This is a genomic window from Allosphingosinicella sp., from assembly GCF_046295735.1.
GTDB lineage: Bacteria > Pseudomonadota > Alphaproteobacteria > Sphingomonadales > Sphingomonadaceae > Allosphingosinicella.
Window position 1 is genome coordinate 1 of record NZ_JBKBMQ010000006.1, and the last position, 110,464, is coordinate 110,464.

Here is a 110,464-nt window from a genome sequence, read left to right on the forward strand (position 1 = left end):
TGGTTGCTTGGTGTCGCTCATACGGGCAAGACGCTTCGGGTCGGCGCTGAGGGCTTCGCGGACCTTGGTCTGGCGCTACTTCGCGTGGCGGGCGGCGATCGCCGCGAGGCCGGCCTGGAGGCGGCTCGCCGGCAGCCAGCGGCCGGCCAGCATCACGCCCGCCGTGCGGCGCGCATTGGCGATGTCGGCCAGCGGATCGGCGTCGAGCAGCAGCAGGTCGGCGCGCTTGCCGACCGCCACGGTGCCGAACAGCTGCTCCTCCCCGATGAACCGGGCGACGTCGCGGGTGCCGCCGGCCAGCGCCTGGAACGGCGTCAGCCCCGCATCGACCAGATATTCGAGCTCGCGGTGGAGCGCGAAGCCGGGGACGTTGAACCATTGCGGCGCGTCCGATCCGAGCAGCAGGCCGGCGCCGCCGTCGCTGAGCGCCTTGATCAGCCGCGCGCGTATCTCGATGAAGCGCCGCGCCCGTTCCGGCGAATAAGCGGGTTGCGCCTGGAGGTTGGCGCGGGCCTGCACCCAGCTCGCCAGCATCTGGCGCGGCACGTAGCGCATCTCCGGCCGGTCGGCGAGGCGGTTGTCCGGATCGGGCAGGAGGACGTGGCGCAGCAGGCTTTCGGTCGGAACGTTCCAGGTGCCCGCGGCCCGCGTGCGGCGGACCGCCTCCGCGATGCGTGCCTCGTCCACCCGATCGGTGAGATTGAAGCCGAAGAAGCCGGGCGCTCCCGCCGCCGCGGCGTCGGCGACCAGCAGCGGGAAATAGCCGTCAAGATGATCGACCGTCGCCTGCCGCACCTCGAAGGCGCGTTCGATCCCGACCTCGTCCGGCACATGGCCGCCGAACGGGATGCGCAACCGGTTGGCGGTCTCGGCAATGGCGTCGAAGCGCGGCCGGTCGAGCCCGGGGTGGATCTTCAGGAAGTCATATCCCGCCTGCCGCTGCTCGGCGACCATGCGGCGGCCGTCCTCCGGCGTCGCGACGCTGTTGCCGTTGAGCGACGGACCGGAGGTGTAGATGCGCGGGCTGACGATCTCGCCCCGCTCGGCCCGGGCGCGCAGCTCCAGATGATGGGGCGCGCCCAGCATCGAGCGGGCGAAGGTGATGCCGTTCGCGGCATAGAGGAACAGCACGTCCTCGGTCCATTGCGCGTCACCGGGGTTCGGCGGGACATGGGCGTGCATTTCCGCGAGGCCCGGCATCAGATAGCGGCCGCGCCCGTCGATCCGCACGGCGTCGCCGGGCACCCGGACCCGGCTTGCCGGACCCATCGCCACGATTCGGCCGCCGCGCACCACCACGGTCTGCGCGGGGATCGTCCGCTCCCGGTCCATCGGCACGACGGTGACGCCGATGAAGGCATAGGCGCCGGGCTGCGCGGCCGCCGCAGGCCAGGCGAGCAGGGCCGCCAGCAAGGCAAGGATGAACGCGCGCATGGCCTCTCCTATGGCTCGTGTCGGGATCGTGCGGAGCCGCGATGCCATAAGGCCGGCCCCTTCGTGAACCCCTTAACCTCCCTTACTGCTCGTTGAGCTGGGCGAGCCGCTCGGCCTCGTCCTCGGCGATCAGGGCCGAGACGACCTCGTCGAGGCCCGGCCCTTCCAGGATTTCGGGCAGGCGGTGGAGGGTGAGGTTGATGCGGTGATCGGTCACGCGCCCCTGCGGGAAATTGTAGGTACGGATGCGCTCCGACCGGTCGCCCGATCCGACCATCGACTTGCGCGCGCCGGCCCGTTCGCTCGCCAGCCGCTCGCGCTCGGCTTCGTAGAGGCGGGTGCGCAGCACCTTCAGCGCCTTGGCCTTGTTCTTGTGCTGCGACTTCTCGTCCTGCTGGATGACGACGAGGCCGGTCGGGAGGTGGGTGATCCGCACCGCGCTGTCGGTCGTGTTGACCGACTGGCCCCCGGGACCCGACGAGCGGTAGACGTCGATGCGCAGGTCCTTGTCGTCGATCTGCACGTCGACCTCCTCGGCCTCCGGGAGCACGGCGACGGTCGCCGCCGAGGTGTGGATGCGCCCGCCGCTTTCCGTCACCGGCACGCGCTGGACGCGGTGGACTCCGCTCTCGAACTTCAGGCGCGCGAACACGCCCTGGCCGGTCACGGAGGCGACCACTTCCTTGAAGCCGCCCATTTCGGCCGTGCTCGCCGAGATGATCTCGAACCGCCAGCCTTTGTCCTCGGCATAGCGCTGGTACATGCGCAGGAGGTCGCCCGCGAACAAAGCGGCCTCGTCCCCGCCGGTCCCGGCGCGGATTTCGAGCATGGCGGGCCGGTCGTCGGCCGCGTCGCGGGGCAACAGCTTCAGCGCCAGCGCCCGCTCCGCCTCCGGCAGCTTGCGGCGGATTTCTTCCGCCTCCTCGGCGGCCATGTCGCGAAGCTCCGGATCCTCGGCCATGCCGGCCAGCACCTCGAGCTCGGCCCGGAGCCGCCGGACCTCGCGCGCGGCCTCGGCCACCGGCTCGATCTCGGCATAGTCCTTGGACAGGCGCACGAACTCGTCCGCCGAAAGGTTCGGCGCCGCCATCGCGTTCTGAAGCTCGTCCTTGCGCGCCTCGATCTGTGCGATGCGCCGACCGGTGATGCGGGTCATGACTATAGCCGCACCTCGATATCCGCCGAGGAAGGGTTCTTCTGCGGTAGCAGTTCCAACTCAAACGATCTGGATAGAAGCTCGACAACTTGCCGCTCGTGCTCGAGCGGATCCATACTGCCCGATCCCCAACCCCGCTTGATGTCTACCTGAATGCCGCCGGAGGTTTCAGAGCGCAAAACCAGTATGTGACGAGGTTCGGCCTTTTGGGCCTTCAGGTACCGCTTCTTCGGAGCGCCAGATATAACAGCTTCGGTCGAAAATCCCGCGTATCGAAGTTGAGCCGCAAATCGGATTACCGCAGAAGATGAGACCAGCGCGTCATCTTCGGAGACCAACACGATATCGGGTCGGTCAGCATCCGGCTTCCCGATCAGCATCGCCAGCCGTTCGATGCCCGCCGCCCAGCCGACCGCCGGCGTGTGGGGGCCGCCAAGGCTCTCGATCAGGCCGTCATAGCGGCCGCCGGCCAGCACCGTGCCTTGCGCGCCGAGGCGATCGGTGACGAATTCGAAGGCGGTGTGGCGGTAATAATCGAGGCCGCGCACCAGCCGGGCGTTGCGGTTCCAGGCGACGCCGGCCGCTGCGAGCCCCTCCGTCACCTGCGCGAAGAATTCCGCGGCCTCGCCGCTCAGGAAGTCGTCGATGCCCGGCGCCGCGTCGGCGATCGGGCGGTCCTGCGGCGCCTTGCTGTCGAGGATGCGGAGCGGGTTGCGATCCAGCCTGGCGAGGCTGTCCTCCGACAGCTGCGCGCGGTGCGCCTCGAAATGGTCGACCAGCGCCGCCCGCCACGCGTCGCGCGTCGCGGCGTCCCCGAGCGTGTTGAGCTGCAGCGTCACGCCGTCCGCGATGCCGAGCTCCTTCAGCAGCTGGTCGGCGAAGGCGAGCAGCTCCACGTCCGCCAGCGGCTCGGCCGCGCCGATCACTTCCGCGTCGAGTTGGTGGAACTGACGGTAACGCCCCTTCTGCGGGCGTTCGTAACGGAAGACCGGCCCATGGGTCGCGAGTTTCAGCGTGCCGTGCTGCTGCCAGCCCTCGGACAGATAGGCGCGGCAGATGCCGGCGGTGAATTCGGGCCGCAGGGTGACCGAATCGCCGCCCCGATCCTCGAACGTGTACATCTCCTTCGACACGACGTCGGTCGTCTCGCCGATCGAGCGGGCGAAGACTTCGGTGGCTTCGAACACCGGGACTTCCACTCGCTGGAAGCCGTAGAGCCTGCGCACCCGGTCGAAGGTCGTGACGACATGGTGGAACCGCTCGGCCGTCTCGCCCAGCATGTCCTGGGTTCCGCGGATCGCCTGCACTTTGTTGCTCATGGCGGCGGCCATTAGCATTTTTGGCTCGCCTGGGAAGCGTTCGCACCTTATGGGCCGCGCCCATCATGAACATCGACCTCATTCCGATCGGCGACGATCCCCCCGCCAGCGTCAACGTCATCATCGAAGTCCCCGTGGGCGGCGAGCCCGTGAAGTACGAGTTCGACAAGAAGTCGGGCGCGATCTTCGTCGATCGCATCCTGCACACGCCGATGCGCTATCCGGCCAATTACGGCTTCATCCCGCACACCCTGGGCGACGACGGCGATCCGCTCGATTGCCTGGTGGTCGCGCGGTCGCCCTTCATCCCGGGCTGTGTGGTGCGCGCCCGGCCGATCGCCGTCCTCTACCTCGAGGACGAAGCGGGCGGGGACGAGAAGATCCTGTCGGTGCCCGTCGATTCCACCTTCCCTTATTACAACAATGTCGAGAAGGCCGACGATCTGCCGCAGATCGTGGCGCAGCAGATCGAGCATTTCTTCACCCACTACAAGGACTTGGAGCCGCAGAAGTGGGTGCGGGTCGGCCGCTGGGGCGACCAGGCGGACGCCCACCGCATCATCAAGGAAGCGATCGAGCGGCAGAAGGCAGCCAAGGCCGCGGCCTGATCTCCGCGCCCGGGCTGGACCTCGGGCGGCGCATCGGTCAAAGCCGGGCGATGCGCCGCCTGGTCCTCCCGCTCCTTGCCGCCGCCTCGGCATTGGCCGGCTGCGCGGCCCTTCCCCCGGCCGCGCCGCCCGCGCCGCAGCGCTCGGTGGCGGTGCTGGACGCCGCGAGCGCCGAGTCGCGCACCCTGGTCGCGATCGAGCGGATCGAGGCACTGAACCCGCGCCTCAACGCCGTCATCGCCGTCGATCCGACCGCGGTCGCGCAGGCGCGGGCGCTCGACGCGGCGCCGCGGCCCGGTGCGCTGTTCGGCATGCCCGTGATCGTCAAGGACAATATCGACACGCTGGGGCCGCTTCCGACCACCGCCGGCAGCCTCGCGCTGCGCGACAACGTCACCGATCGCGACGCACCGCTCGTCGCCCGGCTGCGCGCGGCGGGGGCGGTGATCGTCGGCAAGGCGAACCTGTCGGAATGGGCCAACATCCGCTCGTCCGACTCCATCTCGGGATGGAGCGCGGTCGGCGGCCAGACCCGCAATCCGCATGCGCTCAACCGCAACGCCTGCGGCTCCAGCTCGGGCAGCGCGGTCGCGGTGGCGGCGGGCATGGTGCCGGCGGCGATCGGCACCGAGACGGACGGGTCGATCACCTGCCCGGCCGCGATCACCGGCATCGTCGGCTTCAAGCCCACGGTCGGCCTCGTCAGCCGCACCCACATCATCCCGATCAGCCACAGCCAGGACACGGCCGGCCCGATGACCCGCACGGTGCGCGAGGCGGCCGACATCCTGACCACGATCGCCGGCAGCGACCCGGCCGATCCGGCGACCGCCGAAGCGGACGCGCGGCGGACCGACTATGCGGCCGCGCTCGACGCCGGGGCGCTGCGCGGCAAGCGGATCGGCGTCATGCGCTTCGCCGCGGGCTTCGGCACCGACGCGCCGTTCGAACGGGCGCTGGCGGTGCTGCGGCACGCGGGCGCGGTGCTGGTCGATATCGACGAGTTCCCCGGCCGCCGCGAGATCGGGCAGCACGAATATTCGGTGCTGCTCCACGAGTTCAAGGCGGGGCTCAACGCCTATCTCGCCACCACGCCGCCGCAGGTGCGCACCCGCAGCCTCGCGGACCTCATCGCCTTCAACAAGGAACATGTCGATCGCGAGATGCCGCTGTTCGGCCAGGACATCTTCGAAGCGGCCGAGGAAACCGGCGGCCTCGACTCCGCCGACTACCGGGCAGCGCGCGAGACCTCGTTCCGGATGGCGGGGCCGGACGGGATCGATCGCGTGCTGCGCGAGGGGGGTCTCGTCGCTTTGGTCGGGCCGACCATGCCCGCGGCCTGGTTCATCGACGCCGTCCACGGCGACCGGATCGGCGGCGGCGGCGCGGGCAGCCTCGCCGCGGTAGCCGGCTATCCGCACCTCACCGTGCCGATGGGCCACGTGCGCGGCCTCCCCGTCGGCCTCAGCTTCATCGGCCCGAAATGGTCGGACGGCCTGATCCTCGCACTCGGCTACGCCTATGAACAGGCCGCACCCCAACGGATCGAGCCCCGCCTCCTCCCCTCGATCGAGGACGCCCCCGAAGTGGCGCGGCACTTGGAACCGGTGCGGTAGCGCCCCCTCTCCCTTCGGGAGAGGGCTGGGGTGAGGGTCTCCGCCGAAAGTGGCAAATCCACAGACGTCGGGGACCCCCACCCTACCCTCCCCCACAGGGGGAGGGGGTTTGCGCCCCTCAGGCGGCCGCGTCCGCCGCCAGCGGCGGGCGCCGCCGCGCGGCGTGGATGCAGGCGCCGACGATCATCGCCGCGCCGGCGATGGTGAGGAGACCGACCGGTTCCCCGAACACGACGAGGCCGAGGAGCGCGGCCCAGACGAAGCCGGTATATTCGACCGGCGCCAGATGCTGCGCCTCCGCCCGGGCATAGGCCCAGGCGAGCAGCATCATCGATACGTAAGCGAGCCCCGCCGCGCCGGCGATCGCGGGCCAGTGCGCGGCCTCTGGCCACACCGCGAGCAGGGGCGCGGCGAGGAGGAAACAGCCGAACATGATGATGTTCATGAAGAAGGAGATTTCGAGCGGCTTCGCCACCAGCGCCTGCTGCCGCATCAGCACGATATTGTAGGCGTAGAGCACCGCCGAGCAGAGGATCGCGATCGATCCGTGGAGCGCCTCCGTCCCGAGATCCGCGCGTGCCTGGCCGGACAGGATGACGAGCACGCCGGCCAGGCCGAGCAGGGAGGCGACGATCGCCCGCCGCTCGATCCGCTCCTTGAGGACGATGGCGGCAAGATAGAGGGCGATGAGCGGCGCGACGAAGGCGAGCGCGATCGCCTGCGCCATGGGGACGCGGGCGAGGCCCCAGAAGAACAGCATCGCCATCGCGGTCGTGACGACGCCGCGGACGAGATGGATGCGCAGCACGGGCCGCGTCGGCCAGGAGCCGCGCCTGGGAAGATAGGCGGCCGCGCCGATCGCCGTCCCCGCCGCCGTGCGCCACAGCAGCGCGTTATAGGCGCCGATCGCGAGCGACAGCCCCTTCATCACGGCGTCCATGCCGGAATAGAGCGCGATGGCGAGCGTCGCCACCGCGAACGGCACGGCGATGGAGGGCTTCACTCCGCGGCTTGGGCGGGGGCGTCGGTGGTCGCCGCCTCGATCTCGGCCGCCTTGGCCTCGACCAGCCGGACGATGTGATCGACCATGTCGGCGTCCTGGACATGATGGTCGGTGACGCCGGACAGATAGACCATGTGCTTGCCGTTGCCGCCGCCGGTGATGCCGATGTCGGTCTCGCGCGCCTCGCCCGGGCCGTTGACGACGCAGCCGAGCACCGACAGCGAGAGCGGGGTGCGGATGTGCGACAGCCGCTCCTCCAGCGTCTGGACGGTGCGGATGACGTCGAAGCCCTGGCGCGCGCAGGACGGACAGGAGACGACCCGCACGCCGCGATTGCGGATGCCGAGCGCCTTCAGGATTTCGAAGCCGACCCGCACCTCCTCCTCCGGCTCGGCCGACAGCGAGACGCGGATCGTGTCGCCGATCCCGAACCAGAGCAGCGACCCGATGCCGATCGCGCTCTTCACCGTGCCGCCGCGCAGGCCGCCCGCCTCGGTAATGCCGAGATGGAGCGGGCAATCGACCGCGTCGGCGAGTTGCTGGTAGGCCGCGACCGCCAGGAACACGTCGCTCGCCTTCACCGCCACCTTATACTCGCGGAAATCATGCTCCTCGAGCAGGCGGATATGGTCGAGCGCGCTTTCGACCAAAGCCTCGGGGCACGGTTCGCCATATTTTTCGAGCAGGTCGCGCTCCAGGCTGCCGGCATTGACGCCGATGCGGATCGCGCAGCCGTTCGCCTTGGCGGCGTTCACCACCTCGCGCACGCGGTCGGCCGAGCCGATATTGCCCGGATTGATGCGCAGGCAGGCGGCGCCGGCATCGGCGGCTTCGAGCGCGCGCTTGTAGTGGAAATGGATGTCGGCGACGATCGGCACGCGCGCCGCGCGCACGATCTGCTTCAGCGCCTGCGTGCTCTCCACGTCGGGGCAGGAGACGCGGATGATGTCCGCTCCCGCTTCCTCGCAGCGACGGATCTGGCCGATCGTCGCGCGCGCGTCGGCCGTGACGGTGTTGGTCATCGTCTGCACGGTGACGGGCGCGTCGCCGCCGACGGGCACGTTCCCGACCATGATCCGCCGCGAGGGGCGGCGGGCGATATCTCTCCACGGGCGTACCGACATGGCCGCGATATAGGCGCTGCGGCGGTGGACGGGAAGCCGTCCTTTCGTCCGGGTTGGCTCAGGCGCCGGCTTTGGCTAGTGCGGTAGGCGTCCAGGATTAGGAGAGACTGATGAAGAAACTCGCTCTGGCCCTCGCCCTCGCCGTCGCGGTGCCGACCGCCGCGATCGCCCATCACGGATGGTCGAGCTACGACGCCGAACAGGTGATCGAGCATCAGGGAACGCTGACCGAGCTCAGCTGGGGCAATCCCCACGGCATGGCGAAGGTCCAGTTCCGCGGCCAGATCTGGGACGTGGTGCTCGCCCCCACCCGCCGGATGGAGGCGCGCGGCCTGACCGAGGCCGAGATCCGGCCCGGCCAGCGCATCACCCTGGTCGGCTATCCGCGCCGGGACGGCACGCCCGAAATGCGGATCGAGCGGGTGATCGTCGGCAACAAGACGGTCGAGCTGCGCTGATCCGTTGGAAGCGCTCGCCGGCCTCGCGGAGGCGCTCGAGACATCGTCCTTCGGCATCTGGGCCGCGCGTTCGGCCTGGGCCTATCCGATCGCCAACGTCGTCCATGTGCTCGGCCTCGTGCTGTTGCTCGGCGGCATCGGCATCGTCGACCTGAGGCTGCTCGGCGCCTTCCGCACCCTTCCGCTCGCGGCGGTGTCCGCCGCGCTGACGCCGCTCGCCGTCGGCGGCCTCGTGCTGCTGCTCGCGAGCGGCCTCACCATGTTCGCCGCCGATGCGAGCGCGATGGCGGCGTCCGGCACCTTCCGGCAGAAGCTGGTCCTGATCGCCGTCGCGCTCGCCAATGCCGCGGCCTTCCGCTTCCTGTTCGGCGGACGGGTGGCGGGATGGACGACGGCCCCGCCGCCGGCGGCGCGGGCGATGGCGCTCGCCTCGCTCCTTCTCTGGACCGCGGTCGCGGTGTGGGGACGGATGATCGCCTACAGCTGAGCGGCCTTCCCCGGCATCCTCTTTCTGCTAAAGCCCCGCGGCATAAGGAGAGCGTGCCATGCGTTGGATACCGTTGCTGCTTGGAGCCCTGATGATGACCACCCCCGCGATCGCCGCCGATTCCCAGACCGCCGCCGACCAGCGGCCGGGCTGGAGGCTCGTCATCCATGGCGGCGCGGGCGTGATCGAGCGCCACCGCCTCACCCCCGACAAGGACCGGGAGATCCGCGACGGGCTGGAGCGGGCGCTGGCGGCCGGCGCCGACATCCTCGCCGCCGGCGGATCGGCGCTCGACGCGGTCGAGGCGACGGCGAAGGTGCTGGAGGACGATCCCAACTTCAACGCCGGCCGCGGCGCCGTCTACACCTATCAGGGCACGAACGAGCTCGACGCCGCGATCATGGACGGGCGCACCCGGGCCGCCGGCGCCGCGACGGGCATCACCGCGACCCGGAACCCGATCACGCTCGCCCGGGCGGTGATGGAGCGCAGCCCCCACGTCTTCCTGAGCCGCGAAGGCGCGGACCAGTTCTCGCGCGAACAGGATCTCGATCAGGCGCCGCCCGAATGGTTTGCCACGCCCGAGCGGCTGCGCCAGCTGGAGGAGCTGCGGGCCCGCCCCAGCGCCGAATATTTCGACGTGGACCTGAAATATGGCACGGTCGGCGCGGTCGCGCTCGACGTGAACGGGCATGTCGCGGCCGCGACCTCCACCGGCGGCCTCACCGGAAAGCGCTGGGGCCGGATCGGCGATTCTCCGATCATCGGCGCCGGCACCTATGCCGACGACCGCGCCTGCGCCGTCTCCGCGACCGGGGCCGGCGAATATTTCATCCGCGTCGGCGTCGCGCACGAAATCTGCGCGCGAATTCGAATCGGCGGCGAAAGCGCGCAGGCGGCCGCGGATGCGGTGATGGCGGAAGTGGGCGAACTGGGCGGCACCGGCGGCGTCATCGTCGTCACGCCGCGCGGCGAGGGCGTCTACAGCTTCAACACGCCCGGCATGTACCGCGGCGAGGCTTCGGCCGCCGGACGCAGCGTCGCGGTCTACGGGGACGAATGATCGGCCGCTCCGGCTGAACGGCGGACCCGGGCGGGGCGTGGGTCCCGCCGAAGGGAGGCACGGCGGGACCCGACCCGATCGCCCCTAGGCCCGAGTCCCCCGTATTTCTACCAGCTTGTGCCGCCGGAGTCTCGCGCCTGACATCATGGCGTCACATGGCGGGACGCAAGGCCCGACGCCGCGGGGGTTCAGCCGATCACGAGTTCGTGACCGAATCTGAGGCCGATGCGGCCATCGCGCACCCAGCGCACGAAGGCGTGCATGCGGCTGCACGCCTCGAACTCCACCACGACATTTTCGCCGAGGCGGGGGTTGAGCGGACTTTCGATCTGGGTCCCGCGCGAGGAGATGTCGAGCACCGCGACATCGAAGGGCTGGCCGCGGAAATGCAGGGTGGCGCGGGTCACCAGCCCCTCGTGACGCGGCTCGGCGCGCCGCTCCTCGAACCGCAATGCCGCTTCGCCCATCCCCATCCCTCCCCTGGAACTGGCGTCAGCATGGGCGCGAATGGTTGCCGAACGATTAGCAACCATGCAGCGGTCGCACGGGTTGGGGAGATATGTTTGCCTCTCCCGAATGGCTCGATACCGTTCTGCGCGGCCTCATCCTCAGCGCCGCGGCGGTCGTCTGGACGGTGATCCTCGTCCGCATCGTGGGCCTGCGCTCCTTCTCGAAGATGACCGCCTTCGACTTCGTGGCGACGGTGGCGGTCGGCTCGCTGATCGCGCAGGCGGGCACGCAGGAGGAATGGGGCGCCTTCCTGCAGGCGCTCGCCGCGCTGGCGGCGGTGTTCCTCGTCCAGTGGCTGCTCGCCAAGGCGCGGATGCGGTCCGACACCTTCAAGCACCTGATCCGCAACAGCCCCATCCTGTTGATGGAGCGGGGCCGCTATCTCGAAGAGGCGATGGACAAGACGCGGGTGTCGCGGTCCAACATCCTCGAGAAGCTGCGCACGCAGAGCATCGACGACATCGGCAGTGTGCGCGCCGTGGTGCTGGAGACCACCGGGGACATCTCGATCCTGAGGGAGGGCGCCGACGAGCGCCTGCTGGAAGGGGTGACCCGGCTGTGACCGGGCCGCCCCTCCCCGTTTGGGCTCAGCGCTCCCAGAAATAAGGCTGGCGCTGGCGGTTGCCGGTCACTTCCTCGTTCAGTGTCGCCGCGTCGTAGAGCCGGCCGTTCAGCATCACCCGGTTGATCTTGTCCGAATTGCGGATGTCCTGCGTCGGATCGGCATCGAGGATGACGAGATCGGCGAGCTTGCCGGACTGGAGCGTGCCGATGTCGCGGAAGCCATAGGCCTGGGCCGGCACCACGGTCGCGGCGCGCAACGCCTCGATCGGGGTCATCCCGCCGCGCACGAACGACCACATCTCCCAATGGGCGGCGAGACCCTGCTGCTGGCCATGGGCGCCGATCGCCACCGGCACGCCGCGCTCCGCCAGCCGCCGCGATTCGCGGGCGCTGTACTGATCGGCATATTGCTCGTCCGGAGCGGTCGTCACCCGGATCGATCCGGCGAGCGCGCGCGGCGGCGCATGGCGGGTGAGCAAGGGATGCTCCCACACACGCGTCGCCTGGCGCCAATAGGGATCGCCGCCGGGACCGCCATAAGTGACGGTGAGCGTCGGATTGTAGCCGACCCGCGTCTGGCTGAAGAAGCTCAGCACGTCCTCGTAGAGGCGCGCCTGCGGGAGATTGTGCTCCAGCATCGTGTTGCCGTCGGCGATGATCGAGATGTCCATGCCGTAGAGCGAACCGCCCTCGGCCACGACCGCGATATTTTCGGCGAGGCCGGCGGCGACGACCTGCTGGCGCTGGTCGCGGCGGGGCTGGTTGTAGTTCTTGATGCTGATCGCGCCCTGCGATTTCAAACGGCGGACATGGGCGAGCGCGTCCTCGTAATTTTCGATGACGGCGAAGATGTTGGGCGACCGGGCGCCGTAGACGATCTCGCCGCTCGAAAAGAGCCGCGGCGCCAGGATGCGCCCGGCCCGCTGCAGCTCCGCGGCGGAGAATATCTCGGTCGCGCGGTTGGACGGATCGTGGATCGTCGTGACGCCGAAGGCGAGATGGGCGTGGGCGGACCAGTTCTGCTGCGGCACGATGTCGTCGACGCCCTGCGGACCATGGGCATGGCCGTCGATGATGCCGGGGATGATCGTCTTGCCGGTGACGTCCACCACCTGCGCGCCGGCCGGGATCGCCACGTCGCCGCGCCGCCCGACCGCGCGGATGCGGTTGCCGTCGATCAGGATCGCGCCGTCGTCGATGATGCCGCCGGCTTCGTTGGCCATGGTGACGATGCGGGCGCCGACCAGGGCGACCTGGCCCTGCGGGCGATCGGCCGCCGCCTGCATGGCGAGCGAGATGCCGGTCCGGGGCGGCGTATAGGCGGCGGCACCGGTCGCCGGCGCGCTGCGGACGAGGGCGGCGGTGTCGGCGGTGAACAGGTTCGGCCCCATCGTCCAGGCGAGCGTCCGCCCGTTGGCGCCCCAGTGGAAATATTGTCCGCCGTCGCCGGTCGCGCGGGTGGCGGGGAACTGGGTGGCCTTGGCGCCCACCGTGATCGTCGCGGCGCCGGGCATGAACGGCATCACGAACACGTTGTAGTTTTCGCGGAAGGCGAGCGTCCGGCCGTCGGGCGAGACTTCGTAGCTCGACACCATCGCGCCCTCGGCATGGACGCGCCGCCCTTCGCCGTTCATATCGACGCTGATCAGCTTGCGCTTGCTGTCCTCGGTGACTTCCAAGAACAGCCGGTCGCTCGCGGCGCCGAAATGCGGGCCGTCGCCGGTGCGGGTGATCCGCACCGCCTCGCCGCCGGCCGCGGGGACGCGGTAGACGCCGGTGTCCTGCGACCAATCGGGCGAGGTGAGCGCGCCGCCGGCGCCTTTTTCGAACACGATGGTCGAGCCGTCCGGAGAGAAACGCGGGCGGCGATAATGGCCCGGCTGCTGCGTCGCCGCGCGCATCCCGCTGCCGTCGGGCGCGACGGTGCGGATTTCACCCAGCCGCGCGTCGTTCCAGCTGACGAAGACGATGCGGCTGCCGTCGCGCGACCAGCTGGGGAAGAGCTGGAAATCGCCGTCGTCGGCGGTGAGCGGCCGCGGCTGACCGGCGCCCATATCCTTGATGTAGAGCCGGCCCAGGCTTTCGAACACCACCTGGCGGCCGTCCGGCGACACGGCGGCGAAGCGGGGAATGCGGGTGGTGAAGCTGTCGGCGGCGACTTCGACCGGCGGCCGGGGCGGATCGATCACCTCGCGCGTGTCCGACACCTGGAACGGGATTTCGGCGGCGCCGGTGCCGTCCGGATTGACCCGGCGGATCTTGCCGCCGGCCCAGAAGACGATGGAGCGGCTGTCGGGCGTCCAGGCCATGTTCGGGTAGACGCCGTAGACCGCCCAGGTCTCCTGCACGTCCTGATCGAGATCGTCGTAGATCTTGCGCTCCTCGCCGGAGACGAGGTCCTTCACATAGAGCTTGGACTGGGCCATCTCGCGCCGGACGAAGGCGAGGTAGCGGCCGTCCGGCGACGGGTTCGGGCGCACCGCGCCGCCCGGCCCGGCGGCGACCGTCGTGCGCTCGCCGGTCGCCATGTCGTAGCGCTCGATCGCATAGAGCTGCTGGTTCGAATCCTGCGCATATTGGAAGATCGGGCCGGGCGTCGTGTCGCGGCTGAAATAGATGGCGTCGCCGCGCGGCGTGAAAGTCGGCTCGCCAAGCTCCTTCTGGTGCTGCGGGCTGGGCCGGGTGACGAGCGCCACGCCGTTGCCGCCGCTCACATGATAGAGCCAGATCTCGCCGGTGCCGAGCGAGCGCTGGGTCGTGAAATGCTTGCGCGCCGCGATATATTGCCCGTCGGCGCTCCAGGTCGGGTTGTTGAGGAGCTCGAACGTCTCCTTCGTCACCTGGCGCTTGCCCGAGCCGTCGGCGTTCATCACCCAGATATTGTCGCCGCCGCCGCGATCGGAGGTGAAGGCGATCTGCCGCCCGTCGGGCGAGAAACGGGGCTGCTGTTCGTAGGCGAGGCCTTCGGCGATGCGGGTCGCGCGGCCGCCTTCGATCGGGATCGTGTAGATGTCGCCGAGCAGGTCGAACGCGATCGTCCGCCCGTCCGGGCTGACGTCGAGGTTCATCCAGGTCCCCTCGTTGACGTTGATCCGCACCTGGCGGGTCTGCAGGCGCGGCGGAGCATTCACGTCCCAGCTGGGTCGCTGCGTCTCCCGCTGCCCTCCCGGCTGCGGCTGCCCGCGCTGCGCGAAGGCGTCGGCGCTGAGCGCCGTGGAGGAAATGAGGAGCAGCGAGAGGGCGGCGATGCCTTTGATCACGGGGGCGGTCTCCGAAAGCGGCGCGGGAATGCGGCCAGGGGTTCTTCTTGCGGGGCCGGACGCTGCAACATCGCACCGGCGAGCGCAAGCGCCGGCGACTACCGTAGAAACCGCTTGATCGGAGGGAGGTCGCGGGGGCGGCGCGGGAGGCCGCCGCCCCCCGCCTCTATTCCGCCGCCTCGACCGTGATCACCGGCGCCTCGACCGCCGCCGCTTGCCGGCGGGCGTCGATCCTGCGGAAGGTGGCGAGCGCCTGGCCCACCACCTGGTCCATATTGTAATAGCGGTAGGTGGCGAGCCGGCCGACGAAGGTGACGTTCGGCGTCGCATCCGCCAGCGCCTCGTAGCGCTTGAACAGCTCCTGATTCTCCGGCCGCGGGATCGGATAATAAGGATCGCCCTCCGCGCTCGGATATTCGTAGGTGATGCTGGTCTTGCCGTGCCGCTGGCCGGTGAGGTGCTTGTATTCGGTAATGCGCGTCCAGGGCACGGCGGGATCGGGATAGTTCACCACCGCCACCGGCTGGAAGCGCTCCTGGTCCACCACCTGATGCTCGAAGCGCAGGCTGCGATAGGGGAGCTTCCCGAACCGGAAATCGAAATATTCGTCGATCGGGCCTGTATAGACGGTGTGGCCGGCCGCGATCCCGTCGCGCACGTCGCGGTAATCGGTGCCGAGAAGGACGTCGATATTGGGATGGTCCAGCATATTGCGGAACATCGCCGTATAGCCGTCGGCCGGCATCACCTGGTGCTTGTCGCCGAAATAGCGGTCGTCGGTGTTGGTGCGGGTCGGAATCCGCGCCGTCACCGCTTTGTCGAGCGCGCTGGGATCGACGCCCCATTGCTTGCGCGTATAGCCCTGAAAGAACAGCTCGTAGAGTTCGCGCCCGACGGCCGAGACCACCACGTCCTCCGAGGTGCGGACCTCCGCCACCGGCTCCGCGCGCGACGCCAGGTATGCGGCGGCTTCCGCGTCGGTCTTGAGATCGAGGCCGAAGAGCTTGTTGAGCGTGGTCCGATTGATCGGGATCGGCACCAGCTGGTCCCGCACCTCGGCCAGCACGCGATGCTCGTAGGCGCGCCAGCCGGTGAACTGCGACAGATGCTCGACGATCTCGTCAGAATTGGTGTGGAAGATGTGCGGGCCGTACTGGTGGATGAGCACGCCCGCCTCGTCGGGCCGGTCATAGGCGTTGCCGGCGATATGCGGCCGCTTGTCGATCACCAGCACCCGCGCGTCGTGCTGGCTGGCCAGACGCTCGGCGATGACCGAGCCGGCGAAGCCGGCGCCGACCACCAGATAGTCGTAGCTGCGCCCTTCGGCGGAGGCGATGAAGTTCGGGCCGCGCGGCGCCACCCGGACCGCCTCGCCGACCAGAGCGGACATGCGCGCGAAGGTGATGTCCCAGCTGAGGTTGGCGAGCTTCACGTCCACCTCTTCGAGCCAGGCCTCGTCGCCGCGGGCCAGTTCCAGCGCCCGCTCGCAGCCCGCGACGAACGCTTCCGCCCCGTCGGCGATGATCACCGCCTCCAGGTCGCCATAGTGCCGCATCACGTCGGCGATCGGCGTCGAGACGACCGGCCGCCCGCCCGCTAGATATTCGGGCGTCTTGGTCGGCGAGATGAAGCGGGTGGAGTCGTTGATGGCGAACGGCATCAGCGCGACGTCCCAGCCGCCCAGATAATGGGGCAGCTCCTCATATTGGCGGCCGCCCATGTAGAAGATGTTGTGCCGCCGCGGCAGGTCCTTGGGGTCGATCTTCACGACCGGGCCGATGATGACCAGCGACCAGTCCGGCCGCGCGTCCGCGACCGCGGCGAGAAGGTCGAGGTCCATCCGCTCGTCGACCACGCCGTAGAAGCCGAAGCGGGGACCGGGGATGGCCACCTGGTCGATCGGCTGTTCCGCGACGGCGCGGGCGAGCGCGAAATGCGCCCGTTCGACGCTGGAGGGAAAGGGGTGGATGTTGGGGTGGCGGTCCTTCTTCGCCTCGTAGAGGCTGTAGCCGCCGGTGAAGACGACGTCCGCCGCCCCGAGCAGTTCGCCCTCGAGGCCGAGGAGCCGCGGCGGTGCGAAGCGGAAATTGGCGAGCTCGTCCATGCAGTCGTAGACCGTCGCCGCGGCGTCGACATGGCGCGAGAAAGGCAGCATCATCGGCGTGTAGTACCAGCGCACGAACGGCCCCCGCTCGCCCGCCAGAAAGCCGTCGAGCAGCGCCTTGAGCGCGGTCTCCCGCCCAGCCTCGTCCATGCCTTCGGGGAGCGAGGGCGTGCACACGACGACCCCCGTCTCGGCACAGGTCCGGACGCCGAGCGCGGGCTCACAGCCTTCGGCCGCCGCCTCGGGCTCCTCCCAGAAGACCACCCGCCGCTCGGCCGCGAACCGGCTCATCAGATGCTGCGGCCGCTGGAACACGAAATTCCAGCGCAGATGGGAAAAGCAGATGAGCGTGTTGTCGAAACGGCTGCGGGCCGCGAGCAGATCGCGCCCCAAGTCAGAGGCGGCGGCGAGCTTGATCAAGTGGAAACCCTTTGGTTTGAGGACCTTCCACCCCAACGTATGCAGATGAAGCTCGGTTCCGGCGGACCCGGCGCTTCGCGGCTGAAACGAAACAGACCGGCGCTCAGCCGTCCAGCGCGCGCTTCAGCTCGTCGAGCCAGGGCCGGGCCGTTCCGTCGCTCGGCGCCCGCCAGTCGCCGCGCGGGCTCAGCGCGCCGCCCATCGACACCTTGGGCGAATTGGGGATGGCGGAGCGCTTGAACTGGCTGATCTGGAAGAAGCGGAACAGGAAGACCTCGAGCCATTTGCGGATCGTGCCGAGATCATATTCGCGCTTCAGATGATCGGGATAGTCGAACGGCCAGCCGCCGGCCTCCCGGTCCTTCCAGGCCTGCCAGGCGAGGAAGGCGACCTTGGACGGCGCCTGCCCGCTGCGCAGGATGTGCCACAGGAAGAAATCGTGGAGCTCGTAGGGGCCGATCTTGTCCTCGGTCGACTGCATCCCCCCTTCGACGTCCGCCGGCACCAGCTCGGGCGAGATCTTGGTGTCGAGGATCGCCTGCAGCACGCGGTTGGTCTCCGCGTCGAATTGCCCGGTCTTGATCACCCAGCGGACCAGATACTGGATCAGCGTCTTCGGCACGCCGGCATTGACGCCGTAATGGCTCATCTGGTCGCCGACGCCGTATGTGGACCAGCCCAGCGCCACTTCCGAAAGATCGCCGGTGCCGACTACGAAGCCGCCCCGATGATTGGCGAGGCGGAAGAGGTAATCGGTCCGGAGCCCCGCCTGCACGTTTTCGAAGGTGACGTCGTAGACCGGCTCGCCATCGGCGAAGGGATGGCCCATGTCGCCGAGCATCTGCCGGGCGGCGGGCCGGATGTCGATCTCCGCCGCTTCGATGCCGAGCGCGCGCATCAGCGCCCAGGCATTGCCTTTCGTATCCTCGCCGGTCGCGAAGCCGGGCATGGTATAGCCGAGGATGGTCGAGCGCGGGATGCCGAGATAGTCGCAAGTCTTGGCGGCGACGATCAGCGCATGGGTGGAATCGAGCCCTCCCGACACGCCGATCACCAGATGCTTGCCCGACGTGGTGGTGAAGCGCTTGGCGAGCCCCTGCACCTGAATGTTGAACGCTTCGTAGCAGTCCTGATCGAGCTGCTCGATGCGGTTCGGCACATAAGGGAAGCGGCGATAGGTTCGCTCCAGCCCGATGTCGCGATTGGCCGGACGGTGGTCGAAGCGGATGCGGCGGACGCGTTTTTCGGGATGGCCCGCGGCCACCGCATTGTCGTTGAAGGTCGGCATCCGCATCCGCTCCAGGCGCAGGCGGCGCACGTCGATGTCGGCGACGGCGAGCTCCGGTTCGCGCGCGAAGCGGCTCGATTCGGTGAGCAGCTCGCCGAACTCGTAGATCGAGCCCTGCCCGTCCCAAGCGAGGTCGGTGGTGCTCTCGCCCGGACCCGAGGCGGCGTAGACGTAGGCAGCGCAGCAGCGGTTCGACTGTGAGGCGCACAGAAGCTTGCGCTCGTCCGCCTTGCCGACGGTGATGTTGGAGGCCGAGAGGTTGCACAGGACCAGCGCGCCGGCCAGCGCCCCGACGGTGGAAGGCGGCTGCGGTGCCCAATAATCCTCACAGATTTCGAGGTGGAAGACGAAGTCCGCCAGCCCCTCGCCCTCGAAGATCAGGTCCGGGCCGAACGGCACCGTCTGTCCGGCCAGCTCCATCTCCAGACCTTCCAGGCCGATGCCGGAGACGAACCAGCGCTTCTCGTAATATTCGCGATAATTGGGGAGGAAGCTCTTCGGCACCACGCCGAGGATGCGGCCGCGCGAGATGGCGATGCCGCAATTGTAGAGCCGCCCGTTGCGCCGCACCGGCGCGCCCACCGCCAGCACCGCGTCCACGTCCGCCGTCGCCGCGCACAGATCGCCGATCGCCCGCTCGACCTCCTCCAGAAACGCCTCCTGGAGGTGGAGGTCGTCGACGGCGTAGGAGGAGATGTTGAGCTCCGGAAAGACCAGGAGGTCGACGCCGCGCGACTGCGCCTCGCGGGCGAGCCCGATCGTCTGTTCCAGGTTGAAGCGGACATCGCCCGACGAGGCGAGCGGAGTCGCCGCCGACACCCGCACGAACCCGTGGCGGTGAATGGCCGCGAACGGCACGTCGGCGCTCATCACAGCATCTCCGTCATCATCTCGATCGCGACGCGCATGCACTGCACCCGCGTCGCGCCGCGGCCGATCGGCCCGAAATGTTCCTCCCGGTGCGCCGTCCTGCGCCCCGCCCGCGCGCAGGCGAAGTGGACGAGGCCGGGTTCGTCGCCGGAATCGGCGAAGCCGGTGACCGACAGAGCCAGATTGGCGCGGGAGCGCTCCAGCGCGCCGTCGGCCATGGCGATCGCCACTTCCCGCGACACCGCGCCCTTTGCCTCGATGAGGTCGAGCGGCACGCCGAGCAGCTCGTTCTTCGCCTCGTTGGTATAGGTGACGAAGCCGCGGTCGAAGGCATGAGCAACGCCCTTCACGTCTGTGAGCAACGACGCGAGCATGCCCCCGGTGCAGCTTTCGGCGGTGGCGAACATGATGTCGCGCTCGCACGCTTTCTCGAGCAGCCGCCCGGCGGCGGTCTCGATCTCGTCCGGCAGGACGGGGGACAGGGTTTCGGTGTCCTTCAACGCGCGATCCTTCAAGGCCTCAGCAATGTTGATCCCGAACTAGCGCAGTTCCTCCCGGGTTCCAAAGCACAGCGGAACCCGGCTGCTCCTTGGCGGTTCGTTACGGCGATACGCGAAGGAGAAATTCATGGCCGACGACAAGCCCCAGGATGCCCTTCAGCTGCTCGCCCAGGACCACCGCAGGGTGGAGGAATTGTTCGAGCGGTTCGAGAAGGCCAAGGGCGCCGAGGACAAGCGCACCATCGTCCTCCAGATCTGCACCGAGCTGAAGGTGCATGCGATGATCGAGGAGGAAATCTACTATCCGGCGATCCGCGGCAAGGTCGAGGACGACGATCTCGACGAAGCCTATGTCGAACATGACGGCGCCAAGCTGCTGATCAACGAACTCGAGGCCGCGGAGCCGAGCGAGGAGTTCTACGACGCGAAGGTGAAGGTGCTGCAGGAGCAGATCGAGCATCATGTGAAGGAAGAGGAGAAGCAGCGCGACAACCTCTTCCAGCAAACCCGCGCCGCCGAGATCGATCTCAAGGCGCTCGGCGCGCAGCTCGCCGCGCGCAAGGCGGAATTGATGGAGCTGGCGGAAAGCGGCGACCTGCCCCGCGCCGAGCCCGCCACGTTGAGCCACGAGGGAGCAGCCTGATGGAATGGGACCGCAACAAGACGCTGTTCAGCATCGCCGGCGCCGCCGTCGCGGGCGTCGCCGGCTATCTGGTCGCGCGCACATTCTTCTTCGGCACCGAGGAGCATGACGCGCCGGCCCTGGCCGAGTCTCGGCCGCCTGGCCCTGTTGGAAACAGCGGCAACGCTCGCTCCGCGGGTCCTGAAGCCATGCGCGACCCGCCCAGCGAATGGGACAGGGTCGATCAGGCGAGCGACGAGAGCTTCCCGGCGAGCGACCCGCCGAACCTCGCCCCGCACGTCGATTGAGCAGCCCCGGCGGGGCGCCGGAGCTTCGGCGCGGTGCCCCGTCTCAGGCGGCGACGCGGGCCAGCAGCCGGTCGATCGCCGCCCGCGCCTCGGGCTCGTCCAAAGTCGGCGCATGGCCGACGCCGGGCACCACCGCGCTCTCCATCTCCGGCACTTCCGCCATCATCCGTGCCACCGTCGCTTCGCTGAGGATGTCGCTGTGCGCGCCGCGCACCACCAGCGATGGTGTGCCTCTCAGCGCCCGGAAGGCGGCCCAGGCGTCGAAGCCCGCCGTGCCGCCCGGTACCCGCATCGGCTCCGCGATGCGCATGTCGTAGTCGAGCACGACCCGGCCGTTGTTGTTGAGCCGGCACAGGCGCTTGGCGAAGCCGAGCCAGTCGTCGAGCTTCCAGCCGGGATAGACGTCCCCCTGCGCCTCGGCGAAGTGGCGGGCCGCGTGCAGCCAGGTCGGCCAGCTTTGCGAGCGGCCCACATAGGACCGGATCCGCTCCAGCCCCCGCTCCTCGATCGCCGGCCCCACGTCGTTCAGCAGCGCGCCCGCGATCCGGTCCGCGCCCGCCGCCGCGAGCAGCATGGTGAGGAGACCGCCGAGCGAGGTGCCGAACAGCACGAACCGCTGCAGCCCGGCCTCGCGGATCAGCGCCTCCACATCCTGGAGATAGGTGAGCGGTACGTAGCTCATCGGATCCTTGGCATAGGCGCTGTCGCCGCGCCCGCGCAGATCGACGCAGATCAGCCGCCACGCCCCCGCCAGCCGATCGGCAACCGCTTCGAAGTCCCGGGCGTTGCGGGTGAGACCGGGAAGGCAGAGGATCGGCGGCCGCCCGTCGCCACCGCCGGCATAATCGCGATAATGGAGGCGCAGACCGTCGTTCGACCACCAATAGCCTTCGGTCCAGCCCGCCATCTTCTTCCTCGCAGCTTCAAGGCCCATATCGACGCATGACCGATCTTCCGCAAGCCAGCACCTATCGCGCCGATCCGGCCATCCTCGAGCTCGGCGACGCCTTCTACGATCCAGTCGAGGCGGCCGATTTCCCGCAGACCATCCTGCGCTTCCGCAACCAGCGCCACGCGGAGGCCGTGGGGCTCGGCGACCTGTCGGACGCGGACTGGCTGCGCCATTTCGGCCGCTTCGTGCCGCTGCCCGACAATCTGGAGCAGCCGCTGGCGCTGCGTTACCACGGGCACCAGTTCCGCGTGTACAATCCCGATATCGGCGACGGACGCGGCTTCCTGTTCGCGCAGATGCGGGACGGCGCGGGGCGGCTGCTCGACCTCGGCACCAAGGGTTCGGGGCAGACGCCCTACAGCCGGTTCGGCGACGGGCGATTGACCCTGAAGGGCGGCGTCCGCGAGATCCTGGCCACCGAGATGCTGGAGGCGCTCGGCGTCGAGACGTCCAAGACCTTTTCCCTGATCGAGACCGGTGAGGCGCTGGAGCGGAACGACGAGCCCTCCCCCACCCGCTCGGCCGTGCTGGTGCGCCTGCAGCACAGCCATATCCGCATCGGCACCTTCCAGCGGCTCGCTTATTTCGAGGAGACGGACAATCTCGCCCGCCTCACCGACTATTGCCTGCGCCATTATTACGGAGAGGAAGGCGGCGCGCCTGGCCGCCTGCTCGACCATGTCAGCGGCCGGGCGGCGAGGCTGGCGGCCTCCTACATCGCCGCCGGCTTCGTCCATGGCGTGCTCAATTCCGACAATATCGCCGTCACCGCGCAAAGCTTCGACTACGGCCCGTGGCGCTGGACCCCCTTCTGGGACGGCGGCTTCACGGCCGCTTATTTCGACCATGCCGGCCTCTACGCCTTCGGCCGTCAGCCGGAGGCGATCCATTGGGACATCGTCCAACTCGCCGCTTCGCTGCGCCTCATCGCCGAGGCCGAGGAGCTGACGCCGGCGCTCGAGGGCTTTCCCGCCCGGTTCCAGGAGGCGCTGCGGGATGCGATCTTCGCGCGGCTGGGCATCGCCCGCGGCGGCGATGACGAGGACGGCCGCCTGCTGATCGCGCTGGAAAGCGCGCTGGCGCGCAGGACCGTCGAGATCGACCGCTTCTTCTTCGACTGGCGCGGCGGCCGGCGGCGCGGCCCCTCGCCGGCGGACGCCGCCTACGAAGACGAGGCGTTCGCCGATTTCCGCGCCCGGATCGCCGCGTTCGACCCGCTGCCGGGCGCCACCGATCATGACTATTGGTCGGACGCCGCGCCGCAATCGATGCACATCGACGAGGTGGAGGCGATCTGGAGCCGCATCGACGAAGCCGACGACTGGTCCGCGCTCGACGCCAAGGTCGCGGCGGTGCGGCGGATGGGCGGGGCGATGCGTGCGGCTTGACCCGCTGCGTCAAACATGTTGGTGGCGGCGCGGGAGTATAGGATGGCCGACAGCCTGATTTCGTTCGAACCTGCAACCGGCGAACGGCTCTGGGAGGGCCGGGTCGGCGACGCCGGCGCCGAGGTGGCGGAGGCGCGCGCCGCCTGGGCCGACTGGGCGTCCCGGCCGCTGACGGTGCGCGTGGAAACGCTGCGCCGCTTCGCCAACGTGACCCGCGGCAAGCTCGAGCCCTTCGCCGATCTCATCGCCCGCGAAACCGGCAAGCCGCTGTGGGAAGCGCGCACCGAGGTCGAGGCGGTGGTGAACAAGGTCGACATCTCGGTCGCCGCTTATGGCGAACGGACCGCGCAGCGTCGGCTGGAAGGGGCGCTCGGCGCCCGGGTGGCGGTGCGGCACAAGCCGCACGGCGTGCTCGCCGTGTTCGGCCCCTACAACTTCCCCGCCCATCTTCCGAACGGCCACATCGTGCCCGCCTTGATCGCCGGCAACGCCGTTGTGTTCAAGCCGAGCGAGAAGACGCCGGCGGTCGGCGATTTCCTGGTGAGCCTCTACCACGAAGCGGGCGTCCCCGAAGGCGTGGTACGCTGCCTCCATGGCGGGGCGGAGACCGGCAAGGCGCTCGCCGCCCAGCCCGACATCGACGGCCTGCTCTTCACCGGATCGGCGCGCGCCGGCATGGCGCTCCACCGCCAGTTCGCCGACACCCCGCACAAGATCCTGGCGCTGGAGCTTGGCGGCAACAATCCGCTGGTCGTGTGGGACGCGCCCGACATCCATGCCGCGGCCGTCATCGCCGTCCAGTCCGCCTTCCTGAGCGCCGGGCAGCGCTGCACCGCCGCGCGGCGGCTGATCGTCCGCGACGGCGGCCACGAAGATCTGGTCGCGGCCATCCTGAAGCTCTCCGATCGGCTGATCGTCGACCATCCCCACGCCAATCCCGCGCCCTTCATGGGGCCGGTGATCGACAATGACGCGGCCGACCAGTTGCAGGAAGCGTTCCTGGACCTGATGGGCAAAGGCGGGCGCGCGCTGAAGCGGCTCGACCGGGTGTCCGACGATCGCCCGTTCCTGACCCCGGCGGTGATCGACGTGACCGACGTCGCGCAGCGCCCGGACGTCGAACTGTTCGGCCCGGTGCTGCAGATCATCCGCGTGCCCGATTTCGACGCCGCTCTGGCCGAGGCCAACGCCACCCGCTACGGCCTCGCCGCCTCGCTGGTCGGCGGCAGCCCGCAGCTCTACGACCGCTTCTGGGCCAACACCCGCGCCGGCGTCATCAACTGGAACAAGCCGACCAACGGCGCCCCGTCCAACGCGCCGTTCGGCGGCGTCGGCCTGTCCGGCAACCACCGCCCGAGCGCCTATTACGCCGCCGATTATTGCGCCTATCCGGTCACGAGCTCGGAAGCCGAAAGCGTCCGCGCCTCGATCGGCGTCGGCCTGCGCGACCCCCAAGCGGCGAACGAGCTCGAAGGCTAGCCGGGCGGACGGGACCAAATATCCTCCCCTTCGCGGGGAGGTGGCGGCCCGGAGGGCGGACGGAGGGGTGTCAGCGGCAAAGGATATTCTCGGGCGCTGATACCCCTCCACCAGCCTTCGGCTGGTCCCCCTCCCCTTTCAGGGGAGGATTACGCGCGGCCTATCCCCGGATTTCGGGGAGGTGCCCCTCTTCGGCCCAGTCGCTGAACCGGGTGATCTTGCTTTCGAACTTCATCTTCACCTTGCCGGTCGAGCCGTGCCTCTGCTTGGCGACGATCAGTTCGGACAGCTGGTAGACGCGCTCCATGTCGCGCTGCCATTGCTCATAGGCTTCGAACACCTTGGCGTCGTCGCCGTCCATCGGCCGCTTCGGCTCCCGCGAGGCGACATAATATTCCTCGCGATAGACGAACCAGACCATGTCGGCGTCCTGTTCGATCGAGCCCGACTCGCGAAGATCCGACAGCTGCGGACGCTTGTCCTCGCGCTGCTCGACGGCGCGACTGAGCTGGGACAGCGCCAGCACGGGCACGTTCAGCTCCTTGGCGAGCGTCTTGAGGCCCCGGCTGATCTCCGAGATTTCCTGCACGCGGTTCTGGTCGCCGCCGGCCTTTCCCGTGCCCTGCAGCAGCTGAAGATAGTCGACGATGATGAGGCCGATGCCGCGCTGCCGCTTCAGCCGGCGCGCCCGGGTACGGAGCGCCGCGATGGTGAGGCCGGGCGTGTCGTCGATATAGAGCGGCAGGCCCTCCAGATCGGCGGCGGCGCGGGCGAGGTTGCGGAAATCCTGGTGGCTGATCTTGCCCATGCGCAGGCTCTCGCCGCTGATCCCGCTGGCTTCGGCGAGGATACGGGTGGCGAGCTGGTCGGCCGACATTTCGAGGCTGAAGAAGGCGACCGCCGCGCCGGCCGACTTTTCCGCGGCGATGCCGTCCTCAAGATCGCGCACCAGCCGCTGGGCGGCGTTGAAGGCCATGTTGGTGGCGAGCGCGGTCTTGCCCATGCCGGGACGGCCGGCGAGGATCACGAGGTCCGAATGGTGGAGACCGCCGGTCTTGGCGTTGACGCCGGTGAGGCCGGTGGTGACGCCCGACAGCCCGCCGCCGGTATTGAGCGCCTTCTCGGCGAGCTGCACCGCCATGTGGGTCGCCTCGGCGAAGCTCTTGGTCGACGATTCGCCGCCGCCTTCCTCGGCGACGCGGTAGAGCGCGGCTTCGGCCTGCTCGATCTGGCCCTTGGGATCGACCTCCTCGCTGGTGTCGAGCGCGCTTTCGACCATTTCGCGGCCGACGCCGATCAGCGCGCGCAACAGGGCAAGGTCGTAGATCTGGCCGGCGAAGTCGCGGGCGCCGATGATGGCGGCACCGGACCCGGTGAGCTGCGCCAGATAGGCCGGGCCGCCCAGTTCCTTCATCTCCTCGTCCGCCTCGAACAGCGGCCGCAGCGTCACCGGCGAAGCGATCATGTTGCGATCGATCAGCTTCAGGATCTGCTCGTAGATGCGGCCGTGGAGCGGCTCGAAGAAATGGTCCGGCCGAAGCTTCATCTGGATGTCTTCGGCAAGGCGGTTGTCGATCATCAGCGCGCCCAGCAGCGCGGCTTCCGCCTCCACATTGTGGGGGAGCGAGGGCGCGCCGGTCTCGGCGGGTTCGGCAAGTCTCAGGATTTCGGCCATGGGCGGGAATGTACGCCGATCGGCCGCGCTTGAATATGGCCGGCGCGCAAAGTTTCGGTGGACGGGCATGTGGATAAGCGGCGCCGTTCGTGCGGCGGACCGTTGGACCCGAACCGGTCATGCGACGTTCTGCCTTGCGGATGCCGGTCTCCCCCCGCCGGCTTCCGGCAAGCACAGAGCGGCCCCCTATCCCCTCCCCGAAGGGCCGCTCGACACCCCTCTCCCGCGCCCGGCGCGGGAGAGGGACGTTGTCGCCCCTTCCCTTGCCGCCGTTCCTTGCCTAAGCCTCCGGCCAAAGCAGAAGCAGCGAGAGGGGCAACATCTCCATGGCAAGTGCAGCGGCGGACGCGGTGGCGGCCGAACCGGCGGTGGTCGGTCTCATCGATCATGTGACCAACGTTTCCGATTTCATCTGGGGCGGCACCTGGAACGGCGAGCAGGCGATCCCGCTGCCGCCGATGGTGCTGATCCTGCTCGGCATCGGCATGTACATGATGATCGGGCTGCGCTTCTATCCGCTGCGCCAGCTCTGGCCCGCCTTCGTCGGCATCTTCCGCAAGCAGGGCGACAAATCCTCCGGCGAAATCTCCCCCTTCGCGGCGCTGTCGACCGCGCTGTCGGGCCAGGTCGGCACCGGCAACCTCGCCGGCGTCGCCACCGCGATCGCGCTCGGCGGCCCGGGCGCCATCTTCTGGATGTGGATCACCGCGCTGATCGGCATGGCGCTCGCCTTCGCCGAGGGCGCGCTCGCCATCCGCTACCGCGAGGTGCTGCCCGACGGTACACGCCGCGGCGGGCCGATGAGCTACATCACCTTCGGCCTCGGGCCAAAATGGAAGTGGCTGGCGATCGTCTTCTCGCTCGGCACGGTGCTGTCGGCGATCGTCACCGGCAACATGATCCAGGCCAATTCGGCCGGCGAGTCGATCCAGCAGCTGACCGGGCTCAGCCCCGACATCGGCGGCCTGATCGTCGCCGCGCTCGTCTTCATCGTCATCATCGGCGGCATCAAGTCGATCGGCGCCGTCGCCGAGAAGGTCGTGCCGACGATGGCGGCCGCCTATCTGCTGATGGCGCTCATCGCCATCATCATCAACATCGAGGACATTCCCGAGACGTTCGGACTGATCTTCTACGGCGCGTTCAACGCCCAGTCGGCGACCGGCGGCTTCTTGGGCGCGGCGGTGATCATCGCGATCCGCGCCGGCGTCGCCCGCGGCCTGTTCTCCAACGAGGCGGGCCAGGGGTCCACCCCGATGGCCCACGCGGTCGCCCGCACCACCGATCCGGCGCTGCAGGGCCGTTTCGCGATGATGGGCACCTTCATCGACACGATCATCGTCTGCACGATGACCGCGCTTGTCATCCTGACGGTGCAGGGCAGCTTCACCGCCACCGACGCGGCGGGCGTGGTGACCGTCCAGGAACATGCCTGGAATTCCGATCTGCGCGGCTTCGCCATGACCGCCGGCGCCTTCGCCGCCGCCTTCCCCTACACGCTCGGCGGCCTTCCGATCGGCGTGCTGATCGCCTCGGTCGCGCTGCTGCTGTTCGTGTTCACGACGCTCCTCACCTGGTCCTATTATGGCGAGCGGGCGGTGACCTATATCTACGACCAAGTGGCGAGCACCCGCTCGGGCGAGCGCACGCTCCAGATCCTGTGGCGCCTGCTCTGGTGCGTGATGATCTGGGTCGGCAGCTTCCAGGAGCTCGATCTCGTCTGGCGGATGGGCGACATCGCCAATGCCGCGATGGCGCTGCCCAACCTCGTCGCGCTGGCGCTGCTCGCGCCCGTCGTCTTCGCCCTCGCCCGCGGCCAGCGCGCGGCCGGCAAGGACCATGGCCGCGAAACACCGCAGGAACTGTACGACGCCCCGGTCATCGACGCTGGCGGCCACGGCAGCGTCCTCGACAAATAGGAAAAGGCACCCGCCGCCACTTGGCGGATGGCGGCGGGACACCATCTGTGGGAGCCATGTCCCAGCTCGCCATCCTTTACGAACATCCCGCCTGGTTCGAACCTTTGTTCGCCGCGCTGGATCGGCGCGGCATTGGCTTCGACCGCATCTTGCTCGGCGGCCACAGCTTCGATCCGGCGGGCGATGCGCCGCCGGCGCCGGTGGTGCTCAGCCGCGTCGCGATGTCGAGCTTCCTGCGCGATCCCGAACATCCGATCTTCTATGCCGAGGCGCTGCTGGACCATTGGGAGGCGAGCGGCGCGCGCGTCCTGAACGGCGCCGCGGTGCTGGCGATCGATTCGTCCAAGGCGCGGCAGCTGTCGCTCCTTTCCCGGCTCGGGCTCTCCATCCCGCGGACGCGGGTGGTCCACCGCGCCCGCGATCTGGTGGAGGCGGCGCGCGGCTTCGGCTTCCCGCTGTTGGTCAAGGCCAATATCGGCGGATCGGGTGCGGGCATCGCCCGCTATTCGAGCCTTGAGGAGCTGCGCGCCGCAATCGCCGACCGCGCCGTGCCGACGAGCATCGACGGCGTGCTCCTTCTCCAGGACTATGCGCCGGCGCGGGGCGGCACGATCCTGCGCATGGAGACGCTCGGCGGCGAGTTCCTCTATGCGATCGAAGTGGAAAGCGGCGGCGACACGTTCGACCTCTGCCCCGCCGACGCGTGCGTGGCCACGCCGGGGCGGGCGGCGATCGGAATGAAAGCGGTCGATCCCGCGCCGGAACTCGTCCGGGCGGCGGAGGCGGTCGCCCGTGCGACCGGCATGGAACTTGGCGGCGTCGAGCTGCTGATCGACGACCGCGACGGCACGGCGCGTTTCTACGACATCAACGCGCTCTCCAACTTCGTCGCAGATCCGCTGAACGTGCTCGGCTGGGACCCGCACGAGCGACTGGTCGATCGGCTGCGGCACATCATCGAGGAAGAGGTGGGACGATGAGGTTCGGCTATTGGATGCCCGTGTTCGGCGGCTGGCTGCGCAACATCCCGGACGAGGGGATGGAGGCGAGCTGGGACTATGTCCGTCGCCTGACGCTGCGCAGCGAGCAGACGGGCTGGGACCTGACCCTGATCGCCGAACTCAACCTCAACGACATCAAGGGTGTCGAGGAGCCCGCGCTCGACGCCTGGTCGACGGCGGCCGCTCTCGCCGCGGTGACCGAGCGGATCGAGCTGATGGTGGCGGTGCGCCCCAATTTCCATCACCCCGCTCTGTTCGCCAAGCAGGCCGCCAATATCGACCGGATCAGCGGCGGCCGCCTGGCGCTCAACGTCGTTTCCTCCTGGTGGGCGGACGAAGCCACGCAATATGGTCTCCAGTTCGACCAGCATGACGACCGCTACGCCCGCACCCGCGAATGGCTGGACGTGGTGGACGGCCTGTGGCGCGAACCACGCTTCAGCTATGAGGGCGAACGCTACAGGCTGCAGGATGCGATCTGCGCGCCCAAGCCGCACTCTTCCCCCCGCCCCGTCATCTATGCCGGCGGCGAGAGCGACGCGGCCAAGACGATGATCGCCCGCCAATGCGACGCCTATGTGATGCACGGCGATCCGGTCGATGCGATCGCGCCCAAGATTGCGGACATGAAGGCGCGCCGCGCGCAGGCCGGCGGCGGGGACATGCGCTTCGGGATGGCCGCCTACGCTATCGTCCGCGATTCGGAGGCGGAGGCGCGGCGCGAGCTGGACCGGATCACCGCCCTCCCGCCGACGCCGCCCAAGGGCTTCGACAATTTCGAGCAATGGCTGTCGGGCACCCAGCTTGAGCGGGAGCTGAAGCTGCGCGAATATTCGGTGTCGAACCGCGGGCTCAGGCCCAATCTGGTCGGCACGCCCGAACAGGTGCGGGAACGGATCGAGGAATATGAAGCGGCCGGGCTCGACCTCCTCCTCCTCCAGATGAGCCCCCAGGCCGAGGAGATGGACCGTTTCGCCGCGCAGGTGATCGGCCCGATGAAGGCGGCGCAGGCATAGGGCGTCCGGCTTCAGCCGAAATAAAAGTTGTCGAGCGCGATGTGGGTCCCGCTGTGGACAATCATCAGCGTGTCGATCTGCGCCCAATCCACGTCGAACAAGGTGGGCCCCGAATTGACGATCGGTCCGCTGTGGGTGCCGACCAGGACATTGTCGCGGTAACCGAGCAACGTCACGTGTTGCGATGCGTCCCAGGCCGAGGTGATGTAGACCTTATCGAACAGAAACTCGCTTCCGTCCACGGACTCGATGACCAGAGGGCCCTCACCGAAGGGGCCGAACGCGACCTTTTCGCCGGGCGGGATACTGCCCCTCTGGTACCCAGTGCCGGGAAGATAATCCTTGTGGAGGACGTACATCTGGTCGCCGGGAACGGTCCAGTTGAAGCCCCGATAGCCGAACGGAACTTCCTGGAGATTGTCGAGATCCTCAAAATCTATGACGAAGCCCGCGGGTGCCTCCGCGGCGCCCGTCACGGTCACGGTGGCAACTCCGGTCGCCGTGGCACCATGCTCATCGGCGATCTTGTAGCGCAGCTGAATCTTCTCGCTCTGCCCTTCGGCGAGATGATCGAAGTCCGTGCCGGGATCGAACCGGACCTTCCCCGCCACCACGGTGGCCGTGCCCCGTCCTACCGGCGCCACGACGGAGACGAGGCTGAGCGTGGCGCCTTGATCCGGGTCATGATCGTTGGCGAGGACATCGATCGTCAGCACCTCGTTCTCACCGCCGGTCATCTTGTCCGGAACGGCGACCGGCGCGTCGTTCACGCCTGTGATCGTCACCGTGACCTTGGCTGTGCTGACCGCTCCGTTGCCGAGCCGGATGGCGTAGCTGAACTGATCCTGGGCGGTGACGCCCTTCGCCAGATGGTCGAAGGCGCCGCGCTGGTCGTAGACGATCGTGCCGTCGCGGATGGAAATGGCCGCCCCGCTCGGCAGCTTCACCCAGGCGTTCGCCGGAGTCGCGGTCTGGGGGTGGGTCTGGTTCAAAGAGAACAGCTTCTTCGCCGCGCCACCCGCATCGTTGGCGAGCACGTCGAGCGTCAGCAACCTGTCCTCGGCGACGACCGCACGGTCGTCCCTGGCTTGCGGCGTCTGCGATGAAGCGATGGAACGGGTGTTGCTCATCGTTCTTCTCCTCCAATGAGACGAAGAACAGGGTCGGAGGTCTGATCAAGCTATCGGGCGCCGACGCGACTCGCCGCTCCTCCGGCCAGCTGAGATGATGAACCTGCTCGCTTGCTCTGTCCATCCGCCGCGCGGGCAATGCTCTAAAGCGGGTCAGTCCTCCTCCTCGCCGGGTCGGAGCACCGCTTGGACACCTCGGGCGACAAGGCCTCCGATGGCGAGGACGTTCAAGCCCTGATTGCAGTGGCGGCCGGGATCCATGGATCGACAGGAGCCGGCGGACGAGTCCATTGCGGCCGCCTGTTCGCCGCCCGCGATGTCGGCCGGCCGCGGCGGGCGTTCGACGGGGAGCGGCAGGCGCTGAGCCTCCTGGCGCGGATCCTCGTGCGGGGCGCAGACCACGATCTGGTCGCCGTCGGCGCGGGCGCGCGATTCACGGCAGCTCGGGGGAACGATGCGCAGCCGCGTTGGCGAAGGTGCCTCGGCATCCGACTGACCGGGCAACCCGTTCGCCATCAGCGCGGCAAGGACGACGGCGGCAAGTTCCACGGCACATCTCCCCCTGCGGTGGACGGCAGAAGCCCTGATGCCACGTCTATTCCTCGAAAGCTGAACGACAGGCAACGAGATGGATGGGCGTTGCCGTTAAGAGGTTGTCAACGGGATGGATCCAAACTCGTCCGACAAGCGTCCTGCTGGCAGGAGGTTGAAATGCAGTATCGGCCTGTTCTCGAAACGCCCCGTCCGGACGCCAATCCGGCGATCGAGGTGCCGCCGCCCGTGCAGGGCTTTCTCTACGGCATATTGTTCAGCCTGCTGCTGTGGATGCTGATCGGCGCGGCCGTGCTGCTCGTCATCTGACGGCCGGTTTTCACCGCCTTCAATCCTCCTCGCGCCGCACCTGGTTGCGGCCTGCACTCTTGGCCTCGTAGAGCAATCTGTCCGCGCGCTTCAGCGCGGGCTCGCATGCCTCGTCCCAGCGGCCGCCGGCCACTCCGGCCGAAAAGGTGATGCGGCCGATCGGCGCGTCGGTGCCGCGCACGCGGAAGCGGCGCCCGGCCAGTTCCTCGCGCGCTTGATCGACGATCTCGGCCGCGCGCTCGACGCCGAGGCCGACGAACAGCATCACGAATTCCTCGCCGCCGAGGCGCGCGACCATGTGGCCGGCGCAGCTCGTTTCCAGCACGTCGGCGACCATTCGCAGCACCCGGTCGCCGACGCCGTGGCCATGGACGTCGTTGATCGCCTTGAACCGGTCGACGTCGCAGATCGCCAGGCTGGTCGGGACCCGCTCCCGCTCCAGCTCCGCCCAGCGCTCGTCGAACGCGCGCCGGTTCGGCAGCCGGGTGAGCGGATCGCTGAGCGCGTCCTGACGGACCGTCTCGAGCTTCTGGCGAAGGAGGTGCGTTTCCTCCTCGGCGGCGGCGAGCTTGCGCTCGGCGGCCGCCGCGCGCTCGACCATCGCGCCCGCGATGCGCAGCAGATCGGGTATCGCGGCACCGCCCGCCGAGCGTTCCAGCCTGGCGGCATTTTCCGCAAGGTCGCGGCCGTAATCGCGCGCTTCGTTGCGGGTGCGGTCGACGACCGCGGCGAAGGCCTCCAGCTGACGGCGGGCGGCGGCGGCGAGCCGTTCGCTCTCGTGCGGGTCCCCGACCGAGGCGCCGCCGCCATGTTCCACCAGAATCCGGTCCGCCTCCTTCTGGGTGAGGCGCACGCCGTCGCTGGTCGCGGCGATCACCGCGCGGGCGGCTGGCGTGTCGCCATGGACCGCCAGCTGATAGGCCAGCGCGTAATTTTCGGGCGAGGGCGCGAGGCGGTGGGTGTTCAGGAACTCGCCGATCTTCCGGTAGACGCGCCGCCACTGCGCCTCGCCGCCCGCCGCGGCCGGGATGGGCCTGCGCGTCTCGGCGTTCACGGGCGCGCCTCCCTCGCCCGGGCGGCGGCGAGGAGCGGCGCCTCCATGCCCCGGCGCCATGCGAGCGTGATCGACATGCGGCGGTTGCGGGCGTCGAGCCGGTCCTCGGCGATGAAGGGCTCCCGGTCGGCGACGCCTTCCAGACGGGTGAAGCGGGCGAGCTCGACACCCGACGCTTCGAGCGCGGCGCGGGTGGTCTCCGCGCGGGCGGTGGAGAGCAGCCAGTTGTTCATCGTCCCGCCCGCGGCATAAGGCACGGCGTCGGTATGGCCGCGGATGATGACGTCGTTGGGGACGCCGTCGATCACCTGCGCCACCGCCGCTACCAGCCGCCGCGCCTCCGGCACCAGCTGATCGGTGCCGAGCCTGAACATCGAGAAATCGGCTTCGTCGATGAGGTCGATGCGCAGGCCTTCGCGGGTTTCGGAGAAGCGGACATGCTTCTTTAGGCGGCTGAGCTCGGCCGAGGCCTCCATCCGCTCGATCAGCTGGCGCTTCAGCGCCTCGAAGCGCTGGCGGTCCTCCGGATGCGGCCGCGCCTCCCCTTCCCTGATGCCGCCGGTCACGTCGCGTGGAATGACGATGGAGCGCGAACCTGTCTGCGCCGCGCGATGCGGATAATTGTCGGCGGCGACGATCGAATCGCCGCCCAGGATGCCGTTCGATCCGGCGCTGTTCTGCTTATATTCGATGAGGGTGGGCGTGAAATAATCGGCCAGCCCCTTGCGCTTGTCCTCGTCGGTGGAACCGAGCAGCCAGAGCAGCAGGAAGAAAGCCATCATCGCGGTCACGAAGTCCGCATAAGCGATCTTCCAGGCGCCGCCATGATGGGGGCCATGCTCGGTTTCCTGCACCACCTTCTTGACGATGACCGGCCTCGGCGCCGGCTCGTTGCGCCCCCTGCGCGCCGTGCTCGCCACCGCTCAACGCCCCCGCATGCCGTCGAACACGTCGGCGAAGGCCGGCTGGTTCGAATGCTGGATGCCGGAACGCGCGGCTTCGATGACGAGCGGCAGCGGGTGGCCGTGGAGCGAGGCGATGATGATCTGCTTCACCACCTGGTAGATGGCGCCGTCGGATTCGATCACCTGGCGGGCCCGGTTGGCGAGCGGCCCGACGAAGCCGTAGGCGAGGAGAACGCCTAGGAAGGTGCCGACCAGCGCCGATCCGATCATACTGCCGAGCACGGCCGGCGGTTGATCGATCGAGCCCATCGTCTTCACCACCCCGAGCACCGCCGCGACGATGCCGAGGGCGGGCAGCGCGTCCGCCAGGCCCTGCAGCGTGTTGGCGGGGCGGATCGCGTCGTGGTGGTGGGTCTTGATGGCATTGTCCATCACCTCCTCGACCGCATGGGGATCGAGCGTTCCGGAGGAGACGACGACGAGGCGCAGCGTGTCGCAGACGAGATGGACCAGGGTCTCGTCCTGCAGCAGGCGCGGATATTCGGCGAAGACCGCGCTCGCCTTCGGATCCTCGATATGCGGTTCGACCGCCACCGGTCCGTCGGTGCGCAGCATCTTCATCAGGCGCGAGACGAGGAAGATGGTGTCGAGATAATCCTGCTTGGCGTAGCTCGGGCCCTTGAACACCTTGGCCACGCCGCGGCCCAGCGCCTTGATCTCGCGCATCGAATTGCCGGCGATGGTGGCGCCGACCGCGGCGCCGCCGATGATCATGAATTCGAACGGCAGCGCATAGGCGACGGGGCCGATATTGCCGCCGGTCGCCATGAAGCCGCCGAACACCATCACGATCACCACCAAGATGCCGACCGCTGCAAACATCCACCATCCCCGTCTTCAGGCTGCCCGGGGAACGAACATTTCCGTCCCCAGTGGGATAACGGCAGCGGGCGGGAAACTTTATGGTTAAGCCTTGTTCACCCGAAACTTAGCGCAGAAGATCGAACAGGGTGGACTGGTTGGTGCGGGCAAAGGCCGCCTGCGCCGCCTGCAGCGTCAGCTGCCGCGCCTGAAGGCGTGCGATGACCTCGACGATGTTGGCGCTTTCCATGGCGGAGCGCTCCTCGGCGATCTGCAGGCCGGACTGGGCGAGCCGCTCGACCAGCGCGTCGATGCGGCTGCCGCGCGCGCCCTGCTCGCCCCGCGCCGCGCCGATATGGCGGACCGCGGCGTCGAGCGCGTCGAGCGAGGCCGCGACCGCGGCGCGGCGGGCCTCATCGTCCGGCTCGGCCAGCGCGTCGGCGGCGCCCGTGAGGATCGCCAGGAGGTCGGTCGCGCCGGACGGGGTATCGATACCCTCGAACATCCGCGCCCGGCTCCCCACCGCCTCGATCTCGACTCCGACGCTGACCGGAATGCGCAGCGCCGCGCCGGTGGGGAATAGCGGTTCGCCGCGGCCGTCGCGGCTTTCGATCAGCGACTGCATCTCCTCCGCGATCGCCCGAAGTTCCGAAGCGATAGTGGCGCGGTTCGCGGCCGAAAGCGTGCCGTTGGAGGCGGCGAGCATCAGCTCCTTGGCCCGGTCCAGTCCGGTCGCCACGCTGCCCAGCGCCGTATCGGCGCGCGCCGACAGGGCGGCGGCATAGGTCAGGTTGCGCGACCAGGCGGCTTCGTTCGCCTGCATGCGGGCAAGGTCCGAGATGCGCGCGGAGGCCACCGGATCGTCCGAGGGCGCCTGGATGCGCTTGCCGGTCGAGATTTCGGTCTGCAGCCGCTCGATGTCGCGGGCGAGTTGCAGCTGGCGGTTGATCTCCAGGGTAAGGCCGTATCGGGTGCCGCTGATCATGGCGCTGGTCCTCAGAACAGGTCGAGAATGGTTTTGACGGTTTCGCGGGCGACCTGAATGATCTTGGCCGAGCCGTTATAGGCCTGCTGGTAGCGCAGCAGTTCGGCGGCCTCGAAATCGAGGTCGATGCCGGTCACCCTGTCGAGCGCGGCGAAGCTCTGGTCGCGCCAGCGGCCGGCGGCGGCGGCTTCGGCCTTGGCGGCGGCGAGTTGCTGCCCGTTGCCGGCGACGATGCCGGTCCAGCGGCTTTCGAAGCCGCCTTGGTCGCGCACGCCGTCCAGCGCCAGCAGATTGCCGTTCGCCCTCCCGTCGGCCGACGCGGCGGGAATCCGTTCAGGATCGGAGACCAGGACGCGAAAGCCCCCCGCCCCCGGGGCATCGACGAGCGGAATGCCGGCATCGCCATTGGCATCGCGGCCCGCCGCGGACCAGCCGTTGACGGCATCCGCGAAGTCGCGGGCGAGGGCGTCGAGCTCCGCGCGCCGGTCCGCGGTCGCGCTCGCGGCTTCGGCGAGGCCTGCGAGGCTCCCGCCGCCGATCGGCAGAGGCGACACGGCGCCCCCGGCCGAGAGCCGGAAGGCGAGCCGCCCGTCGGTGCTCGCCGTGAAACTGATGAAGCCGGCGCCGGAGGGGCCGACCAGGAAGGTACCGGTGGCGTCGGCGAGCGCCAGGGTGGCCGTGCCGTCGCCGGCGATCCGCGCCTCGATGCCGATATGCGCGGCAATGGAGTCGATCAGCCGGTCGCGCTCGTCCTCCAGCGCCGCCCGGGCGGTGCCACCCGCCGGATTCATGCGGATGCTTCCATTGACCTTGTGGAGCGCGGCCAATGCGCCGTTCACCGCGTCGACGCCGAGCTTCGCGGCTTCGGAAATCCCGCCCGTGATCCGGGAGAGGGCGTCCGCGCTGGCGCGAAACGCCGCGCCGACATCCTCGAGCGAGAGCAGCATGGCCGAGCGGCCCATCGCGTCGCCCGGATCGCCGGCCAGGCCGGTCGCGGCGTTGAAGAAGCCCGTGATCGCGCCGCCGACCGCCGCCGGCCCGTCGCCGAACGCCGCCTCGATCCGCCCCAGCCATTGCTGGCGGACCCCGGACTTCTCGGCGGCGGACAGCGCGCCCCGCGCATCGGCGGCGAGGAAGGTGTCCCAGGCACGGCCCACCGCGGCGGCGTTGACGCCGCCGAACGACATATTCTCCCGATAGATCGGGTCCGGCGCGCCGGCGTTGGTCGCCTGACGCATGACCACGGTGCGGCGGGAGAAACCGGGCGTTTCCGCATTGGCGACATTCTCGCCGATCGCGGCGAGCGCGCTGCGATAGGCGGAAACCGCCGAAGATCCGATCGACAGCAGGTCGCTCATTTGATCCGTCCTTCAAACTGCTTCAGCAGCAGCTCGGCGATGCCGAGGCTGCCCTTTTCGGCCATCGAGTCGGCGAGCCGCGCGTCCGACATGTCGCGGAACTGGTCGGCGGCGCTGCTTCCGAACAGGTCGTCGCCAAGGCTCGCCTGGCGCATCGATCCGATCATCTGGCGGACGAACACCGCCTCGAACGCCTTGGCGGCTTCCTTGAGCTGCTCGCGTTGCTCGGTCGCGCGCTGGACGGTGCCGCCGATCGCGGAGAGGGGCGCGGTCATCACAGCACCACCAGTTCGGCGCGAAGCGCGCCGGCCTGCTTCAACGCCTCCAGGATGGCGACGAGGTCGGCCGGAGAGGCGCCGATCGCGTTCACCGCCCGCACGATCTCCGACAAAGAGGCGCCGGGCGCGAAGTGGAACATGGGCGAGCGCTGCTCGACCACCTGGATGTCGCTCGACGGCTCGACCGCGGTGACCCCGCGCGAAAAGGGCGCGGGCTGGACCACGGTCGGCCGTTCCTGGACCGCGACGGTAAGCTTGCCATGGCTGACCGCGGCCGGGCTGATCCGCACCGCGCCGTTGATGACGACGGTGCCGGTGCGGGCGTTGACGATCACACGGGCGGGGGCGTCAGCCGGGTTCACCGGAATGTTCTCGATCCGCGCCATCAGCTGGCTGCGCTCGACCGCGCCGGGCGCGGCGTCGATCGCGATCGAAACGGCGTCGGTGGCGCGGGCGATCGGGCCCAAGTCCTGGTTGATCGCCTGGGCGACGCGCTGGGCGGTGGTGAGATCGGCCTCGGTGAGGTTGAAGACGAGATAGGGGGCCTCGGCGAAACCGGCGTCGACCGCCCGCTCCACCGTCGCGCCGCCTGGGATGCGGCCGGCCGAGGGCACGTTCACCGCGACCTGGCTGCCGTCCGCCGCGGCGACGCCGAGGCCGCCGACGGCGAGATTGCCCTGCGCCATCGCATAGATTTCGTTGTCGGCACCGCGCAGCGGAGCGAGCAGCAACGTGCCGCCGCGCAGCGAGCGCGCCTTGCCCATCGCCGAGACGGTGATGTCGAGCCGCTGGCCCGGCTTGGCGAAGGCGGGAAGCTCGGCCGTGATCATGACGGCGGCGGCGTTCTTGAGCGCCGGATTGACGCCCGGCGGCAAGGTGAGCCCGAACCGGGCCGCGACGCCGTTCATGCCGCGGGTGGCGTAATCGAGGCTGTCGTCACCAGTGCCAGCGAGGCCGACTACGATGCCGTAGCCGATCAGCTGGTTCGGGCGCACGCCTTGGAACGTGCCCAGATCCTTGATCCGCTGCGCCTGCGCGGTCGCAGGCGCGAAGGCGAGCAGGGCGGCGAGGGCGAGGAGGAGATGCCTGATCATCGCTGGATCCTCAGAAAGGGCTGACCATCGAGAAGAAGCGCTGCAGCCAGCCCTGGCGGCTGGCGCGGGCGATCTCGCCGGTGCCGGAATAGGAGATGTCGGCGTCCGCCACCCGAGTCGACGCGACGCGGTTGTCGGGGCCGATGTCGGCGGCGCGGACCAGGCCGGAGACGCGGATGAACTCGTCGCCGCGGTTGATGCGCACGCGCTTCTCGCCCCGCACCAGCATGGTGCCGTTGGGGAAGGTCTCGACCACGGTGACGCTGATCTCGCCCGACAGCATGTTCGACTGCGCCGCCTGGCCGCGGCCGTTGAAGGCGGAATTGCCGCCCATCGCCACCTCCGACGGATCGAAGATCGACAGCGGACCCGTGGACGGCGGCGTCAGGCCGATGCTTCCGTCGCGGCCGGTGGTGGCCGTGCTGGTCTTCTGCGCCTGGGTGCGTTCCACCAGCACGATGGTGAGCACGTCGCCCACGTTAGAGGCGCGCTGGCCGACGGTCAGCGGCGCATAATAGGAATTGGCCTGGAAGATGGCGCCGTTGGCGGGCGCGGGCGGCGGCGGCGGCGCGTAAGCCGGCCGGTGCTCGGGCGAAGGACGGCCGTTCGCCGTCAGCAGGACGGCGGCGGCGGCGAGGGCGAGGGTGCGGGTCATGGCGCTCACAGCTGCTGGTTCGCGTTGCGGAGCATCTCGTCGGTCGCCGAGATCATCTTCGAATTCACCTCATAGGCGCGCTGCGTCTCGATCATGTCGACCAGCTCCTGTACGACGTTGACGTTAGAGGCTTCGAGCGCGCCCTGGCGGATCGACCCGCGGCCTTCCATGCCGGCGGCGCCGACCTGCGCCGCGCCGCTCGCCGCCGTCTCGGCGAACAGGTTGCCGCCGAGCGCCTGCAGACCCGAGGGGTTGACGAAGCGGGCGAGCTCGATCTTGCCGAGCTCGGTCGGCTCGGTGGAGCCGGCGACCTGCGCCGAGACGGTGCCGTCGACGCCGATCGTCACCGATGTCGCGCCTTCCGGGACCTGGATGTTGGGCACCAGCGGCAAGCCGTCCGATGTGACGATCTGCCCTTCGGCCGACAGGTTGAAATTGCCGGCGCGGGTGTAGCCGGTGGAGCCGTCCGGCCGCGTCACCTGGAAGAAGCCGTCGCCTTCGATCGCGAGGTCGAGCGGATTATCGGTGGTGCTGAGCGCGCCCTGCGTGTTGACGCGGGCGGTGCCGGTCATGTGGACGCCGCTGCCGAGCGACAGGCCGACCGCATAGCGGTTCTCCGCCGAAGCGGGCGCGCCGGCGGCGGTCATGGTCTGATAGGCGAGCGTCTCGAACTGGGCGCGGTCGCGCTTGAAGCCGGTGGTGTTCACGTTCGCCAGGTTGTTGGCGATGACGCGCATCCGCGCCGACTGGGCGTCGAGCCCGGTGCGGGCGACATGGAGGGCGGCGTTGGTCATGTTCGTGTCTCCTTGCGGGCAATCAGCTTGGCAGACGCATCAGATCGGCGGCGGAGCTGTCGATCTCGCGAGCGGTGGTGATGAGCTTCAACTGCATGTCCCAGGCACGGCTCGCCTCGATCATATCGACGAGCGCCTGAGTGGCCTCGACGTTCGAGCCTTCGAGGCTGCGGGGCGTCAGGCGCGCGTCCGGGTCGGACGGGAGGGCGCCGTCGTTCGGCACCCGGAACAGCCCGTCCAGCCCCTTGAGCAGCGGCGACCCGGCGGGCGTGGCGAGTTTCAGCCGGTCGACCATCTGCGGGACGTTGGGATCGCCGCCCACCGGCACGATCCAGATCGTACCGTCGCGGTCGATGCTGATCCGGTCGGCCGGCGGGATGGTGATCGGTCCCTGCTCGCCGAGGACGGGATGCCCGTCGCCGGTGGACAGGAGGCCGGTTTCGGCCATCTGCAGGTCGCCGCGCCGCGTATAGGCTTCCTCCCCGTTGCGGGCCTGGACGGCGAGCAGGGCGTCGCCCTCGATCGCGATGTCGAGATCGCGGCCGGTTTCGGTGACCTCGCCGGAGCGCATGTCCGCGGTCAGCACCTCCTGCGAGGAGATCGCCCGCGCGGCGTGCGCGCCCCCTCCCCCCTGCACCCACAGCGCCCGCGCCGAGCTGATCTCGGCGCGAAAGCCGGTGGTGTTGGCGTTCGCGAGATTGTTCGCCGTCGCCGCCTGCCGCGCCATGGCGCCGCGCAGGGCGGAAAGGGAGGAGTGGACGAGCCTGTCCATCGGTCAGCTCCGATCAGTTCCTGAGGTTGAGGACCGACTGGGTCATCGCGTTGGCGGCTTCGATCGCCTTCGCGTTGGCCTGGAAGTTCCGCTGCGCCGAAATGAGCGACACCAGCTCTTCGGTGATGTCGACATTGGCGCGTTCGAGGTGGCCGGTATGGATGCGGCCGAAGCCTTCATCGCCGGCCGATCCGACGCGGGGTTCGCCGCTCTGGCCGGTCGCCGTCCAGCGCGCGTCGCCATGCTGCTTCAGCCCCGAGGGGTTGGAGAAGTTGGCGATGAGGAGCTTGCCGAGCGCCTGGGTCGACCCATCGGAGAAGCTGGCGGTGATGAGGCCGTCCTCGCCGATCGACATGTCGGTGAGCTTGCCCGCGGTGAAACCGTCCTGCTCGAGCGCGCCGACGCTGAACGTGCCCGCCGCCTGCTTGGTGGCGGCGCCGAAATCCATCGCGATCGCGATCGGCGAGACGGCGCCCGAGGGCTGGACGGCCCCCATCTGGACCGGACCGGCCGGCGAGGTGAGCGCCCCGGCGCCGTCGAATTCGAGCCGGATCGGCGTCGGCGTGGCCGAGCCGGGCGTGGCCGAAGCCTCTTCGTTGCCGACGAACATCCGCACTTCCCAGCTGTTCGCCGGGTCGCCGGTCGCGGTGGACTGGGTGCGGATGAAGTACAGCGTCGCCTGCTGCGGGTTGCCCGCGCTGTCGTAGACGGTCGTCTGCTGCGTGTAATTGTAGCTGTTCGGGTCCAGCCGGTCGAAGGCGTAGGGCCGGACGTCGCTGTAGACGCCGCGCTTGGCCGGCACGTCCGCGCTGGACGGCAGCGAGACCGACAGGTTCATGGCGCCCGTCGGCCGCGGCGTGCCGGACGCGATCGGGATCTGCAGGTTGCGCGCCGAGGCGAGGCCGGTCGAGGTGACGTTGCCGTCCGCGTCGACCGGCAGAACCTGCACATAGGAGCCGTTCGAATCGACGAGATAGCGCTGCGCATCGACGGCAAGCGAGCCGTTGCGGGTGAAATAGGTGCCGCCGCCGGTGAGGCTGTCGCGGGTCACGAAGAAGCCGGAGCCGCTGATCGCAAGATCGAGCTCGCGCGAGCTGCTCTCGAAGCCGCCCTGGCTGAACTGCTGCTCGATCCCCTTGAGGCGGGTGCCCTGCCCGGCCATCGAGCTCGACGCAGGCATGATGTCGCCGAAGGTGGCGCGGCTCTTCTTGAAGCCGTGCGAGCTGACGTTGGCGACGTTATTGGAGATCGTCGAAAGATCCGTCTGGGCGCCGCGAAGGCCCGAAAGCGAAGTGTAGAAGGACATTGGGTGAGTTCCTTTCCTTGGGTTCAGGCGAGGCGGATGGCCGCTTCGGGTGACAGGAGGCCGAGGCCGGTGACGAGGCGGGCGAGCCCGCCGGACGCGGGCGACTGGATGCCGCCGATCGAGGTCCAGGTGGCGAGCGCCGGCGCGGCGGCGGCGCCGTTCGCGCCGGTGGCGGTCACGACCACCCGCAGCGGGCCGGAGGCGGCGGGCTCGCCCGCCTGGTCGCGGCCGTCCCAGTTGAAGGCGATCGCGCCCCGGGCCTGGGGGCCAAGCTGCTCCGCGTGGACGATCTGTCCGTTGGCGTCGAGGAAGCTCACCGTCACCTGCGCGGCATCGGCGGCGAGTTCGATCTCGCCGGCATAGGAGCCGTCGCGCAGCGGCGTCGCCACGTCGGATTTGACCAACATCGAATGGCCGATCCAGTTGGCGGCGTCGCTGAGACGCCCGGCGTTGAGCGTCGCGGCGATGCCGGCGAGGCTCTTGTTCATCTCGGCGATGCCGGCGACCTGGCTGAACTGCGCCATCTGGGCGACCATCTGGCTGTTGTCGACCGGGTTGAACGGATCCTGGGTGGTGAGCTGCGTGGTCATCAGCCGCAGGAAATCGTTATGGTCCATCTGGCCGGCCGCCTTGCCCGCGGGTGCGGCTCCGGACGGCGCCTTGCCGGCGTTCAGGCTTGCGATCATGTTCATTGTCCGAGCCTCAAAGTGTCGAGGGTAAGGGTCTTGGCGGTCTGCAGGACCTGCACGTTGTTCTGATATTGGCGGGCGGTCTCGACCATCTCGATGAGCTCGGCCGCCGTATCGACGCCGGCTTCCCAGACGTCGCCATTCTCGTCGGCGAGCGGGTGGCCCGGCGCGTGCCGCTTGGTCGGCTCGACATGGGAGGTGACCACGCGGTCCACGGAGACGGTCGCGACGCCGGGACGGTCCTCGACGGTCCGGAAGACGGGCTTCAGCGCGCGGAACGCCTCGCGCTCGCTGCCCGACACCGATCCGGCGTTTGCGAGGTTGGACGCGGTGGTGTTCAGTCGCACGAGCTGCGCCGACATGGCGCGCCCGGCGATGTCGAACACGGAGAAGGGCTTCGACATCCTTATTCTCCCTTGAAGGCGCGCTTCAGCGTGGTGATCCGACCTTCCAGGAAGGCGAGGGTCGTGCGGTACTGGACCGCATTTTCCGCGAAGAGCGTCTGTTCGGTGGACAGTTCGACCGTGTTGCCGTCGAGCGAGGGCGTGACGGGCACGCGATAGGCCATGGCCGCGCCAGCGGCGCTGTCGGCATCGTGGCCGCGCGAGGCGAGCGCCATCGCGCGGTCGAAATCGATGTCACGCGCCTTGTAATTGGGCGTCGCGGCGTTCGCGATGTTCGACGCCAGCAGGTTGAGCCGCTGCGATCGCAGCGCCAGCGCCGTGCCGTGAATTCCGAAAAGCGACTGACCCTGGGCCATCATCTTTCCCCTAAAGTTTCGCCCCGGCATGTCGTAAATCCGACAGGCATGGGGCTGCCGACCGGTGTCACTGCAATCCCCGTGCCAGTTGTGCGTTGTTGTAGGCTTTCATCATGTCGCCTCAGGCGGCGGCGCGTCTGGCGGAGCGGCAGGGAATGGCCGGACCGTCGGGGAGTCGACGCGCCGCCGCCGGTCCGTCCCGGTTGCGGGAGCGGCGGGGCGCCGGAAGCTTGGCACGACCATTGCTTTGTCCGCATGCAAACGGATGGAGCCATGGACATGATGCCAATTTTCCGACGCCTCGCCGCCTTGCCGCTGCTGACGGTGCCGCTGCTGACGGCCGCGCCCGCCGGGGCGCAGACCTTCGAGGATGTGGGCCGGCTGGAGGCGCGCGTCGCCGCCGCTCTGGGCGCCGGCATCGGCGAGCCCGGCGGGCCGGCGGCGCCGATCGACCGCCGACTGCGGCTCGCCGCCTGCCCCAGCCCGGCCACCATCGACGCGCCCGCGATGGGCGCGGTGGCGGTGCGCTGCGAGGCACTCGGCTGGCGGATCCGCGTGCCGCTGGTGCGCGGCGCTGGGAATCAGGCGCCGGCCCGTGCGCAGGGGCAGCTGCAGGTCGCGCGCGCCGAGCCGCTGATCCGCCGCGGCGACCAGGTCGAGGTGGTGGCGCTTGCCGCCGGCTTTTCGGTCAGCACCAGCGGCATCGCCGACCAAGACGGCGCGCCGGGGGACCGCATCCGCGTCCGCACCGAACAGCGCCGCGGCACGCCGATGATCGGCGAAGTGCTGCCCGACGGACGGGTCGCGCTGCCGGGATTTAACTGATCGTGAAATCTGCCGTTATAGGCTTTGCCGGCACCATCCGACCTGCCGGCATTCGGGAAAGGACGTGAGATGATCGACGGAGTTGGAAAAAGCGCGGCGACCGGGCGGGTGGAGATTTCCCGCGCCTCGGTGGAGCGCAACGCGCCCGTCGCGCGGACCGGCGACGCCGTCGAAGGCGGCAAGGCGCGCGGGCCCTCCAGCGCGGTCGCCGATCTCGTCTCCTCAGGCCCGCCCGTCGACGCCGCCAAGGTCGCGGCGATCAAGGCGGCGATCGCGTCCGGCAATTATCCGGTCGACCCCGACAAGATCGCCGAGCGCATGATCGCGCTCGACCTGCCCGACCGCGGCTGACCGTGTCGCCGCTCGACCGTCTGGAAGCCGCGCACGAGGCCCTGATCAGCGCCCTCGACGACGGCGACGCGGCCGCGCTCGACTTCGCGTCCGCCGAGCTACGCGCCGCCGCCCGCGCGGCCGAAGGCTACCGCCCCGCCGCGACCGAACTCGGCCAGGCGATCCGCATCGCCGCGATGGGCGAGGCCGCCCAGGGCCGCGTCAATTTTCTGACGGAAGCCAATGCCCGCCGCGTCGGCGCCCTCGCCGCCGCGCGCGGCGACCAGCGCGTCGCCCTCTACGGCCGCCAGGGGAAATAAGCCCCGCCGCCAACTGGCACGCTCCTTGCTCCTCCACCTCCGAAAGGAATGGGGAGCGTCATGTTTCCGACGACGATCAACGAAGCGGCAAATGGAGTGCGCGACCGCGTGCGCGGCGCCATTCAGCTCGCCTCCGCGCGCACCGGCGTCGACTTCACCTACCTGTTCAACCAGGCCCGCATCGAAAGCGGCCTCAATCCCAATGCGAAGGCCCCCACCTCGAGCGCGACGGGCCTGTTCCAGTTCATCGAGCAGACCTGGCTCGCCACCGTGAAGAAGCATGGCGACGCGCACGGCCTGGGCTGGGCGGCGGACGCGATCCGGCAGGCGCCGAACGGCCGCTTCTTCATCGCCGATCCGGCCGCGCGCCGCGAAATCCTGGACCTGCGCCGCGACCCGGCCGCCGCATCTGCGATGGCCGCCGAATTCGCATCCGACAACCAGTCCTTCCTGGAGCGGCGGCTCGGCCGCGGCGCCGACTCGACCGACCTCTACATGGCCCATTTCCTGGGCCCCGCCGGCGCCGCCCGCTTCCTGGCCGCCCATGACAATGATCCGCACGCGCCGGCCGCCCCGGCGATGCCGGCCGCGGCGCGCGCGAACCGCTGGGTGTTCTACAATCGCGACGGGTCGCCGCGCAGCTTCGCCCAGATCCGCGAGCGCTTCGCCGAGAAGATGGGGAGCGACGGCGCGCCCCTCCCCTCCCGCGCGCCACGCCCCGATCCGGTCGCGCCGGTCCGTTTCGCCACGCTCAACACCGACGGCCGCCCGCCCGCGGGCCCGTCACCCCAATATGCGCGCCTCGCTTACCTGATGCTCGCCCAGCTCGGAGGCTGACCGAATGACCGCCGCAAGAAGCCAGATCATCGGCGCCGGCAAGAGCGTGATCCTGCCCTTCGCCATCCTCGCGATGGTGATGCTGCTCGTCGTGCCGATGCCCGCCACCGTGCTCGACATCGGCTTCATCGCCAACATCATGATCGCGCTCGCGGTGCTGATGGTGGCGCTGAACGTCGCCAAGCCGCTCGATTTCTCCTCCTTCCCGACGGTGCTGCTGTTCGCGACGCTCCTGAGGCTCGCGCTCAACGTCGCCTCGACCCGGGTGGTGCTGGTCGACGGCCACCAGGGCGCGGCGGCGGCCGGCCATGTGATCGAGGCGTTCGGAAGCTTCCTGATCGGCGGCGACTATGCGGTCGGCATCTTCGTCTTCGCGATCCTGATGATCATCAACCTCGTCGTCATCACCAAGGGCGCGGGGCGCGTGTCCGAAGTGTCGGCCCGCTTCACGCTCGACGCCATGCCCGGCAAGCAGATGGCGATCGACGCCGATCTCAACGCGGGCCTGCTGACCCCGGACGAAGCCAAGGCCCGTCGCCAGGAAGTGGCGACCGAGGCCGATTTCTACGGTTCGATGGACGGCGCGTCCAAGTTCGTGAAGGGCGACGCCGTCGCCGGCGTCCTCATCCTCGTCGTCAATATCCTGGGCGGCCTCATCCTCGGCACCGTCAGCCACGGCATGTCGATCGGCGACGCCGCCTCGGTCTACGTGCTGCTCGCCATCGGCGATGCGCTGGTCGCGCAGATCCCGGCCCTGCTGCTGTCGATCGCCGCCGCCTCGATCGTCACCCGCGTCAATTCGCCCTTCGACCTGTCCGGCCAGATCGCCAGCCAGTTCGGCGCGTCCAGGGCGTGGATCCCGGTCGCCGCCATCCTTTTCTTCCTGGGTCTTCTGCCCGGCATGCCGCAGTCGGTGATCCTTCCGGCCGCCGCCGTCGCCGCCACCATCGCGTGGAAGCTACGCAAGAGCGAGGCCGCCAAGGCCGCCGCCGAAGCGGCGCCCCAGCCGGAAGCGGCCCCCTCCCCGCACATGATCGGCTGGGACGAGGTCAGCGACGACGCGGCGCTCAGCCTCGAGCTCGGCTTCGGCCTCATCGGCCTCGTCGACGAGCGCAAGGGCGCGCCGCTGATGGCGCGGATCACCGGCATCCGCCGCCAGCTGTCGCGCGAGCTCGGCTTCGTCATCCCGATGGTGCGGGTGCGCGACGATCTGTCGCTCGGCGCCAATTCCTATCGGATCAGCGTCGGCGGCGTCGTTCATGGCGAGGACGAGATCTGGCCCGAGGACCTGCTGGCGCTGGATTCGGGCGAGCTGCTCGCCACCGTCGACGGGCGTCCCGCCAAGGACCCGACCTTCGGTCTCGACGCGGTCTGGATCGATCCGTCCAGGCGCGCCGAGGCGGTGGTCGCCGGCTATACCGTCGTCGATCCCGCGACCGTCGTCGCGACCCACCTCAATCAGATCGTCCAGTCCGCCGCGGCCGAGCTGTTCGGCATGGACGAGACCCAGAAGCTGCTCGACGCGCTGAAGGAAAGCGCGCCGCAGCTCGTCGCGGGCCTGACGCCGCAGCCGCTGCCGCTCGCCTCCATCGCCGCGCTGTGCCGGTCGCTGCTGTCCGAAGGCGTGCCGCTCAAGGACTTCCGCCGCATCGCCGAAGCAATGGTGGACGCCGCGCGCGAGGAAAATGATCCGGTGCAGCTCGTCGAGGCGGTCCGCCAGCGGATCGGCGCCCTCATCGTCCAGACTATGGTGCCGGTGAAGATGCCGCTGCCGGTCGTGACGCTCGACAACGGGCTCGAGACCCTCCTCAACCAGGCCGTCCGCACAGGCCGCGATGCCGTCCACCCGATCGAGCCCGGTCTCGGGCAGAAGATCGTGCAGGCGGTCGGCGAGGTCACCGGGCCGCTGCTCGGCCAGGGCCGGCGCTTCGCGGTCGTCACCTCGCCGGTCGCCCGGCGTGCGCTGTCGCGCCTGCTCGCGCCGCACCTGCCGGACGTTCCCGTCCTGTCCTTCCTCGAAATCCCCGACGGCAAGCCCGTCGAGGTCGTCGCCATCGTCGGCGGCGAAGCCCAACAGCCGCTCTTGCAAACGGAGGTCGCCGCGTGAACTTTTCGTCTGACCGCAACGCCCGTGTCATCGTCGTCGCCAGCGGCAAGGGGGGCGTCGGCAAGACCGCGATCAGCGTCAACCTGGCCGTTGCCCTGGCCCGGCTGGGGCGGCGTACGATGCTGGTCGACCACGATCTCGGCACCGCCAACGCCAACATTCTGCTCGGCATCGACGCCGAAACCGGCGTCGCCGACATCCTGACGCGCGACTGCGGCGCCGACGAGGTGCTGCGCATGGGTCCCGGCGGCATCGCCTTCCTTCCCGGCCACAGCGGCACCGCCTACGGCACCAGCCTGTCCGCGGCCGACCGCCGCCACATGGCGGGATCGCTGCGGCCGTTCGCGGGCAAATATGACGACATCGTCGTCGATACCGGCTCCGGCATCGCGGCGGGCACGCTGACGACCGTCGCCGCGTCCGACCTCGTCCTGCTGGTGCTCGGCGACGAGCCCACCGCCTTCATGGACGCCTATGCGATGGCGAAGTCGCTGTCGCTGCGCCACGGCTGCACCGATCTGGCGGTGGTCTGCAACATGGTCGCCGACGACGCGTCGGGCCGCGCTTTGTTCGACCGGTTCCGCGACGTGGCCGGCCGGTTCCTGCCGGTCCGCCTCAGCCTGCTCGGATCGATCCCGGACGACCATCACGTCCGCGCTTCGGTCTACGCCAAGAAGTGCTGCGTCGAAGCCTATCCTCATTCGCGCGCCAGCGCGGCCTTCGCGCGCCTCGCCCGGTCCCTGTCGGGCCGGGCGCTGGCGCCGATGCCGGGCGGCGACCGCTTCTTCGGCATGGAGGTCGCCTGTGGCGCTCATTGACCCGGACCAGTCCTTCAACACCTACACCCGCCGGCCCGCCCGCGCGGCGCCGGAGGATCTGGTGCGCGCCCACATGCCGCTGGTCCGCAAGATCGCCTGGCACGTGCACGGCCGCGTCGCATCGACGATCGAGGTGGAGGACCTGGTCCAGATCGGCATGGTGGCGCTGGTCGAGGCGGCGGGCGCGTTCGAGGACCGGGGGCATGCCTTCGCGACCTACGCCACTTTGCGCATCCGCGGTGCGATGATCGATCATCTCCGCCGCCAGGCGTCGATCTGCCGGTCCGCCATGGCGCGCCGGCGCGAGCTCGCCGCCGTTCGCGCCCGGCTCGAGGCGCGGCTGGGCCGCGCCGCTGCGGACGCCGAGATGGCCGACGAAATGGGCCTGTCCGCCGCCGACTATCGGCAGATGGTGGACGACAGCCAGTCGGTCCGCGAGGAATCGATCGACGAGGTCTATTCCGAACATTCGATGTGGTTCGCCGATGTCGAGGAGCGCGCCGACGACGCGCTGGAGCGCGAGGGGCTGAAGGCCGCCATCGCCGCCGGCATACGCGGCCTTCCCGAACGCGACGCGATGGTGCTGCAGCTCTATTTCGTCGAGGAGATGAACCTGGAGGAAATCGGGCAGACGCTGGGCGTCGGGGCGGCGCGGATCTGCCAGATCAAGAAAAGCGCGCTCGACAAGCTGCGCAAGTCGCTGGCCGACTGGGCCTGACTTCCCCGGGCGCGCGGAGCGCCGCGCAAACGGAAAAGGCCCGACGCGATCGCTCGCGCCGGGCCTCTTCGATGCTGCCGCTCGGGATTAGCGGAGCAGGCTCATCACGCCCTGCTGGCTCTGATTGGCCTGGGCCAGCATCGCCTGCGAGGCCTGGCTCAGGATCTGCGCCTTGGCGAGCTGGGTCGTCTCGGCCGAGAAGTCGGCGTCCTCGATCCGCGACCGGGCGTCGCTGAGGTTGGTGATGTTGTTGGTGAGGTTGTTCACCACCGATTCCAGCCGGCTCTGCGAAGCGCCGAGATTGGCCCGGGTCGTGGCGACGCTCTCGAGCGCCGTGGTGAGAGTGGCGAGCGCGCCGGTGGCGTCGTCGGTGAGGTCGACATCGTCGATGCCGAGGTCGAGCTCGGACAGCGAGATCGTGACGGTGTCGCTGGCGTCGGCACCGGTCTGGATCGTCACGTCGGCGGCGTTGGAGGAGAACAGCTCGACACCGTTGAACTTGGTGTTGAGCAGGACGTCGCCGATCTGCTCCTTCAGCTGCGCGACTTCGACCTGGATGTTCGCCTTGTCGTTGTCGGAATAGGTGCCGCTCGACGCCTGCACCGCCAGCTCGCGGACGCGCTGCAGCATGTTGGTGACTTCGTTCAGCGCGCCTTCGGCGGTCTGCGCCAGCGAGATGCCGTCGTTCGAGTTGCGGACCGCCTGGCTCATGCCGCGGATCTGCGAGGTCATCGACGAGGAGATGGCGAGGCCGGCCGCGTCGTCCTTGGCCGAGTTGATGCGCTTGCCGGTGGAGAGACGCTCCATCGCGGTCTGCAGGGCCTGGTTGGCGACCCGGCTGCCGTTCTGGGCGCGGAGGGCAGAAGTGTTCGTGTTGATAACGGTCATCGTGAATTCCTTTCCCGCTCGAGGCCGCCGGGGTCATCCCAAGCCTGCCACGATTGCAGTAACGGCCTCGCCGCGCGGACCTTTAATCTGAATTTTTCGGGGTGTCGGTTTTCCGGCACCAAAGGGTCGGCGCTTTGACGCGCACGTATAGGCGCGCGCGCATAGTCTTGTTTCCAGGGCTTTATTCCCGTGTGGCACGGCTCTTGCTGATCCTCACGCGCCGCCGCGGCGGCATGAGGAGGTTCGAACATGAGCAGCATCGATCCCAGCCGCCTGCTCGCGATGCGCGCGGCGATCCTGGAACAGAACAGCGCCCTGCAGCGCGCCGCCGGACTGACGCCGGGCGGCGGCATCGACGGCGCCGCTCCGGCCGGCGGCGCGAAGGAGGGCGGCTTCACAGACGCGCTCCGCAGCGCGCTTGCCAGCGTCAACGATCTCCAGTCCGAAGCCTCCACCGCCACCGAGGCCTATGAGCGCGGCGAAAGCACCGACATCGCGTCGGTGATGCTCGCCCGTCAGAAGGCATCGATCGGCTTCGAGGCGACCCTCCAGGTGAGGAACAAGCTCCTCACCGCCTACAAAGACATCATGAGCATGCCGGTCTGACATGAGCGATCTCGCAGCCTCCACCCAGCTCGCCCCCGCCGCGCCTCGCGCGGCCGCCGCGTCCGCCAAGCCCCTCGCCGCACTCGATCCGGTGCTGCGGGGCGTCCGTTCCTTCACCGCCCAGCCGGCGGTCGCCAAGAGCATGCCCGCGCTCGGCCTCGTCGCCCTGCTCGGCCTCGCGGCGATCATCTGGATGGCGTTCAGCGCGCCGCCCGCCCGCACCCTGTTCTCAGGCCTTGCCGACGAGGAGAAGGCGGCGGTGGTGGACGCGTTGCGCGCCGCCGGCGTCTCGCATCAGATCGATCGCACCACCGGCGCCGTCAGCGTGTCGGAGACCGATTACCACCAGGCGCGGATGCTGCTCGCGGCGCAGGGCCTGCCCAAAAGCGGTCCGGACGGCAACGAGGTGATGAACAGCCTCCCGCTCGGCGCCAGCCGCGCGGTCGAGACGGAGCGGCTGCGCAGCGCCCGCGAAGTGGACCTCGCCCGCACCATCGAGGGCATCGACGTCGTCCAGTCGGCGCGCGTCCATCTGGCGGTTCAGCCGCCCAGCGTGTTCCTGCGCGACCGGGTGGCGCCCGCCGCCTCGGTGATGCTGACGCTGGTGAACGGCCGCACGCTCGGCGACGGCCAGGTGCAGGCGATCGTCCATCTGGTCGCTTCCTCCGTCCCCGGGCTGAGCCCGGACGGCGTGTCCGTCGTCGATCAGAACGGCCGCCTCCTCTCCCGCGACGGCAGCGGCCTGTCCGGCGCGTCCGATCGTCAGGTGGCCATGCAGAGCGCGGTCGAGGAACGCTACCGCCGCGCCTTGTCCTCGCTGCTGACGCCGATTCTGGGCGCCGGCAACTTCACCGCCGAAGTCCATGCCGACCTCGATTTCTCCGAGGTCCAGGCGACCCGCGAAGGCTTTCCTCAGGAAGCCAGCACGCTGCGCACCGAAGAAGGCAGCGTGACCGCCGACGGCGGCGCTTCCGCCGCCGACCGGCCCGCCGCCGGCATTCCGGGCGCGCTCGCCAACGAAGCGCCGCCCGCCGCCCAGGTCGCCGCGGCGCCCGACGGTACGCTGACGCCCGAAACGCCCGGCGCGCCCGCCGCCCAGGCAGGCGGCCGCCGCACCGAAAATTACGTCCGCAACTTCGCCGTCGGCCGCGAAGTCTCCGTCACCCGGCGGCAGCCGGGCGAGGTCAAGCGCCTGTCGGTGGCGGTCGCCATCAAGACGCCCGAAGGCGGTCAGGCACCGAGCGTCGCCGAGCTGAAGGCGCTGGAAGACCTGGTCAAGGGCGCGATCGGCTTCAGCCAGGGTCGCGGCGACACGGTCGCGATCAGCGCCCGCGCCTTCGCCCCCGCCGAAGCCGCTCCGGAAAGCTGGTGGGAAGCGAGCTGGATCGCGCCGCTGGCCCGCAACCTCACCGCGCTGGCCCTCGCCGCGCTGCTGGTGTTTGGGGTCGGTCGCCCGCTGCTGAAGCGCCTCGGCGCCGCCGCCAGCCAGCGCTCGGAAGCCGCCAAGGCACGCAAGCCCGCCGTCGGCGACGAGATCGCCGCCGCGCTGGTCGACCAGGCCAAGAGCGACCCGTCGGCCCGCGTCACGCTGGAGATGATCGAGGCCGCCCAGGATTATGAGGCGCGCGCCGCCCTCATCCGCAACTTCGTCCGCCAGGATCCGCCCCGCGCCGCGCTCGTCGTGCGCGACCTGATCCGCGCCGACGCCCGCAATGGAGTGGAACGCTGATGGAAGAGACACTGACCGCGCCGGCCGCCGCCGCCAGCCCCGCCTCCGTTCCCGGCGGCGAGGGACTTGGCGGGAGCGAGGCCGCCGCCATCCTGCTGATGATGCTGGGCGACGAGGAGGCGGCCGAAATCCTGAGCCACCTCGATCCGCACGAAGTGCAGCATCTGGGCAGCGCGATGTTCAACGTCGCCGACGTGTCCGAAGGCCAGGTGGAAGCGGTGTTCGACCTCTTCATGAACCGGGCCAAGGCGCGCACCACCATCGGCTTCGGCGCCGCGCCCCGCATCCGCGCCGTGATGGAACATGCGCTGGGCGCCGAGCGGGCCGAAACGGTGCTTGCCCGCATCACCCCGCCGACCCGCAGCCGCGCGCTCGACGCGCTGCGCTGGATGGACGCGAAGACGATCGCCGCGCTCATCGAGCATGAGCATCCGCAGATCGCCGCTTTGGTTCTGGCCCATCTGGAGGCGCCGATCGCGGCCGACGTGCTGCAGCTCCTTCCCGCCGACATGCAGCCCGACGTCATCTACCGCGTCGCCCGGCTGGAGTCGGTCACCGGCGAGGCGCTGGAGGAGCTGGAGCGGATCCTGGTCCGCGAAGTCGCCCGCGTCTCCTCCTCCCCTGCCACCGCCCGCGGCGGCGCGAGCGAGGCGGCCAAGATCATGACCAACCTGCGTCCCGGCATCGACCAGCGGCTGATCCGCACGCTCAGCAAGGTCGACCGGCAGCTCGCCCAGAAGATCGAGGACGAAATGTTCGTGTTCGAGGATCTGATGGAGCTCGACGAGAAGAATCTCGGCACTTTGCTGCGCAACGTCGACAACGACGTGCTGGTGGTCGCGCTGAAGGGCGCCGACGAGAAGCAGCGCGAGAAAATCTTCGCCTGCATGTCCGCGCGCGCCGCCCAGACCATCCAGGACGAGATCGCCGAGCGCGGCCCGATGCGCCTCGCCGAAGTGCACGACGCGCAGAAGGAGATGCTGGCGACCGCCCGCCGCCTGGCCGACGCCGGAACGATCATGCTCGCGGGACGGGGCGACGATTATGTCTAATCTGTGGGGACGCGACAGCGCGGCCGCCGCCGCCTCGGTCGGCAGCTTCGTCATCCGCCGCGGGGTGGCCGATTTCACGCCGTTCGGCGGCGAGGGTCCGCGCCCCGGCAACGACGACGCCCCGCCGCCGTCGGCGGAGGAGGAGCTGCGCCAGCTCCAGTCCGAAGCCTTCGCCCAGGGCTATGAGGAAGGCCGCCGCACCGTCGAGGCGGAAGTGGCGGCGGAGCGGGACGCGGTCGCGCGGCTCGCCGAATCGCTGGAGACGCTGCGACCGGAGCCCACCAATGCCCTGGCCCTTTTGCTCGCCGAGACGGTCGACCGCCTGGTCCGCGAGGTGGTGGGCGCGGTCGACATCGACCCGGTCACCCTGCTCGCCCGCGCCAAGGCGGCGGCGGCGCTGATCGGCGACAATGTCGAACCTTCGAAGCTACGCTGCCACCCGGACGATGCGGAGCTGCTCGCCGGCGCCGCGCTCGACGTCCCGATCGCGCCCGATCCCGCGCTGGAGCGCGGCACCCTGATCCTCGAGACCGGCCATGGCTGGGTGGAGGACGGCCCGGCCGTCCGCCTCGAGCGGCTGCGCGCCGAGCTCGACCGGATGGGAGCGCCGCGATGAGCCTGATCGACGAGGCGCGCAACATGCTGTCCGGCCTCAATGCCGGCGAGAACCGGCCCCGCCGGGTGGGGCGGCTCGCCGCTTATGACGGGCTGATGCTGGAAGCGACCGGCTTCGGCCGCCCGATCGGCGCCGGCGCGCGGGTGATCGCCGCCGACGGCCATGTCGCCCGCGCCGAGGTGGTGGGCTTCCGCGGCAACCGCACCTTGTTGATGGCGCTCGACGGCGACGCCGCGCACGAGGCCGGCGCCCGGGTCGAGCCCGACACCGGCGGCAGCATGGTGGATGTCGGCCCCGGCCTGCTCGGCCGCGTGATCGACGGGCTCGGCAATCCGCTGGACGGGCTCGGCCCGGTCGCCGCCACCGGCAAATGGCCGCTCGCCGGCCGCCCGGGCAATCCGCTCGACCGCGCCTGCGTCACCCGCCCGTTCGACATGGGCGTGCGCGCCGTCAACGCGCTGCTCACCGCCGGCGTCGGCCAGCGGATCGCGATCGTCGCGGGTTCCGGCGTCGGCAAATCGGTGCTGATGGGCCAGATGATCGCCGGCGCCGAAGCCGACGTGATCGTGGTCGGCCTGATCGGCGAGCGCAGCCGCGAAGTCTCCGACTTCCTCGCCACCAAGCTGAAGGGCGACGTGCGCCGCAAATCGGTGGTGGTCGCCGTCCCGGCGGATCATGCGCCGCTGCTGCGGCTGCGCGCCGCGATGCGCGCCACCGCCATCGCCGAACATTTCCGCAGCGAGGGCAAGAAGGTCCTGCTCCTCATCGACAGCCTCACCCGTGTCGCTCATGCGCAGCGCGAGATCGGCCTGTCGCTGGGCGAGCCGCCGACCGTCAAGGGCTATCCGCCCTCCGCCCTCGGCCTCATCCCCCGCCTGGTGGAGCGTGCCGGCGCGGACCAGCGCACCGGCGGATCGATCACCGCGCTCTATACGGTGCTCGCCGACGGGGACGACACCGACGATCCGATCGTCGACAGCGCCCGCGCCATCGTCGACGGGCACATCATCCTGTCGCGCGGCATCGCCGAGCAGGGCGTCTATCCGGCGATCGACGTCGGCAAGTCGCTGAGCCGGGTGATGGCCGACATTGTGACGCCCGAACATGCGGCGGCGGCGGCCACCTTCCGCCGCTACTGGTCGGCGTTCGAGGAGAATCGCGACCTCATCCTGATGGGCGCCTATGCGCCCGGATCGGACCCCGTGATCGACGAAGCGGTCGCGCGGCGCCCGGAACTGCTCGATTTCCTGCGCCAGGCGCCGGGCGAGCGGATCGGCTATGACGCCGCGATCGCAGCGCTTCTGCAGGCGATGGCATGACGAGCCGGCTCGTCCGCCAGCGCGGCCGGATCGTCCGGGTCCGCCGCCTCCAGCACGGCCTCGCCGCGTCCGCGGCGGCCGCCGCCGCCGGCCAGGTGCAGCTTCTGGAGCTGAACCGCGAGCGGCTTGGACGCATGCAGAGCGAGCTTCAGGCGGGGCGCGGCCTAACCGACGGGGCGGGGCTCGCCCGCATCGGCGAACTCGCCCTGCGCATCGACACCGCTCGCCAGGGGCTCGGCCAAACGATCGAAGGCGCCCGCGCCGTCGCCGCCACCCGCGAGGCCGAGCGCATCGCCGCCCGGCGCGAACAGGAAAGCGCCGAGAAGCTGCGCCAGTCGGCCGAGACCGCCGCCGCGCGGCTCGCCGAACGGCGGGCGCCCGGCGCGGGACGCCCGCGCCCCGGCCTCTGCGCCGAAGGAGACGAAGGATGATGGCGGTGCTCGCCCAACTGCGCATGGCCGCCCTGCCGAAAGCCGGCGCGGCGGAATTTTGCGAGGAACTCCCGGCCGAGGGGCTGTTCGAAAGCCTTCTGGCTCCGGAGAGCGGGGAAGAGACGGCCGAGACGCCCGATGCTCTCACCCCTGCGATGACGCTCGACGTTCCGGCGCAGCCGGCGGCCATTCCGGTGCCGCTCGAGGCGCTGAGGACAGCGCCCGGGAATCCCGAGCTTACCGACGCCACGACGCCTGTCCGGCCGGAGCCGCGGCAAGCCGCGACGGTGGCGACGACCCCGCCCCCTCCGCCGACGGACGCTGCGGCGGCGGACATCCTTCCGCTCCTCGACGCGCAGCGCGCGGTTGCGGTCACCTGCCGCCCGGTCGCGCCGCCGGCCCTCCACCCGGTTCCGGCAACGGCGGCCGCGCCGGTGCCGGTGCCGGCCACCGCCCCAGCCGAAGTGCCGGCCGCCGCGCACCCTGTCCTCGAAGCGCCGGCCGAGCGGCGGGCCGAACGCGCCGCGCCGGCGATTGCCGCCGCCGCCGCGAAGTCGCCGGAGCCCTCCTTGCCGGTCCGCGCCGTGCCGGAGACGCCGGCGGGCGCCGCGGCCGAGCCGGCGCGCCAGCCGGCCCAGTCTTCGCCCGCGGTCCAGGCGCCGCCTGTCCTCCAGCCGCAATCGCCGCCGCAGGTCCAGCCGCAACAGCCTTCGCCGGCCCAGCTCCAGGTCGCGCCGGCCGCCGAAGCCCAGCCGAGCCTCGCCGAACGGCTGATGGAGACGAAGCTCGATCTCGCCAAAGGCGGCGAATGGCTGGACCGGCTGGCCCGCGACATCGCCCGTTCCGCCGCCAATGACGGAATGATGCGCTTCCGGCTCAATCCCGAACGGCTCGGCACGCTCCAGGTGGAGCTGACGCAAGGGCCGAACGGCACCGCCATCCGCCTCACCGCCGAAACCGAAGCCGCCCGCGCCATCATCGCCGAGGCGCAGCCGCGGCTCGTCGCCGAAGCCCGCGCGCAAGGCGTGCGGATCGCAGAGACCCATGTCGATCTCGGCTCCGGCGGCGGCACTGGGGCCGAAGCGGACGCCCAGCGCCAGCGCCGCGGCCCCGCGGGCGACGACGCCCGCGGCCTTCTCCGCACCGCCGCCGGCGGCGGCGAATCCGAATCCGTTTCCGACCGGCCCCGGCGCCGGTCATCCGAACGCTACGCCTGAAAGGACCCGAGATGAGCGAAGAGACCGAAGAAGGCGCCAAGCCGAAGAAGAAGGGCAAGTTCCGCAAGATCGTCCTGATCCTCGTCGCGCTGATCCTTGTGGGCGGCGGCGGCGCGGGCGCGGGCCTCTATGCGATGGGCGGGATCGGCGGCGGCACGACCGAGGATCCCAAGAAGCCGAAGCTGGTCGTGCGCGAGGGCGTCTCGCGCGCCGACGCGGATGCGGCGCGGGCCGCGGCGGAAGCCGGCCGCCCGGATCCCCGCATCTTCCAGCCGACCTACCTGCCGCTGGAAAACAGCTTCACCTCGAATCTCAGCGGCGGCGACAGCTTCGTCCAGATCGGCCTCGGCGTGTCGACTTTTTACGACGACCGCGTCGCCGCCAACCTCCGCGCCCATGAAATGGCCGTGCGCTCGGCCGTCCTGATGACCCTTGGAGAGCAGGAATTCGAAACGCTTTCAACGGCTTCGGGCAAGGCGCGGCTTAAGGAGGAGCTGAAAAACGCGGTGAACGGCGTGTTAACCAACAAGGAAGGATTCGGCGGTATCGACGAGGTGTACTTCACGAGTTTCGTCACCCAATGACCGATCATCCCACCCTTTCAGAAGAAGAAGTCGAGGCCCTCGAAGGGGGCCTCGGCATCGCGTCCCACGCCCGGCGGCGCGGCTCGTTCGAGCCGCGCCCCTTTCCGCTTGGCGGAGAGATGGCACGGCCGCTGCAGGCGCTCCCCGCGCTCGACCGGATGAACGAGCGGATGGCGCGCCTGCTGCGCGACGTGATCGAGCCTTTCGCCCGCGCCAAGCCGCGCGTCGACGCCGATCCGGTGGCGGTGCGCCCGTTCGAAAGCTGGCAGGCGGAACAGCCCGAATTCACCAGCCTCAGCCTCTACCGGATGAAGCCGCTGAAGGGCGGCATGCTGCTCGCCATCCCGCCGGAATTCGTGCGGCGCCTGGTCGACGCTTATTATGGCGGCAGCGGCCTTCCCGTCGCCCGCGCCGCCCGCGAATTCACCGCCGCCGAGGAACGTCTGCTCACCCGCCTCGCCGAAGGGCTGGTCGGCACCGTCGGGCAGGTCTGGGCGGAAGTCGCGCCCTGCCAGCCGCAGCTCCGGGCGCGCGAGACCAACATCGCCTTCGCGAGCCTCGCCCGCGGCGAGGAGCCGGTCGCGATTTCCCGCTTCGCCGTCGCTTGGGGACAGGCCGAGCCGGCGACGATCGAGATCCTCTACCCGCTCGCCGCGCTCCGCTCGGTCGAAAGCGCGCTCGCCGCCAAGCTTCACGAGGATGCGGGCGCGCGCGGCGACGAATGGAAGCGCCGCCTCGACGGCGCCGTCCGCGACGTGCGCATCCGCGCCCGCACCGTGCTCGCCCGTCCCGAATTGTCGGTGTCGGAGCTGATGCGGCTCGCGCCCGGCGACGTCATTCCCGTCAGCCTGCCCGCGATGGTGCCGCTGCTCGTCGAAGGGCGCCCCGTCGCGTTCGGCACGATCGGCGAGCATGACGGGCGCGCCGCGCTCAGGATCGAAAAGATCGAAAACAGGAGTTTGCCGCAATGAACCAGCCCGACGAGGTGATGGAGGTCGCGACCGCGGAGGAGCATGCCTTCGGCCGCCGCAATTACCGCCTGCTCGCCGACATCCCGGTCCGCCTGTCGGTCGAAGTCGGCAGCACCGCGCTCAAATTGTCCGAACTGCTGGACCTGGCCGAAGGCAGCGTCGTCGAGCTCGACCGGCAGAGCCACGAACTGCTCGACATCATGGCCAACGGCACCCTCATCGCCAAGGGCGAGGTGGTGACCGTGAACGGCCGCTTCGGCATCCGCGTGGTCGAAGTCGCCGCCGCCGACGCGCGGCTCGCCGGGATCGAGCGCCGCAAATGATGACCGCCTACATCCTGAAGCTGCTGTTCCTCGTGCCGCTGGTCGGCGGCATGGCCTTTGCCGCCTTGTGGATGTGGCGCAAGGTGCAGCCCGGGATGGCGATGGGCCAGCGCGAACGGCTGGTGAAGCTCGTCGACGCGGTCCCGCTCGGCGCCACCGGCCGGCTCGCCGTGGTCGAATTCGAGGGCAAGCGCCTGCTCATCGCCGTGTCGCGCGGGCAAGTGCAGCTCCTCACCGAAGCGGAGGCCGCCCGTGTCGCGGACTGACGCCGGCGGGAATGTCCGGCCCTCCAATCCTCCCTGTGGAGCGAAGCTCCATGGGGAGGGGGACCAGCCGAAGGCTGGTGGAGGGGCGACTGGCGCCGTTTGCCCCTTCACCGCGCTGCGCGCGGTCCCCCTCCCCATCCGCTGCGCGGACAGGGAGGATCGGAAGGCCATGGCATTCCGGCTTGCCCTCCCCCTGCTGCTTTTCGGCGCGCTCCTGATCCCCGGCACTGCCGAAGCGGCGACCGCCGCCGCGGGCGGGCAGACCGGCGCGCTCGACCGGGCGGTGGAGACGATCGCCGGCGACGGCCGTCCGCTGTCGCTGTCGCTCCAGATCCTCATCCTGATGAGCCTGCTGACGGTGCTGCCGTCGCTGGTGCTGATGATGACGAGCTTCACCCGCATCATCATCGTTCTCGCCATCGTCCGCCAGGCGCTCGGGCTTCAGCAGACGCCGCCCAACCAGGTGCTGGTCGGGCTCGCCCTCTTCCTGTCGCTGTTCGTGATGCGGCCGGCGATCGACCAGATCAACGAGATCGCCTACACGCCCTATGGCGACGGGCAGATCAGCATCGAGGAGGCGGTGTCGCGCTCCGGCACGGTGCTGCACGGCTTCATGATCCGCCAGACCCGCGAGACCGACCTCAAGCTGTTCGCGGACCTCGCCGAAGCGCCGCCCTTCGCCTCGCCCGCCGACGTGCCCTTCTCGATCCTGCTTCCGGCCTTCGTCACCAGCGAGCTCAAGACCGCCTTCCAGATCGGCTTCCTGATCTTTCTGCCCTTCCTGATCATCGACCTGGTCGTCGCGTCGACCCTGATGTCGCTCGGCATGATGATGCTGTCGCCGATGATCATTTCGATGCCCTTCAAGCTCCTCCTCTTCGTCCTCGTCGACGGCTGGGCGCTCACGATGGGCTCGCTCGCGGCCAGCTTCGCGGGGGGCTAGGTGGAAGGTCCCGATTATTTCATCGGCGTCGCCCAGCAGGCGCTCTGGATCCTGGCGCTCGCAGCCTCCCCGATCCTGATCCCCGCGCTGGTCGCCGGCCTGGTGCTCGGCATGTTCCAGGCGGCGACCTCGATCAACGAGCAGACGCTCACCTTCGTCCCGAAGCTGGTCGTGGTCGCAATCTGCCTCGCCTTGTTCGGAAGCGCGATCCTGATGCTGCTGGTGGACTTCACCCAAGACATCTTCGCGCGGATACCCGAGCTGACGCGATGATCCCCGAAGGGTTCGCCGGCGTCGAGAGCCAGCTGTGGCTGTGGATGGTGGCGATGCTTCGCCCCGGCGCGGCCTTCATCGCGGCGCCCGTCTTCGGCGCGACCTTCGTTCCGCTGCAGCTGCGGCTGATCGTGGCGCTGGCGGTCGGCATCCCGGCGCTCGCCGCCACCGATTTCGTGCTGCCGGCGGACGGTCTCGCCTCGATCGAAGGCGTGCTGCTGGTCGCGGGCGAGGTGATGGCCGGCCTCGCGCTCGGCTTCGCCGTCATGATCGGCTTTTCCGCCGCTCTGATCGCCGGCGAAGTCATCGGCAACGCCATGGGCCTGGGCTTCGCCGGCATGATGGATCCGGCGAGCGGCCAGCAGAACCCGGTCGTCTCCCAGTTCCTGTCGATCCTCGCCACCTTCCTGTTCCTGGCGATCGGCGGCCACCTCGCGCTCGCCGCGACCATCGTCGAAAGCTATCGCGCGCTGCCCCCCGGCGCCGCCTGGATGACCGCGGAAAGCGTGCGCGGGCTGGTCTTTTTCGGCGGCGTCCTGTTCGCGGCCGGGCTGGCGATCGCGCTTCCGGTCGGCTTTGCGATCATCCTCGTTCAGGTGGTAATGGGGATGCTCGCCCGGTCGGCGCCGCAGCTCAACCTGTTCGCGGTCGGCTTCCCGGCCGCGTTGCTCGCCGGCCTCGTCCTCCTCGCCATGGCCGCGCCGGTCCTGGGCGAGGCGATCGTCGCCGTCATCCAGCTCGGGCTCGAGGAAGCCCGGCGGATCGCGCTCGGAGGCTGAATGTCGGACGCGCCGGACAATGACCAGAAGACCGAAGCGCCGACCGACAAGAGGCGGCGCGACGCGGCGGAAAAGGGCGACGTCCTCCAGTCCAAGGAACTGGGGGTCGCCCTGGTCGTGCTCGGCGGCGCGATCTGGATCGCGCTCGCCGGGCCGATGATGGTCGGCGCGCTGCGGCAGATGCTGATCGAGGGGCTGACCTTCGACGCCGCCGATGTGCGCAACTTCGATCCCGCCACCGCCGCGCTTCGCTTGATCGGCGTCGTCGTACTGCCGCTGTTCAGCCTGTTCGCCCTCACCCTCGTCGCCGCGATCGGAACGCCGGCCGCGCTGGGCTCGCTCGGTTTTCGCAGCAAGGCGTTCGGCTTCAAAGCCAACAAGATGAACCCGCTATCGGGCTTGAAGCGCATCTTCGGCGTCCAGGGCCTGGTCGAGCTTGGCAAGTCGATCGCCAAGGTGGCGCTGCTCGGCGCGGTCGGCGCCTGGCTGCTGCTCGGCGAGGCGCGGGCGCTGATCGGCCTGGCCGCGCGCGACATCGGCCCCGCCCTCGACCAGGCCGGCAACACCTTCATCGTCGCCGTGCTGGCGATGGCGCTCGCCCTCGCCGTCATCGCCCTGATCGACGTGCCGGCGCAGATGTTCCAGCGCACCAAGCGGCTGCGCATGACCCGCCAGGAGGTGAAGGACGAGCACAAGCAGACCGAAGGCTCGCCCGAGCTCAAGGCCGCGGTGCGCCGCCGCCAGCACGAAGTGCTGCGCGGATCGGCCCGCGCCGCCGTCGCGGAGGCCACGGTGGTGCTGACCAACCCCACCCATTTCGCGGTGGCGCTGCGCTACCGCCCCGGCGAGGACGCCGCGCCGGTGGTGGTCGCGCGCGGCCGGGGCGCGACGGCGGATGCGATCCGCGCCCTCGCCGGCGAAAGCGGCGTGCCGATCCTTTCCTATCCGCAGCTCGCCCGCGCCATCTACTTCACGGCGCGTACCGGCCAGTTCGTTCGCGAGGACCTCTATATGGCGGTCGCCGCCGTCCTCGCCTTCGTCTTCAATCTCGACGCCGCGCTCGCCTCCGGCGCCGCCCAGCCGCGGGTCGACGTGCCGCCCGAGGCGCGTTTCGACGCCAGCGGCCGTCCGGAAAACTGATCCGCTAAATTCCGCCGCCGGCGCGCCGTTACGGGTCGTGAACCGGAAGACAGGTGGATTGTGTCCGATGAAGGAGGACGGGAACTCCGGCTGATGCTGGAGGAGATCGAGCATTTGCTCGGCGCCGGGGGTCGGCTCGACCCCTGGGTGGCGGCGCTCGCCCGCGAGCTGCGCGCGGTGGAGGCCGAGCGGCTGGGCGAGCTCGTCCGCCGGCTGCGCGCCGATCCGGCCGGCCTGCGCGCCGCCCAGGGTCCGCCCCCCGCCGCCGCCGTCCGCCTGCTGAAGGAGTGAAAAGCGGCCGCCGCCGCTAAAGATTTCCGCCGCGCCGCCGTTCTTCCACACATAGGAAGGGACGGCTCATGACCTCATCGATCGGATACAGCCTCGGCATCGGCTCCGGCATCGACATCAAGGCGCTGGTCGACGGTCTGGCGGCCGCGCAGAAGGGTCCGCGCGAGGCGCAGATCGCGAAGCGCGAGGAAGCCAATGCCGCACGTCTGTCGGCGCTGGCCGAAGTGGGCGGCGCGATCGACTTCTTCGCCTCCGCGCTGGGCGCGCTCGTCTCGGGCGGGACCCTGTTCAGCCAGCCGAGCGTCTCCGACCCCAGCCTCTTCTCCGCCTCGGCGCTGCCGGGCGCGCGGATCGGCGCCCTTTCCGCCCAGGTCGAGGTCGTGCAGCTCGCCCAGGCGCAGACGCTGCATTCCGAGACGCTCGCCGGCCGCCTCGCGCCGGTCGGCCAGGGCGGCCTCGTCCTCACCGTCGGCGGCCGCACGCACGAGATCGCGATCGACGCGGGCAACGACAGCCTGGAGGGCCTCGCCCGCGCGATCAACGACGCCCGTTCCGGCGTCGTCGCGAGCATCGTCACCGACGCCGCCGGCGCCCGCCTCGTCCTGAAAGGTCAAACCGGCGAGGCCGCCGCCTTCACCCTGTCGGTCGCCGACGGCAGCGACGCCGGGCTGGAGCGCTTCGCCTTCGGCCCGGACACGAGCGGCGGCATGGCCGCCGCCCAGACCGCGCGCGACGCGGTCGTGCGTCTCGACGGCGTCGAGGTGCGGCGCGCCTCCAACAGCTTCTCGGATCTGATCCCGGGCGTTCGCATCGATCTGAAGCGCGCGGCGCCCGGCGCCGTCGTGTCGGTCGGCGTCAGCCGCCCCACCGCCGCCATCGAGCAGGGCGTGGCCGATTTCGTCGAGGCCTTCAACGAACTGGCTCGGATGCTCGCCTCCGCCACCTCCTCGGGGCTCGGCGGCGGCATGGCCGGCCCGCTGCGCGGCGACCTCGGCATCAAGGACATGCAGCGCCAGCTCGCGCAGCTCACCTCCACGGTGCTGGCGAGCGACGGTGACGGCCCGCGCACCCTCGCCGAAATCGGCGTGCGCACCAACCGAGACGGCACGCTCAGCCTCGACCGCGCGATGCTGAAGACGCGGCTCGCCGCCGATCCGGAAGGCGTCGAGGCGCTGTTCAACCCGAGCCAGCGCAGCAGCAGCCCCTTCGTCACGATCGGCAGCGCGATGGGCCGCGCCAAGCCGGGCGTCTACACCGTTACCGACCTGGTCCCCGCCGCCGACGGCAGCCCGGCGAGCGGCCGGATCGACGGCGTCGCCATGGTCGCGTCCGGCCGTTCGCTGATCGCGCCGGCGGGATCGAAGGCCCTCGGCCTCGTCATCTCGGTCGAGCGCGCGGTGGACAGCGCCACCATCACCATCGACCCGGGCCTCGGCGGCGCCCTTCAGGCGATCCGCGATGCGCTGCGCGGCCGCGGCGGCCCGCTCGAGACGGCGAACGACCGCGTCCGGGCCGAGGCGCGCGACATCGCCAAGGCGCGCGACGCGATGGAGCTGCGCGCCGAGACCTATTACAACCAGCTGGTCAAGCAGTTCACCTCGATGGAGCGGCAGGTGTCCGCCTTCAAGGCGACCCAGTCCTATCTCGACCAGCAGATCAAGATCTGGACCGCCAGCCGCGACTGACGGCCGTCATTCATCGAAAAAGGAGCGTTCCGCATGTACCAGCCGAGGGGCCAGTTCGGCTTCGCCCGCGCCCGTTATCATACCGTCGACCTGTCGAGCCGGATCGAAGGGGCGACGCCGCACCAGCTCGTCGCGATCCTGTTCGACGAAGGGATGAAGGCGCTCGACGCGATGGCCGCGGCGATCGGCAGGGGCGACTACGTCCAGCGCGGCGAGCGCCAGTCGCGGGCGCTGCGCATCATCTCCGGCCTCGAGGAAAGCCTGGATTTCGACCGCGGCGGCGAGGTCGCGCGCGGGCTTGCCGCCATCTATGCGGAGGCGCGCCGCCTGGCGCTCGCCGCCGGGCGCGACAATGACGCCGGAAAGGCGACGCAGGCGAGAGAGATGCTGGCCGAGATCGCCGCGGCCTGGACCCAGATCGGACGCCCCGCGGCGGCCTAGCGGCGAAACCGTCCCTCAGGCGCGGGCGAGGTCGTATTTGCGCATCTTTTCGATGAGGGTCGTGCGCTGGAGCGACAGCAAGCGGGCCGCCTCGGCGACGATGCCGCCGGTGCGGTTCAGCGCCTCTTCGATATAGCGCTGCTCGAAATCGGCCAGCATGGCCTTGAGATCGACCGGGCGGCCGTCGGCGAGCGGCTGCTCGGGCGCCGGAGCCGAAGCCGGAGCCTGAGCGGGAGCCGCGCGGGCCTCCTCCGCCGGTGCCGCTTCGGCGCGGGCCGGCGCCGGCGCTTCGGTCGCCTGCCACAAGGCGGCGCGCTCGGCGGCGCCCAGCCGGCCGCGGCGGTGAAGGATCAGCTCGACCTGTTCCGCGCCGACCGTCTGGCCGGTGAACAGGATGTTGGCGCGCTCGACGGCGTTGCGCAGTTCCCGGACGTTGCCGGGCCAGCCATGGGCGGCCATCCGGTCCATCGCTTCGGCGGTGAAGCCGGCGCAGCGGCCCCGTTCCTCGCCCTGGCGCAGGAAATGGCGGACCAGCAGCGGCACGTCCTCGGCGCGCTCGGCGAGCGACGGCAGTTCGATCGGGAAAACCGACAGGCGGTAGAACAGGTCCTCGCGGAAGCGCTGCTCGTCGATCGCCTGGTCGATGTCGCGGTGGGTGGCCGACACGATGCGCGCGTCGACCGAAATCTGGCCGCGGCCGCCGACCCGGCTCACCGCCCGCTCCTCCAGCACGCGCAGCAGCTTCACCTGCATGTCGTGCGGCATGTCGCCGATCTCGTCGAGGAACAGGGTGCCGCCGTCGGCTTCCTCGAACCGCCCGCGATGCTGGGCGTGGGCACCGGTGAAGGCGCCCTTTTCGTGGCCGAACAGCTCCGATTCGAGGAGATCGCGCGGGATTGCGCCGCAATTGACCGGGACGTAGGACTTGGCGGCGCGGCGGCTTTCGGCGTGGATCGCCCGGGCCACCATCTCCTTGCCGCTGCCCGAGGGACCGGTGATCAGGACCGAGGCGTTGCTCGGCGCCACCTGCCGGACCAGCCGCCGAAGCTCGACGATGGCCTGGCTTTCCCCGACGATCAGTCCTTCTACCCCTTCACGCGTACCACAGTCACCAGCACGCACGCTACGAACTGACTCCACCCCATTCCCCCCTGGCACACGCTTGTTCTTTTCTGGGGTCGATTGATGAAGAGAAACGGTAAACGAGAATCTAACCACGACACCGCAAGGTCACGAGGTCTTTCGCGTGGTGGAGACGGAGCGATAAAAAAATTTACCCACAGGCGTGCCACGCCTTTGGGCGAGGACGTGACCAACAGGTATGTTCCCGTAGAAACCGCGGTCAGGCGAAGGGCGCGGTGCCCTGGAGGGCGGCGACGAAGATCGCCGTCATCGCCGCCCCGACGGCGATGCTGCGCCGGTCCTTCAGCGCGAAGGCGACGGGATCGCCTTCCACCTGGCCCCGCCGGGCCATCATCCAGATGCGGTTCAGCCAGTAGATGAGCGGAAGGCAGAGCAGCATCAGCAGCTCCGGCGCCGCGTAATGGGCCGCCGCCTCCGGTTCGTGCGCGAACAGTGCGAGGACGAGGACGGCGACCATGCCGGCCGAAATGCCCGACGACATGACGACGTCGAGATCGCCGCCCACATAGCCGCGCCCGCTCAACAGGCGGTGGGGATCGGCGGCGTCGCGCATTTCGATATAGCGCTTCAGATAAGCGAGGCTGAGGAAGAGGAAGACCGAGAAGAGCAGCAGCCAGAAGCTCAGCTCCACCCCGATCGCCACGCCGCCGATCCAGATGCGGATCGTGTAGAGCGAGGCGAGCACGATCGCGTCGCCCACCATCACCGCCTTCAGCCGGAAGGAGTAAGCGATGCTGATCCCGGCATAGACGAGCAGCCAGAAAGCGAGACCGGTCCCGCCCACCAGGAGCGCGCCCGCGATGCTCGTCCCGGCGAGCAGCAGCGAGAGGCCGAGCGCGGCGGGGATCGACAGGTCGCCATGCGCCAGCGGCCGCTTGTACTTGGTGCGGTGCGCGCGGTCCGCGTCCACGTCGAGGATGTCGTTCACCAGATAGATGGAGGAGGCGATCAGCGACATGAACAGGGCCGCCGCGGCGGCGACGAACAGCACCGACGGCTGGACGAACAAACCGGAGGTGAGCGCGGGCACGAAGACGAGCGCGTTCTTCGCCCATTGGTGCGGGCGCATCGCGCGCAGCATCGTGCGGAGCGGACCGGCTGCGGGGGGACAAAGCCGCCGGACGGCCGAGCCCCGCGGCTGGTGCCGCACCGTCCAGCCCTCCCGCGCCGCGCTCCAGAGGCAGAGATCGGCCCGGCAGTCGCCGACATAGTCGAAGGCGCCGTCCGGCCCCACCAGGCGGCGGATCGCGGCGAGCTTGGCCCGGCCTTTCAGATTGGAGCGGGCGCGGGTGGCGATCACCGGATCGGAAAGGTCGAGATGGCGGGCGATGCGGCGGATGTTGCGCCAGTGGCTGGCGCTGGCGAGGATCACCGGCCGCCCCTCCGCCTTGGCCGCCGCGATGAGGTCGAGCACTTCCTGGCGGTAGGGAAGCCGCGCCGGATCGACCGGATCTCGCCGCGCCGCCATCGCCTTGGCGACCGAGCGGCCGCGCGCCAGCCACAGGATCAGCGCGAGCAGCGCCGCGAAGCCGGAGCGGGCGACCCGCACGAAGCTTTCCAGCGAGATGTCGGCGCGCGTCAGCGTCCCGTCGACGTCGACGAACAGGGGGACGGCCTCCCCGGCGGCCTGGACCCGTTCATGCAGCATGGGCCGGTACTCCTCCGCCGAGCCGCTGGCGCCAGAGCGCGGCGAGCTGGGCCGATGCCATCACGATCAACAGCGGCATAGCCGGATCGCGGTAGCGGATGATGATGTAGGCGAAGGCGTGAAGCAGCCAGAAGCCGATGACGGCGGCGCCCAGCACCCATTTCTGATCGCGCCCGATCGCGTCGCCGCGAAACCCCCAAAGGCCGAGCGCGAGGATCGCCAGATATTGCGTCATCTCGGCGATGCGCACCGCCGAGATGAGCGGCGAGGCGGCGATGTCTTCGGCATCGGGCACGTTGGGCAGCCAGAAATAGACGAGCTTGCGGGCGCCGAGCGCGGCCGCGCGTCCGGGATATTCGGCCATCCAGTCCAGCGCTTCGGCGCGGAGCCGGTCGGCCGTGCCGAGTTCGCCGAGCGCGCGCCGCGTGGCTTCCCAATCGGCGCCGGCCGGCGTGTCGGCGATGCTGACGAAGCGGCCGTCGGCGGCTGGATTGTTGCCGATATAGAGGTTGAACGCGGCGTTGGTCGAAAACACCGGCCGCCCCAGCATACGATCGGTCGCATGCAGCCAGGGAGCGAGCAGGATGAGCGCGCCGCCCGCGAAAGCCAGCGCGCCCAGCAGCACCGCCCTGCCGTCGCGATCCGCACGCCAACGCAGCGCCAGCGCCGCCGCCATGCCGAGGCACAGCGGCAGCGACGATCCGCCGGTCAGCAGGGCCGCGCCCCACGCCGCCCCGCCCGCGAAAGCGGCGAGAACGGGTCGAGCGCCGCGCACCGTCTTCAGCGCGGCGAGCGCGAAGGCGAGGAACAGGATGGCGGAGAGATTCTCCTTCGCGAGCAGGGTCGCGTTCCAGATGCCGGGAAGCCACAGCGCGTAACCCAGCGCCGCGATCAGCGACGCGTCGCGCCGCCGGGTCAGCTCGAAGGCCACGGCGGCCGCGAGCCAGCAGCCGAGCGCCGCCAGCAGGAGATTGAGGACGAGCGCGGTGCCGGCCCCGCCGCCTACCCCCATCAGCCCGAGCGCGAGCAAGGCGGGATAGCCGATATTGTAGAAAGCGTGCTGACCGAACGTATCGACCGGAACGCCTGTTTCCGCCAGGGACCGAGCGATGGCGAGATAAGCGAGCGCGTCGCTTTCGACATGCTGGTCCAGCACCAAGGCGGCGAGCGCGCGGAGGACGACGGCGAGCAAGGCGATCGCGGCCAGGGCGGTAAACGGCCCCGGCCCCTCCCCGTCACGCACCACCCTGTCGATCGTTCGCGCCATGAACCCAGCCGCTATCAAACAGGCGTGGCGAAGCGGTTAACGGGCCGATCAGGCCGACCGCGCGACCAGCACGCAGCCGCCCGCGATCAGCAGCGTGCCGGCGACCCGGGCGAGCCCGACATCCTCGTTGAGGAACATGGCGCCGGCCACCATGGTGAGGATGAAGCCGATGCCGACGAACGGGTAAGCGAGCGACAGCGGCGCCCGGCCCAGCACGAACAGCCAGAGGAGCGCGCCGAGCCCGTAGAGCGCCAGGCCGACGAACACCATCGGCGACTGGAGCAGCCCGCCGACCTCTCCGCCGACCCCCGCAGTCCGCGCCTCGGCCGCCGCGCCGGTGCCGAGCTTCAGGGCGAGCTGGGCCAATGCCGACAGCGACACGCTGGCGAGGATGAGGAGGAGAAGGCGGACGGTCATAGGCCCCACGGCCTACAAAAACCGCTTCAAGTTTCGGTTAACGGGCGGCGCCCTCCTGGCCCCGCGCCTGACGCTTGCCGAGCCAGAAGCCGGCGGCGATCAGCAGCAGGAACGGAGTCAGGATCAGGCGGTGGCGCTCGCCGAATTCAAACCAGATGTTGGTGAGACCGATCGAGAGGAGGAGGACGAGGGCGTAGAGCAGCACGGGATCGACGCTGCGCTCCCGGAAGCGCCGCCACGCCCCCGCCGCGGCCGAGGCGAGCAGCGCCGCCCAGGCGCCCTGAAGCAGCGGCGCGAGCCGGGCATGATCGGCCGCGGAGATGGCCGGGGTGGTGTGGCGGTAGCGGGCGAGCGGCGACTCCTCATAGGCGAAGCCGTAGACGAGGCTGCGCAGCGCCTCGCCGAGGAAACCGATCGGATTGTCCCGGATCACCTCGCGGGCGAGGCCGCCCATGATCCTGGCCCGTTCCGGCTCGGGAAGCTCGAACAGGCCGGGCGGAAACGGCACGCGCAAACCTACCAAAGCCGAGTTGATCATCATCCCCGACGCGGTGGTGAAGGGCACAAAGGCGCCGAACAGCATCCAGTTTCGGATCCACCAGGGAAGGAGGACGGCGATAAGGGTCGGCAGCGCGGTAAGGCCGAGCCGCAGCACCGGCCCGAAGCCCCGCTGCCAGATCAGCACCAGCGCCACCGCCCCCGGGGCGAGCGCCAGCGAGGGCTGGGTCAGCGACAGCAAACCCCACCAGAGGCCGAGCCACAGCCCGTGCCGCCAGCGTCTCGCCCCTTCCGGCGGCTCCGCCAGCCAGGTCGCCACGCCCCGCAGCAGCAGCAGGACGAACAGGAGAGTGAGCGACTCCTTCTGCGGGATGCCGGCGGACAAAGCGAAGGCCGGCCATGCGAAATAGGCGATCGCCGCCACCCGGCCCGCCGCGGGGCGGCCAAGGCGCCGGCCGGCATCGGCGATGCACCAGGCGGCGATGGCGTCGATCAGCGTGTTCATCGCCAACGTGGCGTAGGCCGAGACGCCGAACACGGCCCAGAAGCCGGCCAGCGCGAGCGGGTAGAGCGGCGGGAAATAGGCGCGAAGATCGCGGCCATATTGCCAATCGTCGGTGACGAGCCCGCGCCCTTCGAGAACGGCCGTGGCGAGATTGGTATAATTCATCGGATCGGCGCCGAGCGCGACGTCGAAGGTGAGCTGTGCCGACCACCATCGAATGAGGAGCGAGAGCGCCGCGATGCCCGCCAGCAGTGACCAGTCCGGCCGCGCGCTTGCCGCCCGCCGCACCAGCTGCGCCATCGCGCCGAGCCACAGCAGAAGGAGCAAGAGGGCGATGGCATCAAAGCGCTCGACGATGCCCACCGCGAGGACCATGGCGGCCGCGAGGCCGACCAGCGCCAAGGCCGCTGCCAGCGCGAGCGCGGCCAGCCGCGCCCAGCCCGGCGCGCCCCCGGCCCCGAGCGCGGCGCTACGATCGATCTGCAAGGCGGCCCCTCCCCTCCGGCGTCTTTGCGAGGGAGTACAATGCGGGGCCGCTATGGCAATCCTTTTCGGGTTCGCTAGGGACGACGGGACGTCCGGACCGCCGGCAGCAAGGGAGATCGAAGTGGCAGAAGATGTGGAAGCGATCGCCGGCCGGTTCGTCGAGGCGCGGCGCGCGGCGCGGCGGCTCGACGCCTATCCTGGCCCGCTCCCGGACACGCTCGACGACGCCTATGCGATTCAGGATGCGGCGATCGCGCGCTGGAACCGGCCGGTGATCGGCTGGAAGATCGGCCGGGTCGGGTCGCCATTGTCGGACCGGTTCGGCGTCGATCGTCTCGCCGGTCCGATCTTCCATTCGCGCCCGGCCGCGACCGACCCGGTCGCCATGCCCGTCTTCGCCGGAGGCTTCGCCGCGGGCGAGGCAGAATTCCTGCTGCGAATCGCCGCCGTGCCGCCCGAGGGCAAGCGCCGCTACTCGCTGGACGAAGCGGCGGACCTCATCGACGCGGTGCATGCCGGCATCGAGATCGCCAGCTCGCCGCTGGAGCCGATCAACCGGATCGGGCCAATCGCCGTCATCTCGGACTTCGGCAACAACAATGGCCTGGTGGTCGGCCCGGAGGTTCCGGACTGGCGCAACAGCGGTTTCGAGGATTGGACCGTCACGACCTTCATCGACGGCGAAGAAGCGGGGTCCGGCCGGGCATCGGCATTTCCGGACGGTCCGATCGGCGCCGCCCGCTTCCTGTTCGAGCTGATGGCGCGGCGGGGCATCGCGCTCCGGCCCGGCCAGTGGATCTCGTCGGGCGCGGTCACCGGAATACATCCGGCGCGGCCCGGCCAGCTGGTCGAGGCGCGCTTCGGGAGCGATCTCACGCTCCACGCGCGGCTGGTGGCGGCGGAGGGGGAATAGCCCCTCCCCCATGGAGGGAGAGGGGCCGTCAGGGATCAGTTCGCCGCCGGCTCCGGCATCATCGAGCTGTGGAGATGGTCGATCAGCCACTGCCCGTTCTCGTAGCGGTAGATGAAGGAATAGCGCGCGGCGACCGGCGTCTGCGCGCCGGTCGTGGGATCGGTGAGGGTCACCGTCCAGGTGCCGAGCCGCGCGGCCTGGTTGCAGCCGAGCTTCACCGTTCCGGTGTCGATGCGGCCGACCGGCGCGCCCTTGAGGAAGCCGACGAAATAATCGCGAATGCCCTCATGATCGGTGCGCGGGCGGTTCGAGACGGTCGGCAGCAGAACCGCGTCGCGGGTGAACAGAGCGGTCACCGTGTCGGGGTTGCCGGTCGCCCAGGCCTGGTTGAAGCGATCGAACTGGGCTTCGACATCCTGCTGCGTGACGGGGGCGCAGCGCGCATGATCATTGGCGAGCGCGGGCGACGCGGCGCCGATGCCGATCAGGGCGGCGGTAGCGACTTTCAACATCCTGGCCATTTCACGTGTCTTCCTTGTGATTTGCGGGTCACCGGCTAAGGCCCGACAAGGCGCCGCTCGATCCAATCGAAAGGATCGCGGCCACGCGATAGATGGCGTCTATGGAGCTGCCCTCCCCTGCCCGATCAGGACGGCAGCGCGAGCTTCGGCAATTGCTGGTGCTGGACGACCCGCCAGTCCTCATGGCCGAGACGGCGGTAGGTGGAGGTGCACCAGGCTTCGTAGCCGGCCTCGCCCTCCCGCTCCGCGCGGGCATGATATGCGACGACGATCAGCCCTTCCTCGGGGCGCGCCACCTGGCGCCGGCTGAGCTCCACCTTGGTCCAGCGCGGGGTGCCCGATACGGCCGCGATCGCCGCTTCGCCGCGCAGGACGAAGGGATCCGCCGGCACCACCATCAGGCAGTCCGCGTCGACGGCGGAGCGGTAGACATCCTCGCCGCCGATCCACAGGCTCTCCTCGAACCGCCACACCCGTTCGTCGTCCATACCCGTCTCCATTGGTCGCTCGCCTCCGCCAACCGGCGCGCCCGCGGCTGGTTCCCGGGAACGAACCCCCGGTCCGGCCGGTTCTCGCCTTCGACCCCAATCACGGAGACGAACGGATGAGCCAGGAGGGCAGCGAAAAGGACGTGTGGAAGATCGTCGCGGACCAGCGGATCGCGATGCTGACGACGCAGGAAGAGAGTGGCCGCCTGGTGAGCCGGCCGATGGCCTGCCTCGCCCGGCCCGAGGAAGGGCGGATCTACTTCGTCACCCGGATCGACGCCAAGGTCGGCGAGATCGGCGGATCGGCCGAAGTCAATCTCGGCTTCGCCGACACCCACAAGAACACCTACCTCTCCTTGTCGGGTACGGCGCGCACGAGCCAGGACCGCGAGAAGCTGCGCGACCTCTGGTCGATGTTCACCGAGGCCTGGCTGCCGGAAGGTCCGGACGGCGAGGATGTGGCGCTGGTGACGGTGGAGCCAAGCGAGGCGAAGCTGTGGGATTCGACCCGCAGCAACCTCATCTACGGCGCCAAGGTGCTGAAGGCGGTGGCGACCCAGACGCCGCCGAGCGGCGGCCGGATCGAGGAGGTCGACATGGGCGGCTCCGGCGACACGTCCGGCGCGTCCGGCACCTCGGCACCGAGTTCCGGCCAGGCCGATGCCTATGACGAGAAGATGCGCGAAAGCGCCGGGACCGGCGCGTCCAGCATGGCCGGCCCGACGGTGTGACGCCCGGGCCGCGGGCGGCGGCGGGAAGGCGGGTCCTTCCCGCCTACCCGTTGTGGGCCGCTTTGCCCTACACGCTGCTCGCACTCGTCATCGTCCCCGTCTACTGGATCGAATATGGGCCGCAGAATTTCCTGTGGTTCTCCGACATCGCTTTGTTCGTCACCGCCTGGTGCCTCTGGACCGGCCACCGGCTCGCTTCTTCGATGATGGCGGTCGGCGTTCTGCCGCTGGAGATCGTGTGGACCGCCGATTTCCTGACCGGCGGGGCGCTCGGCGGGCTCGCCGGCTACATGTTCGACGACAGCTATCCGCTGTGGCTGCGCGCCTTCTCCCTGTTCCACTTGCCGCTGGTGGCGGTGCTGGTCTGGATGCTGTGGCGCCAGGGCTATGATCCGCGCGCCGTCTGGGCGCAGACCCTGCTCGCCTGGATCGTGCTGCCGCTCACCTGGTGGCTGACGACGCCGGAGGAGAATATCAACTGGGTCTGGGGCCTCGGCCCGGACGCGGCGGGCTTCCTCTCGCCGCAGCTCTATCTGCTGGCCTTGATGGCGGCGGTGCCGATCGCTGTCTACCTTCCCACCCACCTCATTCTGAAGCGTCTGTTCGGCACCGTTCCGCGGGCACCGGCGCGGGATCGCGGTCCTCCGGGATCAGATGCACCAGCGAGCGGCTGACGTCGATCACCGCGCGGTGCGCCTTCATCGCGTCCTGGCCGACGATGCCGTGGACCGATCCGCCCGCCATCGGCGCCAGCATGGTCGCGATCTGGCCGAGATCGGTCACCATGATGCGGCGCAAACGCACCGGGACCGGCCCGATGGCGAAGTCGTCGATGCCGACCTGCCGCGCCTCCATCGCCCCGCCGAGCCCGACCGCGCCGCCGACCCGCCCCCCTTCGGCCAGTCCGAAGTCGGTTTCGTAGCCGGCATGGATGACGGTGGCATTGGCACCGGTGTCGAGCACGAAGGTGCCGGGGCGGCCGTTCAGGGTCACGTCGACGATGTGATGGCCGCTCGCAAGCTCCCGCATCGGAACGCCGGTGAAGCCGAGCAGGCAGAGCGCGTGATCGACCGTGCCCGCTTCCTCGGGCCGGTAGTCCCCCACCTGCGGGCCGGACCCCGCGACGGGCAGCCGGTCGCATCCGGCGAGGACGGGAAGGAGGAGAAGGCTGGCAAGGATCGCGCGCATGTCCCGCCAAAGCCGCGTCAACCGATAAGTTCCTTGAGCGGCCGGCCGGCGTCGGCGAGGTCGCCGGGCGAAAGCGCCGCGCCGATCTCCACCAGCCGCCGCCCCTGGGCGTAATCGCGTACATTGTTGACGCAATCGAGCGCGATCACGCGCCCTTCGCGCAGGTACACGACGGAGAAGGCGCCGCTCGCCGGATCGCCGCGCACCACCGCCTCGTCATGGCCCTGGCTGAGGCCGACGGTCTGGAGACGCAGGTCATATTGGTTGGACCAGAACCAGGGGACGGCGTCATAGGGCTTCGGCCGGCCCGCAATATGCCGGGCCGCGGCGCTTGCCTGGTCGTTCGCGTTCTGCACCGATTCGAGCCGGATGCGGGCGCCGCCGGCAAAGCGGTTCTCGAAGGCGGCGCAGTCTCCGGCGGCGTAGATGCCGTCGAGCGAGGTGCGGCCATGTTCGTCGACGAACACGCCGTTGCCGCCCTCCGCGCCCGCGGCGATCAGGGGATCCGCCGCGGCGTCGATGCCGATGCCGACGATCGCGAGATCGCACGGCACCACCTCGCCGCCGGAAAGCCGCACGCCGGCGACCCGCTTTTCCCCCTCCAGACATTCCACGCGGGCCTCGAGGCGCACGTCCACGCCTTCGGCGCGGTGGCGGTCTTTGAAGAAACGGGACAGAGGCGCGCCCGCCACCCGGACGAGCAGCCGGTCGGAGGCTTCGAACAGGGTGACCTCGCGCCCCATCTTCCTCAGCACCGCCGCCGCCTCCAGGCCGACATAGCCGCCGCCGATCACCGCCACCCGCCGCACTCCGGCCAGTTCGGCGCGAACGGCGTCGGTGTCGGCGCGGGCGCGGATCGCGTGGACGCCCGCGAGGTCGCCGCCGGGGCAGGACAGCCGCCGCGCACGTCCGCCGGCCGCCCAGACCAGCCGGCCGAAGCCGATCTCCGCGCCGTCCCGGCAAACCAGCCGGTTCGGCCGCACCGCCACCACCTCGCACCCGCCGAGATGCGCGATCGCCCGCTCCGTCCAGAAGGAGGGCGGGCGGATCAGCAGGCGGTCGAACGGCTTGTCGCCGCTCAGATAGTCCTTGGACAGAGGCGGCCGCTCGTAGGGCAGATCCGGCTCGCGGCCGATGAGGGCGATGCTGCCGCCATAGCCGAGCTGGCGCAACGCGATCGCCGCCTGCGCCCCAGCATGGCCCGTCCCGACGATCGCAACGTCATAAGTCCCCATGGCCCGGTTCCATTCCCGACGCGGCCCTGATCCGCAAGCCGGATGTTCGGTCAGCCCGCGCCGGACGGCGCGGTGGTCCAGCCGAGGCGGGGCAGCGCGATCGAACGTTTGCCGGAGAGATCGACGCGCTGGGCGATGAGGCCGCGGCTTTCCATATAGTCGAGGAGGCGCCGGACCCGCCCAGGCGAACGGGTGCCGTAGGCCTCGCCGATCGCATCCTCGGAGGGGCATTCCGCGCCCTCCTTCGCGGCGCGGGCGAGCATCAGGAAGGCGCCGATCATCTCCTCCGGCAGCTCCTGCGACAAAGCGAGCGCGTCCTGCCAGCCTTCCTCGTCCTCGCCGCTGATGCCGGCCTTGGCCATGCCGAGGCGGCGGCGGAATTCGGTGAGGTCGAGCGGCGCGGCCGTCACCCGCCGCATCCGGCAGCGGAGCAGGAAATCCTGGTAGAGGATGGCCGGCGTCTGGAAGGCGGCGTCGGGATCCTCGGCGATGGCGGCGAGGGCTTCGGACACGATCTCCTCGCGCTCATCCTCCGGCACCGGCGAGGGCTCGGGCGGCGCCGGGCGGGCGATGGTGCGCAGCACCTCTTCGGCGGCGACCGGCACGCGAAGCGGCGGCGGCGGCGGCGGCGGCTCGTCCGACGGGGCGAAAAGCAGGCTCTGCGCGTCCTCCTGCGGCGTCTCTGGCAGCGGCACCAGCTTCGGCCCGCCGCCGCGCGAGCCGGTGCGGACGCTGCCGATCCGGACCGCGACCGGCCGCCGGGAAATGGCGGGGCCGAGCGCCAGGAACTGGCCGCGCGCGAGATCGCGTATCTGTTCGGCCTGGCGCCGCTCCATGCCGAGCAGGTCGGCGGCGCGCGCCATGTCGATATCGAGGAAGGTGCGGCCCATCAGGAAGTTGGACGCTTCCGCCGCGACATTCTTGGCGAGCTTGGCGAGCCGCTGGGTGGCGATGATGCCGGCGAGCCCGCGCTTGCGGCCGCGGCACATGAGGTTGGTCATCGCGCCGAGCGAGGTCCGCCGCGCCTCGTCCGAGACTTCGCCGGCGGCGGCCGGCGCGAACACCTGCGCCTCGTCGACCACCACCAACGCCGGATACCAATGTTCGCGCGGCGCATCGAACATGGCGGACAGGAAGGTAGCGGCGCAGCGCATCTGCGCCTCCATTTCCAACCCCTCGAGGCTCAACACCACCGACACGCGATGCTCGCGGATGCGCGCCGCCATGCGCGCGATCTCGGCGGTGGAATGATCGGCGGCGTCGATCGCGACATGGCCGAACGCGTCGGCGAGCGTCACGAAGTCCCCTTCCGGATCGATCAGAACCTGCTGGACGACGCCCGCGCAGCCTTCGACCAGCCGGCGCAGCAGGTGCGACTTGCCCGATCCGCTGTTGCCCTGGACCAGCAGGCGGGTGGCCAGCAGCTCCTCCAGGTCGAGAAACACCGCGGCCCCGGCGCCGTCCACCCCCATGTCGATCTGTACGCTCACGCGAATCCCATGGCCGATCAGGGGCATGGGAGGCAAGGCGGATGGGACGGGCGGCGCCCGCCGCCGCGTCAATCGTCTGCGGACGCGGGGATCGCCGAACGGCTCTTCAGGTCGAACTGGTCGCCGGTGCCGAGCACATGGACCTTGACGTCGTGCATCGACAGCACCCGCTCCGGCCGCGCCTCGGCGAGGTTGCAGTGGCTGACCTGGCTGCCGTCCACCACATAGACGGCGCCGCTGCCGATCACCCGGAACCGGTCGCCCTCCAGGATCGCCGCCGTGTCCTCGTCGATGCCGAGGCCGAGCACCCGCGGATTGTGGGCGACGGCGCCGAGCAGCCGGCCGAATCGCCCGCGCTCGGCGAAATGCTGGTCGATGATCACGTTGCGGACGAGGCCGAGCCCCGGCGACATGTGAAGGTCCCCGATGCGGTGGGTCTCGCGGCTTGTGCCCTTCACCAGCATCGTGTCGCTCATCACCGACGCGCCGGCCGAGGTGCCGGCGATCAGCCCGCCCCGCTCGAACAGCGCGCGCACCTTGGCCTCGATGCCCGTGTCGCCGATCTGGCTGGTGATCCGAAGCTGGTCGCCGCCCGAGAAGAAGATGCCGGCCGCATCGTCGAGCACGGCGAGCTTCTCCCGGTCGCTCGCCTCGCAGCGGTCCTCGACATAAAGCTCCACCAGCTCGCCCACGTCGAGATCGGCGAAACCCTTCTGATATTCGTCGAAATAGCCTTCCGGGCGATGGCTCGCGACGGTGGCGAGCACCAGCTTGCCGCCATGGACGTGGCGCGCGACTTCCTTGAGAATCTCTCGGTGCCCGCGCGGATCGCGCTCTTCGCCGCCGCCGATGATGATCAATGTGCCGCGCCGGCGCTCTTCGCTCATGCTTCGTCCTTATACATCCGTGTCTGGAGTCGCGCCGGGCGCGCGTCGGTTCGGTGCCGCTATTCGGCCGCCACCATCGCCCGCCCCCAGGCCGGGGCCGCGAGGTCCGGGGCCCGGAAGCTCGTCACCTGCTCCCAGGCGGCGAACACGTCGGTGGGAGTGAGGACGACGAGTTCGCCCGGCCCGGCGGCGGTGAGCGCCGCGGCGGTCGATTCCGCCTCGCCGCGCACCAGGTGGATGCGATCGGCCGAGGCGCCGCCTTCCAGCGCCCCCTGCTTCAGCATGCCCATGATCTCGCCGCGCGGCCGGCCGCGGGTGCCCGGATCCTCGCGGAAGATGATCGTGTCGAAGATGCCAGCCGCGATCCGGCCCATCTCGATGATGTCCTCGTCGCGCCGGTCGCCGGGGATGGAGACCGAGCCGATCGACCTCTTGTATCGGTGACGCAGGCCGCGGACGAGCTCGCCCAGCGCCTGCAGACCCGCGGCATTGTGGGCATAATCGACGATCACGCGGAAGCCATGCTCGTCATGGATGTTGAGCCGCCCCGGATTCTGCTCGAAGGTCGACTGGAAGGTCATCAGCGCGCTGCGGATGGTGAGCAGCGACACGCCGTGGGCGATGCACATGGCGATGGCGGCCATGGCATTGGCGATGTTGAAGGTCGCCATGCCGTGCACCGTGGCGGGGATGGACCCCGCCTTCAGCACCATTTCCCGCCGTCCGTCCTGATGGAGGACGATGGTGCCGCCTTCCTCGCCGGGCTCGCGCACCACCGCGGTGCCGCCTTCGTCGATATGGCTGCGCAGGAAGGCCGGCATGTCCTCGCCGCCGTTCAAAGAGAACCAAGTGATCCGCCCGCCGGCCCGGCGCGCCATCTTCACCGTCAGCGGATCGTCGGCGTTGAGAACGCTGGTGCCGCGCCGGCCGACCGTCTCGACGATCAGCGACTTCACGTTGGCGAGGTCCTCGATCGTCTCGATGCCCTTCAGGCCGAGATGGTCGGCGGTGACGTTCAGCACCACGCCGACATCGACCTGGTCGAAGGCGAGCCCCTCGCGCAGCAGGCCGCCGCGGGCGGTTTCCAGCACCGCCACGTCGACGGTCGGGTCGCGCAGCACGATGCGGGCGCTGCGCGGGCCGGTCGCGTCGCCGTCCGACACCAGAACGTCGTTCACATAGACGCCGCTCGTGGACGTGAGGCCGACGGTGCAGCCGGTATAGCGCAGCACATGCTTCACCATCCGCCCCACGGTCGACTTGCCGTTGGTGCCGGTGATGGCGAGGATCGGTATGCGGGTCGGCGCGCCGCGCGGGAACAGCATGTCGATCACCGGTCGGGCGACGTCGCGCGGCGGCCCTTCCGACGGCTCCAGATGCATGCGGAAGCCGGGCGCGGCGTTGACCTCGATCACCCCGCCCCCGGTCTCGCGCACCGAGCGGCCGATGTCGGGCGCCATGAAATCGATGCCGGCAATGTCGAGCCCGACGATCCGCGCGGCGCGCAGGGCGATGGCGGCATTGTCGGGGTGAATTTCGTTGGTGCGATCGATGGCGGTGCCGCCGGTGGAGAGATTCGCGGTGGCGCGCAGCATCACCGTCTCTCCCGCCTGCGGAATGCTGTCGGGCGTCAGACCGGCCCGCGCGATGAACTCGACCACATGATCGTCGATCCTGATCCTGGTCATCACCTTTTCGTGGCCGTCGCCGCGACGCGGGTCCCGGTTCACGATCTCCACCAGTTCTGCGATGCTGCTGATGCCGTCGCCGACGACATGGGCGGGCACGCGCTCCGCCACCGCGACCAGCTTGCCGTCGATCACCAGGATGCGATGGTCCTTCCCTTCGAAGAACTGCTCGACGATGACGCGGCGGCCATGCTCCTGCGCCTCGGCGAAGCCGAAGCGGAGCTGCTCCTCGCTTCGGATGGCGATGGTGACGCCGCGGCCGTGATTGCCGTCGAGCGGCTTGGTGACGAGCGGCCAGCCGAGCCGGCGCGCCGCCTTCGCCGCCTCCTCGACATCGCGCACGACGACGCCCTTGGGCACCGGAACGCCGCTCTCGTCGAGCAGCCGCTTGGTGAAGTGCTTGTCGCCGGCGATGTCGGTCGAAATCTGCGAGGTGAGGCCGGAGATGCTGGCGCGGATGCGCTGCTGATGCTTGCCGTGGCCGAGCTGGAGGAGGCTGCCCTCGTTGAGCCGCATCACCGGAATGCCGCGCCGCTCCGCCTCGTCGACCAGCGCCTGGGTGGTGGGGCCGAAGCTCGTCCGCCGCACCAGCCGCTCGAGCGCCGCCAGCCGCCTGTCGAAATCATAGGGGCCTTCAAGCTCGTAGATACGGTCCAGCCCCTCGATGCCGCGCAATTCCTCGGGCAGGAGGTCGTTCACCAGCTCGAGCGCGAACCGCCCCGCTGCGAGGCCGACCTCCTCCTCGCGATAGGAGAACATGATGTTGTAGACGCCCGGCCTGCCCTTCACCGACCGCGTCTTGCCGCGCGTGCAGCGGTGCCCGGCGCGGGTCTGGAGCTCCAGCGCCACATGCTCGGCGATATGCCCCATCCAGGTGCCGCTCTCCAGCCGCCGCACGAAGCCGCCGCGCCGCTTGAAGCAGCAATGATGGTTGTGGAGCCCCGGCAGCAGCTTCAGCAGCGCTTCGTTGAAGCCGGCGATGCGATCGGATGGCCAGTCCTCCATGCGGCCGAGATCGACCTGGACGCGCACCATCGGCGTGTGGCTGAAGAAGTGCGGGCCGCGATAGACGGTCTTCTCGACCACCCGCATCGGCTCCGTCAGCAGCCGGGTGACGGGATCGGACTTCGCTCCGAAGAAGACGCGATGCTCCCCCACGTGTCGACACTCCTCGAAGATCCCCGTCCGTGTGGTCGGTACGCTGGCCAGGACGGCCGCGGGGAACATTGTTGATGATCTGCTAAACCCCCGGAAACAGGTGGAAGTTCCGGCGCGCCGAGCCTGATCCAGGTTAATGACGGCAGCGGAACGAGCGACTTGGTTGTGAGATCAAGGACATGGGGCCGAACCGCCGTTCGCGGCATTCGGCGGCGGCCTGTGGCAGCCGCGCGGCGGCCTCGCTGGAAACGCGCTCCGCCGCCCGCTAGGATCGGCGCTCCACTGCAAGGGAGCCCTCATGAGCGCGCGCATTTCTCCCCCGGCCGAAGCGATCCGCGACACGCATTGCACGGCGGAAGACTATGAAGCGCTCTACCGCCGCTCGGTGGAGGATCCGGACGGTTTCTGGGGGGATCAGGCGCGCCGCATCCACTGGGAACGGAACCCCAGCCGCGTCGCAAACTGGTCGTGGGACCCGGTGGACATCAAATGGTTCGAGGACGGCGTCCTCAACCTCTGCCACAATTGCGTCGACCGGCACCTGGAAAGCCGGGCCGACACGCCGGCGATCGTCTGGGAAGGCGACGAGCCGGGCGTCACCCGTACCCTCACTTATGCCGCGCTCTACCGGGAGGTGGTGCGAATGGCGAACTGCCTGAAGGCGCTCGGCGCCGGCAAGGGCGACCGGGTGACGCTCTACATGCCGATGGTGCCCGAAGCGGCGGTGGCGATGCTCGCCTGCGCCCGGATCGGCGCGGTCCATTCGGTGGTGTTCGGCGGCTTCTCGCCCGAGGCGCTGCACGGCCGGATCGAGGATTGCGGCAGCCGCTTCGTGGTCACCGCCGACGGTGGCCGCCGCGGCGGCAAGCTGGTGCCCTTGAAGGAGAATGTCGACGCCGCGCTGGCGCGGGGCGGACCGGTGGAGGCGGTGCTGGTCGTCCGCCATCTCGGGCGCGAGGTCGCCATGCAGGAGGGCCGCGACCATTGGTACGACGAACTCGGCGCCATCGTGCCCGACAGCTGCCCGTGCGAGCCGATGAACGCCGAGGACCCGTTGTTCATCCTCTACACGTCGGGATCGACCGGGAAGCCCAAGGGCGTGCTCCACACCACCGGCGGCTATGCGGTGTGGACGGCGACCACCTTCCATTACGTGTTCGACTATCGGCCGGGCGAACTCTTCTGGTGCACCGCCGATGTCGGCTGGGTGACCGGCCATTCCTACGTCGTCTACGGCCCGCTGCTGAACGGCGCGACCAGCCTGATGTTCGAAGGCGTGCCCAACTACCCCGACTTCTCCCGCTTCTGGGACGTGGTCGAGCGGCACAAGGTCGACATCTTCTACACTGCGCCGACCGCGATCCGCGCGCTGATGCGCGAGGGCGAGGCGCCGGTGAAGCGGCACGACCGCTCGTCGATCCGAATGCTCGGCACGGTCGGCGAGCCGATCAACCCCGAAGCCTGGCTGTGGTACCATCGCGTCGTCGGCGAGGGCCGCTGCCCCATCATCGACACCTGGTGGCAGACGGAGACCGGCGGGGTGATGATCACCACCCTCCCCGGCGCGCACGACATGAAGCCGGGCTCGGCGGGGCGGCCCTTCTTCGGCGTGGTGCCCGAACTGCTCGACTGCGACGGGCGGCATCTGGCGGGCGCCGCTTCGGGCAATCTCGTCATCGCCGGATCATGGCCCGGGCAGATGCGCACCGTCTACGGCGATCATGACCGCTTCGTGCAGACCTATTTCAGCACCTACCGCAACCGCTATTTCACCGGCGACGGCTGCCGCCGCGACGAGGACGGCTATTATTGGATCACCGGCCGGGTGGACGACGTGCTCAACATCTCCGGCCACCGCCTCGGCACGGCGGAGATCGAAAGCGCGCTGGTCAGCCACACCAAGGTCGCCGAGGCGGCGGTGGTCGGCTATCCGCACGACATCAAGGGCCAGGGCATCTATTGCTACGTCACCCTGATGGAGGGGGAGGAAGGATCGGACGCGCTGGAGCAGGAGCTGCGCGCCCACGTCCGCGCCGAGATCGGCCCGATCGCAAGCCCCGACCTCATCCACTTCACGCCCGGCCTCCCGAAGACCAGGAGCGGCAAGATCATGCGCCGCATCCTCCGCAAGATCGCCGAGAACGACTTCGGCAATCTCGGCGACACGTCCACCCTGGCCGAACCGCAGCTGGTCAACAGTCTGATCGCGGGGCGGCGGAACCGGTGAGAAGGCTAGCAAGTTTCGGTTAAGGCTAGCGCCTCGCATTCGACACTGGTAGAATGAGGCCATGCCTAGGAGCGACTCCGCGCAGCTCAACATCCGGTCCCGGTTCGCGCGGGAACGGGCCGCCGGTCTCGCCAGGGAGACGGGGATGAGCGTCACCCAGATCGTGGAGGAGGCGCTGCGCGCCTATCAGCCGGCCGGCATTCCCGCGCGTCCGAGCAGCCTCGTGCGCAAGGGCCCGCTCCTGGTTGTTCCGGCATCGAGCCGGAAAGTCTCACACGAGGAAGTCGAAGCGGCCCTCGAGGCGATGCGGCGCGAGGGGAGATGAAGCCGCTCGCGTTGATCGACACCAACGTCGTCATCGCCGCGGTCGCGGAGGCCCACGCCCACCACGAGCCTTCACTAGCCCTGTTCGAGGCAGGGCCGCCGGGCCGCTTCGCCGTTGCGGCCCATTCCTATGCCGAAGCCTATGCCGTCCTCACCAGCCCTGCCGAGCGGGCTCCGTTTCGCTGGACGCCGGACACCGCCTGGGCGGCGCTTGCCAGCGTCGCGGCGGCGACGCGTTTGGTCGGGCTCAGCCATTCGCAGCTTTTCGACACCGTGCGAAGCTTCGCTGCCGAAAGGGGCGTCGGAGCGCGGCTTTACGATCGGGCGATCGGGGAGGCGGCGGTCCAGCACGACATTCCCTCCATCATCAGCTGGAACGTCAAGCACATGCGCCCGCTCTTTCCAGACCTGCAAGTCCTCAGCCCCGCGGATTTCCTGTCGACCTGAACCGTGAGCGGCCGCGAAGCAGGTCGTTCAAATCGCCCGGCTCACCACTTCCTTCATGATCTCGTTGGTGCCGCCGAAGATGCGGGTGACGCGGGCGTCGCGCCACAGGCGGGCGATCAGATATTCGTTCATATAGCCGGCGCCGCCGTGGAGCTGGAGCGACACGTCGCAGGCTTCCCATTGCAACTCCGTGTGCCAGAGCTTGGCGGCGCTCGCTTCGGCGGCGGTGAGCTCGCCCGCGAGGTGGCGGCGGATCGCCCAGTCGAGATGGGCCCAGCCGACCTGCAGCTTGGCCTGGAGGTCCGCGAGGCTGAACTTGGTGTTCTGGAATTCGAACACCGTGCGGCCGAACGCCTTCCTCTCCTTGGTGAACTTCACCGCCTCGTCGAAGGCGCGCTGCGCCACCGCCTGGGCGGAGCAGGCGATCGACAGCCGCTCCTGCGGCAGCTGGTTCATGAGATAGGCGAAGCCCATCCCCTCCGCGCCGAGCAGGTTCGACCGCGGCACCCGCAGGTCGTTGAAGAACAGTTCCGACGTGTCCTGGCCATGGAGGCCGATCTTGTCGAGGTTGCGCCCGCGCGCGAAGCCCTCGCGCTCGCTTTCGACGAGGATCAGCGAGGTGCCGCGCGCGCCCTGCGCCGGATCGGTCTTGGCGACGACGATGACGAGATCGGCGTGCTGGCCGTTGGTGATGTAGGTCTTGGAGCCGTTGATGACGTAGTCCTCGCCGTCCTTCACCGCCTGGGTGCGCACGCCCTGGAGGTCGGAGCCGGCGCCCGGCTCCGTCATCGCGATCGCGGTCGGCGTCTCGCCGGAGATCATGCGCGGCAGCCAGTGGCGCTTCTGCTCCTCGGTGCCGTAGGCGACGATGTAATCGGCGACGATGTCGGAATGGAGCGTGATGCCGGCCGAGGAGCCGATATAGCCGAGTTCCTCGTCGATGACGGCATTGTAGCCGAAGTCGAGGCCAAGGCCGCCATATTCCTCCGGCACGGTCGGGCACAGCAGGCCGGCCTCGCCGCACTTGGTCCACATGTCGCGATCGACGATCCCCTGTTCCTCCCAGCGGTCGAGATGGGGGACGAACTCGCGCTCGAAGAAGCGGCGCACCTGGTCGCGGAACAGGTCGTGGCTTTCGGTGAAGGCGGTGCGGTGGCCGGTCGACAGCATCTAGAGGTCCTCGAAACGGGGGGCGGGATTGGGCTGATGGACGTGGTGGAAGGGCGCGAAGGTGCCGCGCGCGCGGTTGTGCGGATGTTCGGGCGCCTCGACGAGGCTGAGGACCGGCGCGGCGCAGGCGTCGGTGCCTTCGAGCAGGGCCGTCCAATGGTCGCGCGGATGGCGGCGGAAGACCGAGGCGAGCTCGTCGCGCAGGCCCGGGTCCCACTGGCCGCTGGCGAGGCCGAGCCTGTCCTTCAGTACGGCGAAGAAGTGCGGCTCGATCGCGCCGACCGCGATCCACTTGCCGTCGGCGCATGCGTAGCTGTCGTAGAAGGCCGCGCCGCCGTCGAGGAGGTTGGCGCCGCGCCGGTCCTGCCACATGCCGGCGGCGAGCAGCGAGAAGGTCTGGGCGTTGAGCAGCGCCGCGCCGTCCACCATCGCCGCGTCGATCACGCAGCCGCGGCCGGTGGCGCGGGCCGAGAGGATGCCGGCCAGCATGCCGAAGGCGAGCAGCATGCCGCCGCCGCCGAAATCGCCGACCGCGTTGACCGGCGGCGTCGGCGGTCCGTCGGCGCGGCCATAGCCGTGGAGGTTGCCGGCGACGGCGATGTAGCCGATGTCGTGCCCCGCCGCCGGGGCGAGCGGCCCGTCCTGCCCCCAGCCGGTCATGCGACCGTAGACGAGGCGCGGATTGAGCGGCCGCACATCGTCCGGGCCGAGGCCGAGCCGTTCCATAACGCCGGGGCGGAAGCCTTCGATCAGCCCGTCCGCCTGGGCCGCCAGCGCCCGCACCCGCGCGAGATCGGCCGGGTCCTTGAGGTCGAGCTCCAGGATCTCGGCGCGGCCGCGGCGGAGGATGTCCTTGTCGGCCGGGATCGGATGCCCCTGCCCCTTGCGCTCGATCCGCACCACCCGCGCGCCGTGATCGGCGAGCATCATCGCCGCGAACGGCGCGGGCGCGAGGCCGGCGAATTCGACGATGGCGATCCCTTCGAGCGGCTTCACGATCCCTCCCTTGTCCCCAGCCTAGGAGCAACCTTCATCCATGTCAGCAGGCTTGTGCGCTACCTTTCGTTAACCATGGTCGGCTAGCTTCCCCCGAATGGCACAGGCGCTTTCCAGCTTCGACCTGACCGACGCCGCCGCGGCGGCGGCGAAGGCGAGCCTGCTCCGCGCCGCCCGCGAAGGCGTGGTCGGCGCCGCGGCGGAGGCGCAGGTCCACCGTGCGCTCGACCTGCTGCGCGGCGCCACCCGCGATACCGAGCGGCTGCGCAGGCTCGGCGCCATTTCCTGCGCGCTCGCCCGGCTCCACCTCTATCGCCGCCAGGGGCGGATCAACGCCTGCGCCTCCACGATGCTGCGGCTGCAGCGGGACGCGCAGGCGCTGTAGGATCAGCGCGGCGCCATCCGGATCGCGCCGTCCAGACGGACATATTCGCCGTTCAGATAGCTGTTCTCCGCCATGAAGACGGCGAGGCGGGCATATTCCTCGGGCTGGCCGAGCCGCTTCGGGAACGGCACCTGGGCGGCGAGCGCGTCCTTCACCTGCTGCGGCATCATCGCCACCATCGGCGTCTCGAACACGCCGGGCAGGATGGTGTTGACGCGAATGCCCTCGCCCATCAGGTCGCGCGCGATCGGGAGCGCCATGCCGAGCACCGCGGCCTTCGACGCGGAATAAGCGGCCTGGCCGATCTGCCCGTCCTGGGCGGCGACCGAGGCGGTGTTGACGATCACGCCCTTCTCGCCGTCCTCCAGCGGCTCGAGATCGGCCATGCCGGCCGCGGAAGCCGCGAGCACGCGGAAGGTGCCGATGAGGTTGATCCCGATGACCAGTTCGAACTGGTGGATCGGATAGCGCTTCACCTCGCCGGTCTGCTTGTCGCGGCCGACCGTCTTCACCGCATTGGCGACGCCGGCGCAGTTGACGCAGATCCGCTCCTGCCCGTGGGCGGCGCGCGCCTTGGCGAAGCCCGCGTCGACCGCTTCGTCGCTGGTCACGTCGACTTCGCAGAAGATGCCACCGATCTCCCCGGCGACCTTTTCGCCGAGATCGGCGTTGCGGTCGAAGATCGCGACCTTGACGCCGCGCGCCGCCAGCGCCCGCGCGGTCGCCTCGCCGAGGCCCGAGGCGCCGCCGGTCACGACGGCGGCGATGTTGGAATCGAGTTTCATGGATCCTCCCTGGTCTCTTCGGCACCGCTCCTAGAGGGAGACGCGGCGGTTCGGCAAGAGACGCGCGGCTCGGCGCTTGCGCGCCCCCGCGCCCCCTGTATTAACGCCGGCAAAGCTTTGGAGGCGCGCGTGAAGAAGATCGAGGCGGTGATCAAGCCGTTCAAGCTCGACGAGGTGAAGGAGGCGCTGCACGAAGTGGGCGTGTCCGGCATCACCGTGACCGAGGCGAAGGGCTTCGGCCGGCAGAAGGGCCATACCGAGCTGTACCGCGGCGCCGAATATGTCGTCGACTTCCTCCCCAAGGTGAAGCTGGAAGTGGTGGTCGAGGACGGCCTGGCCGAGCGGGTGGTGGAGGCGATCGCCAACGCGGCGCGCACCGGCCGGATCGGCGACGGCAAGATCTTCGTCCTGCCGGTCGAGGAGGCGCTGCGCATCCGCACCGGCGAGCGCGGATCGGACGCGATCTGAGCGACCCCGGGACGAGGCCGATGGCGGACCCGATGCTCGCCTCTATGTCGCCCGACGAGCTGCGCGCCGCGATGCGCACGCTCGGCTACCGGACCCAGAACGACCTCGCCAACGCCATCGGCGTCTCCCGCTCCGCCGTCAGCCTGTGGCTGGAGGGCAAGGTGGGCGTGCCCCGCCCCGTCGCCATGCTGCTGCGCATGCTCATCGCCGCGCAGCGCCGCATCTACTGACGAGAGCCCCCGCCCCGCCGCTCATTCGCAGCGCATCGCGGGGCGGTAGACCTGCATCGCATTGGTGCCGCTGTTGCCGCCGAGCGTGATGCCCCCGCCGGGCAGGAAGATGCGCCCGCCGATCACCGCGCTGCCCTTCAGTCCGTGGACCGCGATCGGAAGGTCGGCGAGCTGCGTCCAGCGATCGGCGCGCGGATCATAGGCGTAGGTGTGGGGCGTGAGGTTCAGCACATGGTTGGGCTCCCCCTCCCCGCCGAACACGAACATGCAGCCGCCGAGCGCCGCGCCGGTGATGCCGCCGCGCGGCGCCGGCAGCGGGGCGCCGCGCGTCCAGCGGCGGGTCGCCGGATCGTAGATCTCGACGACGTCCACCCGCTCCGCCGTCGCGCCCGGCCCGGTGCGCCCGCCGGCGACGATGATCCTGCCGCCCAGCGCCACCATGGCGAGATGGTTGCGCTGCGTCGGCAGGTCGGGAAGCTTCTCCCAGCTGTCGGTCGCCGGATCGTAGACCTCGAAAGCGGAGCCGCCCGGCGGGCGGCCGCCGGCGACGTAGATCTTGCCGTCGAGCACCGCCTTGCCGCCGCCCCCGCGCGCGGTCGGCATCGGCGCGCGCGGCACCCAGCCGCCGACCGCCGGATCGTGCATCCACACGTCCGACACGAAGCGTTCGGGCCGGCCGGTGCTCGCGCCCTCGACCTCGCCGCCCAGCACGTAGATGCGGCCGCCGACCGCCGCGACATGGGTGTGGTGGATGGGCTCGGGCAAAGCCGGGCCGAGCGACCAGCGGCTCGTCGCGGGATCGTAGACCTGGACGAGGTTGGAGGGGAGCCGGCCGGGCGGATAGCCGCCGAGCACCCAGATCTTGCCGTCGAACTCGGCGACGGCATGTTCGGAGCGCGGCAGCGGCATGGTCGCGCCCATGCTCCACCCGTCGAACTCCCGCATCGCGCCGACCGGCGGCCCCTGGCTCACCCGGTCGTTCCAGGTCTCGCGCAGCTCGCCCGCCTCGACCGGCGTGGAGCGGTTCGGAGCCGACGGGGCGGCGCCCTGCCCGGGAGCGGGCGGCAGCGCCCGCCCGGTCAGCTCGATCTCGCGCCCGTCGCGCCGGATGCGGACCATGACCGGGTCCCCGACGCGCAGCGACTGGAGATAGGCGGTGAGCACCGAAGGCTCGGTGAGCGGGCGCCCGCCGACCGCGAGCAGCACGTCGCCGACCTGCAGCCCCATCGCCGCCGCCGTGCCGCCCGGCGCGACCAGAGCGATTCGCGGGCCGTCCGGGCCGTCCTCCAGCCCGATGCCCATCCCGACCGCGGGCGGCGCCCCCGGCTGCGGCGCCGGCGCCGCCGGCTGCGACTGCTGCTGGGCGGCCGCCGCCACCCCGATGCCGAGCGCCAGCGCCGCCGCGCCGGCCAATGCCCCCGTCCGTCCGATCCTCATCCGCGCCTCCTCGGTTTTCCGGGAGACTGCCACCGGCCGGGAGGGGGCGCCATAGGCCGAAAGTAACGGTCCCGGTCCGGTGCCGGGCGGGACCCGAGTCGGAGCGCCGAATCGGCTAAGGTTAGGAAGGTTCGGCGTGCGGGAAAAATCCCGTCGATCAGTCACGGGTTTTTGAGCGACCGGGTCGATCAATGGTGGGTGATGCGGTTCGTAGATCATTCGTTCTTGAACCACAAAGGTTCACCTGTAGGAAAGCGATTTCTGATGCGCCCAATCCTCCCTGTCGCCGGAGGCGATGGGGAGGGGGACCGGCCGCAGGCTGGTGGAGGGGCCAAGGTGGGGCAGGCTCGCGGGCGCTGCTTGCCCCTCCACCGCGCGGCGCGCGGTCCCCCTCCCCATGGAGCTGCGCTCCACAGGGAGGATGGTGAGGTGTCGCGCGGTGGGGACGTCACGTCCTCCCTGTCGCCGAAGGCGATGGGGAGGGGGACCGGCCGCAGGCTGGTGGAGGGGCCAAGGCGGGGCGAGCTGGCGGGCGCCTTTTGCCCCTCCACCATGCTCCGCATGGTCCCCCTCCCCATGGAGCTTCGCTCCACAGGGAGGATGGTGCGGCGGTTCCTCCACGTGAATTCTTCACCCGGGCTGGACGGGGCGGAGTGGGGGCGTGATGGGTTTTGCGAGGCGCCGGGGCGATTCCGCGGCGCGATCCGACACCATCATGAGGAAGCAGCCGTGGCGACCAGCGCGAACGACATCCTGAAACGCATCAAAGACGAGGGGATCGAGTGGGTGGACCTGCGCTTCACCGACCCGAAGGGCAAGTGGCAGCATCTGTCGATGTGCGCCGGCGTGATCGACGAGGACATGCTGACCGACGGCTTCATGTTCGACGGATCGTCGATCGCCGGATGGAAGGCGATCAACGAGAGCGACATGATCCTGCGGCCGGACCTGGACGCGGTCTACGAGGACCCGTTCTCGGCGACGCCGATGCTGGTCCTGTTCTGCGACGTCGTCGATCCGGGCACCGGCGAGCTCTACGCCCGCGATCCGCGCTCCACCGCCAAGCGCGCCGAGACCTATCTCAAGTCCACCGGCATCGGCGACACCATCTTCGTCGGGCCGGAAGCCGAATTCTTCATGTTCGACGACGTGCGGTTCGAGGACGGTTACAACACGTCCTATTTCCGGATCGACGACATCGAGCTGCCGACCAACAGCGGCCGCGAATATGAGAACGGCAATCTCGCCCACCGGCCGCGCGCCAAGGGCGGCTATTTCCCGGTCGCGCCGGTCGACAGCGCCATCGACATCCGCGCCGAGATGGTGTCGACGATGCTGGAAATGGGCCTGCCGATGGACAAGCACCATCACGAGGTCGCCGCCGCCCAGCACGAACTGGGCCTGACCTTCGGGACTTTGGTCGAAACGGCCGACCGGATGCAGATCTACAAATATGTCGTGCACCAGGTCGCCCATGCCTACGGCAAGACCGCGACCTTCATGCCCAAGCCGATCGCCAAGGACAACGGATCGGGCATGCACGTCCACATGTCGATCTGGGACAAGGGCAAGCCGCTGTTCGCCGGCACCGGCTATGCCGGCCTGTCGGAGACCGCCTTGTTCTTCATCGGCGGCGTGATCCGCCACGCCAAGGCGCTCAACGCCTTCACCAACCCCACCACCAACAGCTACAAGCGTCTGGTGCCGGGCTTCGAGGCGCCGGTGCTGCTCGCTTATTCGAGCCGCAACCGCTCCGCCTCCTGCCGCATCCCCTACGGCACCGGCGAGAAATCGAAGCGGGTGGAGTTCCGCTTCCCCGATCCGCTCGCCAACCCCTATCTCGCTTATGCCGCGCTGCTGATGGCCGGGCTCGACGGGATCGAGAACCGCATCCATCCCGGCGACCCGATGGACAAGAATCTCTACGACCTGCCGCCGCAGGAGCTGGTCAACGTGCCGACCGTGTCGGGGAGCCTGCGCGAGGCGTTGATCGAGCTGCAGAACGACCGCGCCTTCCTGACCCGGGGCGACGTGTTCAGCGACGACCAGATCGACGCCTATATCGAGCTCAAATGGGAAGAGCAGCTGCGCTGGGAGACGACGCCCAGCCCGGTCGAATATGACATGTATTATTCGAGCTGAGCCGGAATTGCGGCCGATCCCCGGCGCCCGCCGCGCCGGGGATTGACAGTCAAGTCATTGTCCCGCAAGGATGAATGCTGGCGTCTCCCGACCTTTGCGGCGACCCGTGGAACCGCGCGGCGCCCCCGCCTGTTTTATCAGCAGGTAACAAAGTTAGGAGACACGACATGCTTCCCGCCCTTGTATTGTGGTTGCTCGGCGTCCCCGCCGGCATTCTGATCCTTCTGTTGCTCTTCGGCGTCCTCTAAGGACCCGTCGATCGAAGGATCCCGCCCTTCCGAGGAAGGGCAACCCGAAGGCCGCCGTCCCCAGGATGGCGGCCTTCGTCGCGTCCGGGGGTTGTGGGTCGCCGCGCCTGGGGCGGCCGGGGGCTCAATAGTCGCGGGAGACGCGCAGGTTCACGCTTTCGCGGCCGATGGTCGAGATCGAGGAGAGGAGCGAGAGCCAGCGGGTGATCTGATATTCGACGATCGTCGCCGAATAGCCGCGCGCGTCCGTCACCACCTCCACATAGACGCGGCGGCCGAGATATTTGCCGGCCGCGAGCGCGGTGCCGGTGCCCTGCGTCACGTCGGCGGGCAGGATGCGCAGGCGATCGAGGCCGACGGCCTGGCGCACCGCGTTGATCGGATTGAGCCCGCCCGAGGGATCGTTGAGCGAGGCGACGGCGGCGGCGAGCTGCAGCGCCTCGGGCGCGGTGAGGTTGGTGATCGAGGTGCCGAACAGCAGCCGGCTCAGCAGCTCGTCCTGCGGCAAGGCGGGGGTGGAGGTGAAGGCGATTTCGGGCGCCTGGCCGCGGCCGGTGACGCGGATCTGCGCGTTGAGGCCGCGCGCGCCGCCTTCGGCGAGGATGTCGAGCACCGGGTTGATCGGCGATTCGCCCTGGAAGCGGATCGTGCCGCGGGTGAGATCGAAGCGCCGGCCGGCGAAATCGTAGCTGCCGCGGATCAGCTCCGCATTGCCGGTGATGCGCGGTTCGGTGACGGTGCCGGCGATGCGCACGTCCGCGCCCCATTCGCTGGTCATGCCGAGGCCGGTCACCTGCATGTTGCGTGGCGCCGAGACGTTGAGCGCGAGCCGCCAGGGCGCGACGCGGCGGACCAGAGGCGCGATGTCCTGATCCGGCCGGTTGAGCTCGCGCACGGGCAGGCGCGGGACCTGCGCCGCCGAGGTGGCGCTGCCGAGGCGGAAGGCGCCGGAGACCAGGGTCACGTCGCCGCCGATCGTGCCGCCCTCGCCGTCGGAGCGGATGGTGAGCGGGCCGGTCACCTGGGCGCGGATGTCGTCGCGGTCGAGCAGCTGGGCGGCATTGGCGTCGACGCGCAGGTCCATGCCGAAGCCACGCGCGGCGGCGAGATCGAAGACGCCGCGCGCCGATACGGTGCCGCCGCGGGCGGTGGTGCCCTGGAACTGGTCCATGACGAGGCGCGAGCCGTCGAACCGGCCAGCCGAGCGGATGTTTTCGACCACCATGCCGGTGACCGCGCTTTCGAGCCGCGCCTGATCGGTGCGGACCGAGCCGCGGATGCGCGGATCGCTGAGCGTGCCGGTCACGTCGGCGCCGACGGCGGCGGGGCCGGACAGATCGAGCAGCTCGACGCCCGTCAGCCGCCACAGCGTGTCGGCCGGGCCGTTGTAGCGCAGCTGGCCGAACAAGGGCGCGCGCGACAGCCGGTCGAACAGGTCGCCGCCGTCCAGCGGCACCGGCGCCAGCCGCGCTTGCGCCCGGCCGATGGTGCGGCCCTCGCTGACCGCGATGGCGCGCATCGCGGCGTTGGCGCCCTGCAGCCGCGCGGCGATGCCGACGTCGACTGGACGGGAGGCGAGGACGAGGCCGGCGCGGGTGAGGCCGCGCACGCGCAGGTTCATGTCGCCCGCGGGCGCGGCCCCACCGGTCGGCGCGCGGTAGCTGAGCGTGCCCGACGCGATGCCGCCGAGGCCGAGGCGCGGGTAGAAGACGTCCATGACGGTGAGCGGCATGGCGTCGAGCCGCGCGTCGAATTCGGTACGGTTGGCGCCGAACAGGCCGCCGACCGTCGCCGAGCCGCCGGCGAAGCGCAGGCTGGCGGGGGCGAGCCGCCAGTCGTCGCCCTCGCGGGTGAGCAGGGCCGGGGCGGTGAGCTCGATCGGCCGCCGGTCGACGGTGCCGCGCCCGGTGAGCCGCATCCGGCCCGGCGCGACGTCGGCGATGGTCGCGAAGCTGAAGTCGCGGCCGCGCGAGCCGGCGATCTCGGCCCGCACCTGGCCGGCGCCGCCGCGCAGGCTGGCCTGGGCGGTGACGTTGGCGATGGAAAGGCCGCCGCGGCTGACCCCACGCGCGGCGAGCTGCGCCTCGATCGAGGCGCCGGCAGGATCGAGCAGCAGCGCGCCGCGCAGCCGACCGGCGCGGATGGCGAGCGGCGGATCGCCGAGGAAGCGGGCGTCGACGGCGGCGAGATCCGCCTCGATCCGCTGCACGCCCGCCAGCGGCGCGAAGCCGAGATGGCCCGAGACCCCGCCGCCCGACACGTCGAGCCGGCCGGCGAAGCCGCCGTCCACCGAACGCAGCGCGCCGCGGGCATTGGTCCCCGACACGGCGAGGTTCGCGACCTCGATCGTCGCCGGCGCGCCGGCGGGAAGCAGGATCGCCCCGCGCCCGGCGAACGGCCCCAGCATCGACCCGCCCTCGGCGCGCCAGGCGAAGCCTTCGGCGGAAGGATCGAGGTTGAGCAGCACGTCGGCGAGGCCGAGCGCGTCGAGCGGGCGCGGCAGCCGGATCGCCATGCGCGGGCGGCTGATGTCGCCGTCGAGGCTGAGCCGCACCGGGCCATATTCGCCGTGCGCGCCGCCGCCTTCGAACTGAAAGGTGCCGTCGCGCCGACGAAGGCCGCTGCCGGCGAGCCGCAGCGAGGGGGCGGCGATGCGCAGATTTTCGAAGCGGATGATGCCGTCCGTCCCGCGCACGATGCCGGTTTCGAGCTGCGGCAGGCCGCCGCCGAGCCAGAGCAGGAATTCATTGTCCAGCCGGCGCACGAAGGCGCGGCCGGTGCCGGTCACCACGGTGCCGCGCCCGCCGGGGCCGGGCACGGCGCGCAGGTCGCTCTGCACGTCGACGATGCCGAGGCCGGGGATGGCGTAACGCTGCATCCCGCCCGAGACCGCCACCGCATATTCGCCGGTGCGCAGATCGACCAGCAGGCCGAGCCGGCCCTGCAGCCGGTCCGAACGCAGCACCAGCCCCTCGCCCGACAGGCGCCGCGGCGTCAGCAGCAGCGGGCCGGCGACGTCGAGGTTGCGCAGGATGCCGCCCGCCACGTCGCCGACGCCGGTGACGCGCGCGGCGGTGACCCGGATCGGCACCGTCACCGGCCAGCGGCTGAGGCGGCCGGCGCCTTCCGCCCGCACCTCTTCGAACCCGGTGTCGTCGAAGGCGATGCGCGGCGCCGTCAGCCGGTAGACGAAGCGCGCCCGCGCCGGCGCGCCGTCCAGCAAGGCGGTCAGCCGGACCTGGCGGCCGGTCATGTTGGTGAACAGGGCCGGCGGCCGCAGCAGCTCGGCCGCGATGCGGAAATCGTCGAAGCCGGCGCGCCCCAGGCTGAAGCCGCCGCGCGTTTCCACCCGCAGCGCGGCCGAGCGCGCCGAGATGGTGCCGTCGAAGCGCCGGTCGGCGAAGCGGCCCTGGGCGTTCATCAGGATGCGCGGCGCCGTCAGCCGCTGCAGCTTGCCCTGCAGCAGCTGCGAGACCTGGAGCGCGCCCGCCGCGCGGTAGCGGCCCTCGTTCATCGTCAGCTGCAGATCGGCGACGCGCTGGCCGGACAATTCCATGCGGGCCGTGCCCGCCCAGCGCGTCCAGCTGCCGTCGCCGGTCACGTCCAGCCGGATCGGGCGGCGGGTGCCGGCGAGCGTGCCGAGCAGGCTGTTCGCGGGCGCGCGCAGCTGCACTTCCAGGTCGAAGCGGTCGCGGTCCGGCTCCGCGTCCATGCGCAGCGCCAGCCGGTCGCCGCCGTCGCGCAGCTCCGCCTGGAGATCGACCAAAGCGCGGCCCTTGCGGATGTCGATCTCGCCGGCGAGGCTGCCCGCCCGCCGCTCGCCGGTCACCGCTTCCTCAATGCGGATCTGGGCGACCGCCAGACGGTCGATGCGGATGTCCATTTCGGGTAGGATCGGCCCCGGCTCCTCGGCCGGGATCAGCTCGGGCAGGCGGTGGAGGATGACGAGATCGGACTGCGCCTCGTGGATCAGCAGGCGGTTGGCGACGAGGGCGTAGGGCCGCCAGTCGAGTTCGATCAGCGGCGCTTCGGCGAACAGGCCTTCAGGATCGTAGAGCCGCACGTCGCGAAGACCGGTGCGGCCCCAGATCGAGCCTTCGATCCGCCCGACCCGGATGCGCAGCCCGGATTCGGGCGCGACGGCGGCGATGCGATCGAGGATGAAGCGGTGCCCGATCCCGGTGTCCAGCACGACGACGAAGGCGCCGACCAGCAGGATCAGCGCCAGCGCGAGCGCGACCAGTGCCTTCAGCAGCCCCGCCGCCCAATAGCCCGGTCCCCGCCGCACCCGCACGACATCGGCCTCAGCCGGTGCCGCGTCGGCGTCGAGGGCCTGCTCAGCCATCAGAAGGCCTGGCCGAGGCCGACATAGACGGCGATGCGGGGATCGCCGGGGCGGGGGTTGAGCGGCGTGCCGACGTCGACCCGGATCGGGCCGAAGCTGGTATGGTAGCGGACCCCGATCCCCGCGCCCACCCGCAGCTCGTCGAACTGCGGCAGCGGCGAAGTGGAGATGTTGCCGGCATCGACGAAGGGCACGATGCCGAAATCGCCGACGCGGATGCGCGCCTCGATCGCGAATTCGGCGAGGCTGCGGCCGCCGATCGGATCGTCGAACACCGGATCGCGCGGGCCGATCCGCTGGAAGCCGTAGCCGCGCACCGATCCGCCGCCGCCGGCATAGAAGCGGCGCGACGGGGCGATGCGGTCGCGGCTCGCGCCGAAGATGGTGCCGAGCCGGCCGCGGCCCGCCAGCGTCACCGTGTCGGAGAGAGGCTGGTAGAAGGTCCCGTCGATCTGCGCGCGGGCATAGCCGAACGCGCCGTCCTGCAGCGAGGCTTCCGGCGAGAAGCGGCCCGACAGGCGGAAGCCGGAGGTGGGATCGAGCAGGTCGTTCGACCCGTCATAGCCCAGGAAGGCGGGGATCGCGCCGATGAAGAAGGTGCGGCGGCGGGTGGTGCCGGTGGCGATGTCGACGTCGCGTTCGTCGGTGGCGATCAGCTCGGCGCCCAGCGACCAGGTCCACTGCTTCTGCCAGATGAGGTTGGTCTGCCGCTCGATGCCGCCGGCAATGAGGAAGGTGCGCGCGTCATAGGCGCGGCGGTTGACGTGGCTGATCGCGGCCTGGGCGGTCAGCACCTGGTCGCGCTCCAGGAAATTGTTGCGCCGGAGCGTCGCCGACAGCAGCTGCTCGCGCGTGCCCGCGACGCCGCGGAAGGTGACGGCGCCTTCGGGCGGCAGCAGGTTGCGGTGCTGCCAGCTCGCCTCCAGCCGCACGCCTTCGCCGGTGCCGTAGCCGAATTCGCCGGCGATGGTGCGCATCGGCGCCGGCTCCAGGGAGACGGCGAGATCAACCACGTCGCTCCCCTCCCGCGCCACCGGCCGGATGGCGACGGTGGAGACGAGGCCGGTGGCGATCAGCGCCCGCCGCAGATCCTCGATCAGCGGCGCCTGGTAGGGATCGCCCGGTTCGAAACGGGCGATCGTCTGGATGTGGCCGGCGCCGAACAGCGGGCGGCCTTCCACCACCACGTCGCCGAACCGCCGCGCGCCTTCCGGCCGCACCGGCAGGACGAGAGTGGCGGTGCGGGTTTCGTGGTCGACGGCGATGTCGAGTTCGCCGACATCGGCGAAGGCATAGCCGCGCCGGCCGAGCTCGACGCGGAGCGCCGCCTCGGCCGCGGTCACGGCGGCGGCGTCGACCGCATCCTCTGGGTTCACCGCGAAGGCCGAACGCAGCGCCGCCGCGTCCGCGCCGGCCGTCTCGAGGCCCGGCAGGCGTATGTCGGCGAAGCGGTAGAGCGGCCCCGGCCGCACCTCCAGCGTCACCGCCATGCGCCCGTCCGGCGCCGCGTCGACCCGGGTGCGGACCTGCGCGTCGTAGAAGCCGTAGGCGCGCAGCAGCTCCGCCATCAGATCGGCGTCCTCGCGCGCGCGCCGGTCGATCTGGGCGGCGTTGGCGGGATCGCCGCGATGCTCCTCCAGCGCGGACAAGGCGCGGAACTGGCCGAGCAGTCCCTCCGCCTCCACCTCCTCCAGCCCCTCGATCCGCACGTCATAGGCGCGCGTCGTCGCCGCGTCGGCGATGCTGGTGTCGGGAATGTCGGGAATGTCGGCGAAGCCGCCTTCCATGTCCGGCCAGTCGACGCCGAGGTCCGGCATCGGATCGAGCGGCGCGGACGGGTCCAGCGGCCCGTCCAATTCCTGGAACGGATCGGTGGATTGCGCCGAGGCGGCTCCATGGCAGAGGATGAGGGCCATGACGGCGAGCGACGCCGCCAGACGCCGCCCCGCAGCGACTTCCAACATGGCCGCGAATCTAACGGTACTAGCTGTACCGCACCAGAACAGAAATTCCCTTGGTTTCTAGTGGATTGTCCCGGACGGCGACGCGTCGGCGAGGAGCGTGATCACCCGTTCGACGGTCCGCCAGCGGCAGAAGTGAACGACATTGCCCAGATCGCGGCTGCGCGCCGCCCGCGCCGCCGCCTCGCGCGGGGCCTCGGCGCCGAAGCGCGCGATCAGCTCATCCGCCTCGGCGATGGCCGAGCGGTCGGGGACGTGGAGATGCTGCAAGATCGGCTCCGCGGCAGGTGTCGAACGGGAGACCCGCTATAGCTCCGCGCCGTTTTTGAAATCGCCAAGGAGGGTGCTGAACGCGGCGGAAACCATGGCGCGCGGCCGTTGCCCGGCGGGCGCCGCCATGCCAAGGGGACGGCATGACCGAACCCAAAAGCGCGCCCCGATCGGGCGGGTCCTTCCTCGCCATCTCGATCATCGTCGGCGCGATCGCCGGCACCATCGCCGGCCAGCCGAGCATCGGCTTCATGACCGGGCTCGGCGTCGGCCTGCTGATCCTCGGCCTCATCTACTGGTGGGACCGCAAGAACGGGCGCTGACCGGAACCGCCCGCCGCGCGCATCCGTTCACCCGGCGCAACGAACGGAGATCTCGACATGGGCAGAGGCATCAGCATCGGCGGACTCATCCTCCTCCTCATCATCCTCTGGCTGATCTTCGGAAGATAGGCGCCGCGGATCAGACGATCCGCCGCCCCGCCCAGACGACCCGGCCGACCAGCCGGAGATCCTTCAGCGGATAGTCCGGCCAGCCGGGATAGCCGGCGCCGTCGCTGGTGACCGAGACGCAGCCGGGCGCGAGGCTGCGCGAAATGCGCTTCACCATCAGCGCGTCATCCAGCCGCAGCACGTAGATGCCGTCGCGCAGCCGCCCCTCGGCGTCGCCGGTATCGACCAGGATCTCGTCGCCGTCTGACAAGGTCGGCGCCATCGAATGGCCGTCGACCCGGATCAGCGACAGCCGCGCCGGATCGCCGGCCAGCCGCCGCAGCCAGGCGGGATCGAAGGCGATGTGGCCGTGCGTCCGCTCCGCCTCCGCGACGGCGCCCGCCCCCGCCGACGCGCCGACGTCGATCCGCGGCACCCGCACCAGCCCGTCGGCGGCGGGCGGATCGGCCGGGCCCCCCAGCAGCTCCTCGTCGACCGCGAAATAGCGGGCGAGCAGCCGCCGGTCCGTCTCCGCCAGCCGCCGCGGCGTGCCGCGCTTGATATATTGCTGGATGTAGGAGGGGTTGCGGCCGATCAGCCGCGACAGGCCGGCATAATCCTCCCCCCGCTCCTCGATCAGCCGTTCCAGCACGGCACGAGGGTCGTTTTCCGCCATGCCTCTTCCTGTACCTGTAGGAAATTTCCTGCGCAAGTCCACTGCTGCACCGATTATGTAGGTTTTTCCCTAGACATGTAGGAAATCTCCTCCGACACTGGAACATATGAAGAACAGTGATTCGGAGGAAGGCGATGACCCTGCTTCGGCGCATCGAGCGCTATCTGCGGCGCAGCGGCCTCGCGCCCACCCGGCTGGGGCGGGAGGTGGCGGGCGATCCGCGCTTCGTGCTGGACCTGCGGCGGGGGCGGACGCCCCGGCCCGGGACGGAGGCGCGGATTTCCGCCTGGTTGGACGCGGCCGAGCGGGAGCTGGGGATGCCGCGATGGAGGGGATGAGGCCCACGGCCGCCACCGCCTTGACGCGGGCGCTGGCGCGCGGCTTCGCGGCGCTCGGCGAGGGCTATCGGCTGGAGCGGATCGACAGCCGCCCCTGGGCGAGCGTGACCTTCAGCGGCGCGCGCCACCGCCTGGTCCTGCGGCTCGCCGGCGCCGGCGCGGAGCAGGCGGCCGACCGCTTCCTCGACGGGCTGGAGGAGCGGGAGTTCCAGCTGCCGGGCCATTATGTGGCCGACATCGCCCGGGTGTCGGACGCGCGCGCGGGCGGCGTCGTCCGGATCGAGATCGAAGCGCTGACGGTGGAGGCGGATTGAGGCGTGGCGACTTTGCCGAGTTCGTCGTTGCGAGCGACGCGGAGCCGTCCGCGGCAGTTTCCGAGGCCCGTGGATTGCTTCGTCGCTGCGCTCCTCGCAATGACGAGAGCGGTGCCTGGAGGCCGGGTCAGAGGCCGCGGGAGGCCATGCGCTGGAGGCGGTCGATTGCGCTTTGCAGGCGTTCGTCGGCTTCGGGGAAGACCTGCGGCGCGGGCGGTTCGGCGGGCGCGGCGGCGGGCGCGGGCTTGCGCTCCAGGCCGCGTTCGAGGCGCGCCATCAGTTCGGCGATGCTTTCGGGCTGCTCCGGCGCGGGTGCCGACATGGGCGCGGCGGCGTGCGCGGGTGCCGGCATGGGCTCGGGCGCGGGATGGTGGAGTTCGAGCGGGGCCTCCGGCTCGCGCTCGGCCTCCCAGCGGTCCGCTTCCTCGGCCTCGACCGGCGGAAAGTCGTCGGGCAGCCAGAAGGGCTTGGCGGGCTCGGGCGCGGCGTCGGTCTCGGGCGCGGCGGTCTCGGGTTCGCCCAGATCGCGCGCGGCGCAGACGGGCGGGCGCGGCGGGGCGTCGGGATGGAGATCGAAGCGGCGGCGCCGGATCGGCGCCTCCTCGGCGGCTTCCGGCAGGATCGCGGCGCGCCGCGGCTTGCGGCCGATCCGGTCGGCGAGGCGCAGAAGCAGGAAGGCGGCGACGAAGGCACCGCCCGCGGCCGCGACCATCACCGCCAGCCGGGCGGTGTTGCCGAGCGGCGGCTGCGCGGCGGACAGGACCGAGGCCAGGCCGCTCACCAGCGCGAACTGTTCCAGCCGCCAATCCGGCATGATGTAGGCGATGAAGCCCGCGGCGCCGGCCGCCAGCGCCGCAACCGGAAGCTCGATGGCGTTCTTCGACGCCCAGTAGACATATTTGCTCGCCATCACCGTCCCTTGCCGGTCAGCCGTTCGTAGACGGGAGCGTAAAGCGAAATGTTTGACGACCAGTTACGCTCGCGCTCCACAAAAGCGCGGGCGGCGCGGCGGCGCGCGTCCCAGCCGGCGCGGTCCTCGAACAGGCCGGCGAGCGCCGCCGCGAGCGCGGCCGGATCGCCGGGCGGGAACAGCGTGCCGGTGACGCCGTCGCGGATCAGCTCGCGGTGGCCGCCGACGTCGGAGGCGGCGACGAGCTTCATCTGCGCCATCGCCTCGAGCGGCTTCAGCGGCGTCACGAGGTCGGTCAGCCGCATCTTCTTGCGGGGATAAGCGAGGACGTCGACCAGGGCGTAATAACGCTCCACCTCCGCATGCGGCACGCGGCCGACGAAGCGGATGCGGTCGGCGGCGGGCGAGGCTTCGGCCCGGGCCTTGAGCGCCGCTTCCATCGGCCCGCCGCCGACCAGCAGCAGCCGCGCCTTCGGGCGCCGCCCGGCGAGCAGCGGCATGGCGGCGATGAGATCGTCCAGCCCCTCATAATCGTAGAAGGAGCCGATGAAGCCGATCACCTCCGCATCCTCGAGCCCGAGCGCGCGGGCGAAATCCGGGTCCGGCGGCGGCGGCGTTCCGAACAGGTCGAGATCGACGCCGTTGGGGGAGACCATGATCTTGTCGGCCGCGATCCCGCGTCGCACCAGATCGGCGCGCAGCCCCTCGCAGATCACCGCGACGCCGTCCGCCCGGCGGGCGGCGCGCGTCTCGAGCAGCCGGGTCAGGCGGTAGCGGGCCGACCCTTCGCGCCCGGTGCCGTTGCCGACCGCGGCATCTTCCCAGAAGGCGCGGATTTCGTAGAGCAGGGGCAGGCCGAGCCGGCGCGCGGCCGGGAGCGCCGCCATCGCGTTCAGCACCGGGGAATGGACGTGGAGGACGTCCGGCCGGAACTCCTCCGCCGCGCGCGTCAGGCGGCGGGACAAGGCGCCGATCTCCCGCCATTCGCGCAGGCCCGGCGGGCCGGAGGCGGCGCCGCTTGTCCGGTAGAAGTCGATGCCGTCCACACGCTCCGGATCCGGCCCTTCCGCGCCATGGCGAAGGCTGGTGACGCAGGCCGCCTGCCAGCCCCAGGCCTGCTGCGCCTTGACGATCGCCCGCGTCCGGAAGGTGTAACCGCTGTGCAGCGGCAGGCCGTGGTCGAGGACGTGGAGGATGCGCATGGCGGGGCTGTGCCACATCTGCCTTAACGGCCCGTCAACCGCCCCGGCCTAAAAGGACGCATGGCGCGCGGCACGGGGCAGCAAGGATGATCGACAATTTCTCGCTGGCGCTGAGCCACGGCCTGATCATGCTGGCGCTGTGGCGGCTGCTGTCGCGGCCCGATCTCGACGATCCGGCCGCGCCGCCGCCCGAGGCCCGGCCGACCGCCAACGCCTCCAAATGGGCGCGGGCGCGCGGGGACGGCCGCCGTGCGTGACCTCGCCTTCGTCGGCTTCCTCGCCGCCTTCCTCGCGCTCGGCTTCAAGCGGCCGTTCCTGTTCGTGCTCGCCTACACCTATGTGACGATCGTCTCGCCGCAGCGCCTGTCTTATTACCTCCTCAACAGCCTTCCGATCGCGCTGATCGTGGCGGCGCTGGCGATGGCGGGATGGGCGCTGGCCGACGACAAGAAGGGGCTGCGGATCGCGCCGCGCCAGCTCCTCATCCTGCTTCTGCTCGGCTATTGCGGGCTCACCACCTGGGGCGCCGACATGCCGGAGCCGGCCTTCGCCAAATGGGAATGGGTGTGGAAGGCGCTCGCCTTCGCGGCCTTCCTGCCGCTGACGCTGCGCACGCGGCTGAGGATCGAGGCCTATATCCTGTTCCTCGTCCTCTCCGCCTCGGCGATCATCGTCACCGGCGGGATCAAGACGTTGCTGTCGGGCGGCGGCTACGGCACGCTCAACCTGATGGTGGATTCGAACAGCGGCCTCTACGAGGGGTCCACCATCTCGACGGTGGCGATCGCGATCATCCCCTTGATCCTCTGGCTCGCCCGCTTCGGCACCATCTTCCCGCCCGACCGGCGGGTGAAGCTCTACGCCGCCGGGCTCATCTTCGCCTGCCTGCTGATCCCGGTCGGGACCGAGGCGCGCACCGGGCTCGTCTGCATCGGCGTGCTGTCGGTGCTGATGCTGCGCAACGTCAAGCGCCGGGCGCTCTACATCACCGGCATGGCGGCGGCCGGCCTCGCCGTCGTCCCGCTCCTCCCCCAGACCTTCACCACCCGGATGGAGACCATCTCCACCTATCAGGAGGACAGCAGCGCCTCGACCCGGATCGCGGTGTGGAAATGGACCTGGGACTATGTGCAGGACAATCCGCTGGGCGGCGGCTTCGACGCCTACCGGCAGAACCGCATCCAGGTGCAGACCGTCTCGACCGGAGTCGCCGGCGACGTCCAGCTCGTCAACCAGCGCTTCCACCAGGACGAGGCGCGCGCCTATCATTCCTCTTATTTCGAGATGCTGGGCGAGCAGGGCTTTCCGGGCTTCTTCCTGTTCCTGCTGATCCACGGCATCGGCATCGTCCGGATGGAGATCATCCGCCGCCGCTTCCGCGAGGCCGCCGCGGCCGACGCCTGGATCGCGCCGCTCGCCACGGCGCTCCAGAATTTCCAGTTCATCTACCTCACCGGCTCGCTGTTCCTCGGCATCGCCTTCCAGCCGTTCGTATGGATGATGATCGGGGCGCAGATCGGCTTCGACCTCCATGTGTCCGGAAAGGCGCGGGCCGAGGCCAGGCGGCCTTTCGGCGCGCCTCTGGCTCCGCAACCGGCGGGATAAGGCAGGGCCCTCCGCCCCTCCCCGGTCAGACCCGCGCCGCGCGGGCCTCGATGGCGTCCCAGATCAGGCCGGGCGTGTTGGTGCCGTTGAAGCGGTCGAGGGCGACGATGCCGGTGGGCGAGGTGACGTTGATTTCGGTGAGATGGCCGCCGATCACGTCGATGCCGACGAACAGCAGGCCCCGCCGCGCCAGTTCGGGGCCGAGCGCGTCGCAGATCTCCCGTTCGCGGGCGGTGAGTTCGGTCGCCTCCGCCCGGCCGCCCGCGGCGAGGTTGGAGCGGATCTCGCCCTTGCCCGGCAGCCGGTTGATCGCACCCGCAACCTCGCCGTCGACCAGAACGATGCGCTTGTCCCCTTCCGCCACCGAGGGAAGGAAGGCCTGGACCATGAAGGGTTCGCGCCAGACATGGCCGAACAATTCGGTGAGCGCGCCGAGATTGGCGCCGTCGCGGCCGATCTTGAACACGGCGGCGCCGGCATTGCCGTGGAGCGGCTTCACGACGATCTCGCCGTGACGCGCCTGGAAGGCGCGGACGTCGTCCACCGAGCGCGTGATCATCGTCGGCGGCATGAAGCGGGCGAAATCGAGCACGAACAGCTTTTCGGGCGCGTTGCGCACCGACGCCGGGTCGTTGACCACCAGCGTGTCCGGCTGGATGCGCTCCAGAAGGTGGGTGGCGGTGACATAGGCCATGTCGAACGGCGGATCCTGCCGCATCAGGACGACGTCCACGTCGGCGCGAAGGTCGAGCACCTCCCATTCGCCATGGCTGAAATGGTCGCCGGCTTGCGGCCGCACCGTGACGCTCCGCGCCCGGGCGGCGACGCGGCCCTCGTCATAGAAGAGATGCGGCGCGAGATAATGGTGCAGCCGGTGGCCGCGCCGCTGCGCCTCGACCATCACCGCGAAGGTCGAATCCCCCGCAATGTCGATCCCTTCCATCGGATCCATCTGGACGGCGACGCGCAATGACATGACGGCCCTTTCGAGAACGGGCCGCCACCGCTGCCTTCAATCGCCGCCGGGCGCAAGCCTCAGCTGGAATTGCCCGGCGCCACCGCGGGCAGATCGACCTCCGGCAGCGCCTCCACCGGCCCCTTCACATCGACGTTGATGTTGAGATCGTCGCTCGTGCGGCCGAGCCCGCCGCCGAACAGCAGGAAGAGGATCAGGACCACGGCGAGCAGCAGCACCACGGCGATCACCGCGCCGCCGCCGCCGCTCCGCCCGCTGGTGATGACGGTGGTCTCCCGTTCGACCACCGGTTCCCGCTCCACGATCCGCTCGCGCTCCACCATCGACTGAACTCCTACTCGTTTCGGCGCATCAACGCCGCAGCGGGAACAGCCGTTCCTCAGAAGATGCCGAACAGGATCAACGCGACCACCAGGCCGCCGGCCGGCACCACCACCGTCAGCGCCGCCACCGCCGGATAGGCGCGGGCATGGGTCTCGCCGCAGATCGCGCGGATGGTGGTGACGACATAGCCGTTGTGCGGCAGGCTATCGAGCGCGCCCGACGAGATGGCGACGACGCGGTGCAGCTCCTCGGGATTCGCGCCCTCGGCCAGATAATGCGGCGCGATCAGCGGCAGCGCGATCGTCTGCCCGCCCGAGGCGGAGCCGGTGAGGCCGGCGATCACCGTCACCGCGATCGCCGCGCCGATCAGCGGATCGCCGGGCAGCGCCTGCACCATCTGGAGCGCCTGGCCGAAGGCGGGCGAGAGCTGCGCGACCGCGCCGAAGCCGACCACCGCGCAGGTGTTGGTGATGGCGACCACCGAGCCCGCCGCACCGCGCGAGAAGGCGCCGCCCAGATCGCGCAGCTTGCGCCAGCCGACCAGAAGCGCGGCGACGACGCCGGCGCCGAGCGCGCCGACCAAAGCCCATTTGTCGAGCGACTGGGCGGGGAGCAGGATGCCCGCGAGGCCCGTCGCCTCCGGGAATTGGAGGATGAGGAAGGTGCCGAGCACCACCGCCAGCGGCAGCAGGCTGAGCAAAGGGTGCGGCATGTCGCTGGTGTCGGGCGGCGCGTCGTCGCTCTCGCGCGGCTCGAACCGCTCGCCGCGGGCCAGCGCGCGCTTCACCATCCATTGCAGCCAGAAATGGCCGGCGACCGCCATCAGCAGCGCGACCACCAGGCTCACTTCCCAGGCCGCATAGGCGTTGGTGCCGAGGAAGGGCATCGGGATGAGGTTCTGGATTTCGGGGCTGCCGGCCGACGTCATCGTGAAGGTGACGGAGCCGAAGGCGAGCGCGGCCGGGATGAAGCGGCGCGGAATGTCCGCCTCGCGGAACAGATGGACGGCCAGCGCATAAACCGAGAAGGCGACGATGAAGACCGAGACGCCGCCATAGGTGAGCACCGCGCAGGCCGCGACGACGGCGAGCACGGCGTGGCGGCTGCCGAGGCGGGAGATCACCCAATGGGCGACGCTCGCCGCCGCGCCGGACGCGCCCATGATCTCTCCGAAGATCGCGCCGAGCAGGAACATGAAGAACCAGTCGGCGAAGAAGCGGGTGAAGCCCGCCATGTAGGAGGTCATGTAATCGGGGGCGCCTTCGGCGGCGAGCGGCGGCGCCCAGGCGATGCCGCTGGTCGCCACCACCAGCGCCGCCGCGACGGGCGCGGCGATCAGGATGTGGACGCCGCGAATGGTCAGCCAGATGAGAAGCGCCAGCCCGGCGGCGAGGCCGATCGCGCTCAGCACCGGATCATGCCTTGGGAGCCGCCGGCTTGCGCACGATCTGGGTGTCGCGCGGATCGATCGGCTTGCCGTCCGGACCGGCGGTGAAGCTCATCTGGGTCGGATAGGCGAAATCGACGCCGAGATCGGCGAAGCGGCCCATGATGCCCAGCATCACCGCCTGGCGCGTGTCGGCGAAGGAGACGAAGTCGGCCGCCTCGACGAAATAGACGAGCTCGAAATCGATCGAGGAGGCGCCGAACTGGAAGGCGTGGCAGCGGTCGTAGGTGGCGAGCGGCTGCGCCTCCACCACTTCGCGCACCTCCATCGGTATCCGCGCGAGCGTCGCGGGGGCGGTCTGGTAGGTGACGCCGAACTGCATCAGCACCCGCCGCCGCTCCAGCATCGCCCAGTTCTGGAGCTGCATGTTGAGGAGATTGGCGTTGGAGACCACCACCTCCTCGCCGGTCAGCGCGCGGATGCGGGTGCTCTTGAGGCCGATTTCGACCACGGTGCCGGTGGTGGTGCCGAAGGTGATCGTGTCGCCCTTGCGGAACGGCCGGTCGAAGATGATCGACAGGGCCGCGAACAGATCCGAGAAGATGCCCTGCGCGGCGAGGCCGATGGCGATGCCGCCGATGCCGAGGCCCGCCACCAGGCCGGTGACGTTCACGCCCAGATTGGAGAGGATGAGGATGATGGCGATGGCGAACAGCGCCACCGTCACCAGCAGGCGGATGATGCCGATCGCCGAGCCCAGGGTGCTGTTCGCCTCCGCCTCGCCGACCTTGTGGTGGACGAAGCCGAGGATCAGCTCCCGCCCCCAGATGGCGAACTGGAAGGCGGCGGCGATCACGAACAGGATGTCGATCGTCCGCACGATCGGGCGCGGCGCGTCGGTCTGGCTCACCACCAGCTGCCCCGCGATCATGACGATGAAGAACATCGTCGTGCGCGACAGCACGTGGCCGAAGATCGTTCGCCAGTCGACGCCGTCGCCGGGGCTGGAGCGGATGAGCTTGTGCCCGAACATGCGCGCGGCGGTCAGCGCCAGCGCGATCGCCGAGCCGACCGCGAGCGCGATCACGATGTCGGTGCTGTTGTTCGCCACCCATTGCCAGGAGTCGCGCAGCAGGTTGGCGCTGCGCTCCGTCAGGTCCTGGGCGGCGTCGACGACGTTCGCGCCGGTCACTTTGGTCATCAGGCCGCTTCGCGCTCCATTTCCGCGCCGGCGTCGGAGAGATTCTCAAGGAAGAGGATCAGCCCCCGCTCGGCGCTGGACAGGTATTTCGACTTGCGGGGACATTGCAAGCCGCCGAGCGGATCGCGGGGATCGTTCTTCAGCGCTTCGATGAGCGCGGGGTGGATGTAGGACTTGCGGCTGATCGCCGGCGTGTTGCCGAGCGCTTCGGCCACCGGCTCCACCATCTGCTTGAGCGTGATGCCCTTGCCACCCGCCTTGCACAGCTGTTCGAAGGCGATGGCCGAGGCGCCCCAGGTGCGGAAATGCTTGGCGGTGAAATCCGCGCCCATCGCCGCCTTGATATAGGCGTTGACGTCGCCGGAGCTGACCGGGACCGGCTCGCCTTCGTCGTCGACATATTTGAACAGATGCTGCCCGGGCAGGTCCTGCGCCTTCTTGACGATGCGGGTGAGGTTGCGATCGGTGACGTTCAGTTCGCGCACGATGCCGTGCTTGCCGGGGAAGCGCATCTTCACCCGCCGCCCGAACGCCTTGACGTGGCGGCGCCGGATGGTGGTCGCGCCGAAGCTCTTGTTCTCGCGCGCATAGGCTTCGTTGCCGACCCGGATATGCTCGCAATCGAGCAGGCGCACGACGGCGGCGCAGACCGTCTCGCGGCTGAGCGTGCGCTTCGACAGGTCCGCCTCCACCCGCTTGCGGAGCTTCGGCAGCGCCTTGCCGAATTCGGCGCACAGATCGTATTTCACCGCCTCCTGCTGGGCGCGGAATTCGGGGTGGTAGCGATATTGCTTGCGCCCCTTGTCGTCATAGCCGATCGCCTGGATGTGGCCGTGCGGGCTGGGGCAGTACCAGGCATCGCTGTAAGCGGGCGGCAGGCCGATCGCGTTCAGCCGGTCGATCTCGTCGCGGTCGGTGATCCTGTCGCCCTCGGCGTCGAAATATTGCCAGTAGCGCCCCCGACGCCGCCTCGTGATCCCCGGCAGCGTGTCGTCGACATAACAGAGCATAAGGGGCGCGGCTTTCCTCTGGATTGCAGCGGCTTAAAAGCGCCGCGCCGCCGCTTCGTTCCGCTACCGCCTATAGGCGGCAAGGCGGCTGCGGACCCGCCTCGTCCGCCGCGCCCAAGAACAGCATGTCGCAAAAACAGTTGAAGGACCGCCGGATCCCTCCGGCGGCCCTTCGAACATGGTCAGCGGCCGGAAGTTCCGGCCCGGAAGACCTGCTGAAAGGCTTAGCCTTTCTTCTCCCGAACCGGCTGGACCGACCTCTCTGCTGAACCATGAGACATCGGATCACCTCCTTTCGCCGTTGAATGGTAGGGCGACTATCCGGTCTCGCGATTCGACGATCAAGACTTGTATTGAAAATTGTTTCGGATAATCATCTTTGGCTTGCCGGCTCCTCCCGGCCAGCCCCTCTTCAGGCCCTGCAATCCTCGATCACCCGCGCCGGCTCCGGCCAGGCGGGGATGACCAGCATCGGCGCGCCCGCCGCCTCGACCGTGAAGCGGCCGCGGCTGAAGGCGATCGCGTCGAGCGAGGGATCGGACGCGGGCACGGTGGCGCCCACCGCCGGCTGCGGCCCCTGATAGGCGCGGGCGGCGAGGCTGCGGGCGCCGTAGGTCGTGCGCAGGGTGATCGCCTGCGCGGCTGGCGCGCCGACCCACAGCAGGGTGACCTCGCGGCTGCGCTCGCAGCGGACGATGAAGCGCGGCTGGCCGGGCGGGCCGAACATGGCGGAGGACTGGCCGCCGCTGTTCGCATAGGTCCAGGCGCCGGCGGTGAGCGGCACGTCGCGCCAGTCGGCGCCGGCGGGCGGCGGAGGCGGCGGCGGCAGTTCCGGGGCCGGCGCGGGCGGCGCGGGCGGCGGCACCTCTTGGGCGGGCCGCACGGCGCAGGAGGCGAGCACGCCCACCATCAGCAACGACCCAAGAATCCGAACCCTAGACATTCGCCCGCTCCCGCAACTAGTGGAACCAAGCAGAGCATGGCATGCGTTTGCTGAAAAGAGCCTGACTGGGCGGCCGGTTGGTTTTTCGCGGCGGACCGCGCCAGGTCTTTGGAGAGAAAGGGAGATTTGGAGAGGTGGAAGTCCTGGCCCGCTTGCTGGCGCCGTGCGCGGCGATCGCTCTCCTGTCGGCCTGCGCGGCCCCGTTCGAAGGGCGGATCGCGCGCAACCTCAGCGAAGCGGGCCTGCCGCGCGGCATGGCCGACTGCATGGCGGCGATCTGGGTCGACCGGCTGA

The 110,464-nt window shown here is 69.8% G+C and carries 112 protein-coding genes (1 of these 112 cut by a window edge); 55 read left to right on the plus strand and 57 right to left on the minus strand.

Annotation, left to right across the window (positions count from 1 at the left end):
* Positions 1 to 75 precede the first annotated feature (75 nt).
* The 3 genes from ACK4K7_RS06795 to hisS form a co-directional block, all read right to left on the minus strand.
* Complete coding sequence (locus ACK4K7_RS06795) at positions 76 to 1,434, minus strand: amidohydrolase family protein (protein WP_431864605.1); 1,359 nt, start codon at positions 1,432 to 1,434, stop codon at positions 76 to 78.
* Positions 1,435 to 1,516: 82 nt separating this feature from the next.
* On the minus strand, positions 1,517 to 2,590 hold the full coding sequence (gene prfA, locus ACK4K7_RS06800) for a peptide chain release factor 1 (protein WP_431864607.1): 1,074 nt from the start codon (positions 2,588 to 2,590) through the stop codon (positions 1,517 to 1,519).
* A 2-nt stretch (positions 2,591 to 2,592) separates the two neighbouring features.
* The gene (hisS, locus tag ACK4K7_RS06805) at positions 2,593 to 3,921 is read right to left on the minus strand and encodes a histidine--tRNA ligase (protein WP_431864608.1); all 1,329 of its coding nucleotides are present in this window, start codon (positions 3,919 to 3,921) and stop codon (positions 2,593 to 2,595) included.
* 53 nt (positions 3,922 to 3,974) lie between these two features.
* Here hisS and ppa point away from each other — a divergent pair, with 53 nt between their 5' ends.
* Both ppa and ACK4K7_RS06815 read left to right on the plus strand, forming a co-directional pair.
* The gene (gene ppa / locus ACK4K7_RS06810) at positions 3,975 to 4,517 is read left to right on the plus strand and encodes an inorganic diphosphatase (protein ID WP_431864610.1); all 543 of its coding nucleotides are present in this window, start codon (positions 3,975 to 3,977) and stop codon (positions 4,515 to 4,517) included.
* 50 nt (positions 4,518 to 4,567) lie between these two features.
* Positions 4,568 to 6,133 carry an amidase gene (locus ACK4K7_RS06815; protein ID WP_431864611.1) on the plus strand — a complete coding sequence of 522 codons (1,566 nt, stop codon included), beginning with the start codon at positions 4,568 to 4,570 and terminating at the stop codon, positions 6,131 to 6,133.
* 118 nt (positions 6,134 to 6,251) lie between these two features.
* On the opposite strand, the gene ACK4K7_RS06820 is transcribed toward ACK4K7_RS06815, so the two are convergent.
* Positions 6,252 to 7,073, minus strand: a complete 822-nt coding sequence (locus ACK4K7_RS06820; protein ID WP_431864911.1) for a DMT family transporter — start codon at positions 7,071 to 7,073, stop codon at positions 6,252 to 6,254.
* A 59-nt stretch (positions 7,074 to 7,132) separates the two neighbouring features.
* On the minus strand, positions 7,133 to 8,260 hold the full coding sequence (gene ispG, locus ACK4K7_RS06825) for a flavodoxin-dependent (E)-4-hydroxy-3-methylbut-2-enyl-diphosphate synthase (RefSeq protein WP_431864613.1): 1,128 nt from the start codon (positions 8,258 to 8,260) through the stop codon (positions 7,133 to 7,135).
* A gap of 110 nt (positions 8,261 to 8,370) precedes the next feature.
* Between ispG and ACK4K7_RS06830 the strand changes: the two genes are divergently transcribed.
* The 3 genes from ACK4K7_RS06830 to ACK4K7_RS06840 all read left to right on the plus strand — a co-directional run bounded on the left by ACK4K7_RS06830 (position 8,371) and on the right by ACK4K7_RS06840 (position 10,268).
* Complete coding sequence (locus ACK4K7_RS06830) at positions 8,371 to 8,718, plus strand: DUF6152 family protein (RefSeq protein ID WP_431864615.1); 348 nt, start codon at positions 8,371 to 8,373, stop codon at positions 8,716 to 8,718.
* A 4-nt stretch (positions 8,719 to 8,722) separates the two neighbouring features.
* Entirely contained in the window at positions 8,723 to 9,205 is a 483-nt protein-coding gene (locus ACK4K7_RS06835; protein ID WP_431864617.1) for a DUF6644 family protein, read from the plus strand.
* A gap of 91 nt (positions 9,206 to 9,296) precedes the next feature.
* Positions 9,297 to 10,268: an isoaspartyl peptidase/L-asparaginase family protein gene (locus ACK4K7_RS06840; protein WP_431864619.1), complete on the plus strand. Its 972-nt coding sequence runs from the start codon at positions 9,297 to 9,299 to the stop codon at positions 10,266 to 10,268.
* Between the two features lie 188 nt (positions 10,269 to 10,456).
* On the opposite strand, the gene ACK4K7_RS06845 is transcribed toward ACK4K7_RS06840, so the two are convergent.
* Positions 10,457 to 10,735, minus strand: a complete 279-nt coding sequence (locus ACK4K7_RS06845) for a PilZ domain-containing protein (protein WP_431864620.1) — start codon at positions 10,733 to 10,735, stop codon at positions 10,457 to 10,459.
* 92 nt (positions 10,736 to 10,827) lie between these two features.
* On the opposite strand from ACK4K7_RS06845, the gene ACK4K7_RS06850 reads away from it, so the two are divergent.
* A complete protein-coding gene (locus ACK4K7_RS06850) occupies positions 10,828 to 11,340 on the plus strand; it encodes a DUF421 domain-containing protein (RefSeq protein WP_431864621.1) in 513 nt (170 codons plus the stop codon).
* 25 nt (positions 11,341 to 11,365) lie between these two features.
* On the opposite strand, the gene ACK4K7_RS06855 is transcribed toward ACK4K7_RS06850, so the two are convergent.
* The 4 genes from ACK4K7_RS06855 to ACK4K7_RS06870 all read right to left on the minus strand — a co-directional run bounded on the left by ACK4K7_RS06855 (position 11,366) and on the right by ACK4K7_RS06870 (position 19,784).
* A complete protein-coding gene (locus tag ACK4K7_RS06855) occupies positions 11,366 to 14,602 on the minus strand; it encodes an amidohydrolase family protein (RefSeq protein ID WP_431864622.1) in 3,237 nt (1,078 codons plus the stop codon).
* Positions 14,603 to 14,768: 166 nt separating this feature from the next.
* Entirely contained in the window at positions 14,769 to 17,126 is a 2,358-nt protein-coding gene (gene glf, locus ACK4K7_RS06860; protein ID WP_431864623.1) for a UDP-galactopyranose mutase, read from the minus strand.
* A 103-nt stretch (positions 17,127 to 17,229) separates the two neighbouring features.
* Positions 17,230 to 19,284, minus strand: a complete 2,055-nt coding sequence (locus ACK4K7_RS06865; RefSeq protein WP_431864625.1) for an NAD(+) synthase — start codon at positions 19,282 to 19,284, stop codon at positions 17,230 to 17,232.
* Complete coding sequence (locus ACK4K7_RS06870) at positions 19,284 to 19,784, minus strand: CinA family protein (protein WP_431864627.1); 501 nt, start codon at positions 19,782 to 19,784, stop codon at positions 19,284 to 19,286. The genes ACK4K7_RS06865 and ACK4K7_RS06870 overlap by 1 nt, the downstream gene beginning before the upstream one ends.
* Before the next feature lie 127 nt (positions 19,785 to 19,911).
* Between ACK4K7_RS06870 and ACK4K7_RS06875 the strand changes: the two genes are divergently transcribed.
* Together ACK4K7_RS06875 and ACK4K7_RS06880 are read left to right on the plus strand one after the other, a co-directional pair.
* Complete coding sequence (locus ACK4K7_RS06875; protein ID WP_431864629.1) at positions 19,912 to 20,427, plus strand: hemerythrin domain-containing protein; 516 nt, start codon at positions 19,912 to 19,914, stop codon at positions 20,425 to 20,427.
* On the plus strand, positions 20,427 to 20,714 hold the full coding sequence (locus tag ACK4K7_RS06880; protein WP_431864631.1) for a hypothetical protein: 288 nt from the start codon (positions 20,427 to 20,429) through the stop codon (positions 20,712 to 20,714). The genes ACK4K7_RS06875 and ACK4K7_RS06880 overlap by 1 nt, the downstream gene beginning before the upstream one ends.
* Before the next feature lie 43 nt (positions 20,715 to 20,757).
* Here the strand turns inward: ACK4K7_RS06880 and ACK4K7_RS06885 are convergent, their stop codons facing one another.
* The gene (locus ACK4K7_RS06885) at positions 20,758 to 21,621 is read right to left on the minus strand and encodes an alpha/beta fold hydrolase (RefSeq protein WP_431864632.1); all 864 of its coding nucleotides are present in this window, start codon (positions 21,619 to 21,621) and stop codon (positions 20,758 to 20,760) included.
* 35 nt (positions 21,622 to 21,656) lie between these two features.
* On the opposite strand from ACK4K7_RS06885, the gene ACK4K7_RS06890 reads away from it, so the two are divergent.
* Both ACK4K7_RS06890 and astD read left to right on the plus strand, forming a co-directional pair.
* Positions 21,657 to 23,054, plus strand: coding sequence for a protein adenylyltransferase SelO family protein (locus ACK4K7_RS06890; RefSeq protein WP_431864634.1), 1,398 nt, complete (start codon positions 21,657 to 21,659; stop codon positions 23,052 to 23,054).
* A 42-nt stretch (positions 23,055 to 23,096) separates the two neighbouring features.
* Positions 23,097 to 24,533, plus strand: coding sequence for a succinylglutamate-semialdehyde dehydrogenase (astD, locus tag ACK4K7_RS06895; protein ID WP_431864636.1), 1,437 nt, complete (start codon positions 23,097 to 23,099; stop codon positions 24,531 to 24,533).
* 160 nt (positions 24,534 to 24,693) lie between these two features.
* Here astD and ACK4K7_RS06900 read toward each other — a convergent pair whose 3' ends face one another.
* The gene (locus tag ACK4K7_RS06900; RefSeq protein WP_431864637.1) at positions 24,694 to 26,208 is read right to left on the minus strand and encodes a replicative DNA helicase; all 1,515 of its coding nucleotides are present in this window, start codon (positions 26,206 to 26,208) and stop codon (positions 24,694 to 24,696) included.
* 326 nt (positions 26,209 to 26,534) lie between these two features.
* Here ACK4K7_RS06900 and ACK4K7_RS06905 point away from each other — a divergent pair, with 326 nt between their 5' ends.
* The 3 genes from ACK4K7_RS06905 to ACK4K7_RS06915 are packed head-to-tail and all read left to right on the plus strand — an operon-like array spanning position 26,535 to position 30,144.
* Entirely contained in the window at positions 26,535 to 28,127 is a 1,593-nt protein-coding gene (locus tag ACK4K7_RS06905; protein WP_431864639.1) for an alanine/glycine:cation symporter family protein, read from the plus strand.
* Between the two features lie 56 nt (positions 28,128 to 28,183).
* Positions 28,184 to 29,107 carry an ATP-grasp domain-containing protein gene (locus ACK4K7_RS06910; protein ID WP_431864641.1) on the plus strand — a complete coding sequence of 308 codons (924 nt, stop codon included), beginning with the start codon at positions 28,184 to 28,186 and terminating at the stop codon, positions 29,105 to 29,107.
* Positions 29,104 to 30,144, plus strand: a complete 1,041-nt coding sequence (locus tag ACK4K7_RS06915; protein ID WP_431864643.1) for an LLM class flavin-dependent oxidoreductase — start codon at positions 29,104 to 29,106, stop codon at positions 30,142 to 30,144. The genes ACK4K7_RS06910 and ACK4K7_RS06915 overlap by 4 nt, the downstream gene beginning before the upstream one ends.
* Before the next feature lie 11 nt (positions 30,145 to 30,155).
* Here ACK4K7_RS06915 and ACK4K7_RS06920 read toward each other — a convergent pair whose 3' ends face one another.
* On the minus strand, positions 30,156 to 31,274 hold the full coding sequence (locus ACK4K7_RS06920; RefSeq protein WP_431864645.1) for an Ig-like domain-containing protein: 1,119 nt from the start codon (positions 31,272 to 31,274) through the stop codon (positions 30,156 to 30,158).
* A 153-nt stretch (positions 31,275 to 31,427) separates the two neighbouring features.
* Positions 31,428 to 31,823 carry a hypothetical protein gene (locus tag ACK4K7_RS06925; RefSeq protein WP_431864647.1) on the minus strand — a complete coding sequence of 132 codons (396 nt, stop codon included), beginning with the start codon at positions 31,821 to 31,823 and terminating at the stop codon, positions 31,428 to 31,430.
* 162 nt (positions 31,824 to 31,985) lie between these two features.
* On the opposite strand from ACK4K7_RS06925, the gene ACK4K7_RS06930 reads away from it, so the two are divergent.
* A complete protein-coding gene (locus tag ACK4K7_RS06930) occupies positions 31,986 to 32,135 on the plus strand; it encodes a hypothetical protein (RefSeq protein ID WP_431864648.1) in 150 nt (49 codons plus the stop codon).
* A gap of 19 nt (positions 32,136 to 32,154) precedes the next feature.
* Here ACK4K7_RS06930 and ACK4K7_RS06935 read toward each other — a convergent pair whose 3' ends face one another.
* From ACK4K7_RS06935 to flgB, 14 genes are all read right to left on the minus strand, one after another.
* Positions 32,155 to 33,189: a diguanylate cyclase gene (locus ACK4K7_RS06935; RefSeq protein ID WP_431864649.1), complete on the minus strand. Its 1,035-nt coding sequence runs from the start codon at positions 33,187 to 33,189 to the stop codon at positions 32,155 to 32,157.
* Positions 33,186 to 34,109, minus strand: coding sequence for a flagellar motor protein MotB (locus ACK4K7_RS06940; RefSeq protein ID WP_431864650.1), 924 nt, complete (start codon positions 34,107 to 34,109; stop codon positions 33,186 to 33,188). The genes ACK4K7_RS06935 and ACK4K7_RS06940 overlap by 4 nt, the downstream gene beginning before the upstream one ends.
* 3 nt (positions 34,110 to 34,112) lie before the next feature.
* Positions 34,113 to 34,976: a flagellar motor stator protein MotA gene (gene motA, locus ACK4K7_RS06945; protein WP_431864652.1), complete on the minus strand. Its 864-nt coding sequence runs from the start codon at positions 34,974 to 34,976 to the stop codon at positions 34,113 to 34,115.
* A gap of 106 nt (positions 34,977 to 35,082) precedes the next feature.
* Positions 35,083 to 35,940, minus strand: a complete 858-nt coding sequence (locus ACK4K7_RS06950; protein ID WP_431864654.1) for a flagellin — start codon at positions 35,938 to 35,940, stop codon at positions 35,083 to 35,085.
* Between the two features lie 11 nt (positions 35,941 to 35,951).
* Positions 35,952 to 37,298, minus strand: a complete 1,347-nt coding sequence (gene flgK / locus ACK4K7_RS06955; RefSeq protein ID WP_431864655.1) for a flagellar hook-associated protein FlgK — start codon at positions 37,296 to 37,298, stop codon at positions 35,952 to 35,954.
* Positions 37,295 to 37,573 carry a rod-binding protein gene (locus ACK4K7_RS06960; protein WP_431864656.1) on the minus strand — a complete coding sequence of 93 codons (279 nt, stop codon included), beginning with the start codon at positions 37,571 to 37,573 and terminating at the stop codon, positions 37,295 to 37,297. Before ACK4K7_RS06960 ends, flgK begins: the two co-directional genes overlap by 4 nt.
* The gene (locus ACK4K7_RS06965) at positions 37,573 to 38,670 is read right to left on the minus strand and encodes a flagellar basal body P-ring protein FlgI (RefSeq protein WP_431864658.1); all 1,098 of its coding nucleotides are present in this window, start codon (positions 38,668 to 38,670) and stop codon (positions 37,573 to 37,575) included. The genes ACK4K7_RS06960 and ACK4K7_RS06965 overlap by 1 nt, the downstream gene beginning before the upstream one ends.
* Before the next feature lie 10 nt (positions 38,671 to 38,680).
* Complete coding sequence (locus ACK4K7_RS06970) at positions 38,681 to 39,325, minus strand: flagellar basal body L-ring protein FlgH (protein WP_431864912.1); 645 nt, start codon at positions 39,323 to 39,325, stop codon at positions 38,681 to 38,683.
* Between the two features lie 5 nt (positions 39,326 to 39,330).
* A complete protein-coding gene (gene flgG / locus ACK4K7_RS06975) occupies positions 39,331 to 40,119 on the minus strand; it encodes a flagellar basal-body rod protein FlgG (RefSeq protein WP_431864660.1) in 789 nt (262 codons plus the stop codon).
* A 22-nt stretch (positions 40,120 to 40,141) separates the two neighbouring features.
* Positions 40,142 to 40,891, minus strand: coding sequence for a flagellar basal body rod protein FlgF (locus ACK4K7_RS06980; RefSeq protein ID WP_431864662.1), 750 nt, complete (start codon positions 40,889 to 40,891; stop codon positions 40,142 to 40,144).
* A 13-nt stretch (positions 40,892 to 40,904) separates the two neighbouring features.
* Positions 40,905 to 42,197: a flagellar hook protein FlgE gene (locus tag ACK4K7_RS06985; protein ID WP_431864664.1), complete on the minus strand. Its 1,293-nt coding sequence runs from the start codon at positions 42,195 to 42,197 to the stop codon at positions 40,905 to 40,907.
* A 23-nt stretch (positions 42,198 to 42,220) separates the two neighbouring features.
* Positions 42,221 to 42,889 carry a flagellar hook assembly protein FlgD gene (locus tag ACK4K7_RS06990; RefSeq protein ID WP_431864666.1) on the minus strand — a complete coding sequence of 223 codons (669 nt, stop codon included), beginning with the start codon at positions 42,887 to 42,889 and terminating at the stop codon, positions 42,221 to 42,223.
* The gene (flgC, locus tag ACK4K7_RS06995) at positions 42,886 to 43,290 is read right to left on the minus strand and encodes a flagellar basal body rod protein FlgC (protein ID WP_431864668.1); all 405 of its coding nucleotides are present in this window, start codon (positions 43,288 to 43,290) and stop codon (positions 42,886 to 42,888) included. The genes ACK4K7_RS06990 and flgC overlap by 4 nt, the downstream gene beginning before the upstream one ends.
* Positions 43,291 to 43,292: 2 nt before the next feature.
* Complete coding sequence (gene flgB / locus ACK4K7_RS07000; protein ID WP_431864914.1) at positions 43,293 to 43,646, minus strand: flagellar basal body rod protein FlgB; 354 nt, start codon at positions 43,644 to 43,646, stop codon at positions 43,293 to 43,295.
* 279 nt (positions 43,647 to 43,925) lie between these two features.
* On the opposite strand from flgB, the gene ACK4K7_RS07005 reads away from it, so the two are divergent.
* The 7 genes from ACK4K7_RS07005 (at position 43,926) to ACK4K7_RS07035 (ending at position 49,601) form a co-directional block, all read left to right on the plus strand.
* Complete coding sequence (locus ACK4K7_RS07005; RefSeq protein ID WP_431864670.1) at positions 43,926 to 44,471, plus strand: flagella basal body P-ring formation protein FlgA; 546 nt, start codon at positions 43,926 to 43,928, stop codon at positions 44,469 to 44,471.
* A 69-nt stretch (positions 44,472 to 44,540) separates the two neighbouring features.
* Positions 44,541 to 44,822 carry a flagellar biosynthesis anti-sigma factor FlgM gene (gene flgM / locus ACK4K7_RS07010; RefSeq protein ID WP_431864671.1) on the plus strand — a complete coding sequence of 94 codons (282 nt, stop codon included), beginning with the start codon at positions 44,541 to 44,543 and terminating at the stop codon, positions 44,820 to 44,822.
* A 2-nt stretch (positions 44,823 to 44,824) separates the two neighbouring features.
* Positions 44,825 to 45,121 carry a hypothetical protein gene (locus ACK4K7_RS07015; RefSeq protein ID WP_431864673.1) on the plus strand — a complete coding sequence of 99 codons (297 nt, stop codon included), beginning with the start codon at positions 44,825 to 44,827 and terminating at the stop codon, positions 45,119 to 45,121.
* Between the two features lie 60 nt (positions 45,122 to 45,181).
* The gene (locus ACK4K7_RS07020) at positions 45,182 to 45,958 is read left to right on the plus strand and encodes a transglycosylase SLT domain-containing protein (protein WP_431864675.1); all 777 of its coding nucleotides are present in this window, start codon (positions 45,182 to 45,184) and stop codon (positions 45,956 to 45,958) included.
* 4 nt (positions 45,959 to 45,962) lie between these two features.
* Positions 45,963 to 48,065 (plus strand): flagellar biosynthesis protein FlhA, encoded by a 2,103-nt coding sequence (gene flhA, locus ACK4K7_RS07025; protein ID WP_431864677.1) that lies wholly within the window; start codon positions 45,963 to 45,965, stop codon positions 48,063 to 48,065.
* Positions 48,062 to 48,883, plus strand: a complete 822-nt coding sequence (locus ACK4K7_RS07030; RefSeq protein WP_431864678.1) for an AAA family ATPase — start codon at positions 48,062 to 48,064, stop codon at positions 48,881 to 48,883. Before flhA ends, ACK4K7_RS07030 begins: the two co-directional genes overlap by 4 nt.
* Positions 48,879 to 49,601 carry a sigma-70 family RNA polymerase sigma factor gene (locus tag ACK4K7_RS07035; RefSeq protein WP_431864916.1) on the plus strand — a complete coding sequence of 241 codons (723 nt, stop codon included), beginning with the start codon at positions 48,879 to 48,881 and terminating at the stop codon, positions 49,599 to 49,601. Before ACK4K7_RS07030 ends, ACK4K7_RS07035 begins: the two co-directional genes overlap by 5 nt.
* Before the next feature lie 87 nt (positions 49,602 to 49,688).
* On the opposite strand, the gene ACK4K7_RS07040 is transcribed toward ACK4K7_RS07035, so the two are convergent.
* On the minus strand, positions 49,689 to 50,489 hold the full coding sequence (locus ACK4K7_RS07040) for a flagellin (RefSeq protein WP_431864680.1): 801 nt from the start codon (positions 50,487 to 50,489) through the stop codon (positions 49,689 to 49,691).
* 249 nt (positions 50,490 to 50,738) lie between these two features.
* On the opposite strand from ACK4K7_RS07040, the gene fliE reads away from it, so the two are divergent.
* From fliE to fliS, 18 genes are all read left to right on the plus strand, one after another.
* Positions 50,739 to 51,095, plus strand: coding sequence for a flagellar hook-basal body complex protein FliE (fliE, locus tag ACK4K7_RS07045; RefSeq protein ID WP_431864682.1), 357 nt, complete (start codon positions 50,739 to 50,741; stop codon positions 51,093 to 51,095).
* A 1-nt stretch (position 51,096) separates the two neighbouring features.
* Entirely contained in the window at positions 51,097 to 52,824 is a 1,728-nt protein-coding gene (fliF, locus tag ACK4K7_RS07050; protein WP_431864683.1) for a flagellar basal-body MS-ring/collar protein FliF, read from the plus strand.
* Positions 52,824 to 53,876 carry a flagellar motor switch protein FliG gene (gene fliG / locus ACK4K7_RS07055; protein ID WP_431864684.1) on the plus strand — a complete coding sequence of 351 codons (1,053 nt, stop codon included), beginning with the start codon at positions 52,824 to 52,826 and terminating at the stop codon, positions 53,874 to 53,876. Before fliF ends, fliG begins: the two co-directional genes overlap by 1 nt.
* Complete coding sequence (locus ACK4K7_RS07060; RefSeq protein ID WP_431864686.1) at positions 53,869 to 54,492, plus strand: FliH/SctL family protein; 624 nt, start codon at positions 53,869 to 53,871, stop codon at positions 54,490 to 54,492. The genes fliG and ACK4K7_RS07060 overlap by 8 nt, the downstream gene beginning before the upstream one ends.
* Positions 54,489 to 55,811, plus strand: a complete 1,323-nt coding sequence (locus tag ACK4K7_RS07065) for a FliI/YscN family ATPase (RefSeq protein ID WP_431864687.1) — start codon at positions 54,489 to 54,491, stop codon at positions 55,809 to 55,811. Before ACK4K7_RS07060 ends, ACK4K7_RS07065 begins: the two co-directional genes overlap by 4 nt.
* Positions 55,808 to 56,242 carry a hypothetical protein gene (locus ACK4K7_RS07070; RefSeq protein ID WP_431864688.1) on the plus strand — a complete coding sequence of 145 codons (435 nt, stop codon included), beginning with the start codon at positions 55,808 to 55,810 and terminating at the stop codon, positions 56,240 to 56,242. Before ACK4K7_RS07065 ends, ACK4K7_RS07070 begins: the two co-directional genes overlap by 4 nt.
* A complete protein-coding gene (locus tag ACK4K7_RS07075) occupies positions 56,239 to 57,459 on the plus strand; it encodes a flagellar hook-length control protein FliK (protein WP_431864690.1) in 1,221 nt (406 codons plus the stop codon). The genes ACK4K7_RS07070 and ACK4K7_RS07075 overlap by 4 nt, the downstream gene beginning before the upstream one ends.
* A gap of 11 nt (positions 57,460 to 57,470) precedes the next feature.
* Positions 57,471 to 58,043 (plus strand): flagellar basal body-associated FliL family protein, encoded by a 573-nt coding sequence (locus ACK4K7_RS07080; RefSeq protein ID WP_431864692.1) that lies wholly within the window; start codon positions 57,471 to 57,473, stop codon positions 58,041 to 58,043.
* A complete protein-coding gene (locus tag ACK4K7_RS07085; RefSeq protein ID WP_431864693.1) occupies positions 58,040 to 59,014 on the plus strand; it encodes a flagellar motor switch protein FliM in 975 nt (324 codons plus the stop codon). Before ACK4K7_RS07080 ends, ACK4K7_RS07085 begins: the two co-directional genes overlap by 4 nt.
* Positions 59,011 to 59,337: a flagellar motor switch protein FliN gene (fliN, locus tag ACK4K7_RS07090; protein ID WP_431864695.1), complete on the plus strand. Its 327-nt coding sequence runs from the start codon at positions 59,011 to 59,013 to the stop codon at positions 59,335 to 59,337. The genes ACK4K7_RS07085 and fliN overlap by 4 nt, the downstream gene beginning before the upstream one ends.
* On the plus strand, positions 59,334 to 59,603 hold the full coding sequence (locus ACK4K7_RS07095; protein ID WP_431864697.1) for a FliO/MopB family protein: 270 nt from the start codon (positions 59,334 to 59,336) through the stop codon (positions 59,601 to 59,603). Before fliN ends, ACK4K7_RS07095 begins: the two co-directional genes overlap by 4 nt.
* Before the next feature lie 169 nt (positions 59,604 to 59,772).
* The gene (gene fliP, locus ACK4K7_RS07100; RefSeq protein WP_431864698.1) at positions 59,773 to 60,546 is read left to right on the plus strand and encodes a flagellar type III secretion system pore protein FliP; all 774 of its coding nucleotides are present in this window, start codon (positions 59,773 to 59,775) and stop codon (positions 60,544 to 60,546) included.
* Positions 60,547 to 60,819, plus strand: a complete 273-nt coding sequence (gene fliQ / locus ACK4K7_RS07105; protein ID WP_431864700.1) for a flagellar biosynthesis protein FliQ — start codon at positions 60,547 to 60,549, stop codon at positions 60,817 to 60,819.
* Complete coding sequence (gene fliR, locus ACK4K7_RS07110) at positions 60,816 to 61,598, plus strand: flagellar biosynthetic protein FliR (protein WP_431864702.1); 783 nt, start codon at positions 60,816 to 60,818, stop codon at positions 61,596 to 61,598. The genes fliQ and fliR overlap by 4 nt, the downstream gene beginning before the upstream one ends.
* Positions 61,599 to 62,738 (plus strand): EscU/YscU/HrcU family type III secretion system export apparatus switch protein, encoded by a 1,140-nt coding sequence (locus ACK4K7_RS07115; protein ID WP_431864704.1) that lies wholly within the window; start codon positions 61,599 to 61,601, stop codon positions 62,736 to 62,738. It begins immediately after the preceding gene.
* 60 nt (positions 62,739 to 62,798) lie between these two features.
* The gene (locus ACK4K7_RS07120; RefSeq protein WP_431864705.1) at positions 62,799 to 63,029 is read left to right on the plus strand and encodes a hypothetical protein; all 231 of its coding nucleotides are present in this window, start codon (positions 62,799 to 62,801) and stop codon (positions 63,027 to 63,029) included.
* Positions 63,030 to 63,097: 68 nt separating this feature from the next.
* A complete protein-coding gene (gene fliD / locus ACK4K7_RS07125; RefSeq protein ID WP_431864707.1) occupies positions 63,098 to 64,714 on the plus strand; it encodes a flagellar filament capping protein FliD in 1,617 nt (538 codons plus the stop codon).
* A gap of 33 nt (positions 64,715 to 64,747) precedes the next feature.
* Positions 64,748 to 65,155, plus strand: coding sequence for a flagellar export chaperone FliS (gene fliS, locus ACK4K7_RS07130; RefSeq protein WP_431864709.1), 408 nt, complete (start codon positions 64,748 to 64,750; stop codon positions 65,153 to 65,155).
* Positions 65,156 to 65,170: 15 nt separating this feature from the next.
* On the opposite strand, the gene ACK4K7_RS07135 is transcribed toward fliS, so the two are convergent.
* The 5 genes from ACK4K7_RS07135 to ACK4K7_RS07155 all read right to left on the minus strand — a co-directional run bounded on the left by ACK4K7_RS07135 (position 65,171) and on the right by ACK4K7_RS07155 (position 71,119).
* Positions 65,171 to 66,295: a sigma-54 interaction domain-containing protein gene (locus tag ACK4K7_RS07135; protein ID WP_431864710.1), complete on the minus strand. Its 1,125-nt coding sequence runs from the start codon at positions 66,293 to 66,295 to the stop codon at positions 65,171 to 65,173.
* A gap of 202 nt (positions 66,296 to 66,497) precedes the next feature.
* A complete protein-coding gene (locus ACK4K7_RS07140; RefSeq protein WP_431864712.1) occupies positions 66,498 to 67,946 on the minus strand; it encodes a UbiA family prenyltransferase in 1,449 nt (482 codons plus the stop codon).
* Positions 67,936 to 69,213 carry a hypothetical protein gene (locus ACK4K7_RS07145; RefSeq protein WP_431864714.1) on the minus strand — a complete coding sequence of 426 codons (1,278 nt, stop codon included), beginning with the start codon at positions 69,211 to 69,213 and terminating at the stop codon, positions 67,936 to 67,938. The genes ACK4K7_RS07140 and ACK4K7_RS07145 overlap by 11 nt, the downstream gene beginning before the upstream one ends.
* Before the next feature lie 48 nt (positions 69,214 to 69,261).
* The gene (locus ACK4K7_RS07150; RefSeq protein ID WP_431864715.1) at positions 69,262 to 69,630 is read right to left on the minus strand and encodes a hypothetical protein; all 369 of its coding nucleotides are present in this window, start codon (positions 69,628 to 69,630) and stop codon (positions 69,262 to 69,264) included.
* A 37-nt stretch (positions 69,631 to 69,667) separates the two neighbouring features.
* A complete protein-coding gene (locus ACK4K7_RS07155; RefSeq protein WP_431864717.1) occupies positions 69,668 to 71,119 on the minus strand; it encodes a glycosyltransferase family 39 protein in 1,452 nt (483 codons plus the stop codon).
* Positions 71,120 to 71,240: 121 nt separating this feature from the next.
* Here ACK4K7_RS07155 and ACK4K7_RS07160 point away from each other — a divergent pair, with 121 nt between their 5' ends.
* Positions 71,241 to 72,032 (plus strand): 2-keto-4-pentenoate hydratase, encoded by a 792-nt coding sequence (locus ACK4K7_RS07160; protein WP_431864718.1) that lies wholly within the window; start codon positions 71,241 to 71,243, stop codon positions 72,030 to 72,032.
* Positions 72,033 to 72,067: 35 nt separating this feature from the next.
* Here ACK4K7_RS07160 and ACK4K7_RS07165 read toward each other — a convergent pair whose 3' ends face one another.
* The gene (locus ACK4K7_RS07165; protein ID WP_431864720.1) at positions 72,068 to 72,544 is read right to left on the minus strand and encodes an SgcJ/EcaC family oxidoreductase; all 477 of its coding nucleotides are present in this window, start codon (positions 72,542 to 72,544) and stop codon (positions 72,068 to 72,070) included.
* A gap of 134 nt (positions 72,545 to 72,678) precedes the next feature.
* Entirely contained in the window at positions 72,679 to 73,041 is a 363-nt protein-coding gene (locus tag ACK4K7_RS07170; protein WP_431864722.1) for a DUF4440 domain-containing protein, read from the minus strand.
* A gap of 116 nt (positions 73,042 to 73,157) precedes the next feature.
* Between ACK4K7_RS07170 and ACK4K7_RS07175 the strand changes: the two genes are divergently transcribed.
* Together ACK4K7_RS07175 and ACK4K7_RS07180 are read left to right on the plus strand one after the other, a co-directional pair.
* On the plus strand, positions 73,158 to 73,772 hold the full coding sequence (locus ACK4K7_RS07175; RefSeq protein WP_431864724.1) for a pyridoxamine 5'-phosphate oxidase family protein: 615 nt from the start codon (positions 73,158 to 73,160) through the stop codon (positions 73,770 to 73,772).
* A gap of 50 nt (positions 73,773 to 73,822) precedes the next feature.
* Positions 73,823 to 74,446, plus strand: a complete 624-nt coding sequence (locus ACK4K7_RS07180; RefSeq protein ID WP_431864726.1) for a hypothetical protein — start codon at positions 73,823 to 73,825, stop codon at positions 74,444 to 74,446.
* Here the strand turns inward: ACK4K7_RS07180 and ACK4K7_RS07185 are convergent.
* From ACK4K7_RS07185 to cphA, 5 genes are all read right to left on the minus strand, one after another.
* Positions 74,358 to 74,981 carry a retropepsin-like aspartic protease gene (locus ACK4K7_RS07185; RefSeq protein ID WP_431864727.1) on the minus strand — a complete coding sequence of 208 codons (624 nt, stop codon included), beginning with the start codon at positions 74,979 to 74,981 and terminating at the stop codon, positions 74,358 to 74,360. The two genes, ACK4K7_RS07180 and ACK4K7_RS07185, sit on opposite strands and share 89 nt — an antisense overlap.
* Entirely contained in the window at positions 74,978 to 76,195 is a 1,218-nt protein-coding gene (locus ACK4K7_RS07190; RefSeq protein ID WP_431864729.1) for an NAD(P)/FAD-dependent oxidoreductase, read from the minus strand. The genes ACK4K7_RS07185 and ACK4K7_RS07190 overlap by 4 nt, the downstream gene beginning before the upstream one ends.
* A gap of 50 nt (positions 76,196 to 76,245) precedes the next feature.
* A complete protein-coding gene (locus tag ACK4K7_RS07195) occupies positions 76,246 to 77,685 on the minus strand; it encodes a helicase HerA domain-containing protein (protein ID WP_431864731.1) in 1,440 nt (479 codons plus the stop codon).
* Positions 77,686 to 77,753: 68 nt separating this feature from the next.
* Positions 77,754 to 78,572, minus strand: coding sequence for a cyanophycinase (locus ACK4K7_RS07200; RefSeq protein ID WP_431864733.1), 819 nt, complete (start codon positions 78,570 to 78,572; stop codon positions 77,754 to 77,756).
* A 59-nt stretch (positions 78,573 to 78,631) separates the two neighbouring features.
* Positions 78,632 to 81,418, minus strand: a complete 2,787-nt coding sequence (cphA, locus tag ACK4K7_RS07205; protein WP_431864735.1) for a cyanophycin synthetase — start codon at positions 81,416 to 81,418, stop codon at positions 78,632 to 78,634.
* 298 nt (positions 81,419 to 81,716) lie between these two features.
* Between cphA and acs the strand changes: the two genes are divergently transcribed.
* The 3 genes from acs (at position 81,717) to ACK4K7_RS07220 (ending at position 84,416) form a co-directional block, all read left to right on the plus strand.
* Entirely contained in the window at positions 81,717 to 83,645 is a 1,929-nt protein-coding gene (gene acs, locus ACK4K7_RS07210; protein ID WP_431864737.1) for an acetate--CoA ligase, read from the plus strand.
* Between the two features lie 145 nt (positions 83,646 to 83,790).
* Positions 83,791 to 83,970 (plus strand): hypothetical protein, encoded by a 180-nt coding sequence (locus ACK4K7_RS07215; RefSeq protein WP_431864738.1) that lies wholly within the window; start codon positions 83,791 to 83,793, stop codon positions 83,968 to 83,970.
* Positions 83,967 to 84,416, plus strand: a complete 450-nt coding sequence (locus tag ACK4K7_RS07220; RefSeq protein WP_431864740.1) for a PIN domain-containing protein — start codon at positions 83,967 to 83,969, stop codon at positions 84,414 to 84,416. The genes ACK4K7_RS07215 and ACK4K7_RS07220 overlap by 4 nt, the downstream gene beginning before the upstream one ends.
* Positions 84,417 to 84,443: 27 nt before the next feature.
* On the opposite strand, the gene ACK4K7_RS07225 is transcribed toward ACK4K7_RS07220, so the two are convergent.
* Both ACK4K7_RS07225 and ACK4K7_RS07230 read right to left on the minus strand, forming a co-directional pair.
* Positions 84,444 to 85,586, minus strand: a complete 1,143-nt coding sequence (locus tag ACK4K7_RS07225) for an acyl-CoA dehydrogenase family protein (protein ID WP_431864742.1) — start codon at positions 85,584 to 85,586, stop codon at positions 84,444 to 84,446.
* The gene (locus tag ACK4K7_RS07230; RefSeq protein ID WP_431864743.1) at positions 85,587 to 86,582 is read right to left on the minus strand and encodes a CaiB/BaiF CoA transferase family protein; all 996 of its coding nucleotides are present in this window, start codon (positions 86,580 to 86,582) and stop codon (positions 85,587 to 85,589) included.
* A gap of 97 nt (positions 86,583 to 86,679) precedes the next feature.
* On the opposite strand from ACK4K7_RS07230, the gene ACK4K7_RS07235 reads away from it, so the two are divergent.
* Complete coding sequence (locus ACK4K7_RS07235) at positions 86,680 to 86,967, plus strand: hypothetical protein (protein WP_431864745.1); 288 nt, start codon at positions 86,680 to 86,682, stop codon at positions 86,965 to 86,967.
* 2 nt (positions 86,968 to 86,969) lie between these two features.
* On the opposite strand, the gene ACK4K7_RS07240 is transcribed toward ACK4K7_RS07235, so the two are convergent.
* Positions 86,970 to 87,752 carry an SDR family oxidoreductase gene (locus ACK4K7_RS07240; RefSeq protein WP_431864746.1) on the minus strand — a complete coding sequence of 261 codons (783 nt, stop codon included), beginning with the start codon at positions 87,750 to 87,752 and terminating at the stop codon, positions 86,970 to 86,972.
* 129 nt (positions 87,753 to 87,881) lie between these two features.
* Between ACK4K7_RS07240 and ACK4K7_RS07245 the strand changes: the two genes are divergently transcribed.
* The gene (locus ACK4K7_RS07245; protein WP_431864748.1) at positions 87,882 to 88,220 is read left to right on the plus strand and encodes a P-II family nitrogen regulator; all 339 of its coding nucleotides are present in this window, start codon (positions 87,882 to 87,884) and stop codon (positions 88,218 to 88,220) included.
* A 20-nt stretch (positions 88,221 to 88,240) separates the two neighbouring features.
* Entirely contained in the window at positions 88,241 to 88,450 is a 210-nt protein-coding gene (locus ACK4K7_RS07250; RefSeq protein WP_431864750.1) for a helix-turn-helix domain-containing protein, read from the plus strand.
* Between the two features lie 21 nt (positions 88,451 to 88,471).
* Here the strand turns inward: ACK4K7_RS07250 and ACK4K7_RS07255 are convergent, their stop codons facing one another.
* Complete coding sequence (locus ACK4K7_RS07255; protein WP_431864752.1) at positions 88,472 to 89,887, minus strand: Kelch repeat-containing protein; 1,416 nt, start codon at positions 89,885 to 89,887, stop codon at positions 88,472 to 88,474.
* A 729-nt stretch (positions 89,888 to 90,616) separates the two neighbouring features.
* On the opposite strand from ACK4K7_RS07255, the gene glnA reads away from it, so the two are divergent.
* The gene (gene glnA, locus ACK4K7_RS07260) at positions 90,617 to 92,029 is read left to right on the plus strand and encodes a type I glutamate--ammonia ligase (protein WP_431864754.1); all 1,413 of its coding nucleotides are present in this window, start codon (positions 90,617 to 90,619) and stop codon (positions 92,027 to 92,029) included.
* A gap of 372 nt (positions 92,030 to 92,401) precedes the next feature.
* Here glnA and ACK4K7_RS07265 read toward each other — a convergent pair whose 3' ends face one another.
* From ACK4K7_RS07265 to ACK4K7_RS07275, 3 genes are read right to left on the minus strand one after another with little or no spacing between them, the layout of a single operon-like run.
* On the minus strand, positions 92,402 to 96,622 hold the full coding sequence (locus tag ACK4K7_RS07265) for a translocation/assembly module TamB domain-containing protein (protein WP_431864756.1): 4,221 nt from the start codon (positions 96,620 to 96,622) through the stop codon (positions 92,402 to 92,404).
* Positions 96,622 to 98,586 (minus strand): autotransporter assembly complex protein TamA, encoded by a 1,965-nt coding sequence (locus ACK4K7_RS07270; protein ID WP_431864758.1) that lies wholly within the window; start codon positions 98,584 to 98,586, stop codon positions 96,622 to 96,624. Before ACK4K7_RS07270 ends, ACK4K7_RS07265 begins: the two co-directional genes overlap by 1 nt.
* 57 nt (positions 98,587 to 98,643) lie before the next feature.
* Positions 98,644 to 98,853, minus strand: a complete 210-nt coding sequence (locus ACK4K7_RS07275; protein WP_431864760.1) for a hypothetical protein — start codon at positions 98,851 to 98,853, stop codon at positions 98,644 to 98,646.
* A gap of 143 nt (positions 98,854 to 98,996) precedes the next feature.
* Between ACK4K7_RS07275 and ACK4K7_RS07280 the strand changes: the two genes are divergently transcribed.
* Entirely contained in the window at positions 98,997 to 99,176 is a 180-nt protein-coding gene (locus ACK4K7_RS07280; RefSeq protein ID WP_431864761.1) for a hypothetical protein, read from the plus strand.
* 139 nt (positions 99,177 to 99,315) lie between these two features.
* Here ACK4K7_RS07280 and ACK4K7_RS07285 read toward each other — a convergent pair whose 3' ends face one another.
* On the minus strand, positions 99,316 to 99,960 hold the full coding sequence (locus ACK4K7_RS07285; protein ID WP_431864763.1) for a S24 family peptidase: 645 nt from the start codon (positions 99,958 to 99,960) through the stop codon (positions 99,316 to 99,318).
* Positions 99,961 to 100,094: 134 nt separating this feature from the next.
* Here ACK4K7_RS07285 and ACK4K7_RS07290 point away from each other — a divergent pair, with 134 nt between their 5' ends.
* Positions 100,095 to 100,298 (plus strand): hypothetical protein, encoded by a 204-nt coding sequence (locus ACK4K7_RS07290; RefSeq protein ID WP_431864765.1) that lies wholly within the window; start codon positions 100,095 to 100,097, stop codon positions 100,296 to 100,298.
* Positions 100,295 to 100,612 (plus strand): hypothetical protein, encoded by a 318-nt coding sequence (locus ACK4K7_RS07295; RefSeq protein ID WP_431864767.1) that lies wholly within the window; start codon positions 100,295 to 100,297, stop codon positions 100,610 to 100,612. Before ACK4K7_RS07290 ends, ACK4K7_RS07295 begins: the two co-directional genes overlap by 4 nt.
* 127 nt (positions 100,613 to 100,739) lie before the next feature.
* Here ACK4K7_RS07295 and ACK4K7_RS07300 read toward each other — a convergent pair whose 3' ends face one another.
* Positions 100,740 to 101,522, minus strand: coding sequence for a hypothetical protein (locus ACK4K7_RS07300; protein ID WP_431864768.1), 783 nt, complete (start codon positions 101,520 to 101,522; stop codon positions 100,740 to 100,742).
* Positions 101,522 to 102,724: a TIGR04063 family PEP-CTERM/XrtA system glycosyltransferase gene (locus tag ACK4K7_RS07305; protein WP_431864918.1), complete on the minus strand. Its 1,203-nt coding sequence runs from the start codon at positions 102,722 to 102,724 to the stop codon at positions 101,522 to 101,524. Before ACK4K7_RS07305 ends, ACK4K7_RS07300 begins: the two co-directional genes overlap by 1 nt.
* A gap of 86 nt (positions 102,725 to 102,810) precedes the next feature.
* Between ACK4K7_RS07305 and ACK4K7_RS07310 the strand changes: the two genes are divergently transcribed.
* Positions 102,811 to 102,981: a hypothetical protein gene (locus ACK4K7_RS07310; protein WP_431864770.1), complete on the plus strand. Its 171-nt coding sequence runs from the start codon at positions 102,811 to 102,813 to the stop codon at positions 102,979 to 102,981.
* Positions 102,974 to 104,329: a putative O-glycosylation ligase, exosortase A system-associated gene (locus ACK4K7_RS07315; protein ID WP_431864771.1), complete on the plus strand. Its 1,356-nt coding sequence runs from the start codon at positions 102,974 to 102,976 to the stop codon at positions 104,327 to 104,329. The genes ACK4K7_RS07310 and ACK4K7_RS07315 overlap by 8 nt, the downstream gene beginning before the upstream one ends.
* A 25-nt stretch (positions 104,330 to 104,354) precedes the next feature.
* Here ACK4K7_RS07315 and gshB read toward each other — a convergent pair whose 3' ends face one another.
* The 6 genes from gshB to ACK4K7_RS07345 form a co-directional block, all read right to left on the minus strand.
* Entirely contained in the window at positions 104,355 to 105,305 is a 951-nt protein-coding gene (gene gshB, locus ACK4K7_RS07320; protein WP_431864773.1) for a glutathione synthase, read from the minus strand.
* Positions 105,306 to 105,364: 59 nt separating this feature from the next.
* Positions 105,365 to 105,628, minus strand: a complete 264-nt coding sequence (locus ACK4K7_RS07325) for a hypothetical protein (RefSeq protein WP_431864774.1) — start codon at positions 105,626 to 105,628, stop codon at positions 105,365 to 105,367.
* Positions 105,629 to 105,684: 56 nt separating this feature from the next.
* Positions 105,685 to 107,040: a GntP family permease gene (locus ACK4K7_RS07330; RefSeq protein ID WP_431864776.1), complete on the minus strand. Its 1,356-nt coding sequence runs from the start codon at positions 107,038 to 107,040 to the stop codon at positions 105,685 to 105,687.
* A 4-nt stretch (positions 107,041 to 107,044) separates the two neighbouring features.
* Positions 107,045 to 108,217 (minus strand): mechanosensitive ion channel family protein, encoded by a 1,173-nt coding sequence (locus ACK4K7_RS07335; protein WP_431864778.1) that lies wholly within the window; start codon positions 108,215 to 108,217, stop codon positions 107,045 to 107,047.
* The gene (locus ACK4K7_RS07340; RefSeq protein WP_431864780.1) at positions 108,217 to 109,227 is read right to left on the minus strand and encodes a DNA topoisomerase IB; all 1,011 of its coding nucleotides are present in this window, start codon (positions 109,225 to 109,227) and stop codon (positions 108,217 to 108,219) included. Before ACK4K7_RS07340 ends, ACK4K7_RS07335 begins: the two co-directional genes overlap by 1 nt.
* A gap of 412 nt (positions 109,228 to 109,639) precedes the next feature.
* Positions 109,640 to 110,170 (minus strand): hypothetical protein, encoded by a 531-nt coding sequence (locus ACK4K7_RS07345; protein ID WP_431864781.1) that lies wholly within the window; start codon positions 110,168 to 110,170, stop codon positions 109,640 to 109,642.
* A 134-nt stretch (positions 110,171 to 110,304) separates the two neighbouring features.
* Between ACK4K7_RS07345 and ACK4K7_RS07350 the strand changes: the two genes are divergently transcribed.
* A protein-coding gene (locus tag ACK4K7_RS07350) for a hypothetical protein (protein ID WP_431864782.1) crosses the window boundary here: on the plus strand, positions 110,305 to 110,464 show its beginning. The gene runs 164 nt beyond the window's last position; 160 of the gene's 324 nt are visible here — the first part of the coding sequence; its start codon is at positions 110,305 to 110,307; the stop codon falls past the right edge of the window.

Coding starts and splice junctions, on each gene's coding strand:
- ACK4K7_RS07080 (WP_431864692.1), top strand. CDS start 57,471: ATGAGCGAAGAGACCGAAGAAGGCGCCAAGCCGAAGAAGAAGGGCAAG.
- fliD (WP_431864707.1), top strand. CDS start 63,098: ATGACCTCATCGATCGGATACAGCCTCGGCATCGGCTCCGGCATCGAC.
- ACK4K7_RS06850 (WP_431864621.1), top strand. CDS start 10,828: ATGTTTGCCTCTCCCGAATGGCTCGATACCGTTCTGCGCGGCCTCATC.
- ACK4K7_RS06985 (WP_431864664.1), bottom strand. CDS start 42,197: ATGTCCTTCTACACTTCGCTTTCGGGCCTTCGCGGCGCCCAGACGGAT.
- ACK4K7_RS07305 (WP_431864918.1), bottom strand. CDS start 102,724: ATGCGCATCCTCCACGTCCTCGACCACGGCCTGCCGCTGCACAGCGGT.
- ACK4K7_RS07265 (WP_431864756.1), bottom strand. CDS start 96,622: ATGGCTGAGCAGGCCCTCGACGCCGACGCGGCACCGGCTGAGGCCGAT.
- ACK4K7_RS07145 (WP_431864714.1), bottom strand. CDS start 69,213: ATGGCGCGAACGATCGACAGGGTGGTGCGTGACGGGGAGGGGCCGGGG.
- flgG (WP_431864660.1), bottom strand. CDS start 40,119: ATGACCAACGCCGCCCTCCATGTCGCCCGCACCGGGCTCGACGCCCAG.
- ACK4K7_RS07060 (WP_431864686.1), top strand. CDS start 53,869: ATGTCTAATCTGTGGGGACGCGACAGCGCGGCCGCCGCCGCCTCGGTC.
- ACK4K7_RS07285 (WP_431864763.1), bottom strand. CDS start 99,960: ATGGCGGAAAACGACCCTCGTGCCGTGCTGGAACGGCTGATCGAGGAG.
- ACK4K7_RS07040 (WP_431864680.1), bottom strand. CDS start 50,489: ATGACCGTTATCAACACGAACACTTCTGCCCTCCGCGCCCAGAACGGC.
- ACK4K7_RS06915 (WP_431864643.1), top strand. CDS start 29,104: ATGAGGTTCGGCTATTGGATGCCCGTGTTCGGCGGCTGGCTGCGCAAC.
- astD (WP_431864636.1), top strand. CDS start 23,097: ATGGCCGACAGCCTGATTTCGTTCGAACCTGCAACCGGCGAACGGCTC.
- flgB (WP_431864914.1), bottom strand. CDS start 43,646: ATGGCCCAGGGTCAGTCGCTTTTCGGAATTCACGGCACGGCGCTGGCG.
- ACK4K7_RS07075 (WP_431864690.1), top strand. CDS start 56,239: ATGATGGCGGTGCTCGCCCAACTGCGCATGGCCGCCCTGCCGAAAGCC.
- ACK4K7_RS07290 (WP_431864765.1), top strand. CDS start 100,095: ATGACCCTGCTTCGGCGCATCGAGCGCTATCTGCGGCGCAGCGGCCTC.
- ACK4K7_RS06890 (WP_431864634.1), top strand. CDS start 21,657: ATGACCGATCTTCCGCAAGCCAGCACCTATCGCGCCGATCCGGCCATC.
- ACK4K7_RS07065 (WP_431864687.1), top strand. CDS start 54,489: ATGAGCCTGATCGACGAGGCGCGCAACATGCTGTCCGGCCTCAATGCC.
- ACK4K7_RS06875 (WP_431864629.1), top strand. CDS start 19,912: ATGGCCGACGACAAGCCCCAGGATGCCCTTCAGCTGCTCGCCCAGGAC.
- ACK4K7_RS06990 (WP_431864666.1), bottom strand. CDS start 42,889: ATGAACATGATCGCAAGCCTGAACGCCGGCAAGGCGCCGTCCGGAGCC.
- ACK4K7_RS07310 (WP_431864770.1), top strand. CDS start 102,811: ATGATCGACAATTTCTCGCTGGCGCTGAGCCACGGCCTGATCATGCTG.
- ACK4K7_RS07240 (WP_431864746.1), bottom strand. CDS start 87,752: ATGAAACTCGATTCCAACATCGCCGCCGTCGTGACCGGCGGCGCCTCG.
- ACK4K7_RS07190 (WP_431864729.1), bottom strand. CDS start 76,195: ATGGGGACTTATGACGTTGCGATCGTCGGGACGGGCCATGCTGGGGCG.
- ACK4K7_RS07200 (WP_431864733.1), bottom strand. CDS start 78,572: ATGAGCGAAGAGCGCCGGCGCGGCACATTGATCATCATCGGCGGCGGC.
- ACK4K7_RS07345 (WP_431864781.1), bottom strand. CDS start 110,170: ATGTCTAGGGTTCGGATTCTTGGGTCGTTGCTGATGGTGGGCGTGCTC.
- flhA (WP_431864677.1), top strand. CDS start 45,963: ATGACCGCCGCAAGAAGCCAGATCATCGGCGCCGGCAAGAGCGTGATC.
- motA (WP_431864652.1), bottom strand. CDS start 34,976: ATGTTTGCAGCGGTCGGCATCTTGGTGGTGATCGTGATGGTGTTCGGC.
- ACK4K7_RS06820 (WP_431864911.1), bottom strand. CDS start 7,073: ATGGACGCCGTGATGAAGGGGCTGTCGCTCGCGATCGGCGCCTATAAC.
- ACK4K7_RS06845 (WP_431864620.1), bottom strand. CDS start 10,735: ATGGGCGAAGCGGCATTGCGGTTCGAGGAGCGGCGCGCCGAGCCGCGT.
- fliE (WP_431864682.1), top strand. CDS start 50,739: ATGAGCAGCATCGATCCCAGCCGCCTGCTCGCGATGCGCGCGGCGATC.
- ACK4K7_RS07295 (WP_431864767.1), top strand. CDS start 100,295: ATGAGGCCCACGGCCGCCACCGCCTTGACGCGGGCGCTGGCGCGCGGC.
- ACK4K7_RS07220 (WP_431864740.1), top strand. CDS start 83,967: ATGAAGCCGCTCGCGTTGATCGACACCAACGTCGTCATCGCCGCGGTC.
- ACK4K7_RS07225 (WP_431864742.1), bottom strand. CDS start 85,586: ATGCTGTCGACCGGCCACCGCACCGCCTTCACCGAAAGCCACGACCTG.
- fliG (WP_431864684.1), top strand. CDS start 52,824: ATGGAAGAGACACTGACCGCGCCGGCCGCCGCCGCCAGCCCCGCCTCC.
- ACK4K7_RS07005 (WP_431864670.1), top strand. CDS start 43,926: ATGATGCCAATTTTCCGACGCCTCGCCGCCTTGCCGCTGCTGACGGTG.
- ACK4K7_RS06965 (WP_431864658.1), bottom strand. CDS start 38,670: ATGATCAGGCATCTCCTCCTCGCCCTCGCCGCCCTGCTCGCCTTCGCG.
- ACK4K7_RS07270 (WP_431864758.1), bottom strand. CDS start 98,586: ATGTTGGAAGTCGCTGCGGGGCGGCGTCTGGCGGCGTCGCTCGCCGTC.
- ACK4K7_RS07235 (WP_431864745.1), top strand. CDS start 86,680: ATGGCACAGGCGCTTTCCAGCTTCGACCTGACCGACGCCGCCGCGGCG.
- flgM (WP_431864671.1), top strand. CDS start 44,541: ATGATCGACGGAGTTGGAAAAAGCGCGGCGACCGGGCGGGTGGAGATT.
- ACK4K7_RS06910 (WP_431864641.1), top strand. CDS start 28,184: ATGTCCCAGCTCGCCATCCTTTACGAACATCCCGCCTGGTTCGAACCT.
- ispG (WP_431864613.1), bottom strand. CDS start 8,260: ATGTCGGTACGCCCGTGGAGAGATATCGCCCGCCGCCCCTCGCGGCGG.
- ACK4K7_RS06795 (WP_431864605.1), bottom strand. CDS start 1,434: ATGCGCGCGTTCATCCTTGCCTTGCTGGCGGCCCTGCTCGCCTGGCCT.
- ACK4K7_RS07175 (WP_431864724.1), top strand. CDS start 73,158: ATGAGCCAGGAGGGCAGCGAAAAGGACGTGTGGAAGATCGTCGCGGAC.
- ACK4K7_RS07340 (WP_431864780.1), bottom strand. CDS start 109,227: ATGCTCTGTTATGTCGACGACACGCTGCCGGGGATCACGAGGCGGCGT.
- ACK4K7_RS07215 (WP_431864738.1), top strand. CDS start 83,791: ATGAGCGTCACCCAGATCGTGGAGGAGGCGCTGCGCGCCTATCAGCCG.
- ACK4K7_RS07150 (WP_431864715.1), bottom strand. CDS start 69,630: ATGACCGTCCGCCTTCTCCTCCTCATCCTCGCCAGCGTGTCGCTGTCG.
- ACK4K7_RS06840 (WP_431864619.1), top strand. CDS start 9,297: ATGATGACCACCCCCGCGATCGCCGCCGATTCCCAGACCGCCGCCGAC.
- ACK4K7_RS06815 (WP_431864611.1), top strand. CDS start 4,568: ATGCGCCGCCTGGTCCTCCCGCTCCTTGCCGCCGCCTCGGCATTGGCC.
- ACK4K7_RS07335 (WP_431864778.1), bottom strand. CDS start 108,217: ATGACCAAAGTGACCGGCGCGAACGTCGTCGACGCCGCCCAGGACCTG.
- fliS (WP_431864709.1), top strand. CDS start 64,748: ATGTACCAGCCGAGGGGCCAGTTCGGCTTCGCCCGCGCCCGTTATCAT.
- hisS (WP_431864608.1), bottom strand. CDS start 3,921: ATGGCCGCCGCCATGAGCAACAAAGTGCAGGCGATCCGCGGAACCCAG.
- ACK4K7_RS06960 (WP_431864656.1), bottom strand. CDS start 37,573: ATGACCGCGCCCCTCTCCGCGATCGGCGGCACCGTCCAGCGCGCGACC.
- flgK (WP_431864655.1), bottom strand. CDS start 37,298: ATGAGCGACCTGCTGTCGATCGGATCTTCGGCGGTTTCCGCCTATCGC.
- ACK4K7_RS07255 (WP_431864752.1), bottom strand. CDS start 89,887: ATGAGGATCGGACGGACGGGGGCATTGGCCGGCGCGGCGGCGCTGGCG.
- ACK4K7_RS06930 (WP_431864648.1), top strand. CDS start 31,986: ATGCAGTATCGGCCTGTTCTCGAAACGCCCCGTCCGGACGCCAATCCG.
- ACK4K7_RS06885 (WP_431864632.1), bottom strand. CDS start 21,621: ATGGCGGGCTGGACCGAAGGCTATTGGTGGTCGAACGACGGTCTGCGC.
- ACK4K7_RS06970 (WP_431864912.1), bottom strand. CDS start 39,325: ATGACCCGCACCCTCGCCCTCGCCGCCGCCGCCGTCCTGCTGACGGCG.
- ACK4K7_RS06980 (WP_431864662.1), bottom strand. CDS start 40,891: ATGGACAGGCTCGTCCACTCCTCCCTTTCCGCCCTGCGCGGCGCCATG.
- ACK4K7_RS07250 (WP_431864750.1), top strand. CDS start 88,241: ATGGCGGACCCGATGCTCGCCTCTATGTCGCCCGACGAGCTGCGCGCC.
- ACK4K7_RS07140 (WP_431864712.1), bottom strand. CDS start 67,946: ATGCTGCATGAACGGGTCCAGGCCGCCGGGGAGGCCGTCCCCCTGTTC.
- fliP (WP_431864698.1), top strand. CDS start 59,773: ATGGCATTCCGGCTTGCCCTCCCCCTGCTGCTTTTCGGCGCGCTCCTG.
- fliF (WP_431864683.1), top strand. CDS start 51,097: ATGAGCGATCTCGCAGCCTCCACCCAGCTCGCCCCCGCCGCGCCTCGC.
- ACK4K7_RS07170 (WP_431864722.1), bottom strand. CDS start 73,041: ATGGACGACGAACGGGTGTGGCGGTTCGAGGAGAGCCTGTGGATCGGC.
- ACK4K7_RS07070 (WP_431864688.1), top strand. CDS start 55,808: ATGACGAGCCGGCTCGTCCGCCAGCGCGGCCGGATCGTCCGGGTCCGC.
- ACK4K7_RS06950 (WP_431864654.1), bottom strand. CDS start 35,940: ATGATCAGCGGCACCCGATACGGCCTTACCCTGGAGATCAACCGCCAG.
- ACK4K7_RS07085 (WP_431864693.1), top strand. CDS start 58,040: ATGACCGATCATCCCACCCTTTCAGAAGAAGAAGTCGAGGCCCTCGAA.
- ACK4K7_RS07095 (WP_431864697.1), top strand. CDS start 59,334: ATGATGACCGCCTACATCCTGAAGCTGCTGTTCCTCGTGCCGCTGGTC.
- fliN (WP_431864695.1), top strand. CDS start 59,011: ATGAACCAGCCCGACGAGGTGATGGAGGTCGCGACCGCGGAGGAGCAT.
- flgC (WP_431864668.1), bottom strand. CDS start 43,290: ATGTCGAAGCCCTTCTCCGTGTTCGACATCGCCGGGCGCGCCATGTCG.
- gshB (WP_431864773.1), bottom strand. CDS start 105,305: ATGTCATTGCGCGTCGCCGTCCAGATGGATCCGATGGAAGGGATCGAC.
- ACK4K7_RS07020 (WP_431864675.1), top strand. CDS start 45,182: ATGTTTCCGACGACGATCAACGAAGCGGCAAATGGAGTGCGCGACCGC.
- ACK4K7_RS06900 (WP_431864637.1), bottom strand. CDS start 26,208: ATGGCCGAAATCCTGAGACTTGCCGAACCCGCCGAGACCGGCGCGCCC.
- ACK4K7_RS06865 (WP_431864625.1), bottom strand. CDS start 19,284: ATGAGCGCCGACGTGCCGTTCGCGGCCATTCACCGCCACGGGTTCGTG.
- ACK4K7_RS07300 (WP_431864768.1), bottom strand. CDS start 101,522: ATGGCGAGCAAATATGTCTACTGGGCGTCGAAGAACGCCATCGAGCTT.
- prfA (WP_431864607.1), bottom strand. CDS start 2,590: ATGACCCGCATCACCGGTCGGCGCATCGCACAGATCGAGGCGCGCAAG.
- ACK4K7_RS07115 (WP_431864704.1), top strand. CDS start 61,599: ATGTCGGACGCGCCGGACAATGACCAGAAGACCGAAGCGCCGACCGAC.
- ACK4K7_RS06905 (WP_431864639.1), top strand. CDS start 26,535: ATGGCAAGTGCAGCGGCGGACGCGGTGGCGGCCGAACCGGCGGTGGTC.
- ACK4K7_RS07165 (WP_431864720.1), bottom strand. CDS start 72,544: ATGTTGAAAGTCGCTACCGCCGCCCTGATCGGCATCGGCGCCGCGTCG.
- fliR (WP_431864702.1), top strand. CDS start 60,816: ATGATCCCCGAAGGGTTCGCCGGCGTCGAGAGCCAGCTGTGGCTGTGG.
- ACK4K7_RS06920 (WP_431864645.1), bottom strand. CDS start 31,274: ATGAGCAACACCCGTTCCATCGCTTCATCGCAGACGCCGCAAGCCAGG.
- ACK4K7_RS06830 (WP_431864615.1), top strand. CDS start 8,371: ATGAAGAAACTCGCTCTGGCCCTCGCCCTCGCCGTCGCGGTGCCGACC.
- ppa (WP_431864610.1), top strand. CDS start 3,975: ATGAACATCGACCTCATTCCGATCGGCGACGATCCCCCCGCCAGCGTC.
- ACK4K7_RS07280 (WP_431864761.1), top strand. CDS start 98,997: ATGACCGAACCCAAAAGCGCGCCCCGATCGGGCGGGTCCTTCCTCGCC.
- ACK4K7_RS07325 (WP_431864774.1), bottom strand. CDS start 105,628: ATGGTGGAGCGCGAGCGGATCGTGGAGCGGGAACCGGTGGTCGAACGG.
- ACK4K7_RS06880 (WP_431864631.1), top strand. CDS start 20,427: ATGGAATGGGACCGCAACAAGACGCTGTTCAGCATCGCCGGCGCCGCC.
- acs (WP_431864737.1), top strand. CDS start 81,717: ATGAGCGCGCGCATTTCTCCCCCGGCCGAAGCGATCCGCGACACGCAT.